Below are 115,343 nucleotides of genomic sequence, written 5' to 3'. Positions count from 1 at the left end.
CGGCGGGCCGATGCACGCGCTGGCGTGCTCCACTGCGTGGCGCTCGACTGTTCCGGCTCGATGACGCAGGGCGAGCAGCTCGCGCTGGCCAAGGGCGTGCTCGTGCGGCTGCTGGAGCGCGCCTACCAGTCCCGCGCGGACGTGGCGCTGGTCTGCTTTGCCGGACAGCAGGCCGAAGTGCGGCTCGCGCCGTCGCGCGCACGGTACTGGAACGCCGACTGGATCCGCCCGATTGCCGGCGGCGGCGGCACCCCGCTGGCGCTGGGCGTGGCGCGCGCCGGCCAGTTGCTCGAGGCGCAGGCCCGCCACCGGCCGATGCAGCGGCGCTGGCTCTGGCTGCTGACCGATGGGCGCAGCGGTGAACTGCCGCCCCGGCCCGCCTGGGCCGATCACGTGGTGGTCGTCGACGTGGAGCGACGCGCCGTGGCGCTCGGCCGCTGCCGCGCGCTGGCCACGGCGTGGGACGCCGACTACCGCGACGCCGCCGCATTGATCGACTAAGTTCGACTAAAAGCCACCCTTGCGCCACATCCCCCTTCCGTGGGGCATGCCCGGCCTAAAGTCCCGGACCCGACTGGCCGTTAGCCCATCGATAGCCCCGACACGCAACGACGAACAGCGGGGCACTACGAGGAGCGGACGGCATCATGGCTTGGGACAACTTGAGTATGCGCACGCGGCTGGGCGCGGCGTTTGGCGTGGTCGTGCTGTTGGTGGCGGTCATGATGACACTGGCGCTCGGGCGCATTGGCGAGCTGGAGCAGCGCGCGGCGGCCGCGCCGGACAAGCCCGCCGCCACGGCTCAGGCTGTGCCCCCGAACGAGGACAACACCCGCACCTGGATTTGGGGCCTGGGCGGCGCCGTGCTGCTGGCTAGCGTGGTGTGCTGGTTCCGCCTGACGCGCGCCATCGAGATCCCGCTCAAGGAGGCCGAGTTCATCGCCGAAACCGTGGCGGCGGGCGACCTCAGCAAGGAATTCGAGACCGAGCGGGGCGGCGATTTCGGCCGCCTGCTGGGCGGGCTGGGCGAGATGGAGGACATGCTGACGGACCTGGTCACGCGCATCAAGGCGTCCAGCGATTCGATCTCGTCGGCGTCGCACCAGATTGCCGCTGGCAATACCGATCTGTCCCAGCGCACCGAGGAACAGGCCGCCACGCTCGAGGAAACGGCATCCAGCATGAGCGAGCTGACCGCCATGGTGAAGCARAACACCGAGCGCGCACGCACGGCCAACGGGCTGGCGGCGTCCGCGTCTGGCGTGGCCGAGCGCGGCGGCGCCATCGTCGGCAATGTCGTGGAGACCATGCAGGCCATCAGCGCCAGCTCCCGCAAGGTGACGGACATCATCGCCGTGATCGAGGGCATCGCCTTCCAGACCAATATCCTGGCGCTGAACGCCGCCGTGGAAGCGGCACGCGCGGGTGAGCAGGGGCGCGGCTTCGCCGTGGTGGCGGGCGAGGTGCGCACCCTGGCCCAGCGCAGCGCGGCGGCGGCCAAGGAAATCAACGTGCTGATCAACGATTCGGCGCGGCAGGTGGAGTCGGGCTCGTCGCTGGTGGGGCAGGCCGGTCAGACCATGGCGGAAATCGTCCAGTCGGTGCGGCATGTGACCCAGATCCTGGGCGAGATCGCCGAGGCCTCCGAGCACCAGAGCGGCGGCATCGAGCAGGTCAACGAGGCGGTGGCGCAGATGGACGAGGTGACGCAGCAGAACGCCGCGCTGGTGGAAGAGGCCGCCGCGGCGTCTGCGGCGCTGGCCGAGCAGGCCCAGCAACTCCAGCATGTGGTGGGCGAGTTCAAGCTCGACGACGAGCCGGTCCGGCCGGCGGCACGCCAGGCGCTGGGCGTCCAGGCCAGGCTGGCGCGCGCCTGACTTTACTCATATCTGATACCTAATATCTAAGGGGCGATGTCCGGCGCGGCGGCGACGCCCAGGTCGCCGCTCTGGAGATAGGCGATCACCGGCGCCCAGAACGCCTGCGCGTGCGCAGGTTCGATGGCGGCGTTGTGGGGCAGGTCCTCGAAGATCTCGAGCCGGCTCGGCGCGCGCGCCATCTGCGCCAGATATTCGCCATGGCTGAACGGGATGGTCTGGTCCTGCCGGCTGTGGATCAGCAGCAGCGGCATGCGCAGCTTGCGGATGCGCGCGGCGTTGTTCCACGGCTCCGGCAGCATCCACGCCAGCCACGCGGGCACCCGCCCCGTGACCACCGCCGCCGCACGCGCGGAGCGGAAACCGGCGCCAATYACGGCGCCGTCCGGGCTGGGCCGCAGCCGGCCAATCACATCGAGCAGAATCCCACTTCCCAGCGAATAGCCCATCACGTGGCGCCGCGCCGCAGCCGGCGTGGCGGCGATGAACTGGAGGTAGCCGGCCAGCGCGTCCTGACGCAGGTTGCGSACCGAGGGCCGCCCGGTACTCGCGCCATAGCCGCTGTAATCGAACACRAAGGAGCCGATGCCGGCCGCGTGGAGCATGGCCTGGACCGGCGCCCAGTCGGTCAGGGATTCGGAATCGCCGTGAAACACGCACAGCGCCGGGCCGCTCGGATCGGGCGCGGCGACGAACGAGGCGTGCAGCGAGCGATCCCCGCTGGCGAAGGTGTACTGGCGGGACGGCACGCCGAGGTGGTCGGGGGTGACATCCCCGATCGGGATGGTGACGAAAGCGTCACGTTCCATCGCCCGGAAGACCAGCCAGCGGCCTAGACTTGCGGCCACTGCGACGCCAGCCACGCCGGCAACCCAGCGTTTCAGGGGACGGGAGCCAGCAGCGGGCGGGGTGGGCAGCGGGGCAGACATGGCGGGCCGGGGGCGCGGGGGATGTGATAAGCCTAGCACCCGATGGGCCGGGGCGCCGGCCGCAAGAGAGACAGGCTATCGGCCTCATAAATAAGTTTTCGGCGCGATCCCCAGATTCGCCTTGCTTGTCTATCTACCAGTAGATATTATCCAACCCATGGACTCGCCGCACAAACCAAGCGGTGGTCTGAGCAAGACCTCGAACGGGGCCTTCCAGAGCCAAAACATCTATCTAGTGGTAGATAGCATCGGAAGGTAGCCCCGGCAAACGCAGCCAATACAAGGAGCTTCACCATGAACGCCAAGACCATCCTCAGTGCCGCCGCTCTCGCCGCCGCCTTCGTCACGGGCGCTGCCCAGGCCGCTCCCGCCAGCAACCAGACCGGTGAAGCCTACGGTTACGGCTACCGCGTGAACGACGCACGCAGCCCGTACAGCGACGGTGCCCGCGACGTACATCGCCCCCGCAACCCGTTCGTGGACGGCGCCCGCGTGAATGATCAGCGCAGCCCGTTCTCCGATGGCGCCCGCGCCGGCAAGTTCGACCCGTACACCGACGGCACCCACACCGTGGCCGGCCGCGACCGCACCGGCGTCTCCGCCGAACCGGGCCGCGCGGATGATTCGGCTGTCGAAACCGCTTAAAGCATTTCTACCATCGCCCCGCCGCGGATCGCGGCAAGCGGTACCGGCCGGCGCCCCAAAAGGGTGCCGGCCTTCCTGACGTTGACATCGGGGTAATCCCGGTTGAGTATCTATCTGCGTGTAGATAAACTTTGCCCCATGAAAACCCAACCCGTCCGTGAGCAGCTGCTCGAACACACGCTGGTACTGATTCGCCGCCGTGGTTTCAATGGCTTCAGTTACCGCGATCTGGCCGAGCTGGTGGGGGTCAAGACCTCCAGCATCCACTACTACTTTCCGTCCAAGGACGACCTCGTCCTGGAAGCGGTGAAGGAATACAGCGCGCGCATCGTCGAGCGCCTGCGCAATATCGACCCCGAACTGCCGGTGCTGGAACAGGCCCGCCAGTACCTGGAGCCGCTGCGCGCCACCTGCGGATCTGACCAGATCTGCCTGGCCGGCATGCTCTCCACCGAGGTGCTGTCCCTGCCCGAGCCCGTGCACAAGGTGCTCAAGGATTTCTATCACATCAACGAGGCCTGGCTCGCCAAGCTGCTCGAACGTGGCCAGGAGCAGCGCGAGACCTTGTACCCCGTGCCGCCCGAAATGCTCGCGCAAGTACTGTATGGCGCGCTCCAAAGCGGCCTGATCGCCGCGCGCCTGTTCGGCACGCAGGAGCGCCTCGAAGCCGCCGCCGAAACCCTGCTCGGCGCCCTGTGCAACAAACGCGCCGCCGCACTGCTCGGCAAGACCTGCGCCTGACGTAGTCGCTGCATAAAAAACCGCCGGATGGCCGCAAGGCCTCCGGCGGTTTTTGTTTCTCGAACTGGGAATTGCACCCGAACAGGCAACGCGCCTCGACGCCGTGTCCCGGCAGCAGATCAAAGAGGACCGTTCTTCTCGACCATCGCGCACAACCACCCCCCATCGTCATGCGGCAGGTCATGTCCCGCCCACGGGTGGCGGAGGTGCTGCGCCTGCCAGGCCGCCGCGATGCGGGTCGAGCAGATCGGGTTGACCAGACGGTCGGCGTCCGAGGAGAGGATCAGCGTGGGGCAGGGCGGGGCGGAGGGGGCCGCGCGGTAGCGGGCGGCGGCCAGCAGTTGGCGGAGGGCCGCCGMGCGGRTGACCGGGGCGGATTGGCCGATGGTGACCCACKYCGCCAGGTCGGCGTCGCGGGTGTCCATCCGTTCGCAGGTCAGCCGGTGGACCGTGCGCTCGCAGCGGGCGCGGTCSTGCCAGTGGTTGGCCATGCCGATGAGCGCGGCCCAGTTCTSGGGGCGCAGGCGCTGCGGCATGGTGCTGAAGGGRCGCATGCTSGTGTTGATCAGCACCAGTCCGGCCACTTCCCCGGGGTAGCKTTGSGCCCATTCGGTGGCGACCATGGCGCCGAGCGACATCGCCAGGATGCGGCATGGCGCGGCCACCCCGTCGGCGCGGGCCGTGGCGCGTACGGCTTCCATGATGCCGCGCACGTCGACTGGCACCATCGCGTGGCGGGCGGTGCCGTTGCCGGGCAGGTCGATCAGGGACGGGTGGCCCAGGCCGCGAGCGGTCCATAGCGCCGGCAGGTCGCCCCAGTGCCGCGATTCGCGGGTGAGGCCGCGCAGGAAGATCCACGGGTTCATGGTGCCGGTTTCCGGTCTTGCCAGTGCGCGCTTGCCTGCGCCAGCAACTGCTGTCGATGGTCGCCCYGGGGCAGCCATCGCTCCGGGGCGAAGGCGGTGCGSCCGAGGAARTCGAACAGGCTCACRTGCCGGCGCAGCACGCGCGCCGTGCGGTGRGCCTTGATSGGATTGAAAATGCCCGCGCGCGAGAAAAGCTGGCGGGGATTCTTCTTGATCCACAGCCACGAGCCCAGCTCCAGCGTCATCGGCAGGAACAACGTGCCCGCCGGCGCGCGGTCGTAGGCGTAGTCCCACAGGTCGCCGTGCAGCAGGTACTGATGGCTCTGGGGTTCGAAGGCGTAGCCGTGGTGCGGGTGGGCCTGCTCGAACATGGTCTTGAGCAGGTACATCTCGGGCAGGTGCGCCATCGGCGCGTGGGTGCGCGCGTAGGGGAACCAGATGCTGTCGCGCCAGCCATAGCCGGAATGGCAATCCACCGCGAAACTGAGSGGCCGGCCCAGCAGTTCKTCCTCSACCACGCGCAGCAGCGCGGCRGCCTCGGGCTCCATCGGCGCGCCGGCGCGGCCGCGATACCACGGCAGCCAGGCGCCGAGSCGCTGSCCGCCGGCCAGGAAGGGCACGCGCGCATCGGCGTTCTGCGGCGCGTTGCGCATCAGGTCCACACCCCGGGGATTGGCGCGCGTGGCCGCGTACATGCCGCCGGGGTTGACGATCGGCATGAAGACCAGCTTCACGGCCTGTAGCTCGCGGTGGAGCAGTTCGTCCCATTGCAGGCGGCACAGCAGCGAGCGCATGTAGTCCAGCACCAACTGAGTGCCGATGCGCTCGAGCCCGTGAATGCCGCCGAAGATGCCGATGGCCGGCGCGTCGGGCGCGTCCGTGCCCAGCGCCGCCACRTGGACGCCRAACGAGCGGYCGTCCAYGGYTACCTCGCACGCCACGCGCGACCGGAACCACGGGGCGCCCAATTCCAGCAGCGTCAGCAACTGGTCGTACTCGGGAAAGCTGGGGCGGCCCGGGTCGGTCATCGGCGGAGGGGGTCCTTGGGGGCGGTGCGGTGGGGGCGTGAGGCTCAGGTCAACTCAGGTCGACTCAGTCAACTCAGGTCAACTCAGTTCAATATAGGTGCAGGTTGCAGAACCTCGCAATGCCGTTGCGCCGCGCTGCCCGGCAGGACCAGGCAGTCCAGCAGCGCGCGCACCAGCCGTGTCCCGCTGCGAATCTTGAGGCTGTAGAGATATTCGTGGATGACCGGCGCCTGGCTGGCGAAGGGCACCACGCAGAGCGCGGGGTCGCGCGGGACCTCGCCCACGGGCATCACGCTGGCACCGAGGTTGTGCCGGATCGCCTCGCAGATGGCTTCGCGGCTGCCGATCACGGTATGGGGCGGGAGGTCGATGCCCACCGCGCCCAGCGCGGCCTCGGTGGCCTCGCGGGTCATCGACCCTTGTTCGCGCACGATCAGGTGGCAGGTGGCCAGTTCGGCCACCTCCACACGCGGACGGCGCGCCAGCGGGTGGAGCGGATGGGCGACCAGCACCATCGGGTCGGCGGCGAGCATGACGCGGGAGAGCCGGTCGTCGTCCACCGCGTGCGACGACACCGCGGCATCGATCCGGTATTCGAACAGCGCGTCGAGCATCTGCCGGGAATTGCCGATCTCGATGCTGATCGCCACGGCCGGGTAGCGCTCCCGGAACGCGGCCACGCTGCGCAGGATGTAATASGGGCCAGTGGCGCCAATCCGCAGGCTGCCCAGCCGCAGGTTGCCGGCGTTGCGGAGCAGGAAATCGGCCTCGCCCTCCTGCTGCATCATCTGCTCGGCCAGCGGCATGAGGGCCACGCCGACGTCGCTGAGGTCGAGCCGGCTGGCGCGGCGGTGGAACAGTTCCACGCCGTAGAGCACTTCCAGCTGGCGGATGCGGCCGGTGACGGTGGGCTGGCTGAGGCGCAGCTGCCGGGCCGCGCTCGTGATGCTGCCTTGTCGCGCCACTTCATAGAACGTCATCAGCAGATCGCCAAGCATGGGGCTCCCATCGAGTTCAGGACGAACCCGCGAGCCTAGCCCGGCAATGTGACAGTGGTGAGTATGACGGCGTTCCCCCCTCCCCAAAGGGAGAGGGGAGAACGCCGGACGCGGGTTTAGCTCCCCATCGCCGGATCGGACACCGTGTGGGTGCCGTTCTCCAGGCGGCCGGCAAAGCGGCGCGAGAAGCCGCCCTGCTGGGTGGTCACCGTGAAGTCATACCAGTTGCCCTGCGACTTCACCGGGAAGGGCTGGTCGAGTTCCTTGCCGGCGGGCAGCTCGAAGGTCCACGGGCCGTCCGTGCGGTAGGCGTTGGGCACCACCGTGAACGTACAGGCCGTCGTGCCGCGGTTGATCAGCGTCAGCCAGACCTTGGGCTCGTCGGATTCCTCGTAGCACACGCGGATCTCCGGCGCGGCGCCGCCGCCGGCTTCCTTCTGGGCGCTCACGTCGCCGATAAAGGCGCGATGGTAGCCATTCGGGCCCAGTACCCAGAGGTCATAGCGGCCGCTGTCGGTGGCGTAGACATCCCAGGTGGCGTCGATGCCCTTGCCCGCCTCCACCGCATAGCGGCGCGGCACGCTGCCCARGTGCAGGCGATCGTACACATGGAACACTGCGGCCTGCGTGCCGTCATTGCGGAACTTGAGGACCATGGCGCGGTTGACCGGATCTTCCAGCCCGCTGGTGTGCAGCGTGTACGGCAGCGCGCGCGAGGGCCGCGTGCCGCTGGCCTGCGTCGGCATGGTCTGCGCCGCCACGGTCGGGGTGGGAATCTGCGCCAGCGCTTCCTGCTGGGTGCGCTGGGCGTCCGCGCCGGTCTTGTCGAGGCCCGTGAAGGAGATCGACGTGGTGCCGTTCGGGTTGATGAAGTCGAACGCAGTCATCATGTCGCCCATCACCGCGCGGCGATAGGGGCTGATGTTGGTCTCCTGCACGCCGAATCGCTGYTCGAGGAAGCGCAGCACCGAGGTGTGGTCGAACGCCTGSGAGTTGACCCAGCCGCCACGGCTCCACGGCGACACCACGTACATCGGCACGCGCGGACCGGGGCCGAACGGGGTCTTGTCCACGCTGTAGTACTCGGTGGCGGCGTCCATCGTGGTAGCGCCGACGGGCTTGCCCGCCGCATCCAGCGCCGGCGCGCAGGGCGGCGGCACGTGGTCGAAGAAACCGTCGTTTTCGTCGAAATTGATCAGCAGGACGGTCTTGCTCCAGATGTCCGGGTTGGCCGTCAGCGCGTTGAGCACCTCCTGGGTGTACCAGGCGCCCTGGACCGGGCTCGACGGCCCCGGGTGCTCCGAGTACGTGGCCGGTGCCACGATCCACGATACCTGCGGCAGCGTGCCGGCGGCGATGTCGTCGCGCAGCGCCTGCAGGAAGCCGCCGTCCGGCATGGTGTTGGCGATGCCTTTGAACAGCGGGTTCACGGTGTCGTTGGCCGCCGTGTAGGCCGGGTAGGGCGCACCGTTGGCCGCGTTGCCGAGCGCGGCGTTGGCGGCGCGGTACTGGGCGAAGCCGGCCAGCGGGTTGTCGGTGAAGTTGTCCGGCATGTTCTGGTAGACCTTCCAGGTCACGCCGGCGGTCTGCAGRCGTTCCGGGTAGGTCGTCCAGGTGTAGTTGATGCCGGTGGCGTCGAGCGAGTCGCCGCTGTTGTCGATCACCGGGCCGCCCTTCTGGCCGAACGGGTCGTTGGTGCCGGTCCAGTGGAACAGGCGGTTGGTGTTGGTGCCGCCGTGGAAGCTGCAGTGGTAGGCATCGCACAGCGTGAAGGCGTCGGCCAGCGCGAACTGGAATTCCACCTCCTTCTGCTTGTAGTAACCCATCGACTGGCGCTGCTTGGAGGTCGGCCAGGCGCTCATGCGGCCCAGGTCCCAGGCGGCCTGGCCGTCCGGCTGGCTGTGCGGGGTGCCGCTCACGCGCTGGGCGTTGCCGGCGGTGCTGTCCAGGTGGTACGGCAGCACCACGCGGTTGGTGTTGCCGCTGGCGTAGGTCTGCTGGAAGACGTTGCGGCCGCCCGGCAGCGGGATCGGGAAGCGGTCACCGAAGCCCCGCACGCCCTTGAAGGTGCCGAAGTAGTTGTCGAACGAGCGGTTTTCCTGCATCAGGATCACCACGTACTGCACGTCCTGGATCGACTTGTTGACGTTGTTGGCCGGAATGGCCAGTGCGCGGCGAATAGCCGGCGGAAACGCGGCGAGCGCGGCGGTTGCGGCGGCACTGCCGCCTGCCATCTTGAGAAAATTGCGTCGGCTGCTGGAGTTCATGTCGAGTTCTGCCCTGAGCGGTTCTGGATTCGAGGAGGTGGGATCGCGGCGCTTCAGGGCGCGCACTTCATCTGGGGCTTGACCGTGGGCTCGCCCGGCTGGGTCGGGGTGCCGCCGCCCGGTTGTCCGGGGGTGGGCGGGGTGTCGTCGCCGCCACAGGCGGTCAGCGCCGCGCAGAGCAGCAGGGCGGCGGCCAGCCCGGCCAGGGGGCGCGGGGCTTTGGGTGGCCGCACGTGGGCAAGGCGTGCAAGGGTGCGGATGTCGTGCATGGTCTGGATTCTCTTGCGGTGGGGAGGGACGGGGGCCGTCAAGCGCCCTATGCGTTGCTCGCGTCGTTCGCGTGGCTCGCGATGCGCTTCGCAGCGTACGGTCCCGCCTTGTCCCGGCGGTGACATATGCCCCAAGAATCCTGATACGGACATTCGCGGATTTGGCCCCAAAGGGCGCCTGACGCACATTTGACGGCGTCAGTTGCTGCGTCGCACCAAGTCCTGTGCTATGGTGTTTGGAAGSTTTCCTCCAATTTGCCCCCGAATCCCGTTTACCTGTCAGACTGCCGGACTCGGGAAGATCCTTGCCCAGACCGGGCTGCAGGACCGGCACATTGGATAGCCCCCCCACAAACGCATTTTTGTTGCACTTGCAACGTGGCATGACCTTGCTTGTTAGCAAGGCTTTCCGCCCCCATTCTGCAATGCGGAAGGGCTTGCAGGAGCGGTACATGAACACCGAATCACGTTACGTCTGGCATTACACCGTGGGTACGCCACTGGCCGCAATTGCGCGGTCGGGACGGCTGCGGCCCGCGATGGCCCACGGCCGTCCCGCGCGTCCGGGCGAGCACGACATCCTCTGGTTTTCGCGCAATCAGCAATGGGATCCATCCGCCACCCAGGACGATGGCCTGAGCGAGGCGCGTCACGCGCTCTCGCGGGCTGCCCTGCATGCGCGCTTTGGGCTCTACCGGTTTGGCATCGCCGCCAATGACTCGCGCCTGCTGCCGTGGCCGACGGTCACGCGCGTGGCCGATATCGAAGTGCCCGATGCCATGGCGATGGTCGCCGCCGGCCTGCGCTGCGGCGCCGCGCCCACCGACTGGATCGGCACGCTGACCGAGATTCCRCTGTCCGAACTGCGCTTCGAGGCGTGGACCGGCCGCGAATGGACCACGGCCGATCTCAACGAGCTGGCCGCCCAGCTCGCCTAGCTCACCCCGTCAGCGGCTGAAGCCGCGCGCGGCCACCGGCCACACCGCTTCCACCACGCCGCCGCGCACCGTCACCAGTGCATCGTAGAGATTGAGGGTCGGGTCGCAATGACCCGGCACCAGCAGCACGCGGCTGCCCAGCGCCGGCAGGGCGGCGACGTTGCCCGCCTGGCGGGGTTTGACGATGCCATGCTCGTCGTTCGCCGCCACGTACTCCAGCGCCTCGGACGCCGCGCCATCGGCCCAGATCCACGGCAACCCCGAATCCACCGCCATCGACTTCAGCCCTGCATCGAGGATGACGCGGTCGCCGGCGGCCACGCTCATCACCGTCGTGGYGATAAACAGGCTGTGTTCGAAGCGCAGCGCACCGGGATAGGCGTTGCTGCCGTAGTCGGCATCCATGAACACGTACGAGCCCGGCTGGATCTCGGTGTAGACGCCGCTGCCGAGGTCGAACTCCACGCTGCCGCTGCCGCCCCCCGTTACCACCTCGCACTGCACGCCCGCTGCCGCCAGCTTCGCCAGCACGGCGCCGGTGCGTTCGGCAGCTTGCGCGGCGGCGTTGCGGCGGGCCGCCCAGTCGCGCAGATGCTGGATACCGCCGTGGTACGCCTGCAAACCGCGCAGGGACAGGCGGGGCTGGGCGGCGATTCTTTCCGCCAGCGCGATGGCCGCCGGGGCATCGGCCACGCCGCAGCGGCCCTGGCCGACATCGATCTCGATGAAGACATCGAGCTGTGTGCCGGCGGCTACGGTGGCTACCGCCAGGACGTCAATTTGTGATGCATCGTCCACACACACGCTGAGGCGCGCATGGCGGGCCAACTCGGCCAGCAGCGCCGCCTTGGCCGGCGACGCAATCTCGTTACTGATATGGATGTCCGTCACGCCGGCCGCCACGAAGGGCACGGCCTCGCTGACCTTCTGGCAGCAGATGCCCACCGCGCCGCGCGCGATCTGCGCCAGCGCAATCTCGGGGCACTTGTGCGCCTTGGCGTGCGGGCGCAGCTTCACGCCGGCGCGGTCGGCGGCGTCCTGCATCCGCGCCACGTTGCGCGTGAAGGGGTCGAGGTCGACGATCAGGGACGGTGTGTCGATGGCATCGACGGACTGGCCAGGGGTGGCGGCGGGCGGCAAATCGAAAGGCAGGGGCATGAGCAGCGAAGATGTGATGAATGGGGCCGGAGCGGAAGCGTAGCACGCGCGATTCCACTACGATGAGGAAGTCCGCGCCGATGCGGACCCAAACCGGGAGGGCGCCATGGCACATGATGCAAGAGGCCTGGAGGTCACAGCTGATCATCCCGAAGCGCTCGCGCACTACGAGACCGGGCTGGCGCTTCTGCATGGCTACTACGGCGATCCACTCGCGGCGGTCGATGCCGCCCTGGCCGAACACCCCGACTTCGCCATGGGCCACGCGCTGCGCGCCGCGCTGATGGTGACCTCGGGCGACGGCACCGCCGTGCCGCTGCTGCGCGAGAGCGTGGAGGCAGGCGAGGCATTGGGCGACCGCGCCAACCCGCGCGAGCGCCGCCATCTGGCCGCCGCGCGCGCCTGGCTGGATGGGCGGTTCGCCGAGTCGGTGCAGGCCTACGGCGACATCGCCATCGACTATCCGCGCGACATCCTCGCCGTGCAGGTGGCTCATCTGGGCGATTTCCTGCTCGGCCAGTCGTCGATGCTGCGCGACCGCATCGCGCAGGTACTGCCCCACTGGGATAAGGATGTGCCCGGCTACGGCTACCTGCTCGGCATGCATGCCTTCGGGCTCGAGGAATCCAATCGCTATGAAGACGCCGAGGCGCGTGGCCGCGAGGCGGTGGCGCTGAACCCGCGCGATCCGTGGGCGATCCACGCCGTGGCGCATGTGATGGAGATGCAGGGCCGGCTGGACGATGGCGCGGCCTGGCTGCACACGCGCGTATCGGACTGGTCCGAAGACAACATGCTGGCGGTACATAACTGGTGGCATCTGGCCCTGTTCCTGCTCGAGCAGGAGCGCTACGACGARGTACTGGCGCTCTACGACGYSCACCTCAACCGGCCCGCGCCGGCCATTGCGCTCGATCTGGTCGATGGTGCCGCGCTGCTGTGGCGCCTGCACCTGCGCGGTGTGGACGCGGGCGCGCGCTGGGCCGCGCTGGCCGACGACTGGTACACGCGCGGCGCCGCCGGCTACTACGCCTTCAACGATGTGCACGCCATCATGGCGTGCCTGGGCGCGGGCCGCGAAGACGCCGTGGCCGAGATCCGCGCGGCCATGGCGGGCGCGGCGATCGGGCAGGGCACCAATGCGATGATGTCGCGCGACGTGGGCCTGCCCGTGGCCGACGCGATGATCGCCTTCGCGCGCGGCGACTATGCCGCCACGGTGACGCTGCTGATGCCGGTGCGCATTCTCACCCATCGCTTCGGCGGCAGCCATGCCCAGCGCGACGTCTTCGCGCTGACCCTGATCGAAGCGGCCCTGCGCGGCCGCCACGCCAACCTCGCCGCCGCGCTGGTGGCCGAGCGTGCCGCGCTGAAGCCGATGAACCCGAGCCTCGCTGCGCTGGCCGGCCGCGCACGGCGGACGTCGCAGGCGCAGGCAGCCAGTTCGACGCTGCACTGATCCATCCACCCTGTATCTACCCGTAGTCACCCTGGAGGTCACCATGCATCTACCGACGTTCCGCTCGAAGCCCCTGCGCCTCGCCGCCGTCCTGCTCGCGATGGCCAGCCTGCCGGCCATCGCCCATCATGGCTGGTCCACCTATGACCAGACCAAGCCGCTGACCGTGACCGGCAAGGTGGTGGAGAGCCACTACGAGAACCCGCACGCCACGATCCGCGTGGATGCGGAGGGCAAGCGCTGGTTCGCCGTGCTGGCGCCGGTGTCGCGCATGGAGTCGCGGGGCGCCACGCAGGAGAAGGTGGCCGCGGGCAAGCAGGTGACCATGGTCGGCTACCAGAGCAAGGAAAAGGCCGACGAGATGCGCGTGGAGCGCATCACGCTCGACGGCGGCCAGACCGTGGAACTGCGCTGAGTGCCGATGGAGGCACTTGGCGAGTGGGGCGCCACGCTCGCCGCGTGGCCGATCTCGGTGGCGCTGCGCGCGTCGTCCTGGGCGTATCCGATCATCGAGATCGTGCATCTGGCCGGCATGGCGCTGCTGTTCGGGTCCATCGTCGTGGTGGACCTGCGGCTGGCCGGGCTGGGGCGCCAGTTGCCGGTCACCACGCTGCTGCGCCATGCGCTGCCGGCCTCGGTGGCGGGCTTTCTCGCCGTGGTGGCCRGCGGGGCGCTGCTGTTCCTGGCGCATGCCGATGAACTGATCGTCAATCGCGCCTTCCTGATCAAGATCGTGCTGATCGGGCTCGGGCTGGCCAACGCGCTCTGGTTCCATCAGGGGCCTTACCGGCAGTTGCATGCCGCGCCCGCCGGCGCGAGCTGGGACATCGGCCGGCCGCCGCCCACGGGGGCGCGCGCCTGTGCCATGGTGTCGCTGCTGACCTGGGGGCTGGTGATCTGCGCGGGCCGGCTGATCGCCTACGTCTGAGCGGTTTGCAAYCTCGCAATTTGATGTAACGCAAATGGCGTGCAGGCGTCGCTCAAGGTTTAAGGGGGTGGGTCGTTAAGCCTGATCGGTACTCCATCGATCCAACGAACAACCTGCCCCATGAATAACCTCAGTATTCGCCATGGCCTGCTGGCCACCCTGGTGGTCTTCGGACTGATGATCCTGTTTGGCGCCGCGCTGGGCGTGACCGAGCTACGTGCAGCAAGCGGCGCTTCCGAGCGCATTCACGTGGTGGCCACGCGCGCGCTGCTGATCAACGACGCCTATAAGGACATGACGCGCGCGCGCTCGGCCCTGACCCGCGCGTACAGCTCCGCCAAGGAGTCCGGCGCGGTGAACGCCGACGCCATCGCCAGCGCCGAGAAGTCGATGCGCAAATCCGCCGATGMGCTGAACGCCTTCGAGAAGGCCGCGCCCATCGAGGGCCTGGAAGCCGGCGCGCGCGACGAGATCATCGGCGCCGGCCGTGCCCATATGGATGCCGTCCAGCGCGCGCTCGAGGCACTGCGCAACAATGATCCGGCGGCCTACGCGGCGATCAACGACAAGGACATCACCGCTTCCGGCGGGAAGTACTCGGCCGGCGTGGAGCGCTTCCAGAAATTCGCCGAACAGCATAACGACGAGGCCGTGGCTACGGGCCGCAACCGCTTCCAGCGCGTGCTGGTGCTGGTGGGGATGGGCCTGGTGGCGTCGGTGCTGCTGATCGTGGCGGTGCACGTAGCGCTGCGCCGGCTGGTGGTGGCGCCGCTCAACGCCGCCTGCCAACTGATCATGCGCGTGGCCGATGGCGACCTGACCATGACCGTGCCGCCGGCTGGCCGCAACGAGATTGGGCAACTGCTGGACGCGCTGGCCCGCATGCGTGCCGGCCTGACCGAGACCGTGCGGAAGGTGCGCGCGGGTTCCGATGCCGTGACCACCGGCGCGCGCGAGATCGCGGCGGGAAATACCGACCTGTCCTCGCGCACCGAGGAACAGTCGTCGGCGCTGGAGCAGACCGCCGCCAGCATGGAGGAACTGACCTCCACCGTGGGCAATAACGCGGAGAGCGCCACCCGGGCCAGCGCGCTGGCGCGCGACGCGGCGGACCTCGCCCAGCGCGGCGGCGACGTGGTGCGCGGCGTGGTGCAGACCATGAGCGACATCAACACGAGTTCGCAGAAGATCGTCGACATCATCGGCGTGATCGACGGCATTGCCTTCCAGACCAACATCCTCGCGCTGAATGCCGCCGTGGAAGCGGCGCGCGCGGGCGAGCAGGGCCGGGGCTTTGCCGTGGTGGCGGGCGAGGTGCGCGCGCTGGCGCAGCGCAGCGCCGGCGCCGCCAAGGAAATCAAGGCGCTGATCGATTCATCGGTGGAACGCGTGGACGCCGGCAGCACCCAGGTGGAGCAGGCCGGCAACACCATCGGCGAGATCGTCGGCGCGGTGCAGCGGCTGGCGGCCACCGTCAACGAGATCTCGGCGGCGTCGCAGGAGCAGTCCAGCGGCATCACGCAGGTCAGCGAGGCGGTGTCCCAGATGGAGCAGGTCAACCAGCAGAACGCCGCACTCGTGGAGCAGGCCGCCGCGGCGGCCGACTCGCTCGAAGCGCAGGCCAACCAGCTGGCGGCGGCCGTGACGGTGTTCCGTCTGGCGGCTTGAAACTGTATTAATTAGCAGGCATTACGCCGCCAGCCGTTCTTCGACGAACAGCAGGCGGTCGTTGCCCCAGAACAGCTCCCCATCGACGATAAAGCTGGGCGCGCCGAARATGCCGCGCGCCACGGCTTCCTCCGTCACCCGCTTGAGTTCGGCCTTGACTTCGGGGTCATCGAGCATGGCCAGCGCCTGCCGGGGATCCATCCCTGCATCGACCAGCACTTTTCCGATCTCCTGCGGATCGTTGAGGTTGCGGCCGTCCTCCCACATCGCACGGAAGATCGCGTCCACGTAGCGCGCGAAGGCGTCCGGGCCCTGGCGCTGGTAGCCGATGGCGCCGCGCATCAGCGCCAGCGTGTTGATCGGGAAATGGGGGTTGTGGCGGAACGGCACGTCGTAGCGGCGCGCCCAGTGCTCGGTATCCGTCTTCGACCATTGCGACTTGAGCGGGATGTCGGCCGGGCTGTGGTTGCCGGTCGCCTTGAACACGCCGCCCAGCAGCATCGGGCGCCAGACGATGGTGGCACCGGTGCGGGCCGCCACGCGCGGCAGTTCCTTGTACGCCAGGTAGGAATAGGGGCTACCGAAGTCGAAGAAGAACTCCACCTGCTTGGTCATCGCATGTCTCCGTTGTAGTTTGTGACGGTTGTCCGGGGCGGCGGGGTGGGGCTACCAGTGCTCGATCCACGGGCGGATGTCCAGCTCGTGGGTCCAGGCATCGCGCGGCTGCTGGTGCAGCATCCAGTAGGTATCGGCGATGTGGTCGGGATTGACGATGCCGTCGCGCGCCTTGGCCGCGTAGCGGTCTGGAAAGGTCTCGCGGATAAAGGCGGTGTCGATGGCGGCATCGACGATCAGGTGCGCCACGTGAATGCCCTGCGGCCCCAGTTCGCGCGCCATGCTCTGCGCCAGCGCCCGCAACGCGTGCTTGGCGCCGGCGAACGCGGACATCCCATCGCGCCCGCGCACGCTGGCCGTGGCGCCGGTGAAGAAGATCGAGCCCCGCTGGCGCGGCAGCATCGCCCGCGCGGCCTCGCGGCCCATCAGGAAGCCGCCGAAGCAGGCCATCTCCCACACCTTGAAGTAGACGCGCGAGGTGGTCTCCAGGATCGGGAAGTTGACGTTGGCGCCGATGTTGAACACGGCCACTTCCAGCGGGGCGATGTCGCGCTCGATGCGYTCGATCAACGCCACGGTGTCTTCTTCCTTGCGGGCGTCGCAGCCGAATGCGTGGGCCTCGCCGCCTTCKGCGCGGATCTGGTCCACCAGTGGCGCGAGCTTGTCCGCGCTGCGCCGGGTCATGCAGGCGATATAGCCCTCGCGCGCAAAGCGGCGGGCAATGGCCCCCCCTGTGGCGTCTCCGGCACCGACTACCAGGATGGCTTTCTTGTCAGGCATCGCGTCTCCTCCGTGGTTTGCGTCGCATTGTGACAGCAAAGGCAGAATCGCTTTGGGCTTGACTTTATATCGTACGATATATATCTTACGATACGTCGTACGATAKATTCGTACCCARGCAACGGAGTGCAGCATGCGACATCTCTTTGGATTTCCCTTCGGTTCTCCCTTCGGTGACCACCATCATCACCGCGCCCACGACGGCTGCGGCCACCGCTTCGGCAAGCACGCCAYGTCCCGCCGGGGCGGCGGTTTCTGGTCSCAGGGSGGYGGCCCGGATTTTGAGGGCGGCGATGGTTTCGATGGCGATAGCTGGCGCCGRGGCCGCAAGTTCAGCGCGGAAGACCTGCAATTGCTGCTGCTGTCGCTGCTCGAGGAAAAGCCGTCGCACGGGTACGAGCTGATCAAGGCGCTGGAGGCGCGCACCGGGGGCTTCTACAAGCCGAGCCCGGGCGTGGTCTATCCCGCGCTGACCTTCCTCGAAGACCTCGGCTACGCCACGGTCATCACCGAAGGCAACAAGAAGCGCTATGAACTGGCCGATGCGGGCCGCGCCTATCTGGCCGAGAACCGCGAGCGGCTCGAGCACATGGTCGCCCGGCTGCGCCACGTGGCGCGCAAGATGGACTTCATGCGCCGCGCCATGAGCGGCGAGCCCCAGCGCGAGCCGGAGCAGGGCGGCTGGCTGCCCGAGTTCGTCGAGGCGCGCCTGCGCATCAAGCGCGCGCTGACCCAGCGCAGCGAGGCCTCCGCCGACGAACAGCGCCGCATCGCCGCCATCCTGGCCCGCGCCGCCGACGAGATCGAAGCCGGCCAGCCCTGAACCCTAATACAAGGTATTCCATGACGATTTCCCGTGACCTGACGGTCCAGCGCGTGCGCCATCCGCTCAAGATGCGCCTGCTCCAGGTGCTGCGCACCCAACTGCTGTCCCCGCAACTGCTGCGCGTGACGCTCGGTGGCGACGATCTGGCCGATTTCACCTCCAGCTCCTTCGACGACCATATCAAGGTGTTCTTCCCCGCGCCCGGCGCCGAGCGCCCGGTGCTGCCGGTGGTGGGCCCGGACGGCATCGTGTTCCCCGAAGGCCAGCCGCGCCCGCAGGCGCGCGACTATACGCCGCGCCGCTACGACCCCGTGGCGCGCGAGCTGGACATCGAATTCGTGCTCCATGGCGATGGCCCCGCTTCCACATGGGCGGCGCAGGCCCGGCCGGGGCAGTATCTGGGCGTGGGCGGCCCGCGCGGCTCGTTCGTGATTCCGACTGAATTCGACTGGCACCTGCTGATCGGCGATGACACGGCGCTGCCGGCCATCGCCCGCCGCGTGGAGGAACTGGGGCCCGATGCCCAGGTGATCGTGGTGGCCGAGGTGCCCAGCGCCAAGGCGCAGATCCCGCTSGCCGTGGGGCCGCGYGSGCAGGTGCWYTGGCTSCATCGGGAAGACCAGCCCGAAGGTAGTCTGCTGGCGCCGGCGCTGCAATCGGTGGACCTGCCGGATGGCGAGGGCTATGTCTGGGCGGCCGGCGAGGGCGCCGCGATGCGCGCCGTGCGCCAACATCTGGTGGGCGAGCGCGGCGTGGACAAGGCCCGCATCCGCGCATCGGCCTACTGGAAGCGTGGCAACGCGGCGGTGCACGAGACGCTCGACGATTAAGCGGGTCGGGTTTGGCCGGGCGGCGGGCCTCGCCTACACTGGCGGCATGCCAACCGCCCGGGATGTGCCATGCCGCTGATGCGTCCAACCTTGCTGTCGATTGCTGCTGTGGTGTCGATGACCGTTGCCGCCTGCGCCCCAGACGCCGTGCGCAATGTCGAAGCCAAGGGCTTCAACACCTATCTCGATACGGTGCAGAAGGCATGCGCCAACACCCGCCTGGGCTCGCACCCGCTGGGCGAGTGGCTGCGCAGCGGCGGCGACGACAGCGACAGCGACTACGTGTTCTGGCTCGACCAGACCTCGCGGCTCTACTACCAGCGCATCAGCGTGCCGCAGTACCGGAGTTCCATCGCCGGCGCCATGGGTGGCGACAAGGCCAACGCCGCCGCGCTCGACTGCATCGTCCGCCATCTCCCGGCGGACCGTCCCACCAAGGTGCCCGGCGGGCTGCTGTAGTAAAAAAGCCCGTTGTGCAAACGGGCAAGGCTGGATAAGATCGATTCCCGGTGGCCGAGACAACGGCCGCCGACGTCGCTCGGACGGTTCCGGGCGCTTACGTAAAGGACTCCCGCCATGACTGCCGATTCCGGCAAGCGCCGCTTTGCGCGCATCGATCGCCTTCCCCCGTACGTCTTCAACATCACCGCCGAGCTCAAGATGGCCGCCCGCCGCCGTGGCGAGGACATCGTCGACATGAGCATGGGCAACCCCGATGGCGCCACGCCGCCTCATATCGTGGCCAAGCTCGTGGATGCCGCGCAGCGGCCGGACACGCATGGCTATTCGGCCTCGAAGGGCATTCCCCGGCTGCGCCGCGCCATCTCGCACTGGTACCGCGAGCGCTACGACGTGGAGATCGATCCGGACAAGGAGGCGATCGTCACCATCGGCTCGAAGGAGGGCCTCGCCCACCTGATGCTGGCCACGCTGGACCGGGGCGACACCGTGCTGGTGCCGGACCCGAGCTACCCGATCCACATCTACGGCGCGGTGATCGCCGGCGCCGACATCCGCTCGGTGCCGCTGTCGCCGGGCATCGACTTCTTCGCCGAACTGGAACGCGCCATCCGGGGCAGTTATCCCAAGCCCAAGATGATCGTGCTGGGCTTCCCGTCGAACCCGACGGCGGCCTGCGTGGAGCTGGACTTCTTCGAGCGGGTGATCGCGCTGGCGCGCAAGCACGACATCTTCGTGGTCCACGACCTGGCCTACGCCGACATCGTGTTCGACGGCTGGAAGGCCCCGTCGATCATGCAGGTGCCGGGGGCGAAGGACATCGCGGTGGAGTTCTTCACGCTGTCCAAGAGCTACAACATGGCGGGATGGCGTATTGGCTTCATGGTCGGCAACCCGGACCTCGTGGCCGCCTTGACGCGCATCAAGAGCTACCACGACTACGGCACCTTCACGCCGCTCCAGGTCGCGGCAATTGCCGCGCTGGAGGGCGACCAGCAATGCGTGAAGGACATCGCCGCCCAATACCAGTCCCGCCGCGACGTGCTGGCCAAGGGCCTGATCGAAGCCGGCTGGCCGGTGGAGATCCCCAAGGCGTCGATGTACATCTGGGCCCGCATCCCCGAACCCTACCGCGCGCTGGGCTCCCTCGAGTTCGCCAAGCAACTGCTGGCAAAGGCCAGGGTATCGGTATCGCCGGGCATCGGATTCGGCGACTACGGCGACGAATACGTCCGCTTCGCCCTGATCGAGAATGAATCCCGCATCCGCCAGGCGGTGAGGGGCATCAAGTCGATGTTCCGGGCGGATGGGTTGGTTGGGGCGGGGGGGTAGCCCCGCCAATCAATCGATCCGCGCCCCCGACTGGATCACCACGGGCTTCCACTGTTCGTATTCCGCCAGCACGAATTTGCCGAAGGCTTCCGGGGCCAGTTGCATGGCCTCGGCGCCTTGCTGGGACATCTTCGTGCGCACTTCCGGCTTGTTCAGTGCATCGTTGACCGCCTTGTTGAGCGTGGCGACGATGGCCTTCGGGGTGCCCTTGGGGGCGAACAGCCCGAACCACGCACCGGTGACCAGGTTCGGCACGCCGGCTTCGGCCATGGTCGGGATCTCCGGCAGGGCGGCGGAGCGCTTGCGCGAGGTCACCGCCAGCGGACGCAGCGCGCCGCCGCGGATGTGCGAGATCACCGACGGAATCGTCGCGAACATGAACTGCACGCGGCCGGCCAGCAGGTCGTTCAGGGCATCGGCGCCTTTGTAAGGCACGTGAGTGGTCTTCACGCCAGTGCGTTCGTTGAACAGCACGCCAGAGAGGTGCGCCGCCGTACCCACCCCCGTCGAACTGAAATTCAGGGTGTTGGGGTGGGCCTTGGCGTAGGCCACCAGCTCCTGCACGGTCTTCACCGGCAGCGTGGGGCTGACCACGAGCACATTCGGCACGTCCGCGATGGGCGCCACGGCGGCGAGGTCGGTCTGCGGATTGACCTTGAGCTTGCTGTACAGCGTGGGATTGATCGCCACCGGGCCGACCGAGGTGGCCAGCAGCGTGTAGCCGTCCGGGTCGCTGCGGCCGACGTAGTCCGTGCCGATATTGCCGCCGGCGCCGGGCCGGTTCTCCACCACCACGCTCTGGCCGAGCGTCTGGCCAAGCTGCTGGGCGACTTCGCGCGCCAGGATGTCAGTGGTGCCGCCGGCGGTGAAGGCCACCACCATGCGCACCGGCTTGGACGGGTAGGGTTGCTGGGCGCCCGCCGTGGCGGCGCAGCACAGCAGCAGGCCGGCGGCCGTGCGCCGCAGGATCTTGTTCATGGCTGTCTCCGAATCGTGTCGTTATGTCAGCCATGTTAGGAAGCCGCCAGCCGCCAGCTTTGAAAAAAGAGCAACGCAGCGTTCTTTGCGCGCATGGCGGAAAACCCTGATCGGGCCGCCCCGGGGGAATGCCCCCTACCTCGGTTTCTGGAAGTGCTGCTCCATCGCCGCGCACCGGCTCAGGTATTCCAGCAGCCGTCCCACGCCCGCCGGCAGGCAGTCCTTGTCGCGCACGCACACGTAGAAATCCCGCACCGCCCAGGCATCGTTCAGCGTCAGCAGGGACAGGCCCATCATCGCCAGATAGTTTCGGGCGATGCCCTCGGGCACCACGGCGATCCCGAGCCCCTCGCGCACCATGCGGCAGCGCGCCTCGAAGTTCGACACCTGCGTCTTCACGGTCAGCGGCCGGGAGATGGTGCCGGACACCAGCGTCAGGAAGGCATCGAAGGTATGCCGGGGGAAGTAGCCGAGAAAGTCGTAGTCGAGCGCCTCTTCCAGCAGCAGCGCGCCCTTGGCCTCCAGCGGATGCCCGCGCGGCACCACCAGCCCCACACGGTCCTTGCGGTACGGCAGCGAGTACACGCCGGGGCTGGGGCTGCGCGCGTGATAGATGCCGATGTCCACGTCGCCRTTGGAGACCATGCGCGGAATATCCATGCTGAAGGACTCCACCAGGTCGATGCGCGCCTCCGGGTCGTGCTTGAGATAGCCGCTGATGTCGGTCGGCAGGAACTGGAGCACTGTGGAACGGTTGGAGGCCAGGCGGATCTTGGCGATGCCGTCGGTGGAGTAGGCCGCCAGCGCATCCTGCGCGAGCTGCACGCTCCGCACGATGGCCTTGGCGCGCTGGTAGAGCATGGCGCCGGCCGGCGTGGGCTCCACGCCCCGGCCATGGCGGCGCAGCAGGGCGGTGCCGGCGCGGCGCTCCAGTTCGGCAATGCGCTTGCTGGCGGCGGAAGTGACGAGGTTCTCGCGCTCCGCGGCGCGCGAGAGGCTTTTTTCCTCGACGGCGGCGATCAGGATGGCGAGCGAGGGGATATCCATGTCCATGGGCGCGGGCGTTCTCCAGACGGAAAGGGTTCCGGGGCGCGCGGCCGGGCGGCGGATCTGGCGATGCGGGTTTTCCCGGAATCGCACGGCATCGGCGCACGGCGCGCCTGCGGAGTATGCACCGGCCCCGCATACCCCGGAATACACGGCGCGGCGCGGGAGCGTTCTCCAAATGTCAAAGCTCGCGCCGGCGGCGTCCCTACCATGTGAGGCATTGAGGCGCCCCGCTTTTCTCCCCTCTCCCGCTTGCGGGAGAGGGGCCGGGGGAGAGGGCAGGAGCGGAATGCGCGGTATCGCATCGACGATACGCCGTCCCTCTCCCCCGACCCCTCTCCCAGAGGGAGAGGGGAGAAAGGCGCCCCGGAACAAGGAGACAACACATGCTGATAGACGAATTCGCCGCCTACGTGAGCCGTGCCGCCACGGCGGAGCTGCCCGCTCCGGTGCTGCATCACGCACGCCGCGCGGTCATCGACTGGTTCGCCGCGCTGCTGGCTGGCGTRCCGATGGCGCCGGGGCAGCCGCTGGTGCGGGCCCACAGCGCGGAACTGGGCGTGGGCGCGTCCACGGTGGTCGGCCACGCCACCACGGCGTTTCCGGCGCTGGCGGCGTGGATCAATGGCAGCGCGTCCCACGCGGCCGAATTCGACGACATTTTCCGCGATGCCGTCTATCACCCGGGCTGCCCGACCATCGCGGCGGCGCTGGCCCTGGCCGAGCAGGCCGACGCCAGCGGCACCGATTTCCTGCGCGCCGTGATCGCCGGCTACGAGGTCTCCACGCGCATCGGCGCCGCGATCCAGCCGGCGCACTATCGCTACTTCCACACCACCGGCACGGTGGGTTGCCTGGGCGCGGCGGCGGCCGGCGCGCTGCTGGCGGCGCCGGGCGATGCACGCGTGGCCGCCGACGCCATGGCCACCGCCACGACGTTCGCCTCCGGCCTCCAGCAGGCGTTCCGCTCCGATGCCATGACCAAGGCGCTCCACGCCGGCCACGCCGCGCAGGTGGGCGTGCAGGCAGCCCAGGCCGCCGCGCATGGTGTGAACGGCGTGCACGACATCCTTGAGGGCGACGCCGGTTTTGGCGCCGCGCTGTGCGGCAAGCCCGACTGGCGCGACGTTACCGCCGGCCTCGGCACCGACTTCAATATCACGCGGATCACCCAGAAGAACCACGGCTGCTGCGGCCACACCTTCGCCGCCATCGATGCCGCGATGCAGATCGTGCGCGACCACGGGCTCGATCCGGCTCGCATCGCCGCCGTACGCGTGGCGACCTACCAGGTGGCGCTCGACGTCACCGGCAATTTCCAGCCGACCACCGCCTTCGAGGCCCGCTTCAGCCTGCCCTACGTGGTGGCGCACGGGCTCTTGCACGGCGCCGTGCGGCTCGATGCCTTCCAGCCCCAGCGCATGGCCGACCCCGCCATCCGCGCGCTGATGGCCCGCATCACGCTGACCGCCGACGCCGATCTGACCGCCGCCTTCCCGCGCCAGCGCGCCGCGCGCGTGGAGATCGAGATGGCCGATGGGAGCCGGCACACCCACTTCGCCCCGTACCGCCGGGGCGACCCCGAGGCGCCGCTCGACGACGCCATGCTGACCGACAAATTCATGGAACTCGGCGCGCCCGTGATCGGCGCCGGCCCCGCCGCACGCCTGCTCGACGCGCTCTGGCAACTCGGCGACCGCCCGGTGCGGGCGCTCGGCCTCGGCCAGCTGCGCGCCGGCTGACCCGCAACCCTACAGACAGATACCGATATGACGAGAGTGGACGAACACGTGGCGCCGGACGCGACGGTGACCGGCAGCGCGCTGGCCCGGGCGCTGTTCACGCCAGCCGCCGTGGCGCTGGTGGGCGCCTCGGCCGACGAGAGCAAGAACACCGCCCGGCCGCTGCGCTTCATGCGCAAGCACGGCTATTCGGGCCGCATCTTCCCGATCAACGCGGGCCGCACCGAGGTGATGGGCCTGCCCGCCTACCCGAGCGTGGCCGCGCTGCCGGAGACCATCGACCATGCCTTTGTGATGGTGCCGGGCCGCCACGTGCCCGAGGTGCTGGAGCAATGCGCCGCGCGCGGCGCCAGCGTGGTGACGGTGTTTTCCGATGGCTTTGCCGAACTTGGCGAGGCCGGCATGGCCGCCCAGCAGGCGCTGGCACTGCGCGCCCGGGAGCTGGGCGTGCGGCTGCTCGGCCCGAACAGCATCGGCGTGGTGGACGTGCACAGCGGCGCCATCCTGTCCGTGAACGCCGTGCTGGAGACCGACACCCTGCACGCGGGCGGCATCAGCGTGATTTCGCAGAGCGGGTCGATGCTGGGCGCGCTGCTGTCGCGCGGCGCGGCGCGCGGGCTGGGCTTCGCCAAGCTGGTGTCGGTGGGCAACGAGGCGGACATCGGCGTGGGCGAACTGGTCGACCTGATGGTCGATGACAGCGCCACCGAGGTGATCCTGCTGTTCCTGGAGACTATCCGCGACGCCGCCGTGCTCGGCCCGGCCCTGCGCCGCGCCCGCGCCGCCGGCAAGCCGGTGCTGGTCTATAAGCTGGGCCGCTCCGCGCAGGGCGAGGCGCTGGCGCAGTCCCACACCGGCGCGCTGGCTGGCAACGACGCCGCCGTGGATGCCTTCCTGCGCAAGCACGGCGCGATGCGCGTGGAGATGCTGGAGACGCTGTTCGAGGCCGCACCGCTGGCGCGCCGCTACGCCAGCGCCATCCCGCCGCTGGACCGCAATCCGCGTATCGCGGTGGTCACCACCACGGGCGGCGGCGCGGCCACGGTGGTGGACCGGCTCGGCCTGGCCGATGTGGAGGCCGTGGCGCCGCCCACGGCGTTCATCGAACACATGGCCGCGCGCGGCCTGAAGATCCGCCAGACGCCGATTCTCGACCTGACGCTGGCCGCCTCGCCGGCGCAGTACCGCGACCTCGTGGAGCAGATGCTCCAGAGTGACTGGTGCGATGCGGTGCTGTGCGTGGCGGGTTCGTCGGCGCAGTTCCACCCGGCGTACGCGGTGCGGCCGATCGTCGAGGCCTCCGCGGTGCAGGGCAAGCCGCTGCTGGCCTTCCTGGCCCCGGAGGCCGGRCAGTCSCTGACGCTGTTGCAGGAAGCCGGCGTGCCGGCGTTCCGCACGCCCGAATCCTGCGCGGACGCCCTGGCCTGCCTGTTCCGCGCCGCACGCACGCCGCTGGACGCTGGCACGCCGCCCGAGCCCGTGGCGTGGCCCGCTAGCTTGCCGACGCATGGCGACCTGTCCGAGTTCGAAGCCGCCGCCGCGTTTGGCGAACTGGGCGTGCCGATCGCCCCGATGGCGCTGGTGCAGCCCAACGCGCTGCAACACGCGGTGCCGTACCCGGTGGTTGCCAAGATCTGCTCGCGCGACATCCTGCACAAGACCGAAATCGGCGGCGTGGAAGTGGGCGTGCGGGACAACGAGGAACTGGCCCGCGCGGCGGCGCGGCTGGTCGACAACGCCGGGCGGGGCGCCCCCGCCGCGCGGCTGGACGGCATTCTGGTCCAGCGCATGGAACACCGGCTGCTGGAACTGATGCTCGGCTATCGGCACGACCCGCTGGTCGGCCCGATGGTCATGCTGAGCGCGGGCGGCATCACGGCGGAATTGCACCGGGACGTGAGCCTGCGGCCGGCGCCGGTCAGCCTTGAAGAAGCCCGCGACATGATCGGCGAGGTGCGTTCCACACGCCTGATCCGTGGCTTCCGGGGCCTGCCCCGCGGCGATGTGGATGCGCTGGCGCGCGCCATCGTCGATTTCTCGCGGCTGGCAGTGGTGCAGGGCGTGCGCATCGACGAAGCCGAGATCAACCCCTTGTTCGTGCGCGCCGAGGGCGTGGTCGGTGTCGACTGCGTGCTGCGGCTCAGCGCCACGCCAGATGCGTCGTAATCATCACAAATTTCTAAAATTCGGAGACTCAACATGAACTTCACCCTCACCCCGGAACAGCAGGAGTTTCAGGACGCCGTCAGCCGCTTCGCCGAGAAGGAACTGCGCCCCGGCGCCCACCAGCGCGCCCATACCGATGCCTACCCCTGGGACGTGGCGAAGAAGATGGCCGCGCAGGGCCTGCTCGGCATCACCATTGCCGAGGCCGACGGCGGGCAGGGTGGCACGCTGATGGACGCCATCATCGCCATCCAGGCCGTGGCGGCGCACTGCCCGCGCAGTGCCGACGTGATCCAGGCCGGCAACTTCGGCGCGATCCGCGTGCTGGCCGAGTACGGCTCGGCGGCGCAGAAGGCCAAGTGGCTGGCCCCGCTGCTGGAAGGTAGCGCGCTGATYTCGGTGGGCATGACCGAGCCSGAGGCCGGCTCCGCCGTGACCGAGCTGAAGACGAGCGCCACGCCGGACGGCGCGGGCTTCCGCATCAACGGCAGCAAGGTCTTCACCACACACGGCCCCCATGCGGACGTGATCCTGGCCTACGTCCGCTTCGGCCCGGGCGTGGGCGGCATCGGCTCGGTGCTGATCGACACCAAGGCGCAGGGCGTACGCATCGGCCAGCGCTCGAAGTTCATGTCGGGCGAGGAGTGGGCACAGATCTATTTCGACGATGTGTACGTGGCGCCCGAGGACGTGCTGCTGGGCGAGGGCGGCTTCAAGAAGCAGATTGCCGGCTTCAACGTGGAGCGGATGGGGAACACGGCGCGCTCGCTGGCGCTGGGCCGCTATGCCTACGAGGAAGCGCGCCAGTGGGCCATGCAGCGCAAGCAGTTCGGACGCCTGCTGTGCGAGTTCCAGGGCCTGCAATGGAAGTTCGCCGAGATGAAGATGAAGCTCGACGCCGGCCAGCTGCTGCTCTACCGTGCCGCCGCCAATGCCGACAGCGGCATCCCGTCCGCCGAGGAAACCGCGATTGCCAAGGCGTTCTGCAACCAGGCTGGCTTCGACATCGCCAATGAGGCCATCCAGGTGATGGGCGGCATGGGCTACAGCCAGGAAGCGCTGGTGGAGTACTGCCAGCGCCGCTGCCGCGGCTGGATGATCGCCGGCGGGTCGATCGAGATCCTCAAGAACCGCATCGCCGAATCGGTGTTCGAGCGGACGTTCTCGCAGCGGCCCGAGAAGGCACGGGCCTGATCGCTTCGTCCGTTCGATCAGAAATAGCCGATAAACCGCGCCATGATYGGCGACAGGGCGCCGGCGCGGTGGGCCATCAGGACCCGGCTGCCGGCGTCCGGGCCGGCCAGCGGCAGGTAGGCCACGCCGGGAATGCCGGTGCGCGCGTAGATCTCGGGCAGCACCGACACCCCGGCGCCGCTGGCCACCAGCCCGATGATGGTCGTGGCCTCGCGCGCCTCCTGCGCGACGTTGGGCGCGTAGCCGGCCCGGTTGCACAGCGTGGTCACATGGTCGAACAGCCCGCAGCCCAGCCCGCGCGGGAATAGCAGGAAGCGCTCGGCGGATAGCTCGGCGATGTCGATACCTGCCGCGCCATCCCGGTCATCGCTCCCTTCGCGCGCCAGCGCATGGCTGACCGGCAGTACGGCCACGAGGCGGTCTGCCAGCACCTCCCGCACCGTGATGCTGGCCGGTGGCCGAAACTGTGGCGACGGCCGCAGGAAGCCGATATCGATCTCGCCCTGCTCAAGCTGCTGCAGTTGCTGCCCGGTCGACATATGCACCAACTGGAGGGTGGCGTTGCGGTGTGCCTCGCGGAACTGATGCACGGCGCGCGGAAAGACGTCATGCATCGGCACGGATGCCGTGAATCCCACCCGAATCTCCCCGGCATCGCCCGATGCCACCTGCTTCACCACCTCGCGCGCCTGATCCAGCGTGGCCAGCGCATCGCGGGCCTTGTCCAGGAACAGCGCCCCGGCGGGCGTCAGCGCCACGTGATGGCGGGAGCGTTCGAGCAGCGCACTGCCCAATTCCTCCTCCAAAGCCTTGATCTGGATGCTGAGTGGCGGCTGGCTCACATGCAGCTTGCGGGCGGCTTCACTGAAGCTCAACGCCTCGGCGACGGCCACGAAATATCGGAGTTGGCGAAAGTCCATGATTCGAAATCGAAATAACAAGCCATCTGAAAACATATTGGACAGTATCACGACGGCTGCACAGAATGGGCGCACTTAAAAGAAACCTGGAGAAGACAATGCGCGGGTCCGCTCGTCGTCGTGTTTCGCAGGGCGCGCGCCGCCCGTTCTTGATCAACTCGCTCGCCACGCTGCTGGCCGCCACCCTTGGCCTGGCCGTCTCGGCCCCGCAGGCCGCCGAGGCGTATCCGGACAAGCCCATCCGTCTGGTCGTGCCGTACGCCGCTGGCGGCGCGGTGGACATCGTGGCGCGCGCCGTCGGCCAGAAGATGAGCCAGGCGCTCAAGCAGCCGATCATCGTCGACAACCGCCCGGGCGCCAGCACCAATATCGGCCTGGACATCGTCGCCAAGTCGCCGGCTGACGGCTACACGATCATGATGGCGTCCAACAGCCTCGCCACCAATTCGGCGCTGTTCGCCAAGCTGTCCTTCAACCCCGCCACCGACTTCGCGCCCGTGGCGCGCGTGGGCGAGGCCTCGCTGGTCGTGGTGGTGCCCGCCAAGTCGAAGATCGACTCGCTGAAGACCCTCGTCGCCCAGGCCAAGGCCCAGCCCGGCAAGCTGGCGTACGCGTCCGCCGGCAACGGCAGTTCCGGCCATCTGGCCGGCGAAATGCTCAAGGACACCGCCGGCATCGACGTGCTGCACGTGCCGTACAAGGGTGGCGCCCCCGCCATCACCGACCTGCTCGGCGAACGGATCACCTTTATGCCGATCAACCCGCTCGAGGTCATCACCCATATCCACGCCGGCACGCTGCGCCCGCTGGCCGTGGCCAGCGCCAAGCGTTCGGCCCTGCTGCCGGACGTGCCGACCTCGCGCGAGGAAGGGTTGCCCAACTTCACCGCTTCGGTCTGGTGGGGCCTCGTGGCGCCCGCCAAGACGCCGCCCGCGATCATCAAGCAGCTCAATGCCGCCGCCAACACCGCGCTGGCCGACGCCGACGTGCGCAAGCAGCTCACCCAACTGGGCGTGACCATCCTGCCCGGCACGCCGGAAGCCTTCGGCCAGTTCGTGCGCACCGAAACCACGACCTGGGCGGGCGTTATCCGCAAGGCCGGTATCACGGCCGACTGAGTCTCACCCTGACTGGTATTAGGTATGTCCCAAAACACTGCTCCTTCCACTGCCACGGCCGCGGCTACCCAGCCGTCCATCCTGGTTGTCAGCGCCCACGCGGCTGACTTCGTCTGGCGCGCCGGCGGCGCCATCGCGCTCTACGCSGAGCGCGGCTACCACGTGCGCATCGTCTGCCTGTCGTTCGGCGAGCGCGGCGAATCGGCCAAGATGTGGCGCCAGCCGGGCATGACGATGGACCGCGTGAAGGCCGCCCGTCAYGAAGAGGCSCAGCGCGCCGCCGAGATCCTCGGTGGCACGCTGGAGTGCTTCGACCTCGGCGACTATCCGATGCGCGTGCCCGACGAGGCGCTGCTGCGTCTGGCCGACATCTACCGCGACATCCGTCCCGAACTGGTGCTGAGCCACTCGCGCGAGGACATCTACAACTTCGACCACCCGCTCGCCACGCATGTGGCGCAAGAGGCACGCGTGATCGCCCAGGCCCACGGCTACAAGCCCGAAGTGCCGGTGATCGGCGCGCCGCCGGTGTTCCTGTTCGAGCCGCACCAGCCTGAGCAGTGCAACTGGAAGCCGGACGTGCTGCTGGACATCTCCTCTGTCTGGGAGAAGAAGCAGCGCGCGTTCACGACCATGGCCGCGCAGGAGCACCTGTGGGAGTACTACACCMGGGTGGCGCTCCAGCGCGGGGCGCAGGCCACGCGGAATTCCGATCGCAAGGTGCAGTACGGCGAAGGCTATGCACGCGTGTTTCCCCAAGTTTCGGAGGTGCTGGCATGAAGACGATTGCCTACCGCAATATCCTGCGCGCGGCACCCGCCGCGATCGAGTCGCTCGGCAAGCTGGGCGTGGCCACGGTGCATGAGGCGCAGCGCCGCACCGGCCTGATGAAGCCGTACCTGCGGCCGATCCAGTCCGGCACGGCGATCTCCGGCAGCGCCGTGACCGCGCTGATGCACCCCGGCGACAACTGGATGATCCACGTGGCCGTGGAAATGATCCAGCCGGGCGACGTGCTGGTGGTGGCCCTGACCAGCGACTGCACCGATGGCCTGTTCGGCGACCTGCTGGCCACGTCGCTGAAGGCACGCGGCGCGCGCGGCCTGATCATCGACGGCGGCGTGCGCGATGTCAGCACCCTCAACGCGATGGGCTTCCCGGTCTGGTCCCGCGCCGTGCACGCGCAGGGCGCCGTGAAGGAAACCGTGGGTGCCGTGAACGTGCCGGTGGTCTGCGCCGGCGCCACTGTGCGGCCGGGCGACGTGATCGTGGCGGACGACGACGGCGTGGTCGTGGTGGCGCGCCCGCAGGCGCAGGACATCGCGCAAAAGGCGGCCGAGCGCGAGGCGCTGGAGCTGTCCAAGCGCGACAAACTCGCCTCCGGCGTACTCGGCGTGGACATGTACAACATGCGCCCGGCCCTCGCGGCCAAGGGTCTGGTCTACCTCGACCAGACCGTGGACTGGTACAGCGGCGCCGACGAAGCCTGACGGCGCCCGGGGTGCCCGCGCCACGCGCGGCCCCCGTACATCTGGTATAAGACCCCGGAACAACAGGTCGAATCCCGCCGGCGCGGCAGGGATCCGCGAGAACGGGGGAGACAGATGGAACTGCGCCAGCTTCAGTATTTCGTCCGGGTGGTCGAGCTTGGCAGCATGAGCCGTGCCGCGCTCGAGCTGGACATGGTGCAGTCGGCCGTCAGCCAGCAGATCAGCCGGCTCGAAGGCGAGCTTTCCACCCGGCTGTTGCGCCGAACGCCGCAGGGCGTGACCCCCACCGAGGCCGGCCTGGCCTTTTTCCACGAAGCCCAGCTGACGCTGCGCCATGCCGAGCAGGCGCGGCGCGCGGCCCATCACGCGCGCCTTTCCGGCACCGTGAGCGTGGGGCTGGCGCCGACCACGGCGTCGGTGATCGGCGTGCCGCTGATCCGCGCCATGCGGGAGCGTTACCCCGATGTGCGCCTGCATATCGTCGAAAGCCTGTCCGGCCACCTGACCGCCATGCTCAACGCCCGCCAGCTCGACCTCGCGGTGCTGTTCGACACGCATGCCGCCCGGCGCTGGACCGTGCTGCCGCTGCTGGAGGAGACGCTGTTCCTGATCCAGTCCCGGCAGGCGCTGCCCCAGGGCAAGGCGGAGCCGCCCACCCAGCTTGGCATGGCGGACCTTGCCGAGGTGCCATTGATCATGCCGACCGGCGTGCACGGCCTGCGCAGCACGCTGGACGCCGCGTTCGCCCGCGCCAAGGTGGCGCCGCGCGTGATCCAGGAGGTGGACTCGCTGGCGATGCTGATGTCCGCCGTGGACATGGGCTTCGGCGCCACGCTCCAGCCCTGGGCGGCGGTAGGACGGTACCCGGACGCCGCCACGCGCTTCCACCTCGCCCAGATCGACGACCCGAGCGTGGGCCGACGCAACCTGCTGTGCAGCCTGTCCGACGACGAACTGTCGCCCGCCGCCCTGGCGCTGCGGGTGGTGCTGGCCGACACCGCCCGCGGACTGGTGAAGTCCGGGGGGTGGAGAGGGGCGCGGTTGATCGAGGGGTGACATGCGGCTCAGTCTGGAACGCGGCGGAAGCCAGGCACGCGTGACGCGCGCCTGTCGAACGTGTAGATGAATCTGCATCTCATGCTCTGGCAGCTTTCCAGAATGACGCAATCGCCGAAGTCGATGCCTGTCTTCCCGTAGCGGACCATGGCACGGCATACGGTTGCGTACGATTCCAGGACGATCCAGTGGGATTCGAGGAAGGCCACCAGCACGCGCGTGATGCGCTTGCGGGTGAAGGCGTATCGCTTCTTGAGCACCCAGACGAGTTCAACGAGGGCGGCCAGCGGCACAAAACCGCGGCACCCACTGGAAAACGATGCGATCACGCGGCTGGCGTGTCGAGCCTGAGGGGTATCGTCTTGCGTGAAGTGCCGGACTAGCACACAAGTGTCGAGTCCTATCATTGGCGCTCCTCCGCAGCATATCTCTGCAACACCTTTTCCAGCCGCGCCTCAATGTCCGCGATTTCCTCGGGGCTCAGCGGCCCGTCGTCCGGGTCGTCCTCGTACGGCCCATTGAGTTTCCGGAGCACCGATTCGACGATGGCGTCACCGATGGCATCGTCTATTTCCTCAATCGTCAAGGGTTTGGGCGGCTCGGGAAGGGTGGCCGGGTCGGTGGGATGTTCGTTCATGGTCTTGGACTCCAAAAGTCGGGGAAGCGGGCACCTGGAAGGTGCCGCCAACGCAACTTTCCCCCACCGCGAGCCCCTTGCCTATGAGACAGCTCTGAAATTTCCCCGGACTGGCCCGGAACTTCCCCGGACCCCCATCACAAATCGTGATACCCCCATGCCCATCAAGGGGTTAGCAGCGGTCCGGCGGGCGGATACAGTCCGGCTCAGACTCCCGAAGCCATAGAAAAAGTCGTGTCCAACCCCACTCAAACACCCCGCGAGGGCGCCCGGCCATGATCGACGTCCTTGTGATTGGCGGCGGCAACGCTGCCCTGTGCGCTGCGCTGATGGCCCGCGAGGCCGGCGCCAGCGTGATGCTGCTCGAATCCGCCCCGCGCGAATGGCGCGGCGGCAACTCCCAGCACACCCGTAACCTGCGTTGCATGCATGACGCGCCGCAAGACGTGCTGATCGATGCCTACCCCGAGGAGGAGTACTGGCAGGATCTGCTCAAGGTCACCGGCGGGCTGACCGACGAGCGGCTGGCCCGGATGGCCATCCGGGCCTCGTCGAACTGCCGTGACTGGATGCGCAGCCATGGCGTCCACTTCCAGCCGCCGCTCTCGGGCGCGCTGCACGTCGCGCGCACCAATGCCTTCTTCATGGGCGGGGGCAAGGCCCTCGTCAACGCTTACTACCGCAGCGCCGAGCAGCTCGGCGTGCAGATCCGCTACAACGCGCCGGTCGATGCCATCGAGCTGGATGGCGGCCGCTTCGTGGCGGCGCGCATCGGCGCCGAGCGGATCGAGGCCCGCGCCTGCGTGCTGGCCGCCGGCGGCTTCGAGTCGAACCGCGAATGGCTGCGCGAGGCCTGGGGCCAGAACGAGCGCGGCGAATGGCCGGCGGACAACTTCCTGATCCGTGGTACGCGCTTCAACATGGGTGTGCTGCTGAAATACATGATCGAGGCGGGCGCGGATGCCATCGGCGATCCGTCCCAGTCGCACTGCGTGGCCATCGACGCCCGCGCGCCGCTCTACGACGGCGGCATCTGCACGCGGATCGACTGCGTGTCCCTGGGCGTGGTGCTGAACGCCAATGCCGAGCGCTTCTACGACGAAGGCGAGGACTTCTGGCCCAAGCGCTATGCGATCTGGGGCCGGCTGGTGGCCCAGCAGCSGCAGCAGATCGGCTACTCGATCATCGACGCCAAGGCCGTGGGCCGCTTCATGCCGCCAGTGTTCCCGGGCGTGAAGGCCGACACGCTGCCGGAACTCGCGCGCAAGCTCGGCCTCGACGAAGCCACCTTCATGCGCACGATCAACGACTACAACGCCGCCTGCCGCGTGGGCAAGTTCGACCACACCGTGCTCGACGACTGCCACACCGAGGGCGTGACCCCGTCCAAGACCCACTGGGCCCGCCCGCTGGATACCGCGCCGTTCTACGGCTACGCGCTGCGCCCCGGCATCACCTTCACCTACCTGGGTTTGAAGGTGAACGAGGATTCGGCCGTGCATTTCGGCGGCCAGCCCAGCGACAACCTGTTCGTGGCCGGCGAGATGATGGCCGGCAACGTGCTCGGCAAGGGCTATACGGCCGGCGTGGGGATGGCCATCGGCACGGCRTTCGGCCGCATCGCCGGCACGCAGGCAGCCAAGGCGGCACTCGCCCCGGCAAAGGGCCAACGCGCCCGTGCATCACAGGAATTCGACCATGCAACATCTTGAAGCGCTGACGCGCGAGGCGGCGGCGCTGGCACAGGGCGTGCTGCCGCTGACCGCCGACGAGGGCGAAGTCGCCCGGACCCTGCAGATCTGCAACGCCTGCCGCTATTGCGAGGGCTTCTGCGCCGTGTTCCCGGCCATGACGCGCCGGCTGGAATTCCCGAAGGCGGACATCCACTACCTGGCCAACCTCTGCCACAACTGCGGCGCCTGCTACCACGCCTGCCAGTACGCGCCGCCGCACGAGTTCGCGGTGAACATCCCCCAGGCGATGGCCAAGGTGCGCGTGCAGACCTATGGCGACTACGCGTTCCCGGCTGCGCTGGGCGGGCTGTACCGCCGCGCCGGCCTGACCACGGCGCTGGCGCTGTCCGGCGGGCTGGCGCTGTTCCTGCTGATGGTGCTCGCCATGCGCGGCAGCCTGCTGCATGCACCGCTGGCCGGCAATTTCTACGCGATCTTCCCGCACAACCTGCTGGCGGCGATGTTCGGCGTGGTGTTCCTGTTCGCGATCKGCGCGCTGGGCGTGGGTGTCACGCGCTTCTGGCGGCAGGTCTCGCCGGGCACGCGGCCGGGCGAGTCACGCGGTTCGGCTGTTGGCGGCGCCGCGCACGACGCGCTGCGGCTCAAGTACCTCGACGGCGGTCATGGCCAGGGCTGCAACAATGCCGACGATGCCTTCACGCTGGCGCGCCGCCGCTTCCACCATTTCACGTTCTACGGCTTCATGCTGTGCTTCGCCGCCACCACGGTGGCCACGCTGTACCACTACCTGCTGGACTACCACGCGCCGTACCCGGTGACGAGCCTGCCGGTGCTGCTGGGCATCGCGGGCGGCATCGGGCTGCTGGTCGGCCCGGCCGGCCTGCTGTGGCTGAACCTGCGCCGCGACCCCAACACGGGCGATGCCAGCCAGCGCCCGATGGACCGTGGCTTCATCGCGCTGCTGTTCCTGACCAGCGCCAGCGGCCTGGCGCTGCTGGCCTGGCGCGACACGTCCGCCATGGCCGCGCTGCTGGCCGTGCACCTGGGCATCGTGATGGCGCTGTTCCTGACGCTGCCGTAYGGCAAGTTCGCCCACGGCATCTTCCGCAGCGCGGCATTGCTGAAGTGGAATATCGAGAAGCGTCGGCCTAGCGATCTCGCGCTCGGCGCAGACTGACAAGCTCGCACAGAATCCAACCATCCCCAAAGGAGACTCATCATGACAAAGCCCGGTGTGCTGAACATTCCGTCGATGCGCGGCCAGTGCAGCGAGGCGGAGTGGCAGGCCCGCGTGGACCTGGCCGCCTGCTACCGCCTCGTGGAGTTGTATGGCATGGCAGACATGATGGCCAACCATATCTCSGTCCGCGTGCCGGACGAGGAGAACGCCTTCCTGATCAACGCCTACGGCATGATGTACGAGGAGATCACCGCGTCCAGCCTGATCAAGGTGGACCACGACGGCAAGATCCTCGCCAAGCCGGACTTCGGCGACCTCGGCTACGGCATCAACAAGGCCGGCTACGTGATCCACAGCGCCGTCCACCACGCGCGCCCGGAAGTGGCGTGTGTCATCCACACCCATAGCTGGGCATCGATGGCCATTTCCTCGCTCGACTGCGGGCTGCTGCCGATCACCCAGACCGCCATGCGCTTCCTGAAGATCGGCTATCACGAGTACCAGGGCGTGGTGCTCGACACCGCCGAGCAGGAATCGCTGATTGCCGACCTGGGCACGGGYGAGGCGCTGATCCTGCGCAACCACGGCGCGATGACCGTGGGCAACACCGTGGGCGAAGCCTTCAACTGGATGCACCGCCTGGAGCTGGCCTGCCGCTCGCAGGTGGCCGCGATGTCGTGCAGCACGCCGCTGCGCGATGTGCCGGCAGACGTGCTGCAGGAAACCTGGAACAACTACCAGCCCGGCACGCGCCGTCCGTACGGCGTGATGGAATGGCCGGCGCTGCTGCGCAAGCTCGATCGCCTGGACCCCAGCTACCGCGACTAAGACGTAAATCAGACGGCGGCGGAGTCCCCCAGGGGCCGCATGGAACGGGATTGCAGGGCGGCCTCGCCTTGAACGATGAATCAGGTCAGAAGAAAGCCCTGAACGGAGTGAGATGTATGAAACGCAGAACCCTGCTGGCGCAAATGCTTGCGCTCGGCGTCGCCCCCTATGTCATGTCGGCCCGCGCGCAAGGCGGCCTGCCCAACAAGCCGATCACGCTGGTCGTGCCGTTCGCCCCGGGCGGCAACCTGGACGTGGTGGCCCGCGCCATCGCCCCGGCGCTGGAGCAGAGCCTCGGCCGCAACGTCATCGTCGATAACCGGCCCGGCGCTGGCGGCGTGATCGGCGCGACGGCGGTCTCCCGCGCCGAGCCGGACGGCAGCACGCTGCTGGTGACCACGCCCAACGCCATCGTGGTGCTGCCGAAGATGACGCGCACCAGCTTCAAGCTGGCCAGCTTCAGCCCGGTGGGGCTGGTGTCCACCACGGCGCTGGTGATCGTGGTGAAGGGCAACGACACGCGTTTCAAGGACATCGGCGCGCTGCTGGCCCACGCGCGTGCCAACCCCGGCAAGACCACCACCGGCCACGCCGGCCCCGGCACCACCAACCACATGGCCACGCTCCAGCTCGAGGACGCCGCCAGGATCCAGTTGAACGAGGTGCCCTACAAGGGCTCCGCGCCGGCGCTGATCGACCTCATGGGCGGCCAGATCGACATGGTGGTGGACCAGCTCACCAGCTCGGCACCGCATATCCAGTCCGGCGCCCTGCGTGCGCTGGCCGTGATGTCGCGCGAGCGCGATGCCGCGCTGCCGAAGGTGCCCACGCTGCGCGAATCCGGGCTGGCCAACTTCGAGGCGACCACGGCCACGGGCCTGCTGGCCCCGGCCGGCACGCCGGCAGCGGTCATCGAGACGCTGAACAGCGCGCTGCGCAAGGTGCTGGCCGAAGGCGCCGTCAAGAGCCGCCTGCTGACCGTGGGCAGCGTGGCGCAGGCCTCGTCGCCGCAGGAACTGCTGGCCTCGCTGCAACGCGAGGATGCCCGCGCGCAGACGCTGGCCGCCGCCGGGCGCCTGAAGGCCCCGGAATAACGCCGAACGTATCGACCGGACGCCATCGACCATGACCCGCCCCTGCCTGCCCCCGCTCCAGACCCTCACCGCACCGGTGTTCCGCGCGCCCGCCGGCGCCTGTGACAGCCATGCCCACGTGTTCGGCCCGTTCGCGCGCTATCCGCTCGCGATGGACCGCAGCTACACGCCGGCCGAGCATCCCGCCGACGCCTTTATCGCCCATCTGGACGAACTCGGGCTCACGCGCGGCGTGCTCGTCACGGCCAGCGCCAGCGGCACCGACAACAGCGTGGTGACCGACGCCCTGCGCCAGTACCCCACGCGCCTGCGCGGCATCGTGGTGCCGTCGCCGGACACCACGGACGCCGAGCTGGACGCCTGGCACGCCGCCGGCGTGCGCGGCGTGCGCATCAACCTGTATCAGGTGGATGGCCACGCCGTGTATCGCAACGGCGTGGGCATCGAGGTGCTCGAAGCGCTGGCCCCGCGCCTCGCCGCGCGCGGCTGGCACGCGCAGATCTGGATCCATGCGCCGGACCTCGTCACGCTGGGCCCGCGCCTCAAGGCGCTGGGCCTGCCGCTGGTGATCGACCACATGGGCCGCATGGCCACCTCGCGCGGGGTAGCGGACCCCGGCTTCCAGGCGCTCTGCGCGCTGCTGGCGGAAGGGGTGGCCTGGACCAAGATCTCGGGTGCTGACCGGCTCCAGCCGGCCGGCGCGCCGTACGAACAGGTCGATCCCTTCGTCGCGGCGCTGATGCAGGCCAACCCGGAGCAGGTGGTGTGGGGCTCCGACTGGCCGCACATCAACTACTTCGAGTCCGCCCAGATGCCTGACGACGGCGTGCTGTTCAACCTGCTGGCGCGCTGGCTGCCGGACGCCGCCAGCCGCGAGCGCGTGCTGGTGCACAACCCGGCACGGCTGTACGACTTCGGCTAAGCATTGATTTTTGCGTCTTATCACCACGACGGCGGCCGCGAAGACGGCTGCCGCATCAACAGGAGAACCAACATGCCTCGATTCGCCCCCGGTCGATGGTTGACCCCCTACCTGAGCGCGGCACTGGCTGCCGGCGCCGCGCTGGTCACCCTGGCCGCCCCCGCCCAGGCCGCCGACGAATACCCGACCAAGCCCGTGCGCGTGGTGGTGGCCTTCACCGCCGGCGGTACCACCGACATGCTGGCCCGCAGCGTGAGCCAGCACCTGGGCCAGCGCTTCAAGCAATCGTTCGTGGTGGAAAACCGCCCCGGCGCGGGCGGCAACATCGGCACCGAGTACGTGGTGCGCGCCCCGGCGGACGGCTACACGCTGCTGGTGGACTCGGTCGGCCCGATCTCGATCAACCAGACGCTCTACAAGAAGCTGAACTACGACCCGCTGGCGGACCTCGTGCCGGTGGTGCAGATCGCCGACGTGCCGAACGTGCTGGTGGTGCATCCCTCGGTGCCGGCCAAGACCTTCGAGGAGTTCGTCGCCTACATCAAGGCCAATCCGGGCAAGCTGAACTATGGCTCGACGGGCGTGGGCACCTCGTCGCACCTGTCCGGCTTCATGCTGTCGGAGCGCATCGGCGCGCCGGCCACGCACGTGCCCTACAAGGGCGCCGATGCCCTGAACGACCTGCTGTCCGGCCGCATCCAGTTCATGTTCGCGACGATTCCGTCGGTGATCTCGCACATCCAGGCCGGCAAGCTGCGCGCGCTGGCGGTGACCAGCGCCAAGCGCTCGCGCTCGCTGCCGGAGGTGCCGGCAGTGGCCGAGAAGGGCTTCCCGGGCTTCGAGGCCGGCTCGTGGTTCGGCATCTTCGCGCCCAAGGGCACGCCGAAGACCGTCATCACGCAGGTGAATCAGGCCGTGAACGAGGTGCTGCCGTCGCTGCAGGCGCAGATGATCCGCGAGGGCGCCGACCCGGTGGGCGGCACGCCCGAGCAGTTCGGCAAGTTCACGCGCAAGGAGTATGACAAGTGGAAGGTGGTCGTCAAAGCCTCGGGAGCGACGGTAGACTGACGCCATGACTGCATCCGCTGCCTCCTCCGCCTCCGCTGCGCCCGTGCGCATCCTGCTCTCCGAAGCGGCGCTGCGCGCCCATGGCGACGCGATCACCGCCACCATCGCCGCCGCCATGGCAGGCCGGGACTGGGTTCCCGTGGCCCCGCCGGCCGTGGACGACGCCCGGCCCATCGACGCCGACATCGCCTTCGTCTCGCGCGATGTGACGGGGCGCTCGACCAAGCACGAGGTGCAACCGKCCACGCGGCGCTTCTACACCGCGATGCTGGAGGCGCCCTCGCTGCGCTGGACCCACACGCACTCGGCCGGCGCCGACCGCCCGGTGTTCGGCGAACTGCGCCAGCAGGGGGTGACGGTGACGACTTCGTCGGGTGCCAATGCCAGCGTGGTGGCGCAGACGGCGCTGGCCGGGCTGCTGGCGCTGGCGCGGCACCTGCCGCAGATGCTGGCCACCCAGCGTGAACGCCGCTGGGCCCCGCTGATGGGCGCCGACATGCCGCGCGACCTGCACGGCCAGACGGCGACCATCGTCGGCTGGGGGCCGATCGGCCAGCAGATCGGCGCGGTGCTGCGCCTGTTCGGGATGTCGGTGGTGGTGGTGCGCCAGCGCGCCACGCCGGCGGGGGAGGGCTTCGAGACCGTGACCTTCGCCGATGTGCCGGCGGTGCTGCCGCGCACGGACTGGCTGGTGCTGGCCTGCCCGCTGACGGATGAAACGCGCGGGCTGCTGAGCGCCGCCGCGCTGGACAGCCTGCCGAAGGGCGCGCGGCTGGTCAACGTGTCGCGTGGCGAGGTGGTGGACGAGCCGGCGTTGATCGCCGCGCTGCAAGGCGGCAGGCTGGCGGGTGCCTATCTCGATGTCTTCGCCCATGAGCCGCTGCCCGCGGATTCGCCGCTCTGGACGCTGCCCAACGTCATCGCCACGCCGCACAGCGCTGGCTTTTCCGATGGCAACGCGGCGCGCGTGGTCGAGATCTTCCTCGACAACCTGGGCCGCTGGATCACGCAGACGCCGCTCCGCAACGCGGTGTCGTAACAAATCGGACACCATCTTCGGAAATTTCCGCAGCCATTTGCAGAAATTTCCGCACCTCTGCGGCGACTTCCGCAGGCAGGATGACAGCATGTTCTGCCACCTGCCTGCCGCCGCCGTGCCTGCCCCCTCCCAGTCTTCCCAGCTACCCGTTCCCCGCATCGTCGTGGCCGAGGACCATCCGGTCAGCCTGCTGGTGCTGGAGGACCAGCTCGCCGGCATCGGCGGCTGCGTGGCCCAGCCCTGCCGCTCCGGCGAGGAAGCGTGGGCCGCCGTGCAGCAGGACCCACGGCCCGCCTTGCTGCTGACGGACCTGGGCCTGCCGGGGCTGGACGGACTGGCGCTGGCCCGCCGGATCCGGGCGGCGGAGGGCGGCAAGCGCGCCGGGCGGCTGCCCATCGTCGCCATCACGGCCACGGCCGGCCCGGAGGCGCGCCTGGCCTGCCTCCGGGCCGGCATCGATACGGTGCTGTCCAAGCCGGTCAGCTTCCAGACCCTCCGCGCCGTGGTGAGCCGCTATCTCTCTATATAGATATAGAGAGCGGGGGGCGCGCGGGCCTCAGCCGTGCCAGTGCGAGCAGCGGATCACGCTGCAGAAATTGCCGCGATGGAAGTGCGGGTCCTTGTCGGCCAGCACATCCGCCTTCACGTTGCCGAACGTGGTGTCCGGCTTGTGGCGAATGCCATCGTAAAACGCTTGAATAATGTCTTCCTTGAAGTGCGGGGTGCGCGGATACGCCTGCACCACGCGCTCGCGGTCTTCATCGGCAAACGTCTCGTAGCGGATGCCCAGCACGTCCATCTCCACGCCAGCCGTCACCAGCGCCACCACCGGGTCCATGAACTCGGGAATGCCGGGCGTGGTGTGCAGCGCGATACCTGTCCAGACTTTGTCGATGTCCGCCTGCGCGATGCCACGGCTGCGCAGGAAGTCCGCCGCCGCGTTGGCACCATCCACCTCGAAGCGCTTGTCCGGGCTGCTGTGCGCCGGCGTCAGGCCCATGTCGTGGAACATCGTGCCCGCGTAGAGCAGTTCGGGGTCGTATGGCAGGCCACGCTGCTTGCCGGCCAGCGCCGCGAAGTAGTACACGCGGCTCGAGTGGTTGAACAGCAGCGTGGATTCGGTGTCGCGGACCAGTTGCGTGATGTCGCGGGCCAATTGGCTGTCAGGGATGGCGATGTCGCCCAGGGTGAATTGCATGGCTGGCTCCTTTCGTTTGGGGTTGAAACGAGTGTAGGAGCGGGAGTACCATGTCTTCAATCGTCGTAGTGCGACGTTTTGGGCCAAACCGGACGGATCGCGACGCGACAGCAATGCTCAGGGATTTTTCACCATGACCACCCCCCGCACCATCGTGCTGCTGGCCATCGAAGGCGTGCAGTTGCTGGATGTCTCCGGGCCCCTCGACGTCTTCGCGGAAGCCAATGCCCAGGCCGGCCGGCAGGTCTATGCACTCCAGGTGGTTGGCGTGCGGCGCGGGCCGATCCGGGCCTCGTCAGGCGTCCGGCTGCTGGCGGATCTGCTGGTCGAGGAAGACCCGCTCGGGGCGGCGCTGYCCCGTCCCCATACCGTGCTGGTGGCGGGTGCGCCACATGCGGGCGAGACCCCGACCGAACCGATCGTGCTGGACTGGATTCGCGCCGTGGCGCCGCGCGCGCGCCGCTACGGCTCGGTGTGCAGCGGCGCCTTTCTGCTGGCCGATGCCGGCCTGCTGGAGGGGCGGCGCGTAACCACGCACTGGGCGGGCGCGGACCGGCTGGCGGCGCGTTTCCCGGGCGTGACCGTGGATGCCGACGCCATCCACGTGCGCGACGGCAAGCTGCGCACGGCGGCCGGCGTGACGGCGGGGCTGGACCTTGCGCTGGCGCTGGTCGAAGAGGATCTCGGGCGCGAACTCGCCATGCGCGTGGCCAGCCAGTTGGTGATGTTCTTCAAGCGGCCCGGCGGGCAGGCGCAGTTCCGCCGCAGTGCGGCGCCCGCGCTGGCCAACCGCTCGGCCTTGCAGGAACTCCAGCGCTGGGTGGCCGCGCATCCGGCGGATTCCCACGATGTGCCCAGCCTCGCCGCGCGCGTCGGCGTGAGTCCGCGCCACCTGACGCGGCTGTTCCGCGAGGAAGTCGGCGTCACGCCGGCCAGCTGGGTAGAAGCAGCACGCGTGACTGCCGCGCGGCAACTGCTGGAGGCCGGCCACCTCGCGCCCAAGCAGGTAGCGGGTGAGTGCGGCTTTTCGAGTGTCGATACGCTGCGCCGCGCGTTCATGCGCGTGGTGGGGGTGACGCCTGCGGACTATCGCAAGCGTCACGCCTCGACCGCCGATTGACGGCAGGCGCGGTCGGTCGCCCCAGCAACCGCCACGCCAGCACCGCCGACCCCGCCACCACGACTGCCGCCGCCACGCCGATCCATGCGATGCCGGGCCCGTCGATCACGCGCCCGCCCAGGATGGCCCCGATGCCGATGCCCGCGTTCGCGCCCGAGATATTGAGCGCGGAGCCCAGCGCCTGCGCCGAGGGTGCCGCCTGCATCAGCCGGACGTTATTGACGATAAACAGCGCCGATTGCGCGATGCCCCAGACCGCCAGCACCGCGAACAGGGCGGGCGTCCACGGCGCGGCCCACGCCACCAGCGCCAGGCTGAGTGCCAGCCAGCCGCTGAACACCAGCGTCGCGCGCAGGGCGCTGCGGTCCACCAGCCGGCCGCCGAAATGGTTGCCGACCAGCCCCATCGCGCCGAACGCCATCAGCGTCCAGCCCACCGCCGGCCCGGACAGCCCGCCCAGCCGCTCCAGGAAATCGGCCAGATAGGTGTAGGCGATGAACATCCCCGTGAACGACAGCACCGACAGCGCCACGTGCCCGAGGATGGCCGGCTGCCGCGCCAGCCGTAGCTGCGCCGCGAACGGCAGCGGCGGGGTGGCGGCGGTGGGCGGCAGGCGCGTCAGCAGCAGCGCCTTGACCAGCGCCAGCGCGGCCAGCACGCCGAAGGCGGTGCGCCAGCCGAAGGCATCGCCGATCAGCGTGCCGAGCGGAATGCCGAACACGGTGGCACCGACCATGCCATAGGCCATGATCGACAACGCCCGCCCGGCCCGGGCCGCGCCGAGCGCCGCCACGGCGGTCTCGCAGGCGAGCGACCAGAACACGGCCACGCCGAGCGCCGGCACCAGCCGCGCGATGGCCAGCACGCCGAGGTTCGGCGCCATCGCCGCCAGCGCGTTCGAGAGCGCGGTCAGCACGAGGATGACCACGAACACGCGCCGCCGCGCGTGCGGGCCGGTGTGTGGGCCGGTGTGTGGGCCGATGTGCGCCGCCACGCGCGCGGTCAGCAGCGGGCCGGTGACGGCCACCGTGAAGGCGAACAGCGAGACCAGCAGCCCGGCCTGCGCCACGCTGACGTGGAGGTCGCGCGCAAGCCCGGGCAGCAGGCCCACGATCAGGAATTCCGTGGTCAGCACGGTAAAGCCGGCCGCAGCCAGCAGCAGAATCGGCAACAACATGGGGGAGGAAACTCCTGAGGGGGATGGCGGCGTCAGTCGGTGAAGCCGCCATCGGTAAGGATCGACCGCCCGGTGACCCAGGCCATGTCCGGAGACGCCAGCGCCACGATCACRCGGGCAACGTCCTCCGGCTCGGCCAGTCGGCCCAGCGGGGTTTCGGCGGCGAGGTGCCGCCGTTCGTCGTCGGGAATGCCCGCGGTCATGTCCGTGCGCGTGATAAACGGGGCGACGGCATTGACGCGGATGCGGCGCGCGCCAAGCTCCATGGCGAAGGCGCGGGTGAGGGCGTCCACGGCGGCCTTGCTGGCCGAGTAGACACTGGTCGGCGCGGTGGGCGCGTGCGCGAGGTTGCTCGACACGTTGACGATGCTGCCGCCATGATCCCCAAACAGCGGGGCGAAGGCTTGCGTCGTCAGCATCACGCTGAGCGCGTTGTTGTCGAACTGTTCGGCAAAGAATGCCGCATCGAGTTCCGCCAGCAACCGCGCGCCGAACACGCCGGCGTTGTTGACCAGCACGTCGATGCGCCCGTGCTGTTGCCCCACCGCCTGCGCCAGCGCGCGCACCGAGGCCGGATCGGCCACATCGGCCTGGAAGGCGTCCGCCTGCCCACCGGCGGCCCGGATCGCGGCCACCACGGCCTCCGCCGCCGCGCGTTGCGCCTTGTAGACCACCGCCACGTGGGCGCCGCGCGCCGCCAGCGCCAGCGCCGTGGCCTTGCCGATGCCGCGCGAGGCGCCCGTGACCACCGCTACCTTGTCTTGCAGGGACATGATTGTTGCTCCGTTACCAGGTTGTCGATGACGGACAAGGTAGCGGGGCGCCCCCGGTGCGGGAAGCCGGAAGACTGGAACGTCGCGTTCCGATTCTGGAACGGGTGGGCGAGGGAGTCAGCCCTCGTCGGGCCACTGCTCCCGGAGTAGGGCCAGCAGGGCGCGCACGGCGGAGGTCATGCCGCGCCGGCTCGGGTACATCGCGTAGATCGTGGCATCGCGCGAGCGTACCGCGCCGAGCACCGGCACCAGCGTGCCGGCTTCGATGGCGTCCCGGCACATCGTCATCGGCAACTGCGCCAGCCCGGCGCCGCGCATCGCCAGTTCGCGCATTGCCATCAGGTTGTCCACGGCAATCGCAGGCGTGATCGGCCAGTCGAACGGCTCGCCGGCATCGTCGACGAACTGCCACGGGCGCGGCTGCGCCAGCGTGCCTTGCGCCAGGCAGGGGTAGCCGGCCAGGGCGTCGAGCGAGGCGGGCAGGCCGGCGTCGCGGAACAGGTCAGGATGGCCGACCACCAGCGAGCGCGACGTAGCGACCGGCGTCGCCACCACGTCCTCCGAGGCCAGCGGCACCACCGCCGCGCGGATCACGAGGTCGAGCCGCTCCTCGGTCAGGTCCACGAAGCGGTTGGACAGCGTGAGCTGCACGCGCACCTGCGGATGCGCCCGCGCGAACGCGGCCAGGATCGGCGCGAGCGTGGTCTCGGCAATCAGTACGGAGGTGTGGAGGTGGATCACGCCGGACGGCTCGGYCAGCGACTGGCGCGTCAGCGCGCCAATCTCGGCCACATGGGCCGCCGCCTGGCGCGCATGGCCGGCCACGGCCTCGCCCACGGGCGTCAGCCCGAACGCCTGCGTGGACCGGTGCAGCAGCCGCACGCCCAGCGCGCGCTCCAGCTCGGCCACGCGGCGCGAGAGGCGGGATTTGGCGATGCCGGTCTGGCGCTCGGCCGCGCTGAAGCCGCCGGCCTCCACTACGTGGAGGAACAGCAGCAGGTCGTCGAGGTGGGTGGCTGGGGGCGGCGGAGCGGTCTTGGCGTCCATGCCCCGCAGCTTATCACCGGGCCGCTACATGTTCAGCGCACGCTTCTGCACCGCCAGCGCGGCCTCGCGCATCACCTCGGACAGCGACGGATGCGGATGGCTGATCATGCCGATGTCCTCGGACGCCGCCTTGAACTCCATCGCCACCACGCCCTCCGCGATCAGGTCGGACGCATTGGCGGCGATGATATGCACCCCCAGCAGCTCGTCCGTCTTCGCGTCGGCAATCATCTTGATAAAGCCGTCCGGCCGGCCCATGCCCAGCGCGCGCCCGTTGGCCGACATCGGGAACTGGCCGGTGCGGATCTCGCGGCCCTCGGCCTTGAGCTGCGCCTCCGACTTGCCCACCCAGGCAATCTCCGGCTCGGTGTAGATCACCCACGGAATGCAGTTGTAGTCGATATGCGGCTTCTGGCCGTCGATCACCTCGGCCACCATCACGCCCTCGTCCTCGGCCTTGTGGGCCAGCATCGGGCCGCGCACCACGTCGCCAATCGCGTAGATGCCGGCCACCGATGTGCGGCAGTGATCGTCCACGGGGACGAAGCCGCGCGCGTCGGCGGCCAGCCCCACGGCCTCCAGCCCGAGGTTGTCCGTGTTCGGCACCCGGCCGATGGAGACGATCAGCCGGTCCGCGTCCAGTGTCTGCGCTTTGCCGTCCTGGTCGGTGTAGGCGATGCTCACGCCCTTGCCGCTGCGCTTGATCTCGCCGATCTGCACGCCGAGGTGGATGGCGAGCCCCTGCTTCTTGAACTGCTTGGCGGCCTCCCGGGCGATGGCTTCGTCCACGGTGCCGAGGAAGGTCGGCAGCGCCTCAAGAATGGTCACTTCCGAACCCAGCCGGCGCCACACCGAGCCCARTTCCAGCCCGATCACCCCGGCGCCGATCACGGCGAGCTTCTTGGGCACCGAATCGAAGGACAGCGCGCCCTCGTTGTCGGAGACGATGACGTTGTCCACCGGCACGTTAGGCAGGTGGCGCGCCCGGGAGCCGGTGGCGATGATCACGTTGCGCGCGGTGTAGGTCTTGGCCTTGGCCGCCCCCTCGCCCCCGCCCCCATCTTCACTGGCTTCCACGGTGACCACGCCGTTGTCCGCGCGGCTCTGCAACTTTCCGTGGCCCTTGATCCAGGTGACCTTGTTCTTGCGGAACAGGAACTCCACGCCGCCCGTGAAYTTGTCCACGATGGCGGCCTTGCGCGCGATCATCGTGCCRAGGTCCAGCGTCACGCCCTTGACCTGCACGCCGTGCTCGGCCAGCCCGTGCYGGGCCTGCTCGAAGTGCTCGGACGAGGCCAGCAGCGCCTTCGACGGAATGCAGCCCACGTTCAGGCAGGTGCCGCCCAGCCGGGGCTTGCCGGCCGGGTCCTTCCATTCCTCGATGCAGGCCACGGTCTTGCCGAGCTGCGCGGCGCGGATGGCGGCGATGTAGCCGCCGGGGCCGGAGCCGATCACGATCACGTCGAAGTCAGCGGTGGCGGAAGCGGCAGCACCGGCGCCGCCGCCCTGCACGGCCGGGGCGGAGGCCGCAGCGGGAGCGGGTGCGGCCTTGGGCGGCGCTGCGGCGGTAGCCGGGGCCGAAGTCACCCCCGGCTTGCCTTCCGTATCGATGGTCGCAATCACCTCGTCGGCGTGCACGGTCGCGCCGTCCGGGTGGACGATGCTGGCCAGCACGCCGCTGGCGGGCGCAGGCACCTCCAGCGTGACCTTGTCCGTCTCCAGTTCCACCAGGATCTCGTCGCGGGTCACGGCCTCGCCGGCCTGCTTTTTCCATTGGATCAGCGTGGCTTCGGAAACGGATTCGGAGAGCTGCGGCACCTTCACTTCGATCGCGGCCATGGTCTTCCTTTTCTAGATGGAGTGACAAAGACCTTCAGTCTAGGAGAGACGCGAGACAGACATGTCGCCGACGCGGCGAGCGTTGCTAGGGGTTTACCCTGGATCAAGCCGCGAACTTGTCCACGAGGAAATCGACGAAAGCCCGCACCCGGCGCGAGACGTGGCGCGCGTGCGGGTAGAGCAGCATGAAGGGCCGCGTGCAGCCACCGTAGGCCTGCAGCACCTCCACCAGCGTGCCGTCGCGCAGGTCCTGCTCCACCACGAAGCGGTAGGTCTGGAACAGGCCGGCGCCGGCGCGGGCCAGCGTGGCGCCGCCCAGCGCGTCCTCGGCCGTGCCATAGGCGCCGGCGGTCACCATCTCCAGGGTCTCGCCCTCCTGCTGGAAGATCCACGGCAGGCGCCGGCCGCTGCTCGGGACATCGAACTGGATGCATTCGTGCGCCGGCAGGTCGTCCGGCGTGGCCGGCGTGCCGTGCTTGCGCAGGTAGGCGGGCGTGGCCACCACCACCATCTCGGCGTCTTCCAGCTTGCGGGCGATCAGCGTGGAGTCGTCGGGCGCCCGGCCGCGCACGGAGAGGTCGAAGGTGTCATCGGCAAAGTCCACATTGCGGTTGCTGATATGGATCTCGACGTCCACCTCGGGATAGCGCTCGCGGAAGGCCGGCAGCACCGGCAGCACGCGATAGTGGGCGTAGGGCGTGGGCAGGCTGATGCGCAGCCGCCCGGCCGGCGTGCCGTGCTGCCCGCTGATCTGGCGCTCGGCGTCCACCAGCTGCGCCAGCGCCGGCCGGCTCTGCTCGAAATAGACCCGCCCCTCGTCCGTGAGCCGGATCTGCCGCGTGGTCCGCACGAACAGCCGCACGCCCAGGCGCTCCTCCAGCCGGGACACACTGCGGCTCACCGCCGCCGGCGTGACCCCCGCCGCCACCGCCGCCGCGGTAAAACTGCTCAGTTCCGCGGCCAGGCAGAACAGTTCGATGCTGCCGAGCTGGAGATCGTCGAATTGGCGCGTCATAAGCAAATAGGGTGGGGGTTAGCGGCGAATTAGCGAGCCAGCACGTCGAGAATGCGTTGGCCGATGTAAGGGCCATGCGTCTCCAGCGCGAAGTGGCCGGTGTCCAGCAACTCCACCACGGCGGTCGGGTTGTCGCGGCGGAACGCCTCGGCGCCGGGCGGGATGAAGAACGGATCGTTGCGGCCCCAGATTACCAGTGTAGGCACCTGCGCCTGGCGGAAGAACGCCTGGAAATCGGGGTAGCGCTTCAGGTTGTTGGCGTAGTCGAGGAACAGGTCGAGCTGGATGTCCTTGTTGCCGGGCCGTTCCAGCAGCGCCGCGTCCAGCGTGTACGACTCGGGSGCCACGCTGTCCGGGTCGGCCACGCCGTGCACGTACTGCCACTTCGTGCCTTCGAGATGGAGCATGGCGTCGTGCAGCACCTGCCGGTTGGCCGCGCTGGGCTCGGCCCAGTACTGGCGGACCGGCGCCCACGCATCGCCCAGCCCATCGAGATAGGCGTTGCCGTTCTGCGAGACGATGCCCGTCACGCGCTCGGGGTGGGCCACGGCCAGCCGGAAGCCGGTGGGCGCGCCGTAGTCGAACACGTACATCGCATAGCGCTCCAGCCCGAGGGCATCGACAAAGGCGCCGAGCGTGGTGGCGAGGTTGTCGAAGGTGTAGCGGTACTGGCGCGCGGCCGGCACCTCGGTAAAGCCGAAGCCGGGCAGGTCTGGGGCGATCACCCGGAAATGGCTCGCCAGTTGCGGAATCAGGTGRCGGAACTGGTGGGACGAGGTCGGAAAGCCGTGCAGCAGCAGCATCACGGGCGCCTGCGGGTCGCCGGCTTCACGGTAGAAGACGCGCACGCCGTCGGYGTCGGCGTAGCGGATGTGGACCTGAGGGCTGGCAGTCATGGCAATTCTCCGGAAGCGAAAGCGGAAGCGGGAACGAGGGCCGTCATCGGCTTGGTTCCGAAGTGTATGCCAATCTGGTAACCTGTCAAACTTAATTTTAACGGTTACCAACGAATGCCCRATGGCATGGCGTCATGCAGCGTCCTCATCGGCAGCCGCCTCGCGCTTGCGAAAGGCGGCGACCTTGTGGCGATTGCCGCAGACCGCCATGCTGCACCAGCGGCGCCGGTGCGACTTGGTGCGGTCATAGAACCAGAGCGTGCATTCGTCGCTCTCGCATTGGCGGACCCGCCCGAAGTCGCCGTGGGCGAGCAGGTCGGCGGCGGCTTCCGCCAGCGGCACCAGGCATTGCGCGGCGTTACCGGCGGCGTGGATGCGGGCGATGCGGACGCCGCCGTCGGGCAGCGGATGCACGGCCAGATGGCTGCCGCCGGCCGCCAGCGCGTCATTCAGCGGCGCCAGATCCGGYTTGCCGCCGGCCTTGCCGTCAGCCTTGCAGGCCACGATCAGCCGGAYGGCCTCGCGCAGCGCGCGTGCYGCYGTSGCCAGCCCCTTGGGCGGCGCGGCGCGATCGTCGCCGGGCCAGAGCGCCACCTGTTTCAGCCAGGCGAGCACATCGGCATCGGTCTGCCAGTGGTCGCGCGGSGTGGTGTCGGCCCGTTCGATGGTATTGAGCAGGTCCAGCGCAACGTGATCGGCCAGCAGGCGGGGGCCGGTTTCCGGGGTGGCCGCGGGATTGGCAGGTTTGGGGGGAGGGGTGTTCGAGGCGGGCATGGCGTTCTCCTGTGCCGATCCAATGTAACCGATTAAAAGCCGGCTTCCAAGTTACGCTTATTTGGGGGCTGAACCGTTCAGCGCCAGCAGGCGCCGTCGTGCCGTGTCGAAGGCGGCACCTTCGGCCAGCAGCCAGGCTTCGACCTCCGCCACCTGCGGCGAGGGTGTCGGGGCGCGCACCAGGTGGTAGGCGGCCTCGCTGCGCACATGCAGGCCCCACAGGTCCACCAGTCGGCCCGAGGCCAGTTCGTCGAGGACCAGCGCCGTGCGGCCCATGGCCACGCCCTGGCCGGCCAGTGCCGCGCCGATGGCCAGTTGGGACAGGTTGAAGTGCTGGCCGCCCGCCATGTCGGGCAGCGTCACGCCCGCGTGCCGCAGCCAGACCTGCCATTCGTGGCTCTCGCCGGCGCCTTCCCACGGGCTGGCGTCGTGCAGCAGCATCGAGGCGCGCAGGCCGTCCGGCGAACGGAGTGCCGGGTKGGCCGCCAGATAGGCCGGGCTGGCCACCGGCAGCAGCCATTCGTCGAGGAAGGGCGTGGCGCGGAGGTCGGGGTAGTGGCCGGGGTCGAAGCGCACGGCGGCGTCGATGCCCTCGCGCAGCATCCGCGAACGATCCAGCGCGTGGAACTCGCCATGCACGCGCAGGCCGATCTCCGGGTGCTGGCGGAAGAAGTCGCCCAGGCGCGGCGTGAGCCAGACCATGGCGAACGAGGGCGAGCAGGACAGCGCCACCGGCGGGCGATGCCCGGGTTTGCGCAGTTGCGCCAGCGTGCTATCCAGCGCCTGGAACGACTCGCGCGCCACACCGCGCAGCCGCTCGCCCTCGGGCGTCAGCACCAGCRCACGCGGCGTGCGCACGAACAGTGGCCGTTCGAGCCACTGTTCCAGCTTGTTCACCTGCTGGCTGACCGCGCCCTGCGTCACGCACAGCTCCCGGGCGGCCAGCGTGAAGCTGCCATGGCGCGCCGCCGCCTCGAAGCAGCGCAGCCAGCTCAGGACGGAGGCGTTGAGGGTGTTTGTCATCAGCAAAACTAATGGATGGATCAGTACAAATCGTTTGTCGGGCGGGGCGGGGGCGTCAACAATGAGTGGTCTCCTTCCCGTCCCCCTCCCCATGACGCTCCATCTGTCCTCGATTTCGGCTGCATTGCTGGCCGACCTGCAAGCCGCCCGACCGCTGATGTGGACGAATCCGCASCGCAGCGCGGAGGCCGACGTCCAGACCGTGGTGGATGGACGGCGCATTAGTCTAGCTGATATGCGCGCGGCGCAGGCGCGGTTCGCCCGCTTCGCGCCGCTGCTGGTGCGGCTGTTCCCGGAGCTGGAGGCCAGCGCGGGGCGGATCGAATCCGATCTGCTGGGCGCGCCGGACATGCAACAGGCGCTCGGCCTGCCCACCCGCCACGGCTCGCTGTGGATCAAGGCCGACCACAGCCTGCCCATCGCCGGGTCGATCAAGGCGCGCGGCGGCATTCATGAGGTGCTCGAGTTCGCCGAGTCGCTGGCGCTGCGCCACGGGCTGGTCGATGTGGATGGCGACTACGGCGTGCTGGCCGACGCCCCCGCGCGCGCGCTGTTCGGCCGCTATCAGGTGGCGGTGGGCTCCACCGGCAACCTGGGCCTGAGCATCGGCGTGATGGCCTCGGCGCTGGGTTTCCGGGCGGCGGTGCATATGTCCGCCGACGCCAAGGCATGGAAAAAAGCGCGCCTGCGCGCGCGGGGCGTGGAGGTGGTCGAGCACACGGGCGACTACGCGGCGGCGGTGGCCGCTGGCCGGCGCGAGGCGGAGGGCGATCCGCACTGCTACTTCGTCGATGACGAGCGCTCGCTCTCGCTGCTGCTCGGCTACAGCGCTGCGGCGCTGCATCTGCACGATCAGCTCGAAGCGGCCGGCCTGCGCGTGGACGCGGACCATCCGCTGTTCGTCTACCTGCCGTGCGGCGTGGGCGGCGCGCCGGCTGGCATCGCCTTCGGGCTCTGGCAGTTGTATGGCCCGCACGTGCATGCGTGCTTTGTCGAGCCGACCCAGTCGCCGTGTTTCCTCGTGGAGATGCTGGCGCCCGGCGCCTCGGTCTATGACGTGGGCCTGACCAATCGCACCGAGGCCGATGGGCTGGCCGTGCCGCGCGCCTCCGAGCTGGCCGCGGAGGCCATGGGCCCGCTGCTGGCCGGGGTGTGCACGGTGCCGGACGAACGGCTGTTCCTGGACCTGCACCGGGTGCGCGAGACGGAAGGGCTGCGGATCGAGCCATCCGCCGCCGCCGGCTTCAGCGGGCCGCGCATGCTGACGGACAGCGCAGCCGGCCGCGCCTACCTCGCCCGGCACGGCCTGGACACGGTGATGCCGCAGGCCACCCATCTGGTGTGGACGACCGGCGGCCTGTTCGTGCCGCCGGACGAGTACGCCCGATTCGCCGAACGCGGCGCCGCCTACTCGGGCTGAATCCCCGCCAGCTTGATCATGCGCTGCCAGTTGCCTTGATCCTCGACGATGGCGCGGGCCAGCTGCGCGCCTGGCGCCGGGTAGGCATTGGTGCCGCGCTGGGCGTGGTGGGCGGCGGCTTCCGGCGAATTGACGAATTCGAGCGTCCAGGCCTGCAGCTTGTCCAGCACCTCGGGCGGCGTGCCCTTGGGCGCGAACAGGCCGGTCCAGCTCACCACGGTGATGGCCGGCAGGCCCGCTTCGGCCATGGTCGGCACATCGCCCATGATCGGCACGCGGCGGTCGCTCATCACGGCCAGCGCGCGCATCTTGCGTGATTCGATCATCGGCACGGCGGCGGAGATCTCCAGCACGGTGAAGTCCAGCGTGCCGCCGAGCAGGTCGGGCAGCAGGTTGGCCATGCCCTTGTAGGGCACGTCCTGGGTGCGGATGCCGGCGGCATCGTTGAAGGCGGCCAGCATCACGCGATAACCGGCGCTGCTGGTGCCGTAGTTGAGCGTGCCCGGCTTGGCGCGCGCGGCGGCGGTCAGGTCGGCCACGGTGCGGTAGGGCGAGTTTGCCGATACCACCAGCGCCACGGGCACGGTGGAGAGGCGCGCCACGGGCACGAAGTCGCGCGGGCTGTACGGCATCGACTTGAACAGGTAGGGGTTGGCCGCCATGGTGGAGGCCGACGCGAACAGCAGCGTGTAGCCGTCCGGTGCGGACTTGGCGACGTAGTCCGCCGCGATGATGGTGTTGGCGCCGGGCTTGTTCTCGACGATAAAGCTGCGCCCGGCCTTCTTGTGCAGGTATTTGGCGAGCAGGCGGGTGTAGTCGTCGATGCCGGTGCCGGCGCTGGTCACCGAGACGATCTTGACCGGCCGCTCGGGGTAAGCCTCGGCATGGGCGGGGGAGGGTGCCGTGGCGGGTAGGGCACCCAGCAGGATGGCGGCGGCCAGCCACCGCGTCGGGAAGGTATTGCGTAGCATTCCGGTCTCCGTGTCAGTGCAGTCGAGCGATGCGCGATCATGGCGCCGGAGGCCAGCTTCAGACCTCCCCGAGGCGGGGGGGCAGGGTCTGCCCGTGGTTTTGATCCTCGCCGTCATTCTCTTCCTTCCTCTCTCCCTTCCTGTTTCCCTTCCTCTTTCCCTTCAGGCCGTCAGCACCCGCAGGCCCGCAGGCGGCACGCTCGCGCGGAGTGCCCGGGCCGGCACGGTGCGCAGGCTATCGGTGGCGGTCTGGCGCACGCTGTCGTCGGCAGCCCAGACCATCAGCGGTGGCAGGGCGGTCTGCGCCACCACGCGCCGCCACATCGCCTCGGGAATCCAGTCCTCGCGCCGCTGCGCCGCCTTCACCAGCAGCTTCCAGCTCCGCTGGAACATCGGCGGGCCGGTCAGCGGGCCGAAGCGCCGCAGGCTCGCCGTCGCGCATTGCTGGCCGAGCGCGGCGACATCGGGATGGTGATCGCCCACCAGCTTGCGCAGGCGCGTCACCACCACATCGAGCCCGGACATGTCACGGCCCGGGTCGCGCTCCCGCTCCACCAGCAGCAGATGGCCGCCGATCATCCCGGCAATCGGGTTGGTGCAGTTGCGCAGCAGGATGTCCTCCAGCTCGGGGCTCAGGATGCGCCGCTCATCGGCCAGCGCCAGCCGGGCGGTCTCGATGATCTTCTCCAGCGTGGCATCGGGCTGCTGGTCTGGCCGCCGCATCATCAGCGACACCCGGGGCCGCGCGCTGGGCGCATGCTCGCCGGGCTGCGTGCGGCGCAGGACGTAGGCTTCCAGCCCCCACGATTCGCAGGCGATCAGGCTTTGTTCGATGACCGGGCCGTTGTCCACCTTCTGCCGCAGGTAGTAGGCGCCGGGCGTCACCGCCTGCACGGCGCAGGCGTGGGAGTCCGCATCGGTGTTGCGCGCGCTGCCGCGCTCCATGCTGATGACGAGGTTGTCGTCGGCRTCCACCACCTGCACGTCCCGCCAGGGCGCGATGTTCTGCTGGGGCACCTCGGCGCTGCTCGCCGCGCGCGCCATGACCATCAGCGTGGCCTGTTTGCCGTCGCCCTCGCTCTGCAGGCGCAGTGCGGTGGCCAGCGCCACCTGCCGGTCGCGCTCCTGGGCGCCGTCCTCCGGCAGGCCCACCGGCGGCAGCACCGACGAGGCGGGTTTGGCGATCTGCGCGACGGCCAGCGGCGGGCGGTCACTGTCGAGCAGGATCACGTGCTGCGCCAGGCTGCGCCCGATCCGCGTCTTGATCTTGAACAGCCCGAACGGCAGCGGCGTGGAGAGCTTCGACATGCCGTTGTCGACCAGCGAGAAGCGGCTGTCGATGACGAAGATCTCGGCGGCGGGGTCGGCCGGGTCGATGTCGAGCGGGAACATCGTGCCGTCGGCGGCCTGCGTGACGGGCGGGCCGGATGCCGTGATGGCAATCGACACATCGTTGGTCACGTCGAATCCCTGCCGCAGGCCGGCTTCGGCCACCTCCACCACGTACAGGCCCGGCGACAGGGGCAAGGTCATGGCGGGCTGCGCGGTCATCGCCTCCGCGCGGGGCGGCGTGCCAGACCACAGCCGCAGCGGCTTGCCGGCGGCCTCGGGCGGCAGGGTGAGCGTGACCGTGTAGCGCGGCGGCGCCACGCCGCGCGCGAAGATCAGGCCGGCATCCTCCTGCACGATCTCCGGCTCCTTGGCCACGTCGCCATCGCGCAGATGCGCCGGCGTCATGCGGGCGCAGAGGGCGTTGCGCAGCCAGTCCGCCAGGCTGCGCCCGGTGACGCGTCCGTTGGCGTCGGATGCCGCGCCGCGCAGCCCTTGCAGCAGCGCCCAGGTAAAGGCGCCGTGGATTTTGTCGCCATCTTCGGGAATGCCGATCTCGATGGCCTTGAGCGGGCGCTGCGCGGCGAAGGCGACGAACGTGGCCGCCGGCGGGTCCGTGGCCTGYACCGGGGAGAGCTGCGGGTCGCGCGGCTGCAGGAAGGAGACCCGGTTCATGCAGCAGTCCATCCACAGCACGAACTCGCGGAAGTAGCCGGCGTCCTGCAGCCAGCTCAGCCAGCCCGTGGCGTGTACGTTGAAGGTGCCGAGCGTGGCGCTGGCGTTGGCCGCGAACAGGCAGCCGCGTTCGCGGCCCGGCGAGAAGCCGTGGCCGGAGACGAAGATATACAGCCGGCGGCCCACCCGCAGCCCGCGCCGTTTGGCCTGGTTCTCCCGGGCGATGGCGTTGAGCCGGCCAAAGGCGGTTTCGATYTCGTCGGTGGTCGGCAGCGCGGTGTCGCCCGCCTCGGTCAGGCGGGACTTGATCACCTGGATCTGGTCCTCGCTGGCGAAGGCGCCGCCGTTGGGGTCCATCAGCCACGCCTTCACCGCATCGACATCGTTCGCGGGCCCGTGGAGATTCGCGTCCGCGCCCGGCTCGCCGAGCTGCGGGTAATGATTGATCCCGATCAGGATGGCTTGGTCGTCGGCATTCATGGCGCGGCGGGCAGGCCCTACTGCGGATAGGCCTGGCGGATGAAGTCCTTGTCCGACTCGGACAACGCCGAGTTCAWGCCGGCCGTCACGCCGTTCAGCGTCCAGGCGGGGGGGATCGGATACATCATGATCGAGCTCGGGTCCACCGCCGTGCCGGCCACGTCAGCGGCATTGAACGCCGCGAACATATTGTTTTCGATGGTGGCCTTGTCCCAGTTGTTCGGGGGGCCGGACAGATCCTTGATCACCTGCTCGCGGTTCCACTGGATGGCATTGAGCGGGTTCTGGTGCTCGTGGATCAGCCCGATGGCGTGGCCGAACTCGTGCAGSGTCACGCGCAGGATTTCGTCTTCCTCGGTGTCGTCGGTGAACCAGCCGTAGTTCATGGTYGGCTGSGGCGCCTGGATCAGSCGGGCGTCGGTGCCGATGAACGACCACGAGCCCTTGCCCTCCAGGAAGTCGATGCGGATGTCGGTCGGGCCGCTGTCCCGCACATCGAACTGGAGGTTGGCGAATTGCAGCCAGATATTGGCGGCGTYCATCACGCGGTCCTGGAGCGCGCGGGAGCCGGACAGGAAGCTGATGGTGAGTACCGTACCCGGCTGCCACCGTTTGCCGGTCAACATGGCAATCTTGCCGGGCACGCCGTTCGTCATCGGGAAGCCGGCGCAGAAACGCTTGTCGTTGCTCATGGTGCATGCTCCATTTTTGACTACAAAATCCCACCCACAAGGTTTGTGATAACCCCCACCGCCTTGGTGGCACGGTCGATCAGTTGCGACGCCTTGGTCAGGACGTCCGTGGCCTGGCGCATTTCGCCCGCCGTGCGCGTGAGGTCGCTGGTGATGCCTTCCAGCGTTTTCAGGCTGGCGCGCACTTCGTCCGATTCCAGGATGTCTTTCAGCCGCAGTTGCGCCAGCGTGTCGAGCTGATCGGTGATGTCGACCAGACTGGCCTGGAGGCTGTTGCGCTCGGCGTCCGTGGACGCGAGGCCGATGCGGCGCAGCAGCTCGCGCTGCGCCACGGTCAACGCGGTCAGGGTCTGGTCGCGGGCGGCGTTCAGGCGCGCGCGGGGGGATTCGGTCGATGGGCCGACCGGCTCGGGCGCGCCGAAGGCCATCGGGGCGGCGGCACTCGGCCCGGGGCGCTGGGGCGCCATGGGGGCGGTCGTCGCGCGCACGTCGCCCGGGATGACCCAGCCATCGGGCAGCGCCTTGCGGCGCCCGTCGAGGAACCAGGTGGCGTCGAACTGGTCCGAGCGCGCCACCATCAACACCAGCACCAGAAAGTAGGCGAAGAAGCCCACCGCGAGGCCCACGCCGTAGTAGCCGAACAGCGTGCCGCTGGCGCCGCCGAACAGCGCCGTCACGGCTGCGCCGCCAATCACGCCCAGCAGTGCGATGAGGTCGCTGAACTGCACGTCCCCCTTGCGGTAGCGATTGGTGAAGTACACGAACCAGCCCAGCACCACCCCAAACGCGAAGGCTCCACATTCGGCCATGTCTGTCTCCGATCAGCTCGCAAAGGCTTCCTGAACCGCGCGGGCTTTCTCGCGGAACGTCTTCAGGGCGGTGACCACGGCGGCCACCTGCCGGGTGTCGTCGTTGAGCGCCTGCGCCAGCGCCGCATGCGCCTTGACCATGTCGTCAGCCGCCGCGCGCGCGTTGGTGCGCCGGAGCGTTTCGATGGCATCCGTCTTCGCCTGCAAGGTCGTGAGGGCGGCCGTGTAGTCGTCCGGGCTCATCTTGGCGTTGATCTGGCCGGCCAGGGTCGTGCCCGCCAGCAGCAGCCCGTCGGCACGCGCCTTGCGCAGGGTGTCCAGCGCCTGCCCCATGGCATCGCCCAGCACGGCAACCGGCTCGTTGGCGGCGGTCACGCCGCGCTTGAGCATGTCGAAGCGCCGCTGGTTCAGCGTGGCCACGCCCACGCTGAACGCCAGCCCGGCAATCGCGCCGAACTCGYTCGGCAGCCCCACCTTGGCCGTGTTGGCCAGCCCGGCGAGCGAGCCGGTCAGCTTGGAATTCGCGGCCTCCAGCGCCTCCTGGTCCTGGGCGTTGGTGATGGCGGCGAGGGCATCGGCGTAGTCGCGCAGCGCGTGGATCAGCGGCGCGGCGGAGGTGGACTCGCGCGGGGCCGACTGGCGCGGCGCCATTGCCGGGTCGGCCGGCTGCAGGGCACAGGGCAGCGCGTTATCCGCCGCTGGGGCGGCCGAGACCGTGGCAGGCAGCGCGCAGCCGGGGCTCAGCGCCACGCGCGTGCGCGTTGGCGTCAGTTGTGTCTGCTGGATGACAGCCCGCTCCGCCGCCACGCCCTTGGTGCCGGACTGGTAGGCCGTGGCGAGGTCATTGACCCCGGCGCGGAAGCTCTCGACTTCGGACTTGTAGAGATAGGGCGAGCAGGCGGCGAGGCCGGCGCACAGGCAGGCGGCCAGCATGCCAAGCGGCGTGGATCTGCGCATGCTGGCTCCTTTGGCCGGGAATCTCATCAGGGATAGATGATAAAAATGCCAAAGGAAACATTTCTGTGTTCGGTGGCGAACGGAAGCAAATCGGCATGTGCGCTTTGCGGGGCCGGCCCGTGCGGACTTGTTCCGCCGTGTATCAATTCAAGTTCTGCCCAGCGGGTTTATCGGCACATGGCGCGCTCCTATAGTGGCTTCCAAGGAACCGCTGTATCGATATAGGAGCTTGATCATGACCGTCGAATCCAGACTCGCCGCGCGCGGCCTGACGCTGCCGCCGCCCCCGCAGCCGCTGGGCAGCTATACCGCCGTCAGCCGTGCCGGCGACCTGCTGTTCATCTCCGGCCAGCTGCCGTTGCAGGACGGCAAGGTGGTCTGGCAGGGCCAGGTCGGCAAGGACCTGACCGTGGCGCAGGGCCGGCAGGCGGCCGAGCTGGCCGCCCTGAACGTGCTGGCGCAGATCCACGCCCATCTGGGCGGGTTCGACCGGCTCGATCACATCGTCCGGCTGGAAGGGCATGTGACGAGCGCGCCGGGGTCGTTCGACCAGCCGGCGGTGCTCGACGGCGCGTCCGACCTCTTCGCCGAGGTGCTGGGCGAACGCGCCGGCCATGCCCGCGCCGCCTATTCCCAGACCCAGCAGCCCGGCAATGCGGCGGTGATCCTGGTGGTGATCGCGCAGGTCAAGGGCGCCTGACCGGGGATTTTGTCGGCGTGCCGCTACACCACGCCCCTGGCCCGCAGCGCGGCCACGTCCTGCGGGGCGAGTTGCAGGTAGTCGCGCAGGACCTCATCCGTATGCTGGCCCAGCGCCGGTGGCGCGTAGCGCAGCGTGGTGGGCGTGTCCGAGAGCCGCAGCGGGCTGGCGGTGGTGCGCACGCGGCTGACCGGGTCGCCGGCACGCGGTTCGTCGGCCCGATAGCGTTCCTGCTCGATCTGCAGGCCACGGTGCTGCACGTGCGGATCGGCGAACGCCTGCTCGACGTTGTTGATGGGGCCGCACGGCACGGACTTGGCTTCCAGCAGGCGGATCCAGTCGTTCGTGGGCTTGCCGCGCGTGACGGCGACCATCATCGGGATCAGCGTCTTGCGGTGGGTCACGCGGGCGCTGTTGGTGGCGAAGCGCGCGTCCGTCGCCCAGTCGACCTCGGCGGCCTCGCAGAAGCGGGCGAACTGGCCGTCGTTGCCGATGGCGAGCAGCATGTTGCCATCGGCTGTCGGGAAGTCCTGATAGGGCACCACGCTCGGATGCACATTGCCCTGCCGCGTGGGCACGTTGCCGGCGTTCAGGAAGCCGGCGCCCTGGTTGGCCAGCACCGCCATGGCGACGTCCAGCAGCGCCACGTCGATGCACTGGCCGCGCCCGGTGTGGTGGCGGGCTTCCAGCGCGCCGAGGATGGCCGTGGTGGCGTACATGCCGGTGAACAGGTCGATCACGGCCACGCCCACCTTCATCGGGCCGCCGCCGGGCTCGCCGTCCGCATGGCCGGTGATGCTCATCAGCCCGCTCATGGCCTGCACCAGCAGGTCGTAGCCGGGGCGGGCCGCGTACGGGCCGGTCTGGCCGAAGCCGGTGATCGAGCAGTAGATCAGGCGCGGATTCAGCGCGCTGAGCGTCTCGTAGTCGAGCCCGTAGCGCTTGAGGCCGCCGGTCTTGAAGTTCTCGACCACCACGTCGCTCTGCTTGGCCAGCTCGCGGATCATGGCCTGCCCGTCGGGCGTGGACATATCCACGGTCACCGAGCGCTTGTTGCGGTTGCACGCCGCGAAGTAGCTGGCCTGGGCGGTCGGGCCGTCATCGCCGGTAAGGTAGGGCGGGCCCCAGAGGCGGGTGTCGTCGCCTTCGGCCGGCTTCTCGATCTTGATGACGTCGGCGCCCATGTCGGCCAGGTTCTGGGTGCACCAGGGGCCGGCGAGCACGCGCGAGAGGTCCAGCACGCGCAGGTGGCTGAGGGCGCCGGTCTGCGGGGACGGGTGGGGYAGGTCGGGGTGGATCTGGGCTTGGGGTGTGGTCATGGGGCTCAGCCGTTGCGCGCGTCGCGRATCATGTTGCGGGCGATGATGACCTGCTGGATCTGCGTCGTGCCTTCGTAGAGGCGGAACAGGCGCACGTCGCGGTAGAAGCGCTCGATGCCGTACTCGGCGATATAGCCCGCGCCGCCCAGAATCTGCACCGCGCGGTCCGCCACGCGGCCGACCATTTCGGTGGCGAACAGCTTGCAGCAGGAGGCTTCGGTGGAGACGTTGCGGCCTTCGTCGCGGCGGCGTGCGGCGTCGATCACCATGCACTCGGCGGCGTAGAGTTCGGCCTGGCTGTCTGCCAGCATGGCCTGGATCAGCTGGAAGTCGCAGATCGGCTGGCCGAACTGCTGGCGCTCGACGGCGTAGTTGAGCGCATCCCGCAGCACGCGCTTTGCCACGCCCACGCTGACGGCCGAGATATGCAGGCGGCCCTTGTCCAGCACCTTCATGGCGGTCTTGAAGCCCTGGCCTTCCTTGAGCCCGATCAGGTTGGCAGCCGGCACGCGCACGTTCTCGAAGATCACGTCGCAGGTRTGGGCGCCTTTCTGGCCCATCTTCACGTCGCGCTTGCCGAAGCTGATGCCCGCCGACTTCGCATCGACGATAAAGGCYGAGACGCCGGCCGAGCCCTTGATCGACGGATCGGTGCGCGCCATCAGCGTGAACATGCCGGCCTGCGGCGCGTTGGTGATGAAGCGCTTGGTGCCGTTGACGACGTAGTCGTCGCCGTCCCGTACGGCGGAGGTGCGCAGCGAGCCGGCGTCCGAGCCGGCGTCCGGCTCGGTCAGCGCGAACGAGGCGAGGATCTCGCCCGTGGCCAGCCGGGGCAGCCAGGCGGCCTGCTGCTCGGGCGTGCCATCCATCAGAATGCCCTGCGAGCCGATGCCGACCGTGGTGCCCAGCAGCGAGCGGAAGGCCGGCGCGGTCTGGCACAGCTCCATCACCACGCGGGCCTCTTCCTCCATGGTCAGTTCCAGGCCGCCGAAGCGCTCGGGAATGGTCATGCCGAACAGGCCCATCTCGCGCATGTCCTGCACGATGTCCTGGGGGATTTCGTCGGTCTCGGCCACGAGTGCCTCGGCCGGGACCAGCCGCTCGCGCACAAAGCGGCGCACGCTGTCGAGCAGGGCTTCGAGGGTGTCGTTATCGCGGATCATGGTTGGTCGTCCTTTGCTTCGTCTCGGTCAGTCAAGTGTCACGCCCTGCAGCACGCTGGCCCATTGGGTGCGTTCGCGTGCGGCGGTGTTGACGAGATCCTCGGTGGTGCCGTTCCACTGCTCGTAGCCCAGTTCGGCGTAGCGCTTGCGCAGGTCCGGGTCGGCCACGGCGTGCTTCACGGCGGCGGTCAGCTTCTGGGTGACCTCGGGCGTCAGGCCCTTGGGCGCGTAGACGGCGTACCAGCCGCCGGCCTCGTAGTCCTTCAGGCCGGCAATGCCGGATTCGCGGAAGGTGGGCACGTTGGGCAGCGCCGGGCTGCGGTTGGGCGAGCCCACGGCGATGGCGCGGACCTTGCCGCCGTTCACGTAGCCGCTGGCGGTGCTGATGATGTCGAACAGCATGTCGATCTGGCCGCCGATGGTGTCCGTCATGGCCGGCGCGTTGCCCTTGTACGGGATGTGGTTCAGCTCGACATTGGCCTGCCGGGCGAACAGCGCGGCGGCCACGTGGTTGGAGCTGCCCACGCCCGACGATCCGTAGCTGAGCTTGCCCGGATGGGCCTTGGCGTAGCTGACCAGTTCCTTGGTGGAGGTGAACGGCTCGCTGTTGTTGACCACCAGCATGTTGTAGTAGCGGGCCACCGGGGCGATCGGCGTGAGGTCCTTGGCCGGATCGAACGGCATGCGCTTCATGATGTTGGGGGCGACCGTGATGCCGGCGCTGGCCGCGAACCACAGCGTGTTGCCGTCGGYCTTGGCGCGCACGACCTCGTGGCCGGCCAGCGTGGCGTTGGCGCCGGGCTTGTTGTCCACCACCACCGTGGCGTTGAGGGCCTTGCCGAGCGCGGCGGCGAACAGCCGCGCGCCCTGGTCAGCCGGGCCGCCGGCCGCGTAGCCCACCACGAGGCGGACCGGCGGGTTGGACTGGGCCATGGCRGCGCCCGCGCCCAGCACGGCGGCGCCAACGATCAGGCCCGAAAGCAAGGTCCGTCGAAATGATGTGTGCATGGTTGTCTCCTTCATCCTTCTTGTTGTCAGTAGCGCTCGAAAACGGCCGCAATGCCCTGGCCGCCGCCGATGCACATGGTTTCCAGGCCGTAGCGGCCGCCCCGGCGTTGCAGTTCGTGCAGCAGCGTGGTCAGGATGCGCACGCCCGTGGCGCCAATCGGATGGCCGAGCGAAATGCCCGAGCCGTTGACGTTGAGCTTGCTGTCGATCTCGCCCTGGTCCTGCCAGTTCCAGCCCTTCAGCACGGCCAGCACCTGGCAGGCGAAGGCTTCGTTGAGTTCGACCAGATCCATCTGGTCCAGCCGCAGGTTCAGGCGRGCCAGCAGCTTCTTCACGGCCGGCACCGGGCCGATGCCCATGTGCGAGGGCTCGCAGCCGGCGGCGGCCCAGCCCACCAGCGTGGCCATCGGCGTCAGGCCCAGTTCGGCCAGCTTGTCTTCGGCCACGATCAGGCAGGCGGCGGAGGCGTCGTTCTGCTGGCTGGCATTGCCGGCGGTCACGGTGCCGCCCGGCATCAGCGCGCGCAGCTTGCCGAGGGATTCGGTGGTGGATTCCGGGCGATAGCCCTCGTCACGCGCGAAGCGCAGGGCCTCGCCCTTGCGCTGCGGTACGGAGACGGGAACGATCTCGGCGTCGAAGCGGCCGGCTTCCCACGCGGCGGCGGCGCGCTGGTGGCTGCGCAGCGCGAAGGCGTCCGCGGCTTCGCGGCTGATGCCGTAGTCGCGCGCCAGGTTCTCGGCGGTTTCGATCATCCCGGAGATYTCGCCGAAGCGGGACACCGGCTGGGAGCGYTCGCGGCCCCGGTCGAGCCGGTCGTAGAAGCGGACGTTGCCCGAGCGCGCGCCCCAGCGCATRTCGGTGGTGTAGTACTCGATATTGCTCATGCTCTCCACGCCGCCCGCGATGACCACGTCGGCGGCGCCGCTCTGCACCATCATCGACGCCGTGACCACGGCCTGCAAGCCGCCCCCGCAGCGGCGGTCGAGCTGCATGCCCGGCACATCCACCGGCAGGCCGGCCTGCAGCGCGGCCCAGCGGCCCACGCAGGGGACTTCGCTGTTGGCGTAGGACTGGGCGAACACCACATCGTCGATGCGCGCGGGGTCGATGCCGCTGCGYTCCACCACGGCACGCACGGTGGTGGCGGCCAGTTCCTCGACGGGCACCGGGCGCAGGCTGCCGCCGAAGGTGCCAACCGGGGTGCGGACGGGGGTAACGATTGCGGCTCTGCGCATGGTGGGTCTCCTGTGGATCTGGTCTGGGATGGAAATCGGTGGGAATCGATAGGAATCGATAGCAATCAGGCGGCGGCCGGCACGGTGACGAACGCGGCGCCGCACTGGCGCAGCAGTGCGTGGGCCTGGCGGTCCAGCGCCTCGCGGTGTTCCGGCGCGGCGATGTCGATCATGCGGCGCACGCGCTGCGACAGCGGCAGCCCGCGCAGGTCGGCCACGCCGTATTCGGTGACGATGAGCCCGGCGTCCGATCTGGCCGTGCTGACCGGTCCGGATAGCTGCGCGACGATGCGGCTGGCGCCCTTCGCGGTCGCCGGCAGCGCGATGATCGGCAGGCCGCCGTGGCTGCGCGCGGCACCGCGCAGGAAGTCCGCGGCGCCGCCCACGGCGCCCATGTAGACGCCGCCGGCYACCTCGGCATTGATCTGGCCGGTCAGGTCCACCTCGATGGCGCCGTTGATGGCCGCCAGCTTGTGCTGGCGCGCCAGTACCTCGGGATCGTGGGTGTAGGTGGTTTCGCGCAGCTGCAGCAGCGGGTTGCGATGTGCCCAGCGGCGCAGGCGCTCGCTGCCCATCAGGATGCCGCCGATGCCGACGCCGGTATCGACAGTCTTGCGTGCGTGCGTCAGCGCCCCGGACTCGGCCAGCGCCACCACGCCATCGCCCACGGCGCCGCTGTGCAGGCCCAGGTCACGGTGGCCGTGCAGCGCCGCCAGCACCGCTTCGGGCAGGTTGCCGATGCCCATCTGCAGCGTGGCGCCGTCCTCGATCCGGCCGGCGATGTGGCGGGCAATCGCCAGTTCCACCTCGGAGGGCGCGCCGCGTTCGAGGTCGATTGGCGCATATTGCGCATCGACGGTCAGGGCGATGTCGTCGGCGGTCAGGTAGCGGCTGCCATGGGTCCACGGGACGTCCGGGTTGACCTCGGCGATGATCACGCGTGCCCGATCCAGCACGGCGGGGAGGTATTCGTGCACCAGCCCGAGGCTATGGCGGCCCTCCGTGTCGGCGGGGGAGACCTGCACCAGCGCCACGTCCACCGGCAGCGTGCCGGACCGGATCAGCCCGGGCAGGTGGGAGTAATGGCWCGGCACGATGTCCAGCAGGCCGGCGCGGGCCAGTTGGCGGTGCGGGCCGCTGGCGGCGTAGCCGAAGAAGTCGATCACATCGGACTGGTCCGGCCGGAGCGTGTCTGACTGGCCGATGCCGACGAAGACACCCAGCCGCCCACCCTGGGCGATGGCGTGCCGATGGGCCACCAGCGCCCGCGTGAGCGTCAGCGGCTCGGCGGTGGCCTGGCCCCACCAGATGCGGTCGCCGGGGCGGATCAGGGCGCGCAGCGCGGCGGCCAGCGAGTGGGCATCCGAGTGGGCATCCATTTCCGGCGTGTCTCCTGTTTGTCATTTTTTGGTATGGGCTGGAGCATGTTGGCATTTGCGCGCCGGCGCTATTTGAGAATGCCAATGGCGGACTTCGCCTGTTGCGAAATCAGCGTGCCGGYGCGGGTTGGCRGGCTGCCTGGCGGGCTGCCTTCTGCTCCGGCAAAGGCCCGGTTCCGCAAACGTTGATTGCGCCACACGCCAAACCTCGCGAGCATGGCAACGCCAACAAAAGCGGGAGACGCGCCATGATCGAACAGACCCAATCGAATAACTTCCAGGAAATCCGGGACGCCGTGCGCAGCCTCTGCGCGGAGTTCCCCGACGAGTACTTCCGCAAGATCGACGAGCAGCGGGCCTACCCGGAAGCCTTCGTCAACGCGCTGACCGACGCCGGCTGGCTGGCGGCGCTGATTCCGCAGGAATATGGCGGCTCGGGGCTTGGCCTGACGGAAGCGTCGGTGATCATGGAGGAGATCAACCGATGCGGCGGCAACTCGGGCGCCTGCCACGGCCAGATGTACAACATGGGCACGCTGCTGCGCCACGGCTCGGACGCGCAGAAGCAGAAGTACCTGCCGAAGATCGCCTCGGGCGAGTGGCGCCTGCAGTCCATGGGCGTGACCGAGCCGACTACCGGCACCGACACCACCAAGATCAAGACCCGGGCCATCAAGAAGGACGGCCGCTACGTGGTCAATGGCCAGAAGGTGTGGATCAGCCGCGTGCAGCACAGCGACTTCATGATCCTGCTGGCGCGCACCACGCCGCTGGACGAGGTGAAGAAGAAGAGCGAAGGCATGTCGATCTTCCTGGTGGACCTGCACGAGGCCCAGAAGAAGGGCATGGTGGTGCGCCCGATCCCGAACATGGTCAACCACGAGACCAACGAGCTGTTCTTCGAGGACCTGGAGATCCCCGAGGAGAACCTGATCGGCGAGGAAGGCAAGGGCTTCAAGTACATCCTCGACGGCCTGAACGCCGAGCGTACGCTGATCGCCGCCGAGTGCATCGGCGACGGCTACTGGTTCATGGACCGCGTGACCAAGTACGTGACCGAGCGCCAGGTCTTCGACCGGCCCATCGGGCGGAATCAGGGCGTGCAGTTCCCGATTGCCGAGTCGTTCATCGAACTGGAAGCCGCCAACCTGATGCGCTGGAAGGCCTGCGAACTSTACGACGCGCACGCGGCGATGGGCGCGCAGGCCAATATGGCCAAGTACCTGGCCGCCAAGGCGAGCTGGGAGGCGGCCAACGTGTGCCTGCAGTTCCACGGCGGCTTCGGCTTCGCCTGCGAGTACGACATCGAGCGCAAGTTCCGCGAGACGCGCCTCTATCAGGTGGCGCCGATCTCCACGAATCTGATCTACTCCTATGTGGCGGAGCACATCCTGGGCCTGCCGCGCTCGTTCTGAGCGGCAATCGACCTTGTCCGTTGCACGCCAGATGCACCGCCCCTACACTGGCGGCACTCAAGCCAAAGCCAGCCTTCATTGATCGAGGAAGACCCAGACATGTGTTCGGACCGAACCCCCGCCCAACGCATCAGCGACATCCCCCGTCACTGGGCGCTCGCCACGCCTGACCGCCCGGCGGTGGTGGAGGAAGGGCGCGCCGTGTCTTATGGCGAACTCTGGGCCGATATCGAGGCCGCGCAGCAGTACCTGCGCACGCAGGGCGTGGCCGGCGGCGACCGGGTGATGATCGTCGCCGAGAACTCGCTGTCCGTGGTGACGCTGCTGTTCGCGCTGTCGGAGATCGGCGCGTGGCCGGTGGTGGTCAATGCGCGGCTGTCCGAGCGGGAGGTGGAGGTCATCCGCGCGCATTGCCGGCCCCGGCTGATGCTGTTCACCCATGGCGCCTCGCCCGATGCCCTGCGGCACGGCGTGACCTACCGCGCCCGGGAAACCGCGCCGCCGGGCCTGGGCCCGCTGATGGCCGGCGCGGTGGACCCKACCAGCGAGCGCGTGCCTGAGGCACTGGCGCAGGAAGTGGCGGCGCTGATCTACACCTCGGGCACCACCGGCCAGCCGAAGGGGGTGATGGTGTCGCATCGCGGCCTGCTGCACTTCGCGCGGGTCACCGTGGCGTCGCGGCGCATGGCGCCGGACGACTGCGCCTACGCGGTCATGCCGATGTCGCACATCTTCGGCATGGGCACGGTGCTGCTCGCCACCTTCCAGGCGGGCGCCAGCCTGTACCTGTCGTCCCGCTTCAATGCGGCCGATGTGACGCAGGCCATCGAAGCCGGGTCGATTTCGATCCTGCAAGGCGTGCCGACGATGTTCCACCGCATCCTCGCCCATCTGCGGGCGGCCGGGGTGCAACGGCTGGCCTCCACCCGGCTGCGCTATTTGTATACCGGCGGCGGGCCGCTCGACCCCACGCTCAAGCAGGAAGTGGAGGGCATGTTCGGCCAGCCGCTGCATCAYGGCTACGGCATGACCGAGTACGCCGGCTCGCTGTTCGTCACCCATATGGATCGCCCGCGCACCGATTGCGCGGCGGGGGAGATCGTGGAAGGGGCCGAAGTGCGGTTGATCGGCGCGGATGGCCAGCCGGTGGAGACGGGCACGCCGGGCGAAATCTGGGTCCGGGGGCCGGGCGTCATGCTTGGCTACTATCTCGCGCCGGAACTGACCAGGCAGGTCATCAGCGAGGACGGCTGGCTCAATACCGGCGATATCGGCCGGCTCGGGCCGGACGGCGCGCTATACATCGTCGGCCGGACCAAGGACCTGATCATCCGCTCGGGCTTCAATGTCTATCCGATCGAGGTGGAGTCGGTGCTGAACGCCCATCCGGCGGTGCTGGTGTCGGCGGTGGTCGGCGTGCCGACGTCGGACGGCAACGAGGAAGTGGTGGCCTTCGTCGAGATCAAGGAAGGGGAAGCCTTCGATGCCGATGCGCTGCGTGCCTTCGTGATGGATCGGCTGTCGCCCTACAAGCGGCCGGAGCGCTACCTGCGCCTGGGCGCGATTCCGAAGACRGCCAGCGGCAAGCTGCTCAAGCACCAGCTGCGGGAAATGCTGGCCGTGCAGGGGTAGGCGCCCGCCGCCACGTTAGTCCTGGCGGCCCTGGCCGTCCTCGACCAGCAGATCGACCAGCTTGCGGGCGAACAGCGGCAGCGCCGCCAGATCCGCCACGCAGATCTGGAGCCGGCGCTCCGCCCAGTCGTCCTCAAGCTGGACAATGCTCAGCGCCATCGACTTGGCGTGCCGGACGGCCGTGCTCTCCGGCAGCACGCCAATGCCCACGTTCGCCTCGATCATCCGGCAGGCCGTCTCGAAATTGCTGACCTGCACCCGCCAGCGCAGCGAGCGCTGGAGGTCAGCGGCGGCGCCTTGCAGGAAGGTATGGATGGCGCTGGCCTCGGGCAGGCCGATGATGTCGWACTTCAGCGCCTCGATGAAGCCCACGCGCTTGCGCTGCGCCAGCGGGTGGCTGAGTGCCACCGCCAGCACGAGGCGGTCATTCCGGTAGGGCATCATCTCCACCCCTTCGGCACGGAGATTCCCCGCGACGATGCCGATATCGACGGCGCCTTCCTGCACCGCACGCAGAATGTGCGGACTGAGGCGCTCCTGCATGTCGATCGTCACATCAGGATGATTCACCAGATAGGTCCGCAGCACGGCGGGCAGGTACTCGCTCATCGCCGTGGTATTGGCGAACACGCGCACATGGCCCTTCACGCCGGACGCGTACTCCTGAAGGTCGCCACTGAGCTGTTCGAGCTGGCGAATCACGCGCCGCGCATGGGCCAGCAGCGTCTCCCCGGCGCCGGTGACCTTCACCCCATGGCTGCTCCGGCTCAGCAGCTTCACGCCTACGTGTTCCTCCAGATTCTTGATCCGGGTACTGGCCGCCGCGAGCGAGAGGTGGGAGCGTTCGGCGCCGCGAGTGAGGCTGCTGGCCTCCGCGATATGGGTGAAAAGCTTCAGGTCAACGAGATCAAAGCGCACGAGCGGGTCCCTGGCGGCGGGGCCGCGTCCAGGATCGAAATATGAAGTGGGGGGATTTTGCGCTTGCATCCCGCCCAATGCAAAGGCGCGGAATGCCTGTTCTGCCTTGCAGTATGTCGCGCCGAGCCCCCGCAACCTTTGTAGCGAATCAGGCACCTTTCGCGGAGGCGCCTGCTGCAAAAGGCGCTTCAGCGCATCGCGCGGCGGATTCCGGTAGCATCCGGCTCGCTGTGGATCGGGCACTGCGGATGCGGGGAGCCGAGCCTTTGTATCGGCATGTATCCGGGCTGTCCGCCGATACATCCGCATACCCATCCATGCATTCATCACACGGGGGCGATACATGGGCGCGATTCAATGCATGCATGGCAGACGGCAGCCACGCAACGCCGCCGCCTGTGTCCCATCACCCATTGAAAGGATCGACATGTTGACTCGCACGCTTGCATCGCTGGCCGTCGCGGCCCTCGCTTTCTCGGCCGGTTCGGCCGCCTACGCAGCAGAGAAGGCCCCCACCTCGGTCGTGATCGTGCACGGCGCGTTTGCCGATGGCTCCGACTGGGCCAAGGTCATTCCGCTGCTGCAGGCCAAGGGTGTCAGGGTGCAGGCCGTGCAGAACGGGCTCAACTCGCTGGCGGACGACGTGGCGGCCACGCGCCGCGCCATCAACAACCAACCCGGCAAAGTCGTGCTGGTCGGCCATTCGTGGGGCGGTACGGTGATTACCGAGGCGGGCGCCGTCGACAAGGTGTCCGCGCTCGTCTACGTGGCCGCCTTCGCACCGGATGCGGGCCAGTCCACGGAGGAAGCGGGCAAGGCTCACCCGCCCGCGCCGGGTATCGGCAAGATCGTCGCCGATGCGGAGGGCTACCTCTCGCTGCCGCCCGAGGCGCTGGCCAGCGATTTCGCGCAGGACGTGCCGGCCGCCCAGGCGCGCGTCATGGCCGCCACGCAGGGCCCGATCCAGGCGAAGGCGTTTGGCGAGAAGACCACCGTCGCCGCATGGACCACGCGGCCCTCCTGGTACATCGTCAGCCAGAACGACCGGATGATCCCGCCCGCGCTCGAACGTGAAATGGCCAAGAAGATCGGCGCGAAGGTGACGACGCTGCCGACCAGCCACGTGCCGCAGCAGTCCCGGCCGGCCGATGTGGCGAAGGTCATTCTCGACGCCGTGCAGACGGTGCAGAAGCAGTAAGACAGGTTGCAGTAAGGCAGGCGGCAGGGCAGTCCGCTGCGCAGGCATTCCCAAACCATGCGAGGAACGACACATGAAAATCGCGGTGATTGGCGCAGGTGCGGTGGGCTGCTTCTATGGCGGGATGCTGGCGCGGGCCGGTCAGGATGTGGTGCTGATTGGCAGGCCGCGGCATGTCGATGCCATCCGGGCGCGTGGCCTGCGATTCGAATCCAGGCTGTTCGATGAACAGGTGACCATCGCGGCAAGCGCCAACGCGGCGTCCGTGGAGGACGCCGATATCGTGCTGGTCTGCGTGAAATCCGTCGACACCGAGCAGGTTGCCGACGAGATCCGCAGCCACTTGAAGCGCGAAGCGCTGGTCGTGTCCCTGCAGAATGGCATCGACAACGCAGGGCAGTTGGAGCAGGTGCTGGCACGCCCAGTGATACCCGCCGCCGTCTACGTCGCCAGCGAGATGGCCGGCGATGGGCACCTCCGGCATCACGGCCGGGGTGACCTGGTGATCGGGCAGGAGCAGGGCAGCGAGCTGGTGGCGCGCCTGTTCCACGACGCCGGCGTGCCCACAGTGGTCTCGGCCAATGTGGCGCGCGCACTCTGGGAGAAGCTGATCCTGAACTGCGCCTACAACGCGCTGTCCGCGATCGTCAACCTGCCCTACGGCGAGATTCGCGGCGTGGCGTCCGCCGAGGAAGCGATGCGCAACCTCATCGCGGAGTGTCTTGCGGTAGCGCACGCCGAAGGCGTCGACATCGACCTCGATGCGGATGGCCAGCTTGAACGGATTCGCCGCACCATCCCTCTTGGCCAGTACTCGTCGATGGCGCAGGACTTCGCCCGGGGCCGCGCCAGCGAGATCGCGGCCCTGAACGGCGCCATCGTCCGGCGCGGCAACGCGCGGGGCGTGCCGACACCGGTCAACCAGATCATCGTGGCATTGGTGGAACTGCTGGAAAGCCAGCACCCCCAGAAGTGACAAACGCGGACAGCGCCTGACGGCCTGTCCGCGTTCGCGTTTACTCCTCCTGGAATGCCTCCTCGCGCTTGGCCTTGATCGCGGGCAGCGCCACGACTGCCACCAGCGCCGCGGCCGCTATCAACAGCCCGAGCGACAACGGACGCGTCGTGAACACCGTGTAGTCGCCGCGCGACAGCAGCAAGGTGCGCCGGAAATTCTCCTCCATCATCGGCCCGAGCACAAAGCCGAGCAGCAGCGGCGCCGGCTCGCACTTCAGCTTATGGAACACATAGCCGATGAGGCCGCAAGCCGCTGCGGCGAAGACATCGAACACCGTGTTGTTGACCGAGTACACGCCGATGCTGCAGAACACGAGGATGGCCGGATAAAGGAAACGATACGGCACCGTCAGGAGCTTGACCCAGACGCCGATCAGCGGCAGGTTCAGCACCACCAGCATCAGGTTGCCGATCCACATGGAAGCAATCAGGCCCCAGAACAGCGCCGGGTTGCTGGTCATCACCTGCGGGCCGGGCTGGATGTTGTGGATCGTCATCGCGCCCACCATCAGCGCCATCACGGCGTTGGGCGGAATACCCAGCGTCAGCAGCGGGATGAAGGACGTCTGCGCCGCAGCGTTGTTAGCCGATTCCGGACCCGCCACGCCTTCGATCGCGCCCTTGCCGAACTCATGGGCGTACTTCGATGTCTTCTTCTCCAGCGAGTACGCCGCAAACGAGGCCAGCGAAGCACCGCCGCCCGGCAGGATGCCCAGCGCCGAGCCCAGCAGGGTGCCGCGCAACACCGCCGGGATCATGCGCCGGAAATCCTCCCTGCTCGGGAAGAGTCCGGTGACGCGGTCCGTGAAGGTCTCGCGGTGTTCCTTCTGCTCCAGGTTGGCGATAATCTCGGCAAAGCCGAACAGTCCCATCGCCAGCGCGGTGATGCTGATGCCATCGGTCAGCTCGGGCACATCGAACGAAAACCGCGCGGCGCCGGAGTTCACGTCGGTGCCCACGAGGCCGAGCAGCAGGCCAAGGACGATCATGGCCACTGCCTTGACGAGCGAGCCCGATGCCAATACCACCGCACCGATCAAACCGAGCACCATCAGCGAGAAGTACTCCGCCGGCCCGAACTTGAACGCCAGCTCGGAGAGCGGCGTGGCAAACGCGGCCAGGATCAGCGTGGCGACGCTGCCCGCGAAGAACGAACCCAGCCCGGCGGTGGCCAGCGCCACGCCGGCACGGCCGCGGCGCGCCATCTGGTAGCCGTCCAGCGTGGTCACCACGGCGGACGACTCGCCCGGCAGGTTGACCAGGATGGCCGTGGTGGAACCGCCGTACTGCGCGCCGTAGTAGATGCCGGCCAGCATGATCAGCGCGGCCACCGGGGGGAGCGTGTACGTGATGGGCAACAGCATGGCGATGGTCGCCAGCGGCCCCAGACCCGGCAGCACGCCGATCAGCGTGCCCAGCACGCAGCCCAGGAAGGCATAGGCCACGTTCTGTAGCGAGAGCGCCGTGGAAAAGCCGAGCGCGAGATGACTGAGCAACTCCATTCCATGGCTCCTAGTTGGTCAGGAACGCCGGCCACACCGGCATCTGCAGGTTGATGCCGTAGACGAATGCCACGGTACTGATCACCACGAGCACCACGGCATTGAGCGCGGCACCCTTCCACGTGAATTCATGGCTGGCCATCGACGAGACGAGCACCAGCGCCAGCACCGACAGCACCATGCCGAGCGGCTTCAGCAGCAGGCCGAACAGGACCACGGAGCCCAGGATCCACAGCAGCGTCTTGATGTCCCAGCGCGCCATGCGATCCGCTTCACCTTCGCGGGACATGGACCCGGCCGCCACCACGGCGCCGAGCAAGGCCAGCACGATGCCGAGCCAGAACGGGAAGTAGCCCGGCCCCATCTTGGCGGCTGTGCCCATGGAGTAGCCACGGGCAACGAAGGAAAAGCTGAGTCCGACGATGACGAACATCAGCCCGGAAAGTAGGTCTGTCTGCCTGCGTATGCGCATGCGAGGTCTCCTTGGGGGCGCGCGGATCGGACGACGCGCAACGCGCCGACACAACCGACTCTGTTTTTGGAGTTCCGAAAGATACATCATGTTGTGATGTATTTTGGTGAAGACAAGGGTTATTCCCTAGAAATCCGTGGGGCCGGTTCCTGCGGTGGTGCCCGGGGCGCCACAATGAAAAAAGCCCGGCAGCCTGATGGGCTGCCGGGCTTTTGGCCGGGCTTTTGGGGGGGTGGCCGCATGGGGCGGCCAAGTCTGTCAGTCCGCCGTCGCCCCCGACCGCTTCACCACCGTCGACCACTTGCGGATCTCGCTGTCCACGAACTTGCCGGTCTCGGCCGGGGTCATCGGCATCGGCTCGGAGCCGCGGTCGGTGATGAATTTGCGCAGTTCTGGCGATTGCAGCGCTTTCACCGTCTCCGTGTTGAGCTGGTTGACGATGGCCGGCGGCGTGGCTGCCGGCGCCATCATCACCGCCCAGCCCAGCGCCTCGAAGCCCGCCACGCCTTCTTCTCGCACGGTCGGCACCTGCTGCAGCTGGGGCACGCGTTTCGCCGTGGTCACGGCCAGCGGCACGGCCTTGCCGGACTGGATCAGCGGCATGGCGGCGGTCACGGAATCGACCATCAGCGGGATCTGGTTGCCSAGGAAATCCGCCTGCGCCGGGCCGCTGCCTTTGTAGGGAATATGCACGATGAACACGCCGGTCTGCGCCTTGAGCATCTCGGCGGACAGGTGCTGCGTGCCGCCGATGCCGGCGCTGGCATAGCTGTACTTGCCCGGGGCCGCCTTGGCCTTGGCGATCAGTTCATGCAAGGACTGGAAGCCCGACTGCGGCGTGGCCAGGAAGACCAGCGGCACCGARAACACCCCGGAGATCGGCGCGAAATCCTGGCGCGGATCGTAGTTGATCTTCTTGTAGAGCGTCTGGTTGATGGCCATCGCACTGCCGCCCATGACCAGCGTGTAGCCATCGGCCGGGGCTTTCGCGGCCACTTCCATGCCGATATTGCCGCCGGCGCCGGCGCGGTTTTCCACCACGATGGACTGGCCGAGCTGCTTGCCGAGCTTCTCGGCCAGGGCACGCGCGAAGATGTCGGTGGCCTGTCCGGGCGGGAAGGGCACGATCAGCTTGATGGGACGGTCCGGGTAGGCGGCGTGGGCGGTGCTGGCGATGCTGAGCAGCAAGGCGAGAAGGGTAGTGTGCGGGGTAGTGCGCGACGGCTTCAACGGAATCTCCTCAAATGATGGGCAATGACGTGACGTCTCTCGGTGGCGTCTACGGGCGAGATTCTACGCTCCCGTGCCCGCTCCGTGCCCGCTACCAGTCGACCCAATTTCGGGAAGCCACTGCCCGGGACGATTAGAATGCCGCTCCAACCGTCCACATCGTTGTATCCGAACACATGGCAGTCACGCATAGCAGAAAACAGGCCACGCTGATCGGGCTGCTCGCGATCCTCCTCTGGAGTTCGATCGTTGGCCTGATCCGGGGCGTCAGCCAGAGCTTTGGCGCCACCGGCGGGGCGGCGCTGATCTACACGGTGGCCTCGGCCCTGCTCTGGCTGTCCGTCGGCGCCGTCAAAATCCGGACGCTGCCGCGCGCCTACCTGATCTGGGGCAGCCTGCTGTTCGTGTCCTACGAGCTGTGCCTGTCGCTGTCCATCGGCTACGCCAACAGCGGCAGGCAGGCCATCGAGGTCGGCATGGTCAACTACCTTTGGCCAAGCTTCACGATGCTGGCCGCCATCGTCTTCAACCGGCAGCGCGCCAACTGGCTGATCGTACCGGGCTTCCTGATGGCGATCCTGGGGATTGCATGGGTGCTCGGCGGCGAGCAGGGCTGGGATCTGGGCGAGATGGCGCGCAACGTGCAGGACAATCCGCTCAGCTACGGCCTGGCGTTCGTCGGCGCCGTGATCTGGGCCGGCTATTGCACGGTGACCAGCCGCATCGCGCAAGGCAAGAACGCCATCACGCTGTTCTTCATGCTCACGGCGCTCGCCCTGTGGGGCAAGTACCTGTTCACCCATGGGGAGACGATGGTGTTCAGCTATGCCGGCCTGATCTACCTGGCGCTGGCGGCCTGCGCGATGGGCTTCGGCTATGCGGCGTGGAACGTCGGCATCCTGCATGGCAACGTGACTGTGCTGGCCGGCGCCTCGTACTTYATTCCGGTGCTCTCKGCGGCGCTGGCKGCSGYGCTGTTGCAGACGCCGCTGTCCCTCGCGTTCTGGAAGGGCGCGTCGATGGTCTGTGGCGGGTCCATCCTCTGTTGGCTGGCCACGCGACGCGTGGRCCAGCCTAAGTAGCCCCGACAGCGCCCTTACTCCAGCACAATCCCCCGCGCCTTCACCAGCGCGCCCCACTTGGCCACTTCGCTGTCGATGAATCCGGCAAAGTCGGCGCTGGTGCCGGGCGCCGGCTGCAGCCCGAGCGCCAGCAGCCGCTTGGTGACCTCCGGGTCGCCCAGCGCCTGCGTCGCATCCCGGTTCACCTGCTGGACGATGGCCGCCGGCGTGCGCGCCGGGGCGACGATTCCGAACCAGCCGTGCCCCACCACGCCGGSCACGCCCTGCTCGGCGAATGTCGGCGCATCCCGATAGACCGGCGTGCSGGCCTCCGCCGCCACGGCAATCACGCGCAGCTTGCCGGCCTGGATGAACGGCAGTGCCGTGGTGATCGCGGTGAGGGTGGCATCGACGCGGCCGGCCAGCAGTTCCGTGTAGGCGGTGGCGTCGCCCCGATAGTGCACGTTCAACGCCTTGAACCTGGCCTGCTGCGCGAACAGTTCCGCCGTCAGGTGCGGKCCGGAGCCGATGCCGGGCGAGGCGAACGTCACGCCATCGGGCTTCTTCTGGGCCAGTTTCACGAAGTCCGCCACCGTCTTGACGGGCGAGCTGGCGTTGACGATCAGGAAGATCGGCCCGAGCACACGCGGCCCCACGGCGACGAAGTCCTTGTGGATGTCGAACCGCTGCGACAGCCCCGCGCCCGTGTTGATCGCGAACGGCGCGGCGGCCCAGAGCAGGGTGTAGCCGTCAGGCGCGGCATGGGCCACCGTCTCGCTGGCCAGCCGCGTGCCGGCGCCGGGCTTGTTCTCCACGACCACCTGCTGGCCATACTTGCGGCTCAACGCCTCGGCCAGCACGCGCGCCGAGGTGTCGTTGGACCCGCCGGCCCCGTAGGGCGAAATCAGCCGCACCGGCTTGGCGGGGTAGGTCTCCCCGAACGCAGCGGGCGCCACGCCCGCCAGGGCCATGGCGCCGAGCAGGCGGCGGCGCGTCAGTTGTCGTGGCGTCACGCGGCACCTCCCGTGCGCTGGATGACCGGATACCGGTAGGTCTTGTCGAGGTGGGCGGCCTGCGGCACGTAGAGCCGCAGCGCCACGTAGAACGGCCCCGGCGGTGCCGGCAGCCAGTTGCCGTGCCGCGCCGGATCGGCCGGCGGCTGCGCGGAGAGCCACAGCGTGAGGCCCCCATCGGCACCGCGCTGGAGCGATGCCGAACGGTCCCCGAGCGAATAGCGGCCGATCGCGTTCGGCACCAGCATGCAGTCCTGTTTGTCGTACATCGTCAGCGACCAGAAGGCGCCGACCTGCGGCGGATTGTCGGCGGGGAAGTCGAGCCGGTATCCGTGCCGGCCGTCGAGCGGCTCGCCATCGCCGCTGCGGTCCGCAATCACGTACATCGCCTCCTGCACGCCCAATGCGCCGATATAGTTGCGCGCCACGTGCGCACGCTGTGCGAAGTTGTCGCCATACGAGTCGCGGACTTCGACCGACATCGCCCAGCCGCCGCCCATGTCCGAAGACTGGGGCACGGCCAGCGCCTCAAGCACGTTGTGCAGCGCCGCGCCCAGCCCATCGCGCTGGCTGGCATTGGGCACGACATCCGGACCGAGGCCGACGCTGGCGAAGCTTGCCACCAGCCCCGCCTCGGCAGCCGGGGGAGGATTCTCGCGCAGCGCCCGCGCGACGACTTCGGCGAAGCGTTGCGGATCCCCGAGCTGCTCGGCCGRATGCATGCCGGTATCGAACGGCTGCGCGGCGTCGGCGCCATCGAGCGTGGTCAGGTGSATGGCGTCCTGCAGCGCGTGCACCACCGGCAGGTCCGCATCGCCATCCACCAACAGGCGGCCGATCATCCAGACGCCATCGGTCGGGCAGGGCACGGCCTGCATGTCCGCCGGCACCTCGCCACGCCACGACGGCCCGTGCAGCAGGAAGCGTCCCGCCGCCGTGCCCGTGGTGCGGCTGCCGATATAGCCGAACGGGTTCGTGTAGAAGTCGAGCAGGCCAAGCACGTAGTAGCGCCCGTTGAAGTCCGGCACATGCAGCACAACGGGCCCCTGCGAGAGATCGAGCCACGCGTTGGTGTAGAGCGTGTCGTTGTTCGGCGTGACGACTTGCCGGTGCTGCGGGCCCAGCAGCTCGCGCGTGTGGATCACGTGGTTGATCCAGCGCAGCGTGGATTCGGGGCCGTCGCCAGCGAACTTGCCGGCGCGGTTGCGTCGCGGACACGTGGCCGCACGCATGCGCGCCATCTCGTACAGCGGCAGCGTGTAGATCACGGCATCGCGCGCCAGCGCGGGTGTGCCGGTTACCTCTTGGGGCATGGTGTCTCCTGTCTTGTTCTGATGGACTGCTCAGCCGGCGCGGCGCACGGCGGGAATCGTGTACTGGCCTTCCATGAATGCCTGAGCCGGATGATAGAGCCGCAGGATCAGGTAGAACGGGCCTGCCGGCGCCGGCAGCCAGTTGTCATCCTGCGTGGGCCGCGCGTGGCCCACCGGTATCACCAGCGTGCCATCGGCCTCCATGCGCAGGCCCGGCGTGCGGTCGCCCACGGCATAGCGGCCGATGGCGTTGGCAGTGAAGAAACGGTCCTCGCCATAGAGGGACACCGACCAGAACGCATCGGCCGGCGGCAGCATGCCCGGCGCAAAGCGCAGCTCGTAGGCGTTGCGGCCATCGAGCCGCTCGCCATCGGCGTCGAAGTCTGCCATGGCATAGACCGCTTCGTCCGCGCGCAGCGCGCCCAGCCCCTTCATGGCCGTGCAGGCGCGCAACAGCCAGTCGTCGCCATAGGTGCCGAGCCGCATGCTGTAGCCCCAGGCCTTGTGGCCCTGGCTGCGCGTGTGTGCCTCGATGATGGCCAGGCCCTGCTGGTAGGCGCTGCGCAGGCCGGCGACGACCGACGCCCGCAGCGAGGCGAAGTCGACATCCTCCCCGAGCCGCAGCCCCGCCTTGCGCAGCAGCGTGAACAGTCCCTGTTCGGCCGGCGCGGGCGGGAAATCGCCCATCGCGCGGTACAGGTTCTGGAAGAAGTCGATGGCCGCGTCGCCGCTGTCCTGCCATTGCTGAACGCTTGCGGGGCGCGCCGGCCCCGCGCTGCGCAGGATCTCGAAGCCCTGTTCGAACGCATAGGCGCGCGGGAGGTCGTCGGGGCCCTGCACCAGCRCGCGGCCGATCAGCCAGACCARCGAGGTCGGCGCGTGTACGACCTGCGCGTGCGCGCCCGAAGGCTGCTGTCCGGGCCCGAGCAGTTGCACGTCCGCACCGGTGAGCGGCACGTTGCGCGGCCCGAGGTTCGTGAAGTTGTTGGTGTGGGCGTCGAGCAGTTCGATGACGTAGTAGCGGTCGGCATCRGGGAGCGGCGGCACGCGCAGCGTGACGGGACCATCGGCCAGATTCAGCCAGCCGCAGAAGTAGAGCAGGTCATTGGCGGGCGTCACGATGTCGCGGTCTTCGTGCGTCCACAGCCGCGCGCTGGCGGAGAGCGTGTTCATCGGCGCGCGGCCATAGCGCGTGGGCGCATCGACGGAAGTTTGCAGGCGGCAGGTGCGCAGCGTTTCGATCAGCGGATAGCCGTAGATCACGAGCGGCAGCGCGGCGGCGGCGACCAGGGCCTCCTGCGGGCTGGCATGGACGGGCGCGGCGAAGACGGGCGGTGCGGGATGGTTCATGTCGTTGGGCAAGGGGGAATGGAGTCAGCCGGGTTGGCGGAGCGTGATGACGGCGTCGGCGGCGCAGAGGCCATCGGCGCCGACGATGAATGGGTTGATCTCCAGCGTATCGAGCCGGTCCCCGAGGGCGGCAGCGGCGCGGGAGACCTTGACGAGCACCTCCGCCACCGCGTCGAGATCGAGGGGCGGGTGGCCCCGATGCCCGGTGCAGAGCGCCTCCGCCCGGCTCTGTGCGAGCATGGCGCGCGCGCGGGCGCGGCTCAGCGGGGCGAGTCCGAACGCCATCTGCCGGAAAATCTCGACGGCCGTGCCGCCGATGCCGGCCAGTGCGACGAGGCCGAACACGGGATCGCGCCGCACGCCGACCATGATCTCGCCCCAGCCGCGCACCATGCGGGCGATGATGGCGCCTTCGAAGTGCGCGGGCTGGCCATCGGSATCGCGCGACTGCAGCACGGCGGCTTGCACGCGCGCGAAGGCGTCGCGCACGGCGGCTGCGTCCTTGAGGTTGAGCACCACGCCGCCAATGTCGCTCTTGTGCAGGATGGTGCGCGAGCACAGCTTCACGGCCACCGGATAGCCGAGCGATTCCSCGATGCGCACGGCTTCGTCGGCGTCCTGCGCCACGCCATGCGCGGCCACCGGTACGCCGGCTTCGGCCAGCCACGCCATCGCTTCGGCTTCTGACAGCGCGGTAGCGTCATCGGGGAAATCGGGCGGGGCGATGGCAGCGGGCTTCGAGCTGTCCTCAGCCGGGACGCCAGCCAACGCTTCCATTGCCGCCGCCTTTGCGAGCGTAGCCACCGCTTCCATCGTGTGAGCCGGTTCGCGGAACACCAAACATCCACGGGATTCGAGCCAGGCGCGCTTCTCGTCGTCCATCACGCCCGATACCAGCAGCGGGGCGGACTCCGCTTCCGTGGCCAGCGTGGCCACGGTCTGCTGCAACTCGGTCCACAGGCGGGGCGCGTTGGCGCCGCCGGCCAGGAACGCCGCCACGCTGCCGTACTCGCCGCAACGCGCCACGCCGGCCAGCGCATCGAGAAAGATCTTCGGCTGCGACACGACCTGTCCGGTCACGTCGATCGGATTGGCGGTACTGGCGAACGGAATCGCGGTGCGCAACGCGTGGGCGGCTGCGTCGGGCATGGGCGGCAGCGGTAGCCCCAGCGACTCGGCGCTGTCCGCCATCATGATGCCGACGCCACCGGAGACCGTGACGATGGCCACCGGCGCCACGGCATCGGCCGGCAAGCCGCCGCGCGCGTGCCAGCGCGCAGGCCGGCGCCCACGCGCCAGCGTGTAGCCGAGGCGGAAGAACGCTTCCAGCGTTGGCGCGCGGTGCACGCCGTATTCGTCGAACACGGCCTGATAGACCGCATCCTCTCCCGCCAGACTGGCGGTGTGAGATTGCGCGGCGCTGGCGCCGGCAGCTGTGGTGCCGACCTTGGTCATCACCACCGGCTTGCCGGCGTCACGCGCGGCTGCCAGCGCGCGGCGCAGCCGTGCGCCGTCGCGGGCGCCTTCCATATAGGTCAGGATCACCCGGGTGTCGGGGTCGTGCGCCAGCCATTCGATCACATCGGCTACCTGCACGCCGGCTTCGTTGCCGGTGGTGACCCAGTGGCTCAGGCCAAGCCCGGCCTCGCGCGCCAGCGCAAACGCATACGCGCCGAACGCGCCGCTCTGGCTGACCAGACCGACTTCGCCCACGGGCGGCACGCCGGTCAGCGGGATGGGCGAGAACGTGGCGAACATGCGCGCGCGCAGGTTCATCGCCCCGAGGCAGTTGGGGCCGAGCAGTTGCACGCCGTGCGCCCGGGCGTTCGCCGCCAGCGTTTCTTGCAGCGCCGCGCCGCCGGCGACTTCCGCGAAGCCGGAGGTGAACACCACGGCAGCGCGGGTGCCGGCGCGGCCAAGCTGCGTCATCACGTCCGCCGCGCTGGCGGCGGGCACGGCCACGATGGCGAGGTCCACCGGCTCGCCGATGGCGTCGATGGTGGGATAGGCGCGCAGCCCCTGCACCGTGTCCGCGCCGGGATTCACCGGATAGACGCGGCCGGCATAGCCGAGTTCGCCGAGCAGGCGGATGGGCATGCCGCCCACCTTCTCGGGTTGTGTGGAGGCGCCGATGACCGCAATCGAGCGTGGACGCAGCAAGGGTTCCAGATCCAGCATGTTGTCTCCGTATGGCGCGGCGTGGGGCACCGCTTTTGCAGAAATATAGACCGATCGCCGGCGTTCCGATACCGGCCCGCCGACGTGCCTGCCGCTGGCGTCAGAAGCGGTGCCGCAGGCCCACGCTGATCGAGCGCGCGTCATCGCCGCTGCCCGGATCGATCGCGATGCTGTTGTTGGAGACGCTGCCGCCCGGGCTGTTGTGGACGTAGACCGCGCGCAGGTAGGCGGTGGTGCGCTTGCTCAGGTCGTGGTCCCAGCCGATGGTCATCGACCATGGCCGCTCRCCGCCGCCGAGCACCTGCCGCTTGAGCGCGGCGGCCTTGAAGGTGTCGCTCGCGGTGACGTTCCAGTTGAACGTGACGCCATAGTGGCGTGCCACGCGKGTATTGGGCAGGCGGCTGTTGGCGGTGCTGAACAGCACGCCGACTTCCACCGGCTTGAAGCGGTAGGAGCCGCCGACGAAGTGGTTGGACGTCAGCGCCGTCTCCACCTGCGGCGTGGCCGCGCCGGTGTACATCCCCTGATAGCTGTAGAACGCGTAGGCGTTGCCGGCCTCATAGGCCACGTTCATGCCGAAGTTCGTGCCGGAGCGCGGGGCGCCGGGTACTTCCCCCGGCGCCACCGCGGCGCCGAACGAGAACCCGCCCCAGGTGGGCGAGAAGTACTGCACGGCATTGTCGAAGCGCGCGCCATAGGCCACCTGGCCCGTGCCCTGCGACGCCGTGGCGCTGAGCAGGTTGAACGGCGACACCATGCCGTTGAGCAGGAACGGGTCCAGCCGCAGCAGCGCGTAGAACGATGGCGTGTACTGGCGGCCCAGCCGGAACTCGCCCCACGTCTCGTTGGACAGTCCCATCCACGACTGGCGGCCGAACAGGCGGCCATTGCCGAAGAACTCGACGCCGGTGTCGATATTGAAGCCCGATTCGACCAGGAAGTTGGCCTTGGTGCCGCCGCCCAGATCCTCGATGCCGCGCAGGCCCCAGCGCGACGCGGCCTGCTGGCCCTCGCGCATGCGCACCACGCTCTCCGACCCCTTGGCGTACTCGATCGAYGCATCGACCACACCGAACAACTGCACGGTCACCGCAGATGCGCTGCCGCATCCCACGGCCAGCCCCATGCCGATGGCACGTTGCACGCTTCGCCAGCGGCTCGACTTCTCTCTCATTGCTGTCTCCCGTTCTTTGTTTTGGATGTTGTGCTTTGACGTTCGGTTACTGAGGCGTTACGCCGGACACCTTCACCACCTCGCCCCAAGCCCCAAGGTCGGCGCGCACCAGCTCACCGAGTTCGCCGGGCGTGGAGGGCTTGCCCGGCTTCAGGTACATCGCGGCAAAGCGCTGCTGTTCCTCGGGCGACTGGAGGATGCGGTTCACCTCGGCATTGAGCCGATTGACGATCGGCGCCGGCAGGTTCTTCGGGCCGAACAGCGCTAGCCAGCTGGCCTGATTGAAGGGCGTGCCCTGTTCGCCCATGGTGGGCACGTCCGGCGTGGTCAGCCCCCGCTCCGGGCCGGAGGCGGCCACGGCCCGGATGCGGCCCGATTTCAGGTGCGGCACGGCAGAGAGCGAATCGGTGAAGGCAATCGTCACGTGCCCGGCCGCCAGGTCGTTGGTGCACTGGACGGCGCTCTTGTAGGGCACGTGCCGGAGGCGCATGCCGGTCTTGGCCTTCAGGTACTCCATGGTGAGGTGGCCGCCCGAGCCCACGCCCCAGGAGCAGTACGCCAGCTCCGTGGGGCTGGCCTTGACGTAGGCGATCAGCTCCTTGAGGTTGTGCACGGGCAGGGTGGACGTGACGACGAGCAGGTTGCCCCCGGGGGCGCTGGGCCGGGCGATCGGCGTGAAGTCCTTGAGCGGATCGTAGGGCAGGTTGGCCGTGATCCACGGGTTCACGGTCAGCGTGGCCGAGTAGGTGAAGAGCAGCGTGTAGCCGTCGGGCTCGGCGCGGGAAACCATCTCGCTGGCGATGATGCCGTTGGCGCCCGGGCGGTTATCCACCACCACCGGCTTCTTCAGCGCAATCGACAGTCGCTCGGCCACGAGACGTGCGGTCTGGTCCGTCACACTGCCGGCCGCAGACGGCAGGATCATGCGAATGGGCCGATTGGGGTAGGGCGCCGTTTCGGCATGGCCCAGCGCGGGGCCCAGGCCGGACAACGTGGCGAGCGTGGCGAACGTTGAGGCAAGGGTCGGTAACACCCCGCGCGTGCCAGTGTGCTGGCTTTTCATCATGCTGTCTCCGTCGCGGCGCATTGGCCGCGCAAGCCGGTACGTTGCCGGCATGTCGTGGTTGGGCCCACATGCAGTGGGCCCGGGTGAATGCCGCTCAGGCGGATGCCGGGGCGGCGGATTCGAGTGCGTCCAGCCGGGCGAGGTGCCAGTCGGCATCGCCGAACAGGTTTGCGTGCGCGGCCAGCCGCTTGTAGCAGTGGCCGACCTCCATCTCGTCGGTCATGCCCACAGCGCCATGGAGTTGCACCGCGTCTTCGCCGAGCGCGCGCCCGGCCGTGGAAACGAACGCCTTCGCGCAGGACACCGCGCGCATGCGCGTGGCGTCATCGGCCTGCAAGGTGGCGGCGGCGGCTTCCGTGATGGCGCGGGCCTGCTCGATGCTGACGAACAGGTCGACCAGCCGGTGCCGGATCACCTGATTGGCGCTGAGCGGGCGGCCGAACTGCTGGCGCGTCATCACGTACTCCCGTGTCAGGGCGAAGGCCCGCGTCATCGCGCCCACCGCTTCGGCGCAGGCCATGACGGTGGCGCGGTCGATGGCGGCCTGCACCATCGGCCAGGCCGCGCCGACCGGGCCGATGCGCGTGTCGTCCGCCACCAGCACGCGTCGCAGCGTCCCGGTGGCGGTCTGGCGGCCGTCGTAGGTGGGTAACGCCTGCACGCTGACGCCGCGCGCGCTGGCCGGCACCGCGAACAGGGTCAGCCCCTGGCGGTCGCGGCGTGTGCCTTCGGTACGGGCCAGGACCAGCAGCACATCGGCACATCCGCCCCCGAGCACGAGCGTCTTGCTGCCGTCGAGCACCCACTGCGCCGCGCCGCGCGGTTCGGCCTGCGTGGTGACGTCGAAGGCGTCGTGGCGGCCCTGCACCTCGAAGGCGGCCAGCGCGGCGAAGCTCTCCCCGGCGGCGATGGCCTCGGCCATGGCGAGATGCGCCGCGCTGCCGGCGTTCGCCAGCAGCGGCGCGCACAGGGCGACGTTGGCCAGCCACGGCTCGGCCGGCATGGCCTGCCCCAGCGCCTCGGCCAGCAGGGCCTGATCCATGTCGTCACCGAGTCCGCCRCAGGCTTCSGGCAGGCCGAGCGCCAGCCAGCCCATCTCGGCGAAGGTGCGCCAATGCTTGCGCGAGAATCCATCGGGCTCTGCCAGCGCGGCCCGGCGCTGGGCGAAGTCATAGCCGCGCGCCACAAAGCGCTCCACGCTTTCCTGCAGCATGCGGCGCTCTTCGATGCGCGCGTCGTCGCGGTCTTCCATGCTTGAGTGTCCTGTCATGTCGTGTGGAGGTGCCGTCCCTCAGAGTCCGAGTACCTGCTTGGCGAGCAATTCGTGCTGAATCTCGCTCGATCCGCCGGCGATGGTGTAGCCACGCGTCACGAAGCGGCGCGCCGAGGCGGCGGGCGCGTACTGCGAGCGATCSGSCTGCGTGGCGGGCGGYTCGAAGTGCGCGGCGCGGTCATAGGCCAGCGTGTCCGGGCCGAGCGCATCCACCGCAAGGTTCTCGATGTCCTGGATCAGCCGGCTGCCGATCAGCTTGAGCATGCCGGTCTCCGGGCCGAGTGCGCCGCCGGCCCGTTCGAGCCGCCGGAAGCGCAGCACCGTGGCGGCCAGCGTTTCCAGCCGCACTTCGAGTTCCCGCAGCCGCCGCGCGAACCACGGGCGGCGCATCAGCGGTTCGCCGGCTTCCTCCACCTCGGCGCCAATCGCCCGCACCTTGGCCAGCCGCCGGCGATTCTCGGCCACGCGGGCGAGGTTCAGCCGCTCATGTTCCAGCAGGGACTTGGCGATCGACCAGCCCGCGTTCTCCTCGCCGACGCGCATGTCCACCGGCACTTCCACGTCATCGAGAAACACCTGATTGAACAGGTGCCAGCCGTGAATGCCGATCAGCGGCCGTACGCTGACGCCGGGGCTGCGCATGTCGATCAGCAGGAAGCTGATGCCCTGCTGGGCGCGCGCCTCGGTGTCGGTGCGCACGAGGCAGAACATCCAGTCCGCGTACTGGGCGTAGGACGTCCAGATCTTGCTGCCGTTGACCACGTAGACCTCGGTGCCGTCCGGGCGCGTGCGGCGCACCGCGCGGGTGCCCAGCGAGGCGAGATCCGAGCCGGCATTCGGCTCCGAGTAGCCCTGGCACCACCAGTGTTCGAGATTGAGGATGCGCGGCAGGAARTGCTGCTGCTGCGCGGSCGTGCCGTAGCGGATCAGGATWGGGCCGATCATTTCGATCGAGATRCCRCCSGTCTCCGGCGCGTGGGCCAGCACCAGCTCTTCCTGCAGCACGGCGCGCTGCGCGGCGCTCCAGTCRGCCCCTTGCCAGGCTTGGGGCCAGTGGGGCGCGAGCCAGCCGCGCGCGGCCAGCCGGCGCTGCCAGTCGATCATCTCGTCCTTGCTGACTTCCAGCCCGAGGCGCACTTTCTCGCGCACGGGCGGCGGCAGGGCTTCYGCCACGAAGGCGCGGACCTCGTGACGCAGTGCTTCGAACTCAGCCATGAGGGGTCTCCTTGTCGGCGCAGGCATCGAACCATTCGGCYGGCGGTCGGCGCGTGCTGGCGGCGCGCAGGCTGCCCTTGATGGCGGCCACCGCTTCGGCGGGGAAGCCGGCAATCGTGGTGGCCAAGGTCTGGGCGCGAGCGACGACGTCCGCGTCGGCAATGACTTCCGTCGCGATGCCCAGCCGCAGCAGGTCGCTGGCCGGCACGCGCTCGCCCAGCAGGCACAGCCGGGCCGCCACGGCCTCGCTGTGCCGCAGGGCCAGCCACGCGATATTGCGCGGCGCATTCATGCCGATGCGCACCTCCGCGATCTGCAGGAATGCGCGCTCCCCGCAGACGAGCAGATCGCCAGCCAGCGCCAGCGCGGCGCCGCCGTTCACCGCGTGCCGTTCGAGCGCCACGATCCACGCCTTGCGGCTGCGCATCAGGCCGCCATGCACGYGGTCCCAGCGTGCTGCGAAGCCGTTCATGCCGGCCGGATGGGCCTGCAACGCTTTCAAGTCGAGGCCGGAGCAGAACGCGCCATTGGCGCCGCGCAGCACCACCGCCCGCAAGCCGGGCTCGCGTTCGAGCGTTTCGATGGCCTCGCCGAGCGCTTCGGCGGTGGCCATGTCGATGGCGTTGCGGGTTTCCGGCCGGTTCAGCGTGATCTCGGCCCAGCCCTCGTGCCGGTCGATCAGGATGGGGGTGTCGGCTGTCATGCGCTGGCCTCCGTGGTGTCGAGCGATTCAATGGCGATGGCGCGTGCCTGCGCCATCGTGCGGATCGCGACGTCGTCATAGCCGAGTTCGCGCAGCACCGCTGCGGTGTGCTCGCCCAGCCGCGGCACGGCGGGCGTGGCGGCGGGAGGCAGGCTGGCCATCGTGAAGGGCAGGCCCGGGAGGGCGATCTCGCCCCCAAGGCCGTCGCCGACGCGCATCAGCAGGCCGCTCGCCAGCACATCGGCGCTGCGTTCCACCTGCTGGTAGTCGCGCACCACGCCCACCACCACCTGATGGCGTTCCAGCAGCGCGCGCGCTTGTTCACCGGTGTAGCCGCGCAGGGCGGCGTGCAGCACGTCCAGCAGGGCAGGGCGGTTTTTCACCCGCAGCGGGTTGCTCGCGAAACGCGGATCCTGGGCCAGCGCGGGTTGTCCGATGGCATCGCACAGCCGCGCCCAGTGTTCGTCGAGATAGGCCGACAGCACGATATGGCCATCGGCCACGGCGATAACATCCGCCGCCGGCGCCGCCTTCGGCTGGCTGTTGCCGCTGCGCACCGGCAGGGCGCCCGAGCACTGGTATTCGGACCAGAGTTGCGCCTGGAGCTGGATGCCCACGGTCAGCAGCGAGGTCTCGATGGTTTCGCCCTGGCCGGTGCGCAGGCGCCGGAACAGCGCGGCGAGGATGGCGTTCGAGGTGGCGAGCGCCGTGGCGGCGTCGATCAGGGCGAAGCCGGCCTTCAGGGGCTGGCCGCCCGCTTCGCCTGTCACCGACATCATGCCGCTTTCGGCTTGGGCCGCGATGTCGAGCCCGGGCCGCAGGCGCGACGGACCGCGCGTGCCAAAGCCGGTGACGGAGGCATGGATCAGCGCCGGTTTCGCGGTGCGCAGCGTGGCGGCGTCGAGGCCSATCGATTCCATCGTCCCCGGCCGCGCGTTGYGAAGCACCACGTCGCAAGACAAGGCGAGCCGGCGGGCGGCTTCCGCGCCCGCCGGCTGGCGCAGGTCCAGCGCCATGCCGCGCTTGCCACGGTTGTAGGCCAGGAACATCGGGCTTTGCGAGCTGGTACCGTCGAAGCGCCGCGCGCTGTCTCCGCGCAGCGGTTCCACCTTGATCACATCGGCGCCCAGGTCGGCCAGCATCATCGCGGCGCCGGGGGCGGCAATGAACTGGCCGAACTCGGCCACGCGGATGCCTGCCAGGGGCAGGTCTTCTGGAATTGCCATCGATCTCTCGTTTCATGACGATGCGGGGCATCGATGGAAGGGGATGATGGGCCACGCATTGCAATGCCAATAGCCTCCGCAACACGCGGTGTGTGAACCCACGGTTAGCACCTCGGGTTATCACTGATGCCCGCAAATCCCGCTATGCTCGCGGAGCAGGGCGTTATCACACGGTCTTTCGGGAGGAGGCGAGTCATGCGTCTGAGCCAATTGCAGGATTTCATTGCCGTGGCGGAAAGCGGCAGCATTCGCGCYGGCGCCAAGGTGCGCGACGTGTCGGCGCCGGCCATCACCAAGAGCATCCGGCAGCTCGAGGAAGAGCTGCACGTGCCACTTCTGACGCGCACCACGCGCGGCGTGGTGCTGTCCCGCTTTGGCGATGCGTTCCTGCGCCGGGCGCGCCTGATCGCCACCGAGGCGCGCAAGGCCACGGACGAGATGACCCAGATGCTGGGCACGCGCAACGGCACGGTGCGCATCGGCGCCACGGGCGGGCCGGCCAACCTGCTGCTGCCGGCGGTGCTGAAGCGCTTCCGCACCCAGCATCCGGACGTGCAGGTCTGCATCGACAGCGGCGTTTATCCCGAGCATCTGGCCGACCTGCGCGCCGGCGTGATGGACATGGCGGTGAGCCCGATTCCCGATGAAGGCATCGAACGCGAATTTGTCTGCGAGACGCTGTACCACAACGATTCGGTGGTGGTGGCGCATCAGGAGCATCCGCTGCGCCATGCGCGGACGTTGCGCGAGCTGGTCAATTCCGACTGGGTGCTGACCGGTCGGCGCATGCAGGGCCCGGGCGCGGCGATCCTGGACGCCTTCCGCGCGCTCGACCTGCCGCTGCCCCGCGTGGCGGTGCGCTGCGACACCATCGGCATGATCCAGACGCTGCTGCAGGACCGCTCGCTGCTGTGCCTGCTGCCGCGCCAACTGGTGCCGGGGCGCCTGGCCACGGCTGGTCTGGTGGCGTTGCCGATCGAAGACCCGCTGCCGAGCCATGCGGTCAGCCTGATCTACCGCGCCGATTCGCCGATGACGCCGGTGGCGGAGCAGTTCGCCACCCTGCTGCGCCGCGAGGTGCATTACATGAGCAAGATGCMGGACAGCCCGCTGCGGCGACAGGTGCCGCACCCGGCACCTGCGGCCCGCGCCACCCCGGCCCCGATCGCCCCGATCGCCCCGATCGCCCCGATGGCGGCTGGCTAGCGCAGCCACCGCGCGCCGGGAACTCCCTGCGCCACGCAGGTGATAACCGGCGGTTCACAGCGAAAATTTCCGATCCATCGCCAGGGCGCCCCGGCGCTGGCGCCGCAGGCTGCGCGCCGTGCCGGCCGGGGACTTTCCCCACTGACGATAGTGCGCCGTCTGCGCGTGAATATCCCTTCGCCAAACTGGAAGGGATGCCATGAACGAGATCGAGGATCGTCCGGCCGCACTGATCACCGGCAAGGGGATCGACCGCATTGCCGAGGGTGTCTGGCTGCTGCATGGACAGGGCCAGACCTTCGTCGCTGACGTCGGCGACGGCCTGCTGGTGGTGGACAGCGGCCCCGGCGGGTCCGTGACGGCCGRCATGATCGAGGCGCTGCGCACGCAGACCGAACTGCCGGTGATCGCGCTCTGCTACAGCCACGGCCACCTCGGCTACAACGCCGGCGTGCAGCAGTGGATCGACCATGCCGCGCAGCGCGGCGAACCGGCCCCGCGTGTGCTGGCCCATGTGAACGTGCTGGCGCGCCAGAGCCGCTACCGCGAAACGCAGCGGCTGCAGGAGCGCATGGCCGAGATCCAGTTCCGGCATCGCGCCGGGGCACTCGCTGGCAAGCTGCGGCATACCACGCCGTCCGAGACGTTCCGGGACGGCATGACCGTGGGCCATGGCGAACAGCGCGCGGAGATTCTTTGGGCACCCTCCGAGACCGACGACGCCGTGGCGGTCTGGCTGCCCGGCCGGCGGCTGCTCTATGGCGGCCCGGCCATCATCGATTCCATTCCCAATATCGGCACCCCGTTCCGCACCATGCGCGACACCGTGCGCTGGGCCGAGACGCTGGAGCGGCTGGCCGGCCTGCGCCCGCAGACCGTGGTGCGCGAGTTCGGCGCCACGCTGGAAGGGGAGGACATCTGCCAGCACGTGCTGCTGCACACGGCGCGGGCCTTGCGCTGGATGCGCCAGGAAGTCGTCCGCCTGATGAACGCCGGCTGCAACGAGCGGGAGATGCTGGCCGCGCTGCGGCCGCCGCCGGACCTGTTCGAGCAGCCGTGGATGCGGCCGACCTACGGCGACCCGAGCTATATCGCCCGCGATATCTATCGCTCCGAAAATGGCTGGTGGGACCGCAACGCCACCACGCTGCATCCAGCCCCGCCGCAGCAGGTGGCCAGCGAGATCGCGGCGGCCATCGACAACCATGGCGCGGTGGTRCGSCATGCCCAGGCSCTGGCCGCGCRTGGCGACCTGCAACTGGCGCTGCATGTGATCGACCTGCTGGCGCAGGYGCCCGGCGATGCGCCGCACGTGGTCGAGGCGCGCCAGCTCAAGGCGGAATGGCTGCGCGCACGGGCCAAACAGGTGCAGAGCTAYGTGTCGCGCAGCCTGTACGTGGCTGCGGCCACGGTGCTGGAGGCGGGCGCGACGGCTGTGGATGACAACTTCGGCATGCATTGAGGGATGGCGATGACACGACTCCTCTTCCTTCCCGATGACGACGACACAGACGCCGGGCGCCGCAGGCTGCTGAAGTCGATGGCGATGCTTGGGCTCGCCGCCGCCGTGAATCCGATCCGAGCGACCCGTGCCGCCAACCCGTGGCCGTCCCGCCCGGTGCGGCTGGTGGTGCCGGGGTCCGCCGGCAGCGGTCCGGACCTGTTCGCCCGGCCTATCGCCGACCAGCTCGGCAAGGTCCTCGGCCAGTCCTTCGTGATCGACAACAAGCCCGGCGCCACCGGCATCATCGGCAATGACATCGTGGCCAAGGCCGCGCCGGACGGCCATACGCTGCTGTTCACCTACGCGGCGACGGTGGTCATCAACCAGACCCTGCAGCCGAAGATGCCGTATGACGGGCTGCGCGACCTGATCCCCGTGGTGCAGGTCGGCGGCGGCGGCAACTTCCTGGCGGTAACGCCGGACTTCCCGGCGCGCGACCTGAAGTCCTTCGTCGAGCACGTGCGCTCGCGGCCGGACGCCTACGACTACGCGTCGTGGGGCATCGGCTCCGGCGGCCATCTGACCATGGAGGCCCTGAAGATGCAGACGGGCATCCGCCTCCGGCATGTGCCGTACAAGACCGTGCCGCAGATCCTGAACGACATGCAGGGTGGGATCGTGCGGGTGGCCTTTGTCGATACCTCCTCGTCGGTGCCGCTGATCCGTGCCGGCAAGCTGCGCGCGCTGGCCATCAGCGGCACCCGGCGCGGGCCGGCCACGCCCGAGGTGCGGACCATGACCGAGCAGGGCTATCCATTCGAGACGAATAGCTGGTACGGCATGTTCGCGCCGGCGGGCACCAGCGCCGCCATCGTGCAGCGGCTGAACGCGGAGGTGAACCGGATCCTGACCAGCCCGGCCATGCGCGAGCGCTTCCTGCTGCTGAATATGGCGATGCCGCCGGTCAAGACGCCGGAGCAGTTCGCGCAGACCGTGCGCGACGATGTCTCGGTCTGGGGCAACGTGATCCGCACCAACCACATCACCGTCGACTGACCAACAAAAAGGGCGGGTGGGCGATGAGAGCAAGACCGCGCGGACCGATAATCTGCGCTTAAGGAAATCGCGGTAGGCTGTGGTCCCCACAACTGTGCCGACGCTCACCCGTGCGCCCGATGGACGGTCATCTTCATATCCACAACCTGACCGGCCATGGCCGGGGTCCCTATACCTTCGACGTGCCGCCGGGCAAATGCACGGTGCTGTCTGGCGCGTCCGGTAGCGGCAAGAGCCTTTTGCTGCGCATGATTGCCGATCTCGACCCCAATGACGGCGACGTGCGGCTCGGCAATCTGTCGCGCGAGGCCCTGAGCGGGCCGGCCTGGCGGCGCGAGGTCATCTATGTGGCCGCCGAGTCGGGCTGGTGGGCCGACGATGTGCGCGCCCATTTCGGCGAAGAGGACGCGATCGACCCCCGGCTCGACCAACTGGCCCGGCATCTTTGCCTGCGCGCGGACATCCTCGCGGCCCCCGTCAGCCATCTCTCCACCGGCGAGCGGCAACGCCTGGCGTTGCTGCGGGCTGTCATGCGCCGGCCGCGCTTCCTGCTGCTCGATGAGCCCACGTCCGCGCTGGACCGCGATACCACGCTCGCCGTGGAAGCGGTGCTGAAGCGGGTGATGACCGAAGGCATCGGCCTCCTGGTGGTCTCCCATAACGAGGAACAGGCGGCCCGGCTGCGCAATGCGCAGTTCCGGCTGTGCCAGAACGGGCTGGAGGCCGTGTCCCCATGAGTCCGATCCTGTTGACCACGGGCGATCTGGTGCTCGCCAGCCTGCTGATCGTGGCGGGCGCCGCGCTGTCGCTGGTGATGTCCCTGCACATCCATCGCACCCTGCTGTGGGCGGCGGTGCGCATGGTGGTGCAGCTGATGCTGGTGGGGTTGATCCTGCGGGCGGTATTTGAGCTGTCGTCGCCGTGGGTGACGCTGGTGGTGGTGCTGGCCATGATCCTGGCCGCCGCGCGCGAGGCCGGCAGCCGGCAGGAGCGCCGCTTCGATGCGCGCTGGCAGTTCATCATCGGGCTGGCCACGGTGAGCGTGCCCACGCTGGTCATCACGGTGCTGGCGCTGGTCACGGCGCTGCGGCCTTCACCGTGGTACGACGCCCGCCACGCCATCCCGCTGGCCGGCATCATCCTCGGGAATGCGATGAATGCCGCCAGCCTGACGCTGCAGGCCACCTTCACGGCCGCCTGGCACCAGCGCCAGGCCATCGACGCGCGGCTGGCACTGGGCGACGACCGCCACACGGCCCTGCGCCCCATCCTTCGCCAGGCCGTGCGCAGCGGGTTGCTGCCGACCGTGAACACCATGGCGGCGGCCGGCATCATCACGCTGCCCGGCATCATGACCGGCCAGATCCTCGCGGGGATGGACCCGATCGACGCCGCACGCTACCAGATCCTGCTGATGTTCCTGCTGGCCGGCGGCAGCCTGCTGGCGGTGGTGCTGGCCGCCTGGCTGGCCGCGTGGCGGCTGACCGACGCCCGGCATCGGCTGCGGCTGGACCGCCTGCAGGTGCGGTGAAGCCTGCCGCGCCGGCTTACCAGCGCGTGCTTACCGTGGCAATCACCGTGGCAATCACCGTGCGGCCGTTGCCGTAGTAGCACTGGATCGTCGAGGCGCTAGCGCGAGGCGCCGGCCACCCGCGCGGCAGGTTCGGCCAGGGTCTGCTCGAGTACCCGCAGGACTTCCTTCGCGGTATTTTCGGAATGCTCGCGCAGGATCTGCGGCAGGCGTGGGCGGCCCGCTTCGCGCAGGGCGGCCATGATGGCCTCGTGTTCCTCGTGCGATTCCTGCCAGCGCAGCATTTCGGTGTTGGCCGCGCCCCGGGCGCGATGCACCTTGCTCATCAGCGTGGCGTAGATGCCGGACAGCACGGCGTTGTCCGCGCTATCGACGATCAGTTGGTGGATTTCCTGGTTGATGCGGAAGTAATCCGTGCGCCGGCCGGCCGCATGCGCGTCGATCATGGACTGGTGCTTGCGCTCGATCTTCGCCAGCGCCGCATCGCTCATGCGCCGCGCCACCAGTCCCCCGGCGTGGGCTTCCAGCCCGTGCAGGGTTTCAAAGGTTTCGCGCAGTTCCTCGAGGTCCAGCGGCGCCACGCGATAGCCGATGTATTGGCGATGCAGCACCAGCCCTTCGGACACCAGCACCTTCAGCGCCTCACGCAGGGGCGTCTTCGACACGTCGAACGCTTCGCAGAACGCTTTCTCGTCCATGCGGACCCCGGGCGGCAGCTCGCCCTCCTGAATCATCGTGCGCAGCCGCGCCGCGATTTCGGCGGACATGCCAAGTGTGCGGAGTCGGGCAGTTTTGGGCAGCGCTTGTGTCACGGACATCACCAGAATGGGGAAATTGCACTGAAGCGAAGCGTATCACACCCGGAATTGGTGCTTACCCTATGCATATAAATCAATGACTTAGACGCGTTGTAATTACAGATTACGTATCCTATACTCCGTCACAGTTGCGCGACACCCGGATTAGAAACGCCTCGACAACGCAGCACCAAGGAGCAAGGAGACCCCCGTCATGCCATCCACGAGCCAGGCCGCCGCCACCATGCCGGCCCCGCGCAGCACCGTCCGCTGGAAGATCTTCCTGATGATGCTGTTCCTGATCGCGATCAACTACATCGACCGCGCGTCGTTGTCCGTGGCCATGCCGCTGATCGCGAAGGAGTTTGACCTCAGCCCCACCATGCAGGGCCTGATCCTCAGTTCGTTCTTCTGGACTTACGCCCTGATGCAGGTGCCGGGCGGCATGCTGGCGGACAAGTACAAGCCGCGCATCGTGATTGCCTGCGCCACCGTGTTCTGGGGCGCGTTCCAGGCCATGGCCGCCGTGTGCACCAGCGCCACGACGTTGCTGCTGACCCGCCTGGGCCTCGGTGCCGCCGAGGCGCCGATCTATCCGGCCGGCGGCAAGCTCAACGCCATCTGGATGACGCAGAACGAACGCGGCCGTGGCGCCACGCTGCTTGACGGCGGCGCGCCGCTTGGCGCGGCACTGGGCGCCATCATCATTACCTGGCTGATTGCCGCGCTCGACTCCTGGCGCCTGGCCTTCGTCGTCGCCGGCGTGGGCACCGTCATCGCCGGCGCCGTGGCCTGGTGGTACATCCGCAATTCCCCGCGCCAGCACCCGGGCGTCAACGAACTCGAGGCCCGCTATATCGAGGAAGCCCAGGCCAGCGAGCATCGCGCCGAGCCGGCCAACCTGTCGGGCCGCTCGCTCGATTTCTTCAAGTACCGCTCGGTCTGGTGCATGGCCATCGGCTGGATGTGCTTCAACACCGTGTTCTACGGCCTGCTGACGTGGATGCCCAACTACCTGAACAAGGTGCACGGGTTCGACATCAAGGCGATGGGCGGTGCCAGCTTCATCATTTTCTTCAGCGGCTTCGTCGGCGAACTGATCGGCGGCTGGATCGCGGACAAGTGGAAGGAGGCCGGCGGCCGCCCCAACGTGGTGATGCGTACGCTGTTCGGCATCGCCGCCGTGGTCGCCACCGTGTCGATYTTCTCCGTGGCCTATGTCACCAACGCCACCGTGGTCGTGGCCCTGCTGTCCTCCACGCTGTTCTTCCTGCGCTGGTGCGGCCTGTTCTGGTGCATCCCGTCGATCCTGGGTACCCGTGACAAGATCGGCTTCCTGGGCGGCGTGATGAACCTCGGTGGCAATATCGGCGGCATCTGCGTGCCGATCATCGTCGGCATGATCGTGCAGTTCACCGGCTCGTACTTCCTGGCGCTGATGTTCTTTGCCGCCGCCGGCGTGGGCCTGCTGCTGTCGTCCACGGCTATCGACTACGAAAAGAAGATCCCGGTCTGACGGGCATCGGTCTGGAGGAGACCATCATGCAACGATTCCACCCTGTCGTGGCGGCGCTGCTGGCCGCTGGCGCCTTGCTGGCCCAGCCGGCCATGGCCGGCACCGCCACTGCCACCGTCGAAGGCATTCCCACGGCACAGCCCGAGTCGGTSGGCGTGGATTCCACGCGGCTCGTCGCCTTGTCCGAATGGATCCGGCGCGACAAGCTCGACGTGCGCAGCCTGCTCGTCATCAAGGACGGCAAGATTGTGTTCGAGCGCTACGGCGACGGCCTCTCGCGGGACTACAACCACGAGCTTTACTCCGTCACCAAGTTCATCAGCGCGCTGCTGGTGGGCACGCTGGTCGGCGACGGCAAGCTCAGCGCGAGCGACGCGCCGGGCCCCAGGCTGGCCGCCGCGCGCCCCGACCTKGCCCCGTCACTGGCGGACAAGCAGCAGATCCAGCTCCGGCACCTGATGTCGATGTCGAGCGGGCTGTCGTACAAGCTGGTGGAGGGCACCGACACGCTGTACTACGGCGTGCCGGACCGCCTCAAGGTGGCCGCCTCGGCCAGTGTGCGCGCCAGGCCCGGCACGGAGTTCGACTACATCGACGTCAACCCGGTGCTGGTCGGCGCCACGATCAGCCAGGTCACGGGCATGCCGGAGCAGCAGTACGCCGCGCAGCGCCTGTTCAAGCCGCTGGGGATGTCGCACTACCGCTGGGACGGTGCCGACGGCAAAGGCGCGGTGTCCGGTGGCTGGGGGCTGCGCCTGCGCTCGCTCGACATGGCCCGGCTCGGCATGCTGATGCTGAACCAGGGCCGCTGGAACGGCCAGCAGATCGTGCCCGCMTCGTGGGTGGCCCAGATGACCACGCCGTCCGGCCCCGCCGGGGACTAYGGCTACTACTGCTGGGTCAACAACATCGTCAAGAGCGAGCGCGAGTTCAGCGCGATGGGCTACAAGGGCCAGTTCATCACGGTGCTGCCCAAGCAGAACGCGGTGATCGTCATGAACAGCATCATGTCGACGCAGGGCGGCCTGCGCGATGCGAAGTACCTGGACCTCTATCGCCAGATGGTTAACGACTACGTGCTTCCCGCGCTGCAGGCCGGCAACACCGTCAAGCCGGACGCCGCGCGACAAGCCGCGTTGAAGCGGGAACTGGAGCTGGCGCGTACCAGCCAGGGCGTGCCCGGCACGCAGCTCGCCTTCAACGACAAGCCCGAACAATAAAACCAATACAACCCGCAGAGGCGCCGCTCCCAGACGGTGCCCGCAAACTCCTGAGAACCAACCATGAGCAAACAGATTCGCCTTGGCRTGCTGACGCCGTCTTCCAACACCGCGCTGGAGCCTATTACCAGCGCGATGGTCAGCGGCTTGCCCAACGTCAGCGCGCATTTCTCGCGCTTCACKGTCACCGAGATTTCGTTGCGTGACCAGGCGCTGGGTCAGTTCGACCTGGAGAAGATCCTCGCGGCGGCCCGCCTGCTGGCCGATGCCCGTGTCGACGTGATTGCGTGGAACGGCACGTCGTCCGGCTGGCTCGGCTTCGACCGTGACCAGGCGCTGTGCAAGCAGATCACCGAAGCTACCGGCATTCCCGCCACCACTTCGGTCCTGGCCCTGAACGAGATCCTCGAGAAGACCGGCGCGCGTCGCTTCGGCCTGGCCACGCCCTATCTCGATGACGTGCAGCAGCGCATCATCGCCAACTACCAGCGCAGCGGCATCGACTGCTCGGCGGAGCGCCACCTGGACCTCCACGTGAACTACAGCTTCGCCGAGGTCGAGGAAGACACCATCCGCACGATGGTGCGCGCGCTGGCGAAGGAGAACGTGCAGGCCATCTCCACGTTCTGCACCAACCTGCACGCCGCCCATCTGGCGGAGGAACTGGAAGCCGAGACGGGCATCCCGCTCTACGACACGATCTCCACGGTCGTGTGGAAGTCGCTGCGCCTGGCCGGCGTGGACACCCGCGCCCTCAAGGGCTGGGGCCGGCTGTTCCGCGAAGTCGAGTAATGAAGGACGCGTAACGGAGGGATGACCATGCCTGCAGACAACATTCTTGACCTCGTGATCCGCAATGCCGACGTGGTCACCGCTTCGGACCGCTTCCGCTGTGACATCGGCGTGCGCCACGGCCGCATCGTGGCGCTCGGGCACGACCTGCCCGCCGCCGCAACGGAAGTCGACGCCACGGGCCTGCTGGCCTTGCCCGGCGGCGTCGACGGCCATTGCCACCTGGACCAGCCCATGCCGGAAGGCATGCGCATGGCCGACGATTTCTTCACCGGCACGCGCGCGGCGGTGTGCGGCGGCACCACCACGGTGATCCCGTTCGCCGCGCAGGAGAAGGGCCATTCGCTGCGTGCGGCGGTGGCCGACTACCATCGCCGCGCCGAGGGCCGCGCGGTGATCGACTACGCCTTCCACCTGATCGTGGCGGACCCGACGCCCGCCGTGCTGCAGGACGAGCTGCCGGCGCTGATCCGCCAGGGCTACAGCTCGTTCAAGGTCTACATGACCTACGACGACCTGAAGCTGTCGGACCGCGAAATGCTGGAAGTGCTGGACGTGGCCCGCCAGAACAAGGCGCTGGTGATGGTGCATGCCGAGAATGCCGATTGCATCTCGTGGCTGACCGACAAGCTGGTGGGAGAAGGCCGCATCGCGCCGCGCTTCCACGGGCTGGCGCGCCCCGCCGTGGTGGAGCGGGAAGCCACGCATCGCGCGATCTCGTTCGCGGAACTGGTCGATGTGCCGATCCTGATCGTGCACGTGTCCGGCAAGGAAGCCATCGAGCAGATCCGCTGGGCGCAGGGCCGTGGCATGAAGATCCTCGCCGAGACCTGCCCGCAATACCTGTACCTGACCGCCGAAGACATGGGCCTGCCCGGCGACGACGGCTACGAAGGCGCCAAGTGCGTGTGCAGCCCGCCGCCGCGCGACCCGGAGAACCAGGCCGCCGTGTGGCGCGCGCTGGCCAACGGCGTGTTCAGCGTGTTCTCGTCCGACCACGCCCCGTTCAACTACGACGATCCCGAGGGCAAGAAGCTCGGCGGGACGGCGCAACCGTTCGACCACATCCCCAACGGCGTGCCAGGCATTGAGACCCGCCTGCCGCTGCTGTTCGATGGCGTGGCGCGCGGCAAGCTGTCCCTGCACCAGTTCGTCGAACTGACGGCGTACCGGCCAGCCAAGCTGTACGGGCTCTATCCGCGCAAGGGCACCATCGCGATTGGCGCCGATGCCGACATCGTGCTGTGGGACCCGGCGCGCCAGGTGCGCATCGCCAACAGCAACCTGCACCACGCCGTGGACTACACGCCGTACGAGGGCATCGAGGTGACCGGCTGGCCGATGACCACGTTCTCGCGGGGCGAGATGATCGTGCGCAATGGCGAATACCTGGAACCGACGGCCGGCCGTGGCCGGTTCCTCGAAGCGGGCCAACCCGAGATCTGATGGCGCAAACCATGAACCTGTTGATCGTCAATCCCAATATCAGCGCGTCGGTGACCGACCTGATCCACGCGGAGGCGCAGCGTACCGCCGCGCCGGACACCCGCATCACGATGGCCACGGCGGCGTTTGGCGTGGCCTATATCGAAACCCGCTTCGAGGCGCTGGTGGGCGGCTATGCCACCGCGTGCGCGGCGGCCGAGCATGCCGGCCAGTTCGACGGGCTGGTGGTCGCCGCCTTCGGCGATCCCGGTCTGGCCGGCCTGAAGGAGCTGTTCGATGTGCCGGTCGTCGGCATGACCGAAGCCGCGCTGGCCAGCGCCTGCCTGCTGGGGCAGCGCTTCTCGATCATCGCGATTTCGCATCGCATTGAAGCGTGGTATCGGGAGTGCGTGGCCGCCAATGGCCTGACGTCGCGCCTGGCCAGCATCCGCTCCTTGCAGTCGCCGCTGCGCGATATCGGCAGCGTGCAGGAGGACCATGCGGAACGGCTGGAGGCGATGAGCCTGCAAGCGGTGCGCGAGGACGGCGCCGATGTGATCATCGTGGCCGGTGCGCCGCTGGCCGGGCTGGCGCGCTCGCTCAAGGGGAAGATTCCGGTGCCCGTGGTGGATGGCGTGAGCAGCGCCGTGCGGCACTGCGAGTCGCTGGTGGCCCTGCAGGCCGGCAGCGCGCGGGAGGGCAGCTTCGCGCGGCCCCCGCAGAAGCCCAACACGGGCTTGCCACCGGCGCTGGCGCGGCTGCTGGCAGAGGGCCGTTAGAGCACGCTGGAAGGGCCGATGGCTGCGAGCGTGGGGCAACCCGCCAGCGCCATGGCCACTTCCAGTTCGGCTTGTAGCAACGTCAGCATATGGGCCACGCCGGGCATGCCGCCCACGGCCAGCGCATGCAGTACGGGCTGTCCGACCAGGACGGCCGAAGCCCCGAGTGCGATGGCCTTGACGATATCCGTCCCACGCCGCACGCCGCCGTCGAGCAGCACCGGCACGCGGCCGGCCACCGCCGTGGCGACGGCGGGCAGGCAGTCGATGGTCGCGGGAACGGTGTCCAGCGTCCGGCCCCCATGGTTGGAGACGATGATGCCCGAGACGCCGGCGTCCAACGCCGGSCCGACATCGGCCGGATTGAGCAGCCCCTTGACCARCACCGGCAACGCCGTCTGCCGGCACAGCGCCTCGACATCGGCCCAGGTGGGCGCGTGGTCCAGCATGCCCTGGAAGACCGGGCTGCCGTGCGTGGCCCGGGCGGGCGGATTCGGCGGAAAGGCGTCCAGGTTCACCGGCCGGACATCGTCCGGCAGGCGGAATCCCGCACGCTGCTCGATATTGCGGATGCCGCTGACAGCGGCGTCGATGGTCAGRACGATCGCCTTGTAGCCGGCCTGTTCGGCCCGGCGCACCAGCGCCTGCGTGTCCTGCGGCCGGGTCTGGAAATAGAGCTGGAACCAGAGCGGCACCGTCGCGGCACGCGCTACCTCCTCCAGCGTCACGCTGGCCTGCGTGCTGACCGTCATCCACGTGCGCGTCAGCGAGGCCGCCTGCACCGTGGCCAGTTCGCCGTCCGGGTGCACCAGCTTGTGATACGCGGTGGGGGCCATCAGGATCGGATAGGCCAGCGTCTCCCCGAACAGGGTCTGCTGCGCGGACGCTCCCGACAGTTCGACAAGCGCCCGTGGCATCAGCCGCAGGCGCTGGAATGCGGCGCCGTTCTCGCGCTGCGTGATGCCATCCGCCGCCGCCCCGGCGATGTAGGCCCGGATCGACGGCTCCACCCGTGCGTGGAAGTGGCGCTCATAGTCGCCCAGCGACACGGTGTCCGGSGGAATCTGCATCGCGCTCACAGCTCGGACCAGCGCCTGAGCAGGTTGTGATAGTGGTTGACGAGGGACAGCACGGCGGGCTTGTCATCGCCCAGTTCCTTGCGGATCTCGATGATCGCCAGGTCCAGTTCGTAGAGCATGCTGCGCTGGCCCTCGTCCTTGACCAGCGACTGRGCCCAGAAGAACGACGCCCAGCGCGCGCCGCGCGTGACGGGCGTCACGGCATGCAGCGAGGACGCCGGATAGACCACCAGATGCCCCGCCGGCAGCTTCACCGAGTGGGAGCCGTAGAGATCCTGGATCACCAGTTCGCCGCCATCGTATTCGTCCGGATCGGACAGGAACAGCGTGCTGGACACATCGGCGCGAATCCGCATGCCGCCCGTGCCGGGCACGGTGCGGATGGCGTTGTCGACGTGGTTGCCGAAGGTCATGTCGCTTTCGTAGCGATTGAACATCGGCGGCAGCACTCGCAGCGGCAGCGCGGCGGAGTGATAGCGCTCGCTGCGGCCCAGGGCATTGAGAACGAGTTCGCCGAGTTCCTGCGCCTCGGCGCTCTCGACGGGAATCTGCAGGTTGCGCTTGGCCCTGGCGGCGAGGTCACCGGCCGACACGCGCCCGTCGATCCATTGCGATTGCTCGAGGCGGCCTCGGCAATACTGGATCTCGGCAGGGGTCAGCACATCGGGAATCTGGACAAGCATGGCGTTTGAGACGATGAAACGGTGAGGGCCGGCTGTCCGGCCGGCCCGGTACTTCAGCTTAGAACGTCATGCCGACGTTCAGCAGGAACGTGCGGCGCGAGGTCGGCACGGCACGCACGGCACCAAACGACGACTGGTAGTTCAGGTGGTTCGTGAGATTGTAGCCGTTCAGGGAGATGCGGTACTTGCCCTGCTTGTAGCCGATCATGGCATCCAGCGAGAAGTTGTCCGGCATCTTCGTGGTATTCGCCGAATCCGCCCAGTAGCCGGTGGCGTACTGCAGGCCGCCGCCGATGGTCAGTTGACCCGGCACCGGCAGGATCGAGTGGGGGATGTCGTACGCGGTCCACAGCGTAACGTTGTGACGCGCCACGCCCGGCGCCACGTTGCCCACCGTGGAAGCGGTGGAGGCCGACGTGACCTCGCCGTTCAGGTAGGCGTAGGCCACGTTGGCCGTCCAGCCGCCGACGATGCGCCCGCTCAGGCCCAGTTCCAGGCCACGGATGCGGCGGCCTTCGCCTGTATCGGAGAAGCCGTTGGTGATGTCGCCGGTGGTCGGGTCCACCGTGTAGGCGTTGGTCTTCTTCGTCTGGAAGAGGGCACCGGTCACGCCCAGGCGCTTGTCCAGGAAGTCGAGCTTGGCGCCCACTTCGATGGTGTCCGCGCGTTCCGGCTCGCTGTTGACGCCGTTYTGCGGCACTTCCGAGGCCACGCCGCCTACCGCCACGGCGATGTCCGTGCCGACCGGGCGATACGTGCGCGAGAACGACGTGTAGAACATGTAGTCCTTGGTCGGCTCCCAGATCGCGCTGATGGCCGGGCTCAGCTTCTTCGAGTCGGCGGCGCCGCCCAGCGACGAGGCGCTCGTGGCGTACTCGCTGCGGAAGTAATCCCAGCGCAGGCTGCCGAGCACCGAGATCTGTTCGGTCAGCCAGACGCGATCGTTCATGAACACGCCRACGTCGATGGCGTTGGCATCGCGCGTGCTGTTGTAGGCCACCGTGGCGTTCGGGCTGTTGTAGAAGACCGGGTTCACCACCGTCTGGTTGTTCATGCGGCCGGTCCACGTGCCCTGGTCGCGGTGATCGCGCTGGTACATGGTGTCCAGGCCGACCATCGCCTTGTGGCGGAAGCTGCCGGTATGGAACTCGCCCTTGGCGCTCAGCACGTTCTGGACGCCCCAGCCGCGCTGCAGGTAGCTCGAGCCGCCGCCGGCACCGTAGGACAGGGCCACGTTGCGGCCTGCCATCAGGGACTGGAGGTTGGCGTAGGACAGGGCGGCCGGGGCGGTCGACGAGAAGTCGCGCTCGTAGAAGCTGAAGCGCGTGTCGTTGCTGATGGTGATGCCGTTGTCGAGGCGCGTGAAGAAGTTCGACGAGACGATGTGCGCGTCGGTGGTGTCGCGGTCGGTGTTSCGGATGTACGAGGTGGAGGACGAGATGCCCGGCACGCCGTACTGCGTCAGCGGGCGATRGATGCCGTCGGCACCGGCCGCGACGGGCACGCCGTAGTCCGGCGCGCCGCTGCGGTGCAGGTAGGAGTAGTTAAGGTGCCATTCGRTGCTGGTGCCCAGACCCGTGCCGAAGTCGATGGCCACGCCGCGACGGTCGTCGTCCACGTGATCGCGATCGGCCACGCGGCCGTTCTGGAACACGCCGTTCACGCGCAGCGCCGTCGTATCGTTCAGGCGGAAGTTGCTGTCCAGCGTGGTGCGATAGGTCGCGTCCGTGGCGAAGCCCTGGTCGATGCTGGTGCTGGTGTTCAGGTTGGCTTTCTTGGTGGTCTGGTTGATCAGGCCACCGATGTTGCCCACGCCGAAGCTCTCGCCGGACGGGCCCTTGATGACTTCCACGCTCTCGGTATTGAACGCGTCGCGCTTGTAGGCGCCGAAGTCGCGCAGGCCATCGACGTAGATATCGCCCTTGGCCGACAGGCCGCGAATGCGGAACTGGTCGCCGTTCTGGCCGCCGTTGCCTTCCCCGGTGGAGATGGTGATGCCCGGCACGTTCTTCAGGATCTGCTCCAGCGACGTGGCGTGCTGCTGCTCGATGATCTCCTGCGGCACCACGTTGATGGTCTTCGGCGTTTCCTTGACCGTGTCCTGCAGGCGGGAGATGCCCAGCGTCGCCTCGTTGGTGTTGCGCGAGGACTGGCCGACCACGGTGACCGGGGGCAGGACGTTGCTGGGCTTGGCCGTGCCGGCGGGCGCGTCTTCCTTGCCTGCCGTCTGGGCGTGGACGGCCAGCGGCAGGGTGGTGGCGGTCATGACCAGGCCTGCGGAGGCGCCCGAGACCAGCAGGCGGATCGCGCCCGATATTGCTTTTTGTTGCACTGTGACTCCAGCTTGATTGACAACGGACTTGACGTTCTGCCGTGCCCAAACTGGACCAGAGACCTTCCCCGTCAGAAGGTGGAATGCAYATCGCCGCCGATAAGGCGGGCACTAGTCATCACGTCAAAATGAGAATGATTAGCATTTAATGTTGTCCGAGTTTGTTCGATTGTGGCGAAATGTTGCAGCGCTGTGAAAAGCGACGGCGGCGGGCCGGCGCCTAGTTCGGCAGTTCGATCACCGCACGCAGGCCGCCTTCCCGGCGATTTTGCAATGTGACGTCTCCGCCATGTGCGCGAATGCAGGAGCGGGCGATGGCCAGCCCGAGGCCCAGTCCGCCCCCCATGCCACCCGTGTCCATGCTGCGTGCGGAGTCCAGCCGGGCAAACGGCTCGAAGACCCGGCCCAGATGTTCCGGCGAGATGCCGGGGCCGCTGTCGTCGACCTCGATCCGCAAGGTCTGGCCCAGCGTGTCCGCCAGGACCGTGACGCACACGGCGCCGTAGCGCGCGGCGTTGTCGATCAGGTTGTTCAGCGCGCGCTTCAGATGCACGGGGCGGCAGCGGTAGAACGCCGCCGTATCCACGTGCGCGCTCCAGGCGACGTCGCGGCCCTGGATGCGGTGGCTGTCCACCACGTCGCCAACCAGTTCCCCGATCGGCACGTCCTGCGTGGCCTCCTGCAGGGCATCGTCGCGGGCAAACTGCAACGTTTCCTCCACCATTACGCTCATTTCCTCGAGCGTCTGGATCATGGCCTCGCGCAGTTCGGCATCGTCGATCAGCTCTACCCGGATGCGCAGCGAGGTCAGCGGCGTCCGCAGGTCATGGCCGATGGCGGCAATCATCTGCGTGCGCCCGTTGACGAAGCGCACCAGGTTCTCCTGCATGTCGTTGAATGCCTGGGTGATCTCGCGCACGCCGCTCAGCCCGTCCGGCCGGGGCAGCACCACCTGTTCGCCCCGGCTGACGCGCCGGGAGGCTTCCGTGAGCAGCCGGAGCGGCCGCATGATGCGCCGCCCGAACAGCAGCGCAATGAGCGCCGTGGGCAACATGCCCACCAGCAGCGAGAAGGTCAGCACCCGGCTCCAGTGGGCGGGCAGCATGGTGGGCCAGTGCCGGCTCTCCAGCCATTGCCCATCGGCGAGTTTGATATCGACATCGAGCGCCCACGCGTGCGTGCCGCGGAATTCCCGCTCCAGCCAGTTGCTGTTGCCGGCCACGCGCTGGGCGGATTCCACCTGCCGCAGCTGGACCTTGACCGACCCATCGGCCGGCAGCTTGAGCAGGGTGCGCAGCCGCTGCGCCAGCGCGCGTTCCTGGTCGCTCGGCTCGGCGATATCGGCGGGATCGGCATGATCGCGGCGCGGCGCGGTGGCCAGCCGGAACGTGGAATCCGGCAGGCTGATGTCCTCCAGCAGCATGTCCGGATCGGCCGAACGGCCCACCGCGCGGTAGGCGGACTGGATCCGCGTCTCGATCGAGCGGACGTACAAGGGGTGGATGGTCTCGTTGTCGGCACGCCACCAGGACAGCACCAGCACGGCGATGACATGGGCGGCCAGCATCGCCAGCAACCACAACGCCACGAGTTGCCCGGACAGGCTGCGCGGCAACCACTTCATGATTTTTCGACCGTGACCCGGGTGGCGAGCAGGTAGCCGTCGCCGCGCACGGTTTTCAGCATGGCCGGGCGCCGGGGGTCGCATTCCAGCTTCTTGCGCAGCCGGCTGATCTGGCTGTCGATGCTGCGATCGAASGCCACMGTGTCGGTRCGCTGGGTCAGGTCCAGGATCTGGCTGCGGCTCAGCACGCGGTTGGGGTGCTCCAGCAGGGYGCGCAGCAGGTGATATTCGGCGGTGCTGAGCGGCACTTCCTCGTCGGAGGGATTGCGCARYTCGCGGGCGCGGGTRTCGAGARTCCACCCGCTGAAGAGGAAGCGGACTTCGGAAGGCGCCGGCGCGCGCCAGGCATCGGCGGGCAGTACGGGGGCCTGGTTACGGCGCAGCACGCTGCGGATCCGGGCCACCAGTTCGCGGGGGTCGAAGGGCTTGACCACGTAGTCGTCCGCGCCAATTTCCAGCCCGGCGATGCGATCCGCCTGATCGGTCACGGCGGTTAGCAGGATCACCGGGGTGCGCAGATGTTCGGACACATAACGGCACAGCGACAGGCCGTTCTCGCCGGGCAGCATCACATCGAGCACGATGAGACTGAAACTGCGCGCCTCCAGCCGTTCGCGCATGGCCCGGCCATCCTCCACTGCCTCGACTTCAAAGTCGAAGCGGCGCATATAGGTGGCTAATGGGTCACGTATGTTCTTGTGGTCRTCGACCAGGAGGATGCTGGGGCGTACATCCATGGCAGGGCAGTAMTAAATAAGAATCATTCTATTTTACCGCAAAGCCGCTTGCGTTCCCGGAATCGCCCACGCCAAAGCGTTGTTTGTGCGCGAAGCGGCGGCGGCGCGCTTGCCGGGGGCTTGCCCATCTTTTAAGATTGGAACAATTCTCATTTGTGTTTGGCTGCGCCAGGCATTTCACTCCAGAGGGCGCATGGCTGCCGCCGCTGAACCCGCAATCCAGGAACACGTCGACGCGCTCTACCAGGGCCACCACCGGTGGCTGCAGGGATGGCTCGGTCGCAAGCTTGGCAATGCCTGCGATGCGGCCGACCTCGCGCAGGACGTYTTCGTGCGCCTGCTGTGCCGGCAGCCCTGCGAGGTGCAGGAGCCGCGCACCTACCTGAGCGCCATCGCCAACGGTCTGGTGATCGACCTGTGGCGGCGCCGGGAACTCGAGACCGCCTGGCTCGAGACCCTCGCCCAACTGCCGGAGGCCCACGCGCCATCCCCGGAAAGCCGGCTCCAGTTCCTCGAAGCCCTGATCGCCATCGACCGCATGCTCGATTCGCTGAAGCCCAAGGTGCGCACCGCGTTCCTGTGGGCGCAGCTCGAAGGGCTGACTTGCCGGCAGATCGGGGAGCGCATGGGCGTCTCGCTGGCCACCGCCGAGCGCTACGTCGCGGCGGCGCTGCGGCAGTGCTACGCCATGCGTTTCGATGTCTGAGGCCGACGCGCCATCCATTCCCCTGCCTATCGTCGATCGCGCGATCGACTGGGCGGTCAAGCTCAACTTTGGCGAGCCCGACCCCGCCGCGCAGCGGGCGTTCGAGCAATGGCTGCAGGCGGACCCGCTCCACGGCGCGGCATGGCGGCGCATCCAGTCGATGCGGGCGGAGTTTTCCGGCGTGCCGTCCCGGCTGGCCCTCGATACCCTCCAGTCCGCCGATGCCCTCCGGGCCGCGCGCGCCCGCAAGCGCCGCCAGGTACTCCGCGTGATGGCGCTGGCAGGCGTGAGCGTCGTTGYCGCGTCCGGCGTGCGCGAGCTGGCGCCCTGGCAGCGCTGGGTGGCGGACGCGAGTACCGCCACGGGTGAGCAACGAACGCTGCGGCTGGCGGACGGCACCACGCTGGTCTTGAACACGGATACCGCCGTCGGCATCGCGCTGGAGGCGGACCGCCGCGTGATCACGCTGCGCCGGGGCGAAATCCTCGTCACGACGGGGCACGACGACCGCCCATTCTGGGTCCGCACGCCATCCGGCAGCATGCGTGCGCTGGGCACGCGGTTCATGGTCCGGCTCGACGGCGACCGCTCCCGCGTCAGCGTGCAGGAGGGCGCCGTGGCGCTGCATCCGGGTGGCGGCGGGGCCGGCGACATCGCCCGGCCGGGCACCACGTGGTGGCTGGCCGAGGACAGCGTCGCGCTGGCCCCGGCCCAGCCGTTCGCGGCCGATGGGTGGGCGGAAGGAGTGATCGCCGGCAACGACATGCGCCTTGCCGATGTGCTCGCCGAACTCGCGCGCTACCGGACCGGGCGCCTCGTCTGCGATCCACGGGTGGCCAACCTGCGGGTGTCCGGCGCCTATCACGTCGACGATACCGATAGGGCGCTGGCCTTCCTGTCCCAGACCTTGCCGGTCAGGGTGTCCTATCGCACCCGCTTCTGGGTCGTGGTGGGGCCGCAAGATGGCAGTGGCGGCTAGCCGTGGCCGTCTCGCTAAAAAAATCAAGAAATGTTGAGGGGATCTGGATTCTCGTCCGGCCTGTTCTTCAGGAACTCCATTCATACCGGAACAGGGAATCATGCTCGTCAACCGTCTTGCCACTATCGCCCGTACCCCCCGCCTTGGCAGCGCGCCGCAGCTCACGCCGCTGACACTGGCCGTGCACGGCGCCGTCCTGTGTCTTGGCCTGATCGCCGGGGCCGCGCAGGCTCAATCGCCGGCCGCCGCTCCAACAACCGCTCCGACCACCGCRCCGRCCGCCGCCCCGGACGCGCCGACGCTGCCGGCCGTCACGGTCTCCGCCAGCACCGAGGGCGACCTGCCGCCGGCCTACGCGGGCGGYCAGGTGGCGCGCGGCGGGCGCATGGGCATGCTGGGCAACAAGGACGTGCTGGACACGCCGTTCGCCACCACCAACTACACGTCCCAGCGCATCGAGGATCAACAGGCCGTGACGCTGGCTGACGTGCTGAACAGCGACCCCTCGGTCCGCTTCACCGGGCAGACTGGTGGCGTCACGGACTCGTTCTTCATTCGCGGATTCCCGATCAACGAGGGCAATCTGTCCGAGATTGCGTTCGATGGCGTCTATGGCGTGTCGCCGAACTACCACCTGTTCACCGAATACATCGAACGCGTGGAAGTGCTGAAGGGCCCCGGCGCGCTGCTGTATGGCATGTCGCCGAACAGCGGTGTGGGCGGCGTGGTGAACATCGTGCCCAAGCGCCCGCTGGCCACCGACCTGACGCGCTTCACGCTCGATTACGCCTCCGACGCCCAGGTGGGCGGCGCGGTGGACCTGAGCCGCCGCTTTGGCGAAGWGAAGCAGTGGGGCATCCGCTTCAACGGCCTGCACCGCCAGGGCCCGACCGCGCTGGACAACCAGAAGTCCCGTGCCGAGGTGGCCGCGCTCTCGCTCGACTACAAGAGCGACCGCCTGCGCGCCTCGCTCGACGTGATCGAGCAGTACCAGTGGATCGACGCGCCGACGCGTCCKTTCCTGGTCGCCGCCGGCATTCAGGTGCCCGACGCCCCGGACGGCCGCCGCAACGTGACGCAGCCCTGGGGATGGTGGAAGTCCAACGACATCTCCACGTTGCTGCACGCCGAGTACGACGTGACCGACAACGTGACGATCTTTGCCGACGCCGGCGGCACCCGTTCCGACGTGGCGCGCCTGTCCGACCAGACGCCGACCATCCTGAACAGCAGCGGCGCGACCTCGGCCGTGCCGCAGAACTGGAAGTTCCAGGTCAACCGGTCGACCTTCGATACCGGCGTGCGCACCAAGTTCGAGACCGGCCCGGTCCGCCACGCGCTGGCGCTGCAGGCCAACCTCTATATGGACCGGATTGCCAACGCCAACGTGGCCGGCACGCCGGTGCTGTCCAATATCTACGCGCCGGTCGACCGCCCCGAGCAGCACATCGCCACGCCGCAACGGGTGCCGAAGGTATCGGACTCCACGCTCTCCGGCGTGGCGCTGGCTGACACGCTGAGCGCGCTCGATGACCGCGTCTCCCTGACCCTCGGCCTGCGCTACCAGCAGGTGAAGTCGGGCAACTACAACGCCAGCGGCGTGAAGACCGCTGACTACGACGAGAGCGCGGTCACCCCGCTGGCCGGCATCGTGTTCCGTCCGTGGCAGCAGGTGTCCTTCTACGCGAACTACGTGGAAGGGCTGAGCAAGGGCGACGTCGCCCCGGCCACGGCTGCCAACGCCGGGCAGGTGTTCTCGCCCTACAAGACCAAGCAGAAGGAGGTGGGTGTCAAGGTCGACACCGGCAAGATGATGGCCACGCTGGCCGCGTTCCGCATGAACAAGCCCAGCGGCCAGCTCACCGGCACGATCTACAACGTCGACAGCGAGCAGCGCAACCAGGGCCTGGAGCTGACCCTGTCCGGCGAGGTGGTCAAGCACGTGCGCCTGCTGGGCGGCGTGACSTGGCTCGATGCCGAGCTGACCCGCACCAACAGCGCCGCCACGCTCGGCAACCGTCCGGTGGGCGTGCCYACCGTGATGGCCAATGTCGGCGCGGAATGGGACCTGCCCTGGGTGCCCGGCCTGACGCTGACCAGCGCGGTCAACTACACCGGCGGCGAGTACGTCAACCAGGCCAATACGCAGCGCGTGCCGTCCTGGACCACGGTGGACTTCGGGGCGCGCTACCGCACCTCGGTGTATGGCAAGCACACGACCTTCCGGGCCGGCCTGTTCAACGCCTTCAATCGCAACTACTGGTCCGGTGTTGCATCTTATGGAACCATTTCCCTCGGTGCGCCGCGTACCTTCCTGGCTTCGGTTTCCGTGGACTTCTGACGCATCGCCGGGGTGGTCGCTGACCGCCCTCGGCCTGGCCGTCTCCTCCGCGATGTCACTGTCGGCGTATGCCGAGGTGGCGCAGGTGGTCGGGCTGGCTGGCCAGGCCGGAACCTTCTCCATCGCGCCGGGCCCGCTGCACGCCACGCTGCTGCGGTTCGCGCGCGAGACCGGCATCGATCTTTCCTACGACACGGCCCTGCTCGGCGATTTGACGAGCCCGGGCCTGCACGGCACCTACACGATTCCCGATGGCSTGCGTGCGCTGCTCGAAGGCAGCGGCCTGCAGGCCGTGGCGCTGCCCGGCGGCGGATTTGCCGTGCGACGCGTGCCGACGCTGCCGACCGTGACCGTGACGGACGCGGCGCTGCACCCGGGGCAGCCGGCGCCCGGGTTTGCCGGCGACCAGATTGCGCGGACGGCGCGCCTCGGCATGCTGGGCGATACGGATGTGATGGACGCGCCGGTGCAGGTCCTCAGCTACACCGACACTGCCATCCGCGACCAGCAGGCGCAAACCGTGGGCGACATGGTGGCGAACGACGCCTCCGTGCGCTTCGCCAGCCAGCCCGGTGGCATCCTTGACGCCTTCACGATCCGCGGCTTCCCCGTGAACAGCGGCAACTTCGGCGAGGTGGCGCTGGACGGCATGTATGGCGTGGCGTCCAACTACCGCGTCTCCACCGGCTATATCGAACGCATCGAACTGATCAAGGGGCCCACCGGCCTGCTGACGGGCATGGCGCCGGGTGGCAGCGTCGGGGGCAGTCTCAACATCGTTCCCAAACGGGCCACGGACGCCGACCTGACCCGCGTGACGCTGGACTACGCCACGGCCGCGCAGCTGGGCGGCAATCTCGATCTGGGCCGGCGCTTCGGCCCGGGCGGCGCCTTCGGCGTGCGGGTGAACGGCAACTACCGGGCGGGCGAGACGGGGCTGGACAACCAGTCGCGCAATGCCGGCGCCGGCGCACTGGCGCTGGACTATCGCGGCCAGCGCCTGCGCGCGACGCTCGATGTCATCGACCAGTACGAGAAGATCCGCGCGCCGTCGCGGCTGCTGCATATCGTGCCGGGCATCGAGGTGCCCGAGGCGCCCAATGGCCGGCGCAACATCACGCAATCGTGGGAAAACTCGCGTATCCACGACCAGTCGCTGCTGGCCCGGGTGGAATATGACGTGGCCGACCACGTCACGTGGTTCGCCGGCGCGGGGGGCGGACGGACCCGCGTGGCCCGGCTGTTCGCCATCACGCCGACCATCGTCAACGCAGCCGGCGACGTGCTGGCGTCGGACTCGAACTATCGCTTCAACGTGGCCCGATCCAGCGCGGAGACCGGGCTGCGCGCCCGCTTCGATACCGGCCCGGTGCGCCACCGGGTCAGCGTGGTGGTGAATGCCTACCGGGATCAGCTCGACCGCAATCTGGTGAGCAGCGCCACGATCTCGCAGACGAACATGTACAACCCGGTGCCGCTGCCGGCCCARGCCATCGACGCCCCGGCGAACGTGCCGAAGGTCTCGGAGAACTGGCTCTCGGGTGTGGCGCTGGCCGATACGCTGTCCMTGTGGGATGAGCGCGCGCAGCTGACGCTCGGCCTGCGCCACCAGCGCGTGCGGTCGGAAAACTTCCTGCCGACCGGCGGCACGGCGTCCAGCTATGACCAGACCGCGCTGACGCCGATGGTGGGGCTGGTGGTGAAGCCGGCGGATCATGTGTCGCTGTACGCGAACCGGATCGAAGGGCTGAGCCGGGGCGACACTGCGCCCAACAGCGCCAGCAACGCCGGCGAGGTCTTCGCGCCCTACAAGTCGCGCCAGTACGAGGTGGGGGTCAAGGTCGAGGGGCGGCAGATCATCGGCACGATCAGCGCGTTCCAGATCACCAAACCGGGCGGCCAGATAACGGGGGCGGTGTTCACGGCCGATGGGGCGCAGCGCAACCGGGGGCTGGAGTTCGCCCTGTACGGCACCCCGGTGACGGGGCTGCGCCTGCTGGCCAGCGCCATGGTGCTGGAYGCCACGGTCACGGGCAGCACCGCGCCCGGCACGCAAGGCAAGGCGCCGATCGGCGTGGCGCCGCTACAGGCCAATTTCGGGGCGGAATGGGATACCGGCATGCTGCCGGGGCTGACGCTGACCGGCGCGGTGGCCTACACGGGCCACCAGTATGTGGATGCGGAAAACACCCAGCGCATTCCGCACTGGACCCGCCTCGACCTCGGCCTGCGCTATCGGACCACGGCGCAGCGCAAGCCGGTGGTGCTGCGGCTCAATGTCCGCAATGTGCTGAACACGCGCGGCTGGGCGGCGGTGGATGCCTACGGTGGCCTGGCTATCGCAGACCCACGGACCGTGCAGGTGTCGGTCTCGATGGACTTCTGAGGACGCTAGCGACGACAGCGACGTAAGCGGCAAACCGGGCCGGGGCGTTGCCGCCCGGGCCCGGTTGCGCGTGTCGGAGGTACTGTCAGTGTCCTCGGTGATTCAGTGCGGCTTGGAAGCCTGCCAGGACGCCGGCGTGCGCCTTTTCATCCACTTGGAGGCCCGCTTCGCGGATGGGGTTCGTCTCGTCTTTTCTTCAAAACGAGAAACAGTTACATTTCAATTCACCCGTTCCCACCCCGGCTCCGGCGCCATGCCGCGAGCCCGACATCTGCCCTCCATGCCGCCGAAGTTTCTGTTCCTGCTTGCTGTGTTTCCCGCCTATCAGATCTGGGACATCTGGCAACTGCATGGCGCGGTCGGCGTCAACTACCACCTCTTGGCCGAGACGGCAGCTACCGTCGTGTTCCTGTGGATCCTCACCGTCGTCTGGCGCGAGCGTCGCCGGGCCGCGCGGGAGTTGGCCGAGCTGAAGACCTCGCGGCTGGCCGGGGAGCGCGCGGCGCAGGAGCGCGATGCCACGGCGCGCCAGTCGACCCGGGACTTCCTGAAGCAGATGCAGGCCCAGTTCGAGGCATGGCGGCTGACGCCAGCCGAGAAGGAGGTGGCGCTGCTGCTGGTGAAGGGGCTGTCGCTGGAAGCGATTGCGGGGCTGCGGGAGAGCGGCGCCAAGACGGTGCGCCAGCATGCCGCGAACATCTATGCGAAGGCCAAGCTGGAAGGGCGCCATCAGCTGGCGGCTTACTTCCTGGAAGACTTGATGGCGCCAGTCACGGTGGACTGAGCCAGCCGCCAGCCAACTACCTTAGCGGGCGCTGATATCGATGGCGCCATCAGCCTGGCACGCCGCGCAAAGGCCGACCCAGGCGGTCTGGACCAGCGCGTTGGGCGTCAGCCCGTGGCGCAGCAGGCGCCGGTTTTGCAGCGAGATCAGCGGGTCGTCGTGGATTTCCTCGATCCGCCGGCATTCGGTGCAATAGAAGTGGGCGTGCGCGGAATGGTCGGGCAGTTCGTAGAAGTTGATGCCGCTGCCCGAGCTGGGCACGAAGATCCGGGCCAGCAGGTTCAGGTGGGCCAGTTCATGGATGGCGCGCCGGAAGGTCGAGATGCCGGTGGCATCCGGCAGCCGCGTCATCGCGGCGCAGAGCTGCTCCGGGCTCATATGCCGGACGGGATGCTTGCGCAGCAACAGCAGGACCAGCCGGCGGGAGATCGTCGCAGGCAGGCCGGCGCGCCGCAGTGTCTCGTGGATCCACGCCGCATCTTCCCGCGAGCAGGTGACAGGGAGGGCGCGACCGTCCTCGGTCGGGGTGGACGGCGTCACCTCGTGCTGGAGTTCGGTTCTTCGCGCGGCAGAAACTTTCATCCTCGGGCTACGTGGCATGTCAGGGCGGCCGCGTGGGAACGCGACCAGATCGAGAATGCTAATAAGAACCGCCGCACGCTCGGGGCGGCCGCGGGGCCTTCAGGCACAAATGTCCCGTGGCTGGAGGCCGAAATCCGRCGGTACGGGACAAATAGCCCGGACGATCTGTGACTTAAGCGGCATTTATCGTACCGCGCCCGATGGCGTGGTACTCGATGCCGGCGGCCGTCATGGCTTCCGGGTCGTACAGATTCCGGCCGTCGACGATGACCGGCGCCTTCAGGCTGGCGCGGATGGCGCGGAAGTCCGGGCTGCGGAAGACCTTCCACTCGGTGGCGATCACCAGCGCGTCGGCGCCCTGCAGGGCGTCCATCTGGGCATCGCAGAAATGCACCCGGGCGAAGCCGCCGGGGATGTCCGCAAGATCCGTCTCGATCACACGGCGCGCTTCGGCCATCGCCACCGGGTCGTGCACGCGCAGCGCGGCGCCGCGCGACACCAGCTCGCGCGCCAGCACCCGCGACGGCGCTTCCCGCATGTCATCGGTATTCGGCTTGAAGGCGAGGCCCCAGATTGCGAAGGTCTTGCCCGTCAGGTCTTCCC

106 protein-coding genes (1 of these 106 running past the window's edge) are annotated in these 115,343 nt (G+C 68.6%); 51 read left to right on the top strand and 55 right to left on the bottom strand.

The window, feature by feature from the left end; translation table 11 throughout:
- Both AB4Z27_RS08815 and AB4Z27_RS08810 read left to right on the top strand, forming a co-directional pair.
- On the top strand, window positions 1-501 hold the 3' portion of the coding sequence (locus AB4Z27_RS08815; protein WP_092297147.1) for a vWA domain-containing protein. 111 nt of this gene lie to the left of the window's left edge; the window shows 501 of its 612 coding nt (coding positions 112-612); its start codon lies beyond the left edge, outside the window; it ends in the stop codon at window positions 499-501.
- A gap of 146 nt (window positions 502-647) precedes the next feature.
- Window positions 648-1,877: a methyl-accepting chemotaxis protein gene (locus AB4Z27_RS08810; RefSeq protein WP_441644276.1), complete on the top strand. Its 1,230-nt coding sequence runs from the start codon at window positions 648-650 to the stop codon at window positions 1,875-1,877.
- A gap of 26 nt (window positions 1,878-1,903) precedes the next feature.
- On the opposite strand, the gene AB4Z27_RS08805 is transcribed toward AB4Z27_RS08810, so the two are convergent.
- Complete coding sequence (locus tag AB4Z27_RS08805) at window positions 1,904-2,725, bottom strand: alpha/beta hydrolase (protein WP_441644275.1); 822 nt, start codon at window positions 2,723-2,725, stop codon at window positions 1,904-1,906.
- A 375-nt stretch (window positions 2,726-3,100) separates the two neighbouring features.
- Here AB4Z27_RS08805 and AB4Z27_RS08800 point away from each other — a divergent pair, with 375 nt between their 5' ends.
- Entirely contained in the window at window positions 3,101-3,451 is a 351-nt protein-coding gene (locus tag AB4Z27_RS08800) for a hypothetical protein (protein ID WP_092297157.1), read from the top strand.
- A 138-nt stretch (window positions 3,452-3,589) separates the two neighbouring features.
- Complete coding sequence (locus AB4Z27_RS08795) at window positions 3,590-4,192, top strand: TetR/AcrR family transcriptional regulator (protein ID WP_092297160.1); 603 nt, start codon at window positions 3,590-3,592, stop codon at window positions 4,190-4,192.
- A gap of 119 nt (window positions 4,193-4,311) precedes the next feature.
- Here AB4Z27_RS08795 and AB4Z27_RS08790 read toward each other — a convergent pair whose 3' ends face one another.
- The 5 genes from AB4Z27_RS08790 to AB4Z27_RS08770 all read right to left on the bottom strand — a co-directional run bounded on the left by AB4Z27_RS08790 (window position 4,312) and on the right by AB4Z27_RS08770 (window position 9,620).
- Complete coding sequence (locus AB4Z27_RS08790; RefSeq protein WP_441644274.1) at window positions 4,312-5,058, bottom strand: alpha/beta fold hydrolase; 747 nt, start codon at window positions 5,056-5,058, stop codon at window positions 4,312-4,314.
- Window positions 5,055-6,086, bottom strand: coding sequence for a M14 family zinc carboxypeptidase (locus AB4Z27_RS08785; RefSeq protein WP_441644273.1), 1,032 nt, complete (start codon window positions 6,084-6,086; stop codon window positions 5,055-5,057). Before AB4Z27_RS08785 ends, AB4Z27_RS08790 begins: the two co-directional genes overlap by 4 nt.
- Window positions 6,087-6,169: 83 nt before the next feature.
- Window positions 6,170-7,084 (bottom strand): LysR substrate-binding domain-containing protein, encoded by a 915-nt coding sequence (locus tag AB4Z27_RS08780; RefSeq protein ID WP_092297168.1) that lies wholly within the window; start codon window positions 7,082-7,084, stop codon window positions 6,170-6,172.
- A gap of 116 nt (window positions 7,085-7,200) precedes the next feature.
- Window positions 7,201-9,351: a phosphocholine-specific phospholipase C gene (locus tag AB4Z27_RS08775; protein WP_441644272.1), complete on the bottom strand. Its 2,151-nt coding sequence runs from the start codon at window positions 9,349-9,351 to the stop codon at window positions 7,201-7,203.
- A 53-nt stretch (window positions 9,352-9,404) separates the two neighbouring features.
- The gene (locus AB4Z27_RS08770; RefSeq protein ID WP_255370894.1) at window positions 9,405-9,620 is read right to left on the bottom strand and encodes a hypothetical protein; all 216 of its coding nucleotides are present in this window, start codon (window positions 9,618-9,620) and stop codon (window positions 9,405-9,407) included.
- A 452-nt stretch (window positions 9,621-10,072) separates the two neighbouring features.
- Between AB4Z27_RS08770 and AB4Z27_RS08765 the strand changes: the two genes are divergently transcribed.
- On the top strand, window positions 10,073-10,558 hold the full coding sequence (locus AB4Z27_RS08765) for a hypothetical protein (RefSeq protein ID WP_092297174.1): 486 nt from the start codon (window positions 10,073-10,075) through the stop codon (window positions 10,556-10,558).
- Between the two features lie 9 nt (window positions 10,559-10,567).
- Here the strand turns inward: AB4Z27_RS08765 and AB4Z27_RS08760 are convergent, their stop codons facing one another.
- Entirely contained in the window at window positions 10,568-11,716 is a 1,149-nt protein-coding gene (locus AB4Z27_RS08760; RefSeq protein WP_441644271.1) for a DSD1 family PLP-dependent enzyme, read from the bottom strand.
- A 106-nt stretch (window positions 11,717-11,822) separates the two neighbouring features.
- Between AB4Z27_RS08760 and AB4Z27_RS08755 the strand changes: the two genes are divergently transcribed.
- From AB4Z27_RS08755 to AB4Z27_RS08740, 4 genes are all read left to right on the top strand, one after another.
- Complete coding sequence (locus tag AB4Z27_RS08755) at window positions 11,823-13,175, top strand: tetratricopeptide repeat protein (protein ID WP_441644270.1); 1,353 nt, start codon at window positions 11,823-11,825, stop codon at window positions 13,173-13,175.
- Window positions 13,176-13,218: 43 nt separating this feature from the next.
- The gene (locus AB4Z27_RS08750) at window positions 13,219-13,590 is read left to right on the top strand and encodes a DUF6152 family protein (RefSeq protein ID WP_092297184.1); all 372 of its coding nucleotides are present in this window, start codon (window positions 13,219-13,221) and stop codon (window positions 13,588-13,590) included.
- Window positions 13,591-13,596: 6 nt separating this feature from the next.
- The gene (locus AB4Z27_RS08745; protein ID WP_441644269.1) at window positions 13,597-14,103 is read left to right on the top strand and encodes a DUF6644 family protein; all 507 of its coding nucleotides are present in this window, start codon (window positions 13,597-13,599) and stop codon (window positions 14,101-14,103) included.
- Between the two features lie 120 nt (window positions 14,104-14,223).
- Complete coding sequence (locus AB4Z27_RS08740) at window positions 14,224-15,771, top strand: methyl-accepting chemotaxis protein (RefSeq protein WP_441644268.1); 1,548 nt, start codon at window positions 14,224-14,226, stop codon at window positions 15,769-15,771.
- A 21-nt stretch (window positions 15,772-15,792) separates the two neighbouring features.
- Here the strand turns inward: AB4Z27_RS08740 and AB4Z27_RS08735 are convergent, their stop codons facing one another.
- Together AB4Z27_RS08735 and AB4Z27_RS08730 are read right to left on the bottom strand one after the other, a co-directional pair.
- Entirely contained in the window at window positions 15,793-16,386 is a 594-nt protein-coding gene (locus tag AB4Z27_RS08735) for a 2-hydroxychromene-2-carboxylate isomerase (protein WP_092297192.1), read from the bottom strand.
- Between the two features lie 51 nt (window positions 16,387-16,437).
- Window positions 16,438-17,166 (bottom strand): SDR family oxidoreductase, encoded by a 729-nt coding sequence (locus AB4Z27_RS08730; protein WP_441644267.1) that lies wholly within the window; start codon window positions 17,164-17,166, stop codon window positions 16,438-16,440.
- 133 nt (window positions 17,167-17,299) lie between these two features.
- Here AB4Z27_RS08730 and AB4Z27_RS08725 point away from each other — a divergent pair, with 133 nt between their 5' ends.
- The 4 genes from AB4Z27_RS08725 (at window position 17,300) to alaC (ending at window position 20,613) form a co-directional block, all read left to right on the top strand.
- Entirely contained in the window at window positions 17,300-17,989 is a 690-nt protein-coding gene (locus AB4Z27_RS08725) for a PadR family transcriptional regulator (RefSeq protein ID WP_441644266.1), read from the top strand.
- Window positions 17,990-18,009: 20 nt separating this feature from the next.
- Window positions 18,010-18,822 (top strand): siderophore-interacting protein, encoded by an 813-nt coding sequence (locus AB4Z27_RS08720; protein ID WP_441644265.1) that lies wholly within the window; start codon window positions 18,010-18,012, stop codon window positions 18,820-18,822.
- Between the two features lie 69 nt (window positions 18,823-18,891).
- A complete protein-coding gene (locus AB4Z27_RS08715; RefSeq protein ID WP_441644264.1) occupies window positions 18,892-19,281 on the top strand; it encodes a hypothetical protein in 390 nt (129 codons plus the stop codon).
- 117 nt (window positions 19,282-19,398) lie between these two features.
- Entirely contained in the window at window positions 19,399-20,613 is a 1,215-nt protein-coding gene (alaC, locus tag AB4Z27_RS08710) for an alanine transaminase (RefSeq protein WP_441644263.1), read from the top strand.
- Window positions 20,614-20,622: 9 nt separating this feature from the next.
- On the opposite strand, the gene AB4Z27_RS08705 is transcribed toward alaC, so the two are convergent.
- Entirely contained in the window at window positions 20,623-21,591 is a 969-nt protein-coding gene (locus AB4Z27_RS08705; RefSeq protein WP_441592900.1) for a Bug family tripartite tricarboxylate transporter substrate binding protein, read from the bottom strand.
- A gap of 135 nt (window positions 21,592-21,726) precedes the next feature.
- Window positions 21,727-22,638, bottom strand: a complete 912-nt coding sequence (locus tag AB4Z27_RS08700; RefSeq protein ID WP_092297444.1) for a LysR family transcriptional regulator — start codon at window positions 22,636-22,638, stop codon at window positions 21,727-21,729.
- Window positions 22,639-23,024: 386 nt separating this feature from the next.
- On the opposite strand from AB4Z27_RS08700, the gene AB4Z27_RS08695 reads away from it, so the two are divergent.
- Genes AB4Z27_RS08695 through AB4Z27_RS08685 form a run of 3 tightly spaced genes read left to right on the top strand, consistent with a single transcriptional unit; the run spans window position 23,025 to window position 27,740 of the window.
- Window positions 23,025-24,380 (top strand): MmgE/PrpD family protein, encoded by a 1,356-nt coding sequence (locus tag AB4Z27_RS08695; RefSeq protein WP_441592901.1) that lies wholly within the window; start codon window positions 23,025-23,027, stop codon window positions 24,378-24,380.
- 27 nt (window positions 24,381-24,407) lie between these two features.
- Window positions 24,408-26,546: an acetate--CoA ligase family protein gene (locus AB4Z27_RS08690; protein WP_092297217.1), complete on the top strand. Its 2,139-nt coding sequence runs from the start codon at window positions 24,408-24,410 to the stop codon at window positions 26,544-26,546.
- Between the two features lie 33 nt (window positions 26,547-26,579).
- Complete coding sequence (locus AB4Z27_RS08685; protein WP_441592902.1) at window positions 26,580-27,740, top strand: acyl-CoA dehydrogenase family protein; 1,161 nt, start codon at window positions 26,580-26,582, stop codon at window positions 27,738-27,740.
- A gap of 17 nt (window positions 27,741-27,757) precedes the next feature.
- Here the strand turns inward: AB4Z27_RS08685 and AB4Z27_RS08680 are convergent, their stop codons facing one another.
- Complete coding sequence (locus AB4Z27_RS08680; RefSeq protein WP_441592903.1) at window positions 27,758-28,660, bottom strand: LysR family transcriptional regulator; 903 nt, start codon at window positions 28,658-28,660, stop codon at window positions 27,758-27,760.
- A 98-nt stretch (window positions 28,661-28,758) separates the two neighbouring features.
- Between AB4Z27_RS08680 and AB4Z27_RS08675 the strand changes: the two genes are divergently transcribed.
- The 4 genes from AB4Z27_RS08675 (at window position 28,759) to AB4Z27_RS08660 (ending at window position 32,324) form a co-directional block, all read left to right on the top strand.
- On the top strand, window positions 28,759-29,778 hold the full coding sequence (locus AB4Z27_RS08675; RefSeq protein WP_092297225.1) for a Bug family tripartite tricarboxylate transporter substrate binding protein: 1,020 nt from the start codon (window positions 28,759-28,761) through the stop codon (window positions 29,776-29,778).
- Window positions 29,779-29,802: 24 nt separating this feature from the next.
- Window positions 29,803-30,558 (top strand): PIG-L deacetylase family protein, encoded by a 756-nt coding sequence (locus AB4Z27_RS08670; protein WP_441592904.1) that lies wholly within the window; start codon window positions 29,803-29,805, stop codon window positions 30,556-30,558.
- Window positions 30,555-31,268 (top strand): 4-carboxy-4-hydroxy-2-oxoadipate aldolase/oxaloacetate decarboxylase, encoded by a 714-nt coding sequence (locus tag AB4Z27_RS08665; RefSeq protein ID WP_092297231.1) that lies wholly within the window; start codon window positions 30,555-30,557, stop codon window positions 31,266-31,268. The genes AB4Z27_RS08670 and AB4Z27_RS08665 overlap by 4 nt, the downstream gene beginning before the upstream one ends.
- Before the next feature lie 114 nt (window positions 31,269-31,382).
- Window positions 31,383-32,324 carry a LysR family transcriptional regulator gene (locus AB4Z27_RS08660; RefSeq protein WP_092297234.1) on the top strand — a complete coding sequence of 314 codons (942 nt, stop codon included), beginning with the start codon at window positions 31,383-31,385 and terminating at the stop codon, window positions 32,322-32,324.
- An 8-nt stretch (window positions 32,325-32,332) separates the two neighbouring features.
- On the opposite strand, the gene AB4Z27_RS08655 is transcribed toward AB4Z27_RS08660, so the two are convergent.
- Window positions 32,333-32,731, bottom strand: a complete 399-nt coding sequence (locus AB4Z27_RS08655; protein ID WP_144196992.1) for a PIN domain-containing protein — start codon at window positions 32,729-32,731, stop codon at window positions 32,333-32,335.
- Window positions 32,728-32,961: a hypothetical protein gene (locus tag AB4Z27_RS08650; protein ID WP_092297239.1), complete on the bottom strand. Its 234-nt coding sequence runs from the start codon at window positions 32,959-32,961 to the stop codon at window positions 32,728-32,730. Before AB4Z27_RS08650 ends, AB4Z27_RS08655 begins: the two co-directional genes overlap by 4 nt.
- Window positions 32,962-33,236: 275 nt before the next feature.
- Between AB4Z27_RS08650 and tcuA the strand changes: the two genes are divergently transcribed.
- The 8 genes from tcuA to AB4Z27_RS08610 all read left to right on the top strand — a co-directional run bounded on the left by tcuA (window position 33,237) and on the right by AB4Z27_RS08610 (window position 41,315).
- Window positions 33,237-34,673 (top strand): FAD-dependent tricarballylate dehydrogenase TcuA, encoded by a 1,437-nt coding sequence (gene tcuA, locus AB4Z27_RS08645; protein WP_441644262.1) that lies wholly within the window; start codon window positions 33,237-33,239, stop codon window positions 34,671-34,673.
- A complete protein-coding gene (tcuB, locus tag AB4Z27_RS08640; protein ID WP_441644261.1) occupies window positions 34,660-35,832 on the top strand; it encodes a tricarballylate utilization 4Fe-4S protein TcuB in 1,173 nt (390 codons plus the stop codon). Before tcuA ends, tcuB begins: the two co-directional genes overlap by 14 nt.
- Window positions 35,833-35,874: 42 nt before the next feature.
- Window positions 35,875-36,663 (top strand): class II aldolase/adducin family protein, encoded by a 789-nt coding sequence (locus AB4Z27_RS08635; RefSeq protein ID WP_092297248.1) that lies wholly within the window; start codon window positions 35,875-35,877, stop codon window positions 36,661-36,663.
- 116 nt (window positions 36,664-36,779) lie between these two features.
- Window positions 36,780-37,757 carry a Bug family tripartite tricarboxylate transporter substrate binding protein gene (locus AB4Z27_RS08630; protein WP_092297251.1) on the top strand — a complete coding sequence of 326 codons (978 nt, stop codon included), beginning with the start codon at window positions 36,780-36,782 and terminating at the stop codon, window positions 37,755-37,757.
- A gap of 31 nt (window positions 37,758-37,788) precedes the next feature.
- Window positions 37,789-38,679, top strand: a complete 891-nt coding sequence (locus AB4Z27_RS08625) for an amidohydrolase family protein (RefSeq protein WP_092297254.1) — start codon at window positions 37,789-37,791, stop codon at window positions 38,677-38,679.
- A gap of 72 nt (window positions 38,680-38,751) precedes the next feature.
- Window positions 38,752-39,747: a Bug family tripartite tricarboxylate transporter substrate binding protein gene (locus AB4Z27_RS08620; protein WP_092297257.1), complete on the top strand. Its 996-nt coding sequence runs from the start codon at window positions 38,752-38,754 to the stop codon at window positions 39,745-39,747.
- Window positions 39,748-39,751: 4 nt separating this feature from the next.
- Window positions 39,752-40,786 (top strand): D-2-hydroxyacid dehydrogenase, encoded by a 1,035-nt coding sequence (locus AB4Z27_RS08615; RefSeq protein ID WP_441644260.1) that lies wholly within the window; start codon window positions 39,752-39,754, stop codon window positions 40,784-40,786.
- Between the two features lie 88 nt (window positions 40,787-40,874).
- Window positions 40,875-41,315, top strand: a complete 441-nt coding sequence (locus AB4Z27_RS08610) for a response regulator (protein WP_092297447.1) — start codon at window positions 40,875-40,877, stop codon at window positions 41,313-41,315.
- Between the two features lie 27 nt (window positions 41,316-41,342).
- On the opposite strand, the gene AB4Z27_RS08605 is transcribed toward AB4Z27_RS08610, so the two are convergent.
- The gene (locus tag AB4Z27_RS08605; protein WP_092297263.1) at window positions 41,343-41,984 is read right to left on the bottom strand and encodes an HD domain-containing protein; all 642 of its coding nucleotides are present in this window, start codon (window positions 41,982-41,984) and stop codon (window positions 41,343-41,345) included.
- A gap of 133 nt (window positions 41,985-42,117) precedes the next feature.
- Between AB4Z27_RS08605 and AB4Z27_RS08600 the strand changes: the two genes are divergently transcribed.
- Window positions 42,118-43,104, top strand: coding sequence for a GlxA family transcriptional regulator (locus tag AB4Z27_RS08600; RefSeq protein ID WP_441644259.1), 987 nt, complete (start codon window positions 42,118-42,120; stop codon window positions 43,102-43,104).
- Here the strand turns inward: AB4Z27_RS08600 and AB4Z27_RS08595 are convergent.
- The 8 genes from AB4Z27_RS08595 to AB4Z27_RS08560 all read right to left on the bottom strand — a co-directional run bounded on the left by AB4Z27_RS08595 (window position 43,040) and on the right by AB4Z27_RS08560 (window position 51,648).
- On the bottom strand, window positions 43,040-44,281 hold the full coding sequence (locus AB4Z27_RS08595) for an MFS transporter (protein WP_441644258.1): 1,242 nt from the start codon (window positions 44,279-44,281) through the stop codon (window positions 43,040-43,042). The genes AB4Z27_RS08600 and AB4Z27_RS08595 overlap by 65 nt on opposite strands.
- A gap of 32 nt (window positions 44,282-44,313) precedes the next feature.
- Window positions 44,314-45,054 (bottom strand): SDR family NAD(P)-dependent oxidoreductase, encoded by a 741-nt coding sequence (locus AB4Z27_RS08590; protein WP_092297272.1) that lies wholly within the window; start codon window positions 45,052-45,054, stop codon window positions 44,314-44,316.
- 117 nt (window positions 45,055-45,171) lie between these two features.
- Window positions 45,172-46,101, bottom strand: a complete 930-nt coding sequence (locus AB4Z27_RS08585) for a LysR family transcriptional regulator (RefSeq protein WP_441644257.1) — start codon at window positions 46,099-46,101, stop codon at window positions 45,172-45,174.
- Window positions 46,102-46,125: 24 nt separating this feature from the next.
- Window positions 46,126-47,940, bottom strand: coding sequence for a dihydrolipoyl dehydrogenase (gene lpdA / locus AB4Z27_RS08580; RefSeq protein ID WP_441644256.1), 1,815 nt, complete (start codon window positions 47,938-47,940; stop codon window positions 46,126-46,128).
- Window positions 47,941-48,043: 103 nt separating this feature from the next.
- Window positions 48,044-48,955: a LysR family transcriptional regulator gene (locus AB4Z27_RS08575; RefSeq protein ID WP_092297281.1), complete on the bottom strand. Its 912-nt coding sequence runs from the start codon at window positions 48,953-48,955 to the stop codon at window positions 48,044-48,046.
- A 29-nt stretch (window positions 48,956-48,984) separates the two neighbouring features.
- On the bottom strand, window positions 48,985-49,851 hold the full coding sequence (locus AB4Z27_RS08570) for an alpha/beta fold hydrolase (protein WP_441644255.1): 867 nt from the start codon (window positions 49,849-49,851) through the stop codon (window positions 48,985-48,987).
- A gap of 132 nt (window positions 49,852-49,983) precedes the next feature.
- Entirely contained in the window at window positions 49,984-50,625 is a 642-nt protein-coding gene (locus AB4Z27_RS08565) for a CGNR zinc finger domain-containing protein (protein ID WP_441644254.1), read from the bottom strand.
- Between the two features lie 57 nt (window positions 50,626-50,682).
- The gene (locus AB4Z27_RS08560) at window positions 50,683-51,648 is read right to left on the bottom strand and encodes a LysR substrate-binding domain-containing protein (RefSeq protein ID WP_441644253.1); all 966 of its coding nucleotides are present in this window, start codon (window positions 51,646-51,648) and stop codon (window positions 50,683-50,685) included.
- A gap of 91 nt (window positions 51,649-51,739) precedes the next feature.
- Between AB4Z27_RS08560 and AB4Z27_RS08555 the strand changes: the two genes are divergently transcribed.
- Entirely contained in the window at window positions 51,740-53,068 is a 1,329-nt protein-coding gene (locus AB4Z27_RS08555) for a D-serine ammonia-lyase (RefSeq protein ID WP_441644252.1), read from the top strand.
- Here the strand turns inward: AB4Z27_RS08555 and AB4Z27_RS08550 are convergent.
- The 5 genes from AB4Z27_RS08550 to AB4Z27_RS08530 form a co-directional block, all read right to left on the bottom strand.
- Window positions 53,056-54,039 (bottom strand): Bug family tripartite tricarboxylate transporter substrate binding protein, encoded by a 984-nt coding sequence (locus tag AB4Z27_RS08550; protein WP_441644251.1) that lies wholly within the window; start codon window positions 54,037-54,039, stop codon window positions 53,056-53,058. The two genes, AB4Z27_RS08555 and AB4Z27_RS08550, sit on opposite strands and share 13 nt — an antisense overlap.
- Before the next feature lie 162 nt (window positions 54,040-54,201).
- The gene (locus AB4Z27_RS08545) at window positions 54,202-56,523 is read right to left on the bottom strand and encodes a caspase family protein (protein ID WP_441644250.1); all 2,322 of its coding nucleotides are present in this window, start codon (window positions 56,521-56,523) and stop codon (window positions 54,202-54,204) included.
- A 17-nt stretch (window positions 56,524-56,540) separates the two neighbouring features.
- A complete protein-coding gene (locus AB4Z27_RS08540) occupies window positions 56,541-57,215 on the bottom strand; it encodes a matrixin family metalloprotease (RefSeq protein WP_441644249.1) in 675 nt (224 codons plus the stop codon).
- Between the two features lie 20 nt (window positions 57,216-57,235).
- Window positions 57,236-58,024 carry a hypothetical protein gene (locus AB4Z27_RS08535; RefSeq protein ID WP_441592919.1) on the bottom strand — a complete coding sequence of 263 codons (789 nt, stop codon included), beginning with the start codon at window positions 58,022-58,024 and terminating at the stop codon, window positions 57,236-57,238.
- Window positions 58,025-58,036: 12 nt separating this feature from the next.
- Window positions 58,037-58,981 (bottom strand): hypothetical protein, encoded by a 945-nt coding sequence (locus AB4Z27_RS08530; RefSeq protein ID WP_441644248.1) that lies wholly within the window; start codon window positions 58,979-58,981, stop codon window positions 58,037-58,039.
- 235 nt (window positions 58,982-59,216) lie between these two features.
- Between AB4Z27_RS08530 and AB4Z27_RS08525 the strand changes: the two genes are divergently transcribed.
- Window positions 59,217-59,681 (top strand): RidA family protein, encoded by a 465-nt coding sequence (locus AB4Z27_RS08525; RefSeq protein ID WP_441592920.1) that lies wholly within the window; start codon window positions 59,217-59,219, stop codon window positions 59,679-59,681.
- 23 nt (window positions 59,682-59,704) lie between these two features.
- Here AB4Z27_RS08525 and AB4Z27_RS08520 read toward each other — a convergent pair whose 3' ends face one another.
- From AB4Z27_RS08520 to AB4Z27_RS08500, 5 genes are all read right to left on the bottom strand, one after another.
- Window positions 59,705-61,000: a CaiB/BaiF CoA transferase family protein gene (locus AB4Z27_RS08520; protein WP_441592921.1), complete on the bottom strand. Its 1,296-nt coding sequence runs from the start codon at window positions 60,998-61,000 to the stop codon at window positions 59,705-59,707.
- Window positions 61,001-61,005: 5 nt separating this feature from the next.
- Window positions 61,006-62,163 (bottom strand): acyl-CoA dehydrogenase family protein, encoded by a 1,158-nt coding sequence (locus AB4Z27_RS08515; RefSeq protein ID WP_092297308.1) that lies wholly within the window; start codon window positions 62,161-62,163, stop codon window positions 61,006-61,008.
- Between the two features lie 27 nt (window positions 62,164-62,190).
- Entirely contained in the window at window positions 62,191-63,171 is a 981-nt protein-coding gene (locus tag AB4Z27_RS08510) for a Bug family tripartite tricarboxylate transporter substrate binding protein (RefSeq protein ID WP_441644247.1), read from the bottom strand.
- Between the two features lie 26 nt (window positions 63,172-63,197).
- Window positions 63,198-64,406, bottom strand: a complete 1,209-nt coding sequence (locus AB4Z27_RS08505) for an acetyl-CoA C-acetyltransferase (protein ID WP_441644246.1) — start codon at window positions 64,404-64,406, stop codon at window positions 63,198-63,200.
- A gap of 65 nt (window positions 64,407-64,471) precedes the next feature.
- Entirely contained in the window at window positions 64,472-65,785 is a 1,314-nt protein-coding gene (locus AB4Z27_RS08500) for an acetyl-CoA hydrolase/transferase family protein (protein WP_441644245.1), read from the bottom strand.
- A 248-nt stretch (window positions 65,786-66,033) separates the two neighbouring features.
- Between AB4Z27_RS08500 and AB4Z27_RS08495 the strand changes: the two genes are divergently transcribed.
- Window positions 66,034-67,200, top strand: coding sequence for an acyl-CoA dehydrogenase family protein (locus AB4Z27_RS08495; protein WP_441592924.1), 1,167 nt, complete (start codon window positions 66,034-66,036; stop codon window positions 67,198-67,200).
- 99 nt (window positions 67,201-67,299) lie between these two features.
- Window positions 67,300-68,832 carry a class I adenylate-forming enzyme family protein gene (locus AB4Z27_RS08490; RefSeq protein ID WP_441644244.1) on the top strand — a complete coding sequence of 511 codons (1,533 nt, stop codon included), beginning with the start codon at window positions 67,300-67,302 and terminating at the stop codon, window positions 68,830-68,832.
- 15 nt (window positions 68,833-68,847) lie between these two features.
- On the opposite strand, the gene AB4Z27_RS08485 is transcribed toward AB4Z27_RS08490, so the two are convergent.
- Window positions 68,848-69,750 (bottom strand): LysR substrate-binding domain-containing protein, encoded by a 903-nt coding sequence (locus AB4Z27_RS08485; RefSeq protein WP_441644243.1) that lies wholly within the window; start codon window positions 69,748-69,750, stop codon window positions 68,848-68,850.
- Window positions 69,751-70,177: 427 nt separating this feature from the next.
- On the opposite strand from AB4Z27_RS08485, the gene AB4Z27_RS08480 reads away from it, so the two are divergent.
- Together AB4Z27_RS08480 and AB4Z27_RS08475 are read left to right on the top strand one after the other, a co-directional pair.
- Window positions 70,178-70,948 carry an alpha/beta fold hydrolase gene (locus tag AB4Z27_RS08480; protein WP_092297328.1) on the top strand — a complete coding sequence of 257 codons (771 nt, stop codon included), beginning with the start codon at window positions 70,178-70,180 and terminating at the stop codon, window positions 70,946-70,948.
- A 73-nt stretch (window positions 70,949-71,021) separates the two neighbouring features.
- Entirely contained in the window at window positions 71,022-71,924 is a 903-nt protein-coding gene (locus tag AB4Z27_RS08475) for a ketopantoate reductase family protein (protein WP_441592927.1), read from the top strand.
- Window positions 71,925-71,964: 40 nt separating this feature from the next.
- Here the strand turns inward: AB4Z27_RS08475 and AB4Z27_RS08470 are convergent, their stop codons facing one another.
- The 3 genes from AB4Z27_RS08470 to AB4Z27_RS08460 form a co-directional block, all read right to left on the bottom strand.
- The gene (locus tag AB4Z27_RS08470) at window positions 71,965-73,467 is read right to left on the bottom strand and encodes a tripartite tricarboxylate transporter permease (RefSeq protein WP_092297334.1); all 1,503 of its coding nucleotides are present in this window, start codon (window positions 73,465-73,467) and stop codon (window positions 71,965-71,967) included.
- A 10-nt stretch (window positions 73,468-73,477) separates the two neighbouring features.
- On the bottom strand, window positions 73,478-73,939 hold the full coding sequence (locus tag AB4Z27_RS08465; RefSeq protein ID WP_092297337.1) for a tripartite tricarboxylate transporter TctB family protein: 462 nt from the start codon (window positions 73,937-73,939) through the stop codon (window positions 73,478-73,480).
- Between the two features lie 258 nt (window positions 73,940-74,197).
- Window positions 74,198-75,169 (bottom strand): Bug family tripartite tricarboxylate transporter substrate binding protein, encoded by a 972-nt coding sequence (locus AB4Z27_RS08460; protein ID WP_441644242.1) that lies wholly within the window; start codon window positions 75,167-75,169, stop codon window positions 74,198-74,200.
- Window positions 75,170-75,345: 176 nt separating this feature from the next.
- On the opposite strand from AB4Z27_RS08460, the gene yddG reads away from it, so the two are divergent.
- Window positions 75,346-76,251 (top strand): aromatic amino acid DMT transporter YddG, encoded by a 906-nt coding sequence (gene yddG / locus AB4Z27_RS08455; RefSeq protein ID WP_441644241.1) that lies wholly within the window; start codon window positions 75,346-75,348, stop codon window positions 76,249-76,251.
- Window positions 76,252-76,265: 14 nt separating this feature from the next.
- Here the strand turns inward: yddG and AB4Z27_RS08450 are convergent, their stop codons facing one another.
- The 10 genes from AB4Z27_RS08450 to AB4Z27_RS08405 form a co-directional block, all read right to left on the bottom strand.
- Window positions 76,266-77,243 carry a Bug family tripartite tricarboxylate transporter substrate binding protein gene (locus tag AB4Z27_RS08450; RefSeq protein ID WP_441644240.1) on the bottom strand — a complete coding sequence of 326 codons (978 nt, stop codon included), beginning with the start codon at window positions 77,241-77,243 and terminating at the stop codon, window positions 76,266-76,268.
- Window positions 77,240-78,556, bottom strand: coding sequence for a DUF1254 domain-containing protein (locus AB4Z27_RS08445; RefSeq protein ID WP_441644239.1), 1,317 nt, complete (start codon window positions 78,554-78,556; stop codon window positions 77,240-77,242). Before AB4Z27_RS08445 ends, AB4Z27_RS08450 begins: the two co-directional genes overlap by 4 nt.
- 30 nt (window positions 78,557-78,586) lie before the next feature.
- Window positions 78,587-79,906, bottom strand: a complete 1,320-nt coding sequence (locus tag AB4Z27_RS08440) for a DUF1254 domain-containing protein (RefSeq protein WP_441644238.1) — start codon at window positions 79,904-79,906, stop codon at window positions 78,587-78,589.
- A gap of 24 nt (window positions 79,907-79,930) precedes the next feature.
- Window positions 79,931-82,084, bottom strand: a complete 2,154-nt coding sequence (locus tag AB4Z27_RS08435) for an acetate--CoA ligase family protein (protein WP_441644237.1) — start codon at window positions 82,082-82,084, stop codon at window positions 79,931-79,933.
- Window positions 82,085-82,184: 100 nt separating this feature from the next.
- A complete protein-coding gene (locus AB4Z27_RS08430) occupies window positions 82,185-83,258 on the bottom strand; it encodes a porin (RefSeq protein ID WP_441592933.1) in 1,074 nt (357 codons plus the stop codon).
- A 46-nt stretch (window positions 83,259-83,304) separates the two neighbouring features.
- Window positions 83,305-84,321, bottom strand: a complete 1,017-nt coding sequence (locus AB4Z27_RS08425; RefSeq protein ID WP_441592948.1) for a Bug family tripartite tricarboxylate transporter substrate binding protein — start codon at window positions 84,319-84,321, stop codon at window positions 83,305-83,307.
- Window positions 84,322-84,418: 97 nt separating this feature from the next.
- Window positions 84,419-85,576, bottom strand: a complete 1,158-nt coding sequence (locus tag AB4Z27_RS08420; protein ID WP_255370895.1) for an acyl-CoA dehydrogenase family protein — start codon at window positions 85,574-85,576, stop codon at window positions 84,419-84,421.
- Window positions 85,577-85,615: 39 nt separating this feature from the next.
- A complete protein-coding gene (locus AB4Z27_RS08415; protein WP_441644236.1) occupies window positions 85,616-86,812 on the bottom strand; it encodes an acyl-CoA dehydrogenase family protein in 1,197 nt (398 codons plus the stop codon).
- Entirely contained in the window at window positions 86,805-87,515 is a 711-nt protein-coding gene (locus AB4Z27_RS08410) for an enoyl-CoA hydratase/isomerase family protein (protein ID WP_441644235.1), read from the bottom strand. The genes AB4Z27_RS08415 and AB4Z27_RS08410 overlap by 8 nt, the downstream gene beginning before the upstream one ends.
- Window positions 87,512-88,741 carry a CaiB/BaiF CoA transferase family protein gene (locus AB4Z27_RS08405; RefSeq protein ID WP_441644234.1) on the bottom strand — a complete coding sequence of 410 codons (1,230 nt, stop codon included), beginning with the start codon at window positions 88,739-88,741 and terminating at the stop codon, window positions 87,512-87,514. The genes AB4Z27_RS08410 and AB4Z27_RS08405 overlap by 4 nt, the downstream gene beginning before the upstream one ends.
- A gap of 195 nt (window positions 88,742-88,936) precedes the next feature.
- Here AB4Z27_RS08405 and AB4Z27_RS08400 point away from each other — a divergent pair, with 195 nt between their 5' ends.
- The 5 genes from AB4Z27_RS08400 to AB4Z27_RS08380 all read left to right on the top strand — a co-directional run bounded on the left by AB4Z27_RS08400 (window position 88,937) and on the right by AB4Z27_RS08380 (window position 93,978).
- Window positions 88,937-89,947: a LysR family transcriptional regulator gene (locus AB4Z27_RS08400; RefSeq protein ID WP_441644233.1), complete on the top strand. Its 1,011-nt coding sequence runs from the start codon at window positions 88,937-88,939 to the stop codon at window positions 89,945-89,947.
- A gap of 199 nt (window positions 89,948-90,146) precedes the next feature.
- A complete protein-coding gene (locus AB4Z27_RS08395; RefSeq protein WP_441644232.1) occupies window positions 90,147-91,409 on the top strand; it encodes an alkyl sulfatase dimerization domain-containing protein in 1,263 nt (420 codons plus the stop codon).
- Between the two features lie 9 nt (window positions 91,410-91,418).
- A complete protein-coding gene (locus tag AB4Z27_RS08390) occupies window positions 91,419-92,447 on the top strand; it encodes a Bug family tripartite tricarboxylate transporter substrate binding protein (RefSeq protein WP_441644231.1) in 1,029 nt (342 codons plus the stop codon).
- 119 nt (window positions 92,448-92,566) lie between these two features.
- A complete protein-coding gene (locus AB4Z27_RS08385; protein WP_092297370.1) occupies window positions 92,567-93,184 on the top strand; it encodes an ABC transporter ATP-binding protein in 618 nt (205 codons plus the stop codon).
- Window positions 93,181-93,978, top strand: a complete 798-nt coding sequence (locus AB4Z27_RS08380; RefSeq protein WP_441592937.1) for an ABC transporter permease — start codon at window positions 93,181-93,183, stop codon at window positions 93,976-93,978. The genes AB4Z27_RS08385 and AB4Z27_RS08380 overlap by 4 nt, the downstream gene beginning before the upstream one ends.
- A gap of 98 nt (window positions 93,979-94,076) precedes the next feature.
- Here AB4Z27_RS08380 and AB4Z27_RS08375 read toward each other — a convergent pair whose 3' ends face one another.
- The gene (locus AB4Z27_RS08375) at window positions 94,077-94,796 is read right to left on the bottom strand and encodes a GntR family transcriptional regulator (RefSeq protein ID WP_092297376.1); all 720 of its coding nucleotides are present in this window, start codon (window positions 94,794-94,796) and stop codon (window positions 94,077-94,079) included.
- 193 nt (window positions 94,797-94,989) lie between these two features.
- Here AB4Z27_RS08375 and AB4Z27_RS08370 point away from each other — a divergent pair, with 193 nt between their 5' ends.
- The 5 genes from AB4Z27_RS08370 to AB4Z27_RS08350 all read left to right on the top strand — a co-directional run bounded on the left by AB4Z27_RS08370 (window position 94,990) and on the right by AB4Z27_RS08350 (window position 100,507).
- Entirely contained in the window at window positions 94,990-96,291 is a 1,302-nt protein-coding gene (locus tag AB4Z27_RS08370) for an MFS transporter (RefSeq protein ID WP_092297379.1), read from the top strand.
- Between the two features lie 26 nt (window positions 96,292-96,317).
- Window positions 96,318-97,511, top strand: a complete 1,194-nt coding sequence (locus AB4Z27_RS08365) for a serine hydrolase domain-containing protein (protein WP_092297382.1) — start codon at window positions 96,318-96,320, stop codon at window positions 97,509-97,511.
- 63 nt (window positions 97,512-97,574) lie between these two features.
- Window positions 97,575-98,303: a maleate cis-trans isomerase family protein gene (locus tag AB4Z27_RS08360; RefSeq protein ID WP_441644230.1), complete on the top strand. Its 729-nt coding sequence runs from the start codon at window positions 97,575-97,577 to the stop codon at window positions 98,301-98,303.
- A 27-nt stretch (window positions 98,304-98,330) separates the two neighbouring features.
- Complete coding sequence (hydA, locus tag AB4Z27_RS08355) at window positions 98,331-99,749, top strand: dihydropyrimidinase (protein WP_092297468.1); 1,419 nt, start codon at window positions 98,331-98,333, stop codon at window positions 99,747-99,749.
- Window positions 99,750-99,760: 11 nt separating this feature from the next.
- Window positions 99,761-100,507 carry an aspartate/glutamate racemase family protein gene (locus AB4Z27_RS08350; protein WP_441592949.1) on the top strand — a complete coding sequence of 249 codons (747 nt, stop codon included), beginning with the start codon at window positions 99,761-99,763 and terminating at the stop codon, window positions 100,505-100,507.
- On the opposite strand, the gene AB4Z27_RS08345 is transcribed toward AB4Z27_RS08350, so the two are convergent.
- From AB4Z27_RS08345 to AB4Z27_RS08325, 5 genes are all read right to left on the bottom strand, one after another.
- Complete coding sequence (locus tag AB4Z27_RS08345) at window positions 100,504-101,577, bottom strand: alpha-hydroxy acid oxidase (protein WP_092297388.1); 1,074 nt, start codon at window positions 101,575-101,577, stop codon at window positions 100,504-100,506. The two genes, AB4Z27_RS08350 and AB4Z27_RS08345, sit on opposite strands and share 4 nt — an antisense overlap.
- Window positions 101,578-101,582: 5 nt before the next feature.
- Entirely contained in the window at window positions 101,583-102,269 is a 687-nt protein-coding gene (locus AB4Z27_RS08340) for a Fe2+-dependent dioxygenase (protein ID WP_092297391.1), read from the bottom strand.
- 58 nt (window positions 102,270-102,327) lie between these two features.
- Complete coding sequence (locus AB4Z27_RS08335) at window positions 102,328-104,601, bottom strand: TonB-dependent receptor (RefSeq protein WP_441644229.1); 2,274 nt, start codon at window positions 104,599-104,601, stop codon at window positions 102,328-102,330.
- Between the two features lie 220 nt (window positions 104,602-104,821).
- A complete protein-coding gene (locus tag AB4Z27_RS08330; RefSeq protein WP_441644228.1) occupies window positions 104,822-106,225 on the bottom strand; it encodes an ATP-binding protein in 1,404 nt (467 codons plus the stop codon).
- The gene (locus tag AB4Z27_RS08325; RefSeq protein WP_441644227.1) at window positions 106,222-106,962 is read right to left on the bottom strand and encodes a response regulator; all 741 of its coding nucleotides are present in this window, start codon (window positions 106,960-106,962) and stop codon (window positions 106,222-106,224) included. The genes AB4Z27_RS08330 and AB4Z27_RS08325 overlap by 4 nt, the downstream gene beginning before the upstream one ends.
- A gap of 193 nt (window positions 106,963-107,155) precedes the next feature.
- On the opposite strand from AB4Z27_RS08325, the gene AB4Z27_RS08320 reads away from it, so the two are divergent.
- The 5 genes from AB4Z27_RS08320 to AB4Z27_RS08300 all read left to right on the top strand — a co-directional run bounded on the left by AB4Z27_RS08320 (window position 107,156) and on the right by AB4Z27_RS08300 (window position 114,158).
- Window positions 107,156-107,668: a sigma-70 family RNA polymerase sigma factor gene (locus tag AB4Z27_RS08320; RefSeq protein WP_092297402.1), complete on the top strand. Its 513-nt coding sequence runs from the start codon at window positions 107,156-107,158 to the stop codon at window positions 107,666-107,668.
- Complete coding sequence (locus AB4Z27_RS08315; RefSeq protein ID WP_441644226.1) at window positions 107,661-108,647, top strand: FecR domain-containing protein; 987 nt, start codon at window positions 107,661-107,663, stop codon at window positions 108,645-108,647. The genes AB4Z27_RS08320 and AB4Z27_RS08315 overlap by 8 nt, the downstream gene beginning before the upstream one ends.
- Before the next feature lie 100 nt (window positions 108,648-108,747).
- Entirely contained in the window at window positions 108,748-110,988 is a 2,241-nt protein-coding gene (locus AB4Z27_RS08310) for a TonB-dependent receptor (protein ID WP_441644225.1), read from the top strand.
- A 52-nt stretch (window positions 110,989-111,040) separates the two neighbouring features.
- Window positions 111,041-113,374 (top strand): TonB-dependent siderophore receptor, encoded by a 2,334-nt coding sequence (locus tag AB4Z27_RS08305; protein WP_441644224.1) that lies wholly within the window; start codon window positions 111,041-111,043, stop codon window positions 113,372-113,374.
- A 280-nt stretch (window positions 113,375-113,654) separates the two neighbouring features.
- A complete protein-coding gene (locus AB4Z27_RS08300; RefSeq protein WP_441644223.1) occupies window positions 113,655-114,158 on the top strand; it encodes a helix-turn-helix transcriptional regulator in 504 nt (167 codons plus the stop codon).
- A 21-nt stretch (window positions 114,159-114,179) separates the two neighbouring features.
- On the opposite strand, the gene AB4Z27_RS08295 is transcribed toward AB4Z27_RS08300, so the two are convergent.
- Both AB4Z27_RS08295 and AB4Z27_RS08290 read right to left on the bottom strand, forming a co-directional pair.
- On the bottom strand, window positions 114,180-114,740 hold the full coding sequence (locus tag AB4Z27_RS08295) for a Fur family transcriptional regulator (protein ID WP_441592944.1): 561 nt from the start codon (window positions 114,738-114,740) through the stop codon (window positions 114,180-114,182).
- Between the two features lie 172 nt (window positions 114,741-114,912).
- A partial coding sequence (locus AB4Z27_RS08290) for a UDP binding domain-containing protein (RefSeq protein ID WP_441644222.1) occupies window positions 114,913-115,343 on the bottom strand: 431 nt, incomplete at its 5' end.

Origin of the sequence: Cupriavidus sp. KB_39 (assembly GCF_052114485.1) — a bacterium.
GTDB lineage: Bacteria > Pseudomonadota > Gammaproteobacteria > Burkholderiales > Burkholderiaceae > Cupriavidus.
This window is presented reverse-complemented; position numbering and strand designations above follow the sequence as displayed.

What these genes read in the sequence shown, in the direction of transcription:
- AB4Z27_RS08800 (WP_092297157.1), top strand. Translation starts at nt 3,101, where the DNA reads ATGAACGCCAAGACCATCCTCAGTGCCGCCGCTCTCGCCGCCGCCTTC.
- AB4Z27_RS08795 (WP_092297160.1), top strand. Translation starts at nt 3,590, where the DNA reads ATGAAAACCCAACCCGTCCGTGAGCAGCTGCTCGAACACACGCTGGTA.
- AB4Z27_RS08770 (WP_255370894.1), bottom strand. Translation starts at nt 9,620, where the DNA reads ATGCACGACATCCGCACCCTTGCACGCCTTGCCCACGTGCGGCCACCC.
- AB4Z27_RS08750 (WP_092297184.1), top strand. Translation starts at nt 13,219, where the DNA reads ATGCATCTACCGACGTTCCGCTCGAAGCCCCTGCGCCTCGCCGCCGTC.
- AB4Z27_RS08715 (WP_441644264.1), top strand. Translation starts at nt 18,892, where the DNA reads ATGCCGCTGATGCGTCCAACCTTGCTGTCGATTGCTGCTGTGGTGTCG.
- alaC (WP_441644263.1), top strand. Translation starts at nt 19,399, where the DNA reads ATGACTGCCGATTCCGGCAAGCGCCGCTTTGCGCGCATCGATCGCCTT.
- AB4Z27_RS08705 (WP_441592900.1), bottom strand. Translation starts at nt 21,591, where the DNA reads ATGAACAAGATCCTGCGGCGCACGGCCGCCGGCCTGCTGCTGTGCTGC.
- AB4Z27_RS08675 (WP_092297225.1), top strand. Translation starts at nt 28,759, where the DNA reads ATGCGCGGGTCCGCTCGTCGTCGTGTTTCGCAGGGCGCGCGCCGCCCG.
- AB4Z27_RS08665 (WP_092297231.1), top strand. Translation starts at nt 30,555, where the DNA reads ATGAAGACGATTGCCTACCGCAATATCCTGCGCGCGGCACCCGCCGCG.
- AB4Z27_RS08660 (WP_092297234.1), top strand. Translation starts at nt 31,383, where the DNA reads ATGGAACTGCGCCAGCTTCAGTATTTCGTCCGGGTGGTCGAGCTTGGC.
- AB4Z27_RS08655 (WP_144196992.1), bottom strand. Translation starts at nt 32,731, where the DNA reads ATGATAGGACTCGACACTTGTGTGCTAGTCCGGCACTTCACGCAAGAC.
- AB4Z27_RS08650 (WP_092297239.1), bottom strand. Translation starts at nt 32,961, where the DNA reads ATGAACGAACATCCCACCGACCCGGCCACCCTTCCCGAGCCGCCCAAA.
- AB4Z27_RS08630 (WP_092297251.1), top strand. Translation starts at nt 36,780, where the DNA reads ATGAAACGCAGAACCCTGCTGGCGCAAATGCTTGCGCTCGGCGTCGCC.
- AB4Z27_RS08625 (WP_092297254.1), top strand. Translation starts at nt 37,789, where the DNA reads ATGACCCGCCCCTGCCTGCCCCCGCTCCAGACCCTCACCGCACCGGTG.
- AB4Z27_RS08620 (WP_092297257.1), top strand. Translation starts at nt 38,752, where the DNA reads ATGCCTCGATTCGCCCCCGGTCGATGGTTGACCCCCTACCTGAGCGCG.
- AB4Z27_RS08610 (WP_092297447.1), top strand. Translation starts at nt 40,875, where the DNA reads ATGTTCTGCCACCTGCCTGCCGCCGCCGTGCCTGCCCCCTCCCAGTCT.
- AB4Z27_RS08605 (WP_092297263.1), bottom strand. Translation starts at nt 41,984, where the DNA reads ATGCAATTCACCCTGGGCGACATCGCCATCCCTGACAGCCAATTGGCC.
- AB4Z27_RS08595 (WP_441644258.1), bottom strand. Translation starts at nt 44,281, where the DNA reads ATGTTGTTGCCGATTCTGCTGCTGGCTGCGGCCGGCTTTACCGTGCTG.
- AB4Z27_RS08575 (WP_092297281.1), bottom strand. Translation starts at nt 48,955, where the DNA reads ATGACGCGCCAATTCGACGATCTCCAGCTCGGCAGCATCGAACTGTTC.
- AB4Z27_RS08550 (WP_441644251.1), bottom strand. Translation starts at nt 54,039, where the DNA reads ATGCTACGCAATACCTTCCCGACGCGGTGGCTGGCCGCCGCCATCCTG.
- AB4Z27_RS08535 (WP_441592919.1), bottom strand. Translation starts at nt 58,024, where the DNA reads ATGGCCGAATGTGGAGCCTTCGCGTTTGGGGTGGTGCTGGGCTGGTTC.
- AB4Z27_RS08525 (WP_441592920.1), top strand. Translation starts at nt 59,217, where the DNA reads ATGACCGTCGAATCCAGACTCGCCGCGCGCGGCCTGACGCTGCCGCCG.
- AB4Z27_RS08480 (WP_092297328.1), top strand. Translation starts at nt 70,178, where the DNA reads ATGTTGACTCGCACGCTTGCATCGCTGGCCGTCGCGGCCCTCGCTTTC.
- AB4Z27_RS08475 (WP_441592927.1), top strand. Translation starts at nt 71,022, where the DNA reads ATGAAAATCGCGGTGATTGGCGCAGGTGCGGTGGGCTGCTTCTATGGC.
- AB4Z27_RS08470 (WP_092297334.1), bottom strand. Translation starts at nt 73,467, where the DNA reads ATGGAGTTGCTCAGTCATCTCGCGCTCGGCTTTTCCACGGCGCTCTCG.
- AB4Z27_RS08465 (WP_092297337.1), bottom strand. Translation starts at nt 73,939, where the DNA reads ATGCGCATACGCAGGCAGACAGACCTACTTTCCGGGCTGATGTTCGTC.
- AB4Z27_RS08425 (WP_441592948.1), bottom strand. Translation starts at nt 84,321, where the DNA reads ATGAAAAGCCAGCACACTGGCACGCGCGGGGTGTTACCGACCCTTGCC.
- AB4Z27_RS08390 (WP_441644231.1), top strand. Translation starts at nt 91,419, where the DNA reads ATGACACGACTCCTCTTCCTTCCCGATGACGACGACACAGACGCCGGG.
- AB4Z27_RS08385 (WP_092297370.1), top strand. Translation starts at nt 92,567, where the DNA reads ATGGACGGTCATCTTCATATCCACAACCTGACCGGCCATGGCCGGGGT.
- AB4Z27_RS08380 (WP_441592937.1), top strand. Translation starts at nt 93,181, where the DNA reads ATGAGTCCGATCCTGTTGACCACGGGCGATCTGGTGCTCGCCAGCCTG.
- AB4Z27_RS08375 (WP_092297376.1), bottom strand. Translation starts at nt 94,796, where the DNA reads ATGTCCGTGACACAAGCGCTGCCCAAAACTGCCCGACTCCGCACACTT.
- hydA (WP_092297468.1), top strand. Translation starts at nt 98,331, where the DNA reads ATGCCTGCAGACAACATTCTTGACCTCGTGATCCGCAATGCCGACGTG.
- AB4Z27_RS08350 (WP_441592949.1), top strand. Translation starts at nt 99,761, where the DNA reads ATGAACCTGTTGATCGTCAATCCCAATATCAGCGCGTCGGTGACCGAC.
- AB4Z27_RS08330 (WP_441644228.1), bottom strand. Translation starts at nt 106,225, where the DNA reads ATGAAGTGGTTGCCGCGCAGCCTGTCCGGGCAACTCGTGGCGTTGTGG.
- AB4Z27_RS08300 (WP_441644223.1), top strand. Translation starts at nt 113,655, where the DNA reads ATGCCGCCGAAGTTTCTGTTCCTGCTTGCTGTGTTTCCCGCCTATCAG.
- AB4Z27_RS08295 (WP_441592944.1), bottom strand. Translation starts at nt 114,740, where the DNA reads ATGAAAGTTTCTGCCGCGCGAAGAACCGAACTCCAGCACGAGGTGACG.